Consider the following 115,343-nt stretch of genomic DNA (forward strand, 5'->3'; position numbering starts at 1 on the left):
CAGAGCCAGAGCCAGAGCCAGAGCCAGAGCCAGAGCCAGAGCCAGAGCCAGAGCCAGAGCCAGAGCCAGAGCCAGAGATGAACGTGAGTGGTTCTGAAGCACCTGCAGAGGTGATCGCGGAACCTGAAGTGTTGTCTGCAGCGGCAGCTGAAGCGCCGGTTTCTGGTGAATGGTCTGATGAACGGCCTGTGGAGGATATTGCTCCGGAGTTCAATGTTGAGCCTGCTCTGGTTGCCGCTGAAAAAGATGAAGCCGAAGACAGCCAGACCGAAATTTTATCTGACGATTTTTCTGAGTTACCTGATTTAACTGAGTCAGCGCTTGTGTCTGAGGAAGCGTCCCTGCAGGAAGAAGCCGTTGCTGATGATGAAGGTGGTTTGAGTGAGGTTTTGGCAGCAGAAACGGACATGGCCGCGGATGCTGAGGAAACTGTCAGTGCTGAGCCGGATGCAGAACAGGTACTTGCCCCCGTTGCTGACCAGGTTTCTGAACTGGTTTCAGAACCGATGCCTGAGCTGTCAGCTGAAGCACAGCACGAGTCAGCCGACGATCCTGAGACAGTTTCTGACGAACTGGATACAGATACTGTCTCTGAGTTGCTGGTCGCAGCAGAATCGCCTGAGGATGAGTCTCCGGATGTTGAAATTCAGTCAACCCTGAACGATGAGCCTGCTGACCATGATGCCGTGAGTGATGTTGCTGATGAGACAACGACGCTGGATACGATTCATGAAGCTATTCAGGAGCCGATTCAGAATGAGGCTGACGTTGCCGAATCTGCTGACATCTTGCCTGATGAAGCTCCGGAAATACCGGAAGAAGAGTCTGGTGATAATGACACTTCAGCTCATTTGCATCGCGACAGTGACGAAGCATCGCAACAGATTGAGCAGCATCGATATGCCAGAGAGCTTCAGGATGAAGAGGTAACTCAGCCTGAAGATGAACTCGAGACGGTACAGCCTGAAGCGACGCTGGACCCGGCCTGGGATGAGGAGGTCGAGGGCCGTCAGACGCCGACGATCAATCTGGATGAGTTCCCTGAGTTCGATGAAGAAGATGCACTGTTGGATCCTGAAGCTGAGCCTTGGGAGGAAGAGGAACAGGCGTGGACTGATGAAGAAGCTCAGGCAGCACTGAACCGGGTCTCTGAGCAACTTCAGCTGGCCGCACAGGCTGCTGAGCGTAAAGATGAGCTGGCGCATGATTTGTCTCAGGTTGAGGATCAAGCAACTGATCTTGATGAAGCGCAATTCTCTGAAGTGTCCTCTGAGAACAGCGACGACGTCTTGCCTGAGGTGGTTCAGGAGAATATTCCAGAGGTAGCGGTTGAACAACAGGCGGAACCTGTTTCTGAACAGGCGGTGCCAATCCACGCAAAATCTCAGTATGAGTATGCGGTCATTGATCCTGCGACATTGCCTGAGTTTGATGAAGATGATGCGCTGCATGCATCGTTTGAAGAGCAAATGGAGCTGGAGCAATACGAGCAGGAAATGAATTATGGTGCAGCCGATGAGGCAGATGCTGTCCGGCCGGCACCAGAACCAAAGCCGGAGCCAGCACCCGCGCTTCAGCCACAGCCGTCTGTTCCTCAGTTTGACTTGCTGAGCGATGAGGTCATCGATTCTGCGGGTCTGGATATGGCTGCGCTATTGGCTGAACCTGAGTCCGATGTCCCGAGCATGATGGCTGAGACAGACGATGGTGACGAATGGCCTTCATTTGCAGCGGAGGAAAGCATTCCGCCAATGGCGGATCAGGATCCTGAATTACCATTGACTCAGGATCTGACTGAAGCTGTTGAATTGGTTGATGAATCGGGTCTGAATGAAGTTGAGCCCATTGCTGAAAGTTCGCTGAATTCAGGGGAGCCTGAGCCATCGGTGCAGGCGCAAACGGAAGAGTTTGAGCACGAACAGTGGCTGTTGCACGAGAGTGTCCCGGCATCAGAACTCGAAGAGCAGGAATTGTCTCCGGAAGAAAGTGAAATCTGGGGCACGGATATTCCTGAGCCTGAACTGGAGAGTGAGGATTGGGGAGAACAGCCTTCATTGTCGGAAGAAACCGCCGAGGTGGAAGAAGACAAGCAGGCAGACAGCCAGCTGGTTCAGTCGCAGCACGAAAAAGAACCTTATATCAGTATTGATGAGCTGATGAAGGAGCTGGAAGGGGAGGCGGATCCGGATTTGGATACCGCGCCGCTGAAGCTGGATGTCGGGCTGGATGAGTTTCCGGATGTGCTGGCTGGTATTGGTGAGATTGATGTCGATGGTGCCGGTGAATACGCCAGCAAACTTGACCTGGCCAAAGCCTATCTGGAGATGAATGATATCGACGGTGCATATTTCCTGCTGGAAGATGTCGCTGAAAACGGGGATGGTGATGTCAGTCGGGAGGCGGCAAACCTGCTGTTAAAGATTGATCGATGATTTCATCGGATGACAGTGAAGTGAATAAGAAGTCCGCAAGAGCGGACTTCTTTTCTTTTGGGGCTTTTTTTATAATCCCTGTTTGATTCAGTCGGCCATCCGGCTGGCATGTACACCACAGAAGTAAGAGTTCAGAGATGCGAATTGCCTTAGGTATAGAGTACGACGGAAGCCGCTATTATGGCTGGCAGCGTCAGCGTGATGTTGACAGTGTTCAGGGGCGTCTGGAAGCGGCACTGAGCAAAATAGCCAATCAGGATATTGAGGTTCAGTGTGCCGGCCGAACCGATGCTGGCGTGCACGGTACCGGGCAAGTGGTGCATTTTGACTGTGATACGCCACGTAAGCTGGTGGCCTGGACCATGGGAACTAATGCTCACCTGCCGAAAGATATTGCGGTGCGCTGGGCGAAAGCAGTGCCGGATGATTTTCATGCGCGCTTCAGTGCTACGGCCCGGCGCTATCGTTACGTGATTTATAACCATGCCCTGCGTCCGGCAATTCTGGGTTCAGGGATCAGTCATTATCACGGTGCGCTAGATGCAGAAAAAATGCATGAGGCGGGACAGTACCTGCTTGGTGAGAATGACTTCACGTCTTTCCGGGCGGTATTTTGTCAGTCGCACAGTCCCTGGCGTAACCTGATGCATCTGAATGTCACGCGTCAGGGACACTATGTAATCATTGATATCAAAGCAAACGCTTTTGTTCACCACATGGTGCGCAATATTACCGGCAGTCTGATTAAGGTCGGCCGTGGTGAAGAGAAGCCGGAGTGGATTCAATGGCTGCTGGCGCAGAAAGATCGTACGTTGGCTGGCGCCACGGCAAAAGCCGAGGGGTTGTATCTGGTTCAAGTGGATTATCCGGATACATTTGAGCTGCCTGACGTGCCGGTGGGGCCGCTTTTTCTCTGATCTGAGTGCCGGGCATGGTTCCCTAAGCGGCTGATTCATTGTTTTTAACGAAAAAATTATGCTGCTGAGTTCGCACTGCAACCAGAAAACACTAAAATTGAACAAAACTCAGACAAAGCGAGTGAATGAGTCATCAAACTGGTCGGTCTTTTTTCTTGAGCAAAGATCTCGTTAACTGTTTATTTCCTCAAGGTACTACCAGTTTTTTATCTACACCTCGCCGAGTTTGTGTTTTAATTCCTGACTTGTAATTATCGAATTGATTATCCTTTGCCTGCAGGGCGGGGGAGTTGTAAAAGAAAGGTCATTCATGAGCTGGCTTGAAAAGATCCTCACAAAAAGCAACATCGTAACGTCTCGTAAAGCGTCCATTCCTGAAGGGGTCTGGACGAAATGTACCTCCTGTGAGCAGGTGCTGTACTACGCAGACCTTGAGCGCAATCTGGAAGTTTGCCCGAAGTGTGATCATCACATGCGAATGAAAGCACGTCGCCGTCTGGAAACTTTCCTGGATGAAGAAGGACAGGTGGAGATTGCTGCAGAGCTTGAACCGAAAGATCACCTGAAATTCCGTGATTCGAAGAAGTATAAAGACCGTATCGCAGCGGCGCAGAAAACCAGTGGTGAAAAAGATGCACTGGTCGCGATGAAAGGTACGCTGTTACAGCAGCCTGTGGTTGCCTGCGCATTTGAGTTCAGCTTTATGGGCGGCTCAATGGGTTCTGTCGTGGGTGCTAAATTTGTTCGTGCAGTTGATGAAGCCATCGCCAGTAACTGTGGTCTGGTGTGTTTCTCAGCCAGTGGCGGTGCACGGATGCAGGAAGCATTGATGTCTCTGATGCAGATGGCAAAGACCAGTGCTGCACTGGAGCGTTTGTCTGCCAAAGGGCTGCCGTTCATTTCTGTACTGACTGACCCGACCATGGGTGGTGTTTCAGCCAGTCTGGCAATGCTGGGCGACATCAATATCGGTGAGCCGAAAGCACTGATTGGTTTTGCAGGTCAGCGCGTTATCGAGCAAACGGTCCGTGAAAAACTGCCGGAAGGTTTCCAGCGCAGTGAATTCCTGCTGGAGCACGGTGCGATTGATATGATTGTTGACCGCCGTGAAATGCGTCAGCGTATCGGCGGGCTGCTGGCGAAGATGACCAACATTCCTTCACCGCTGGTGGTCCCGGTCGAACAACCGGCTGAGGCTGAAACGGACGCAGATGCTGAGTCTGCCGAAGACAAAGTCTGATCGATTCAGATGAAAACGCCTGGTTCAGACCAGGCGTTTTTGATCCTGATGTCACACACCAACAAGCCATGTTAGCCAGAGGTCAAAACTGGCTGCGGGCTGCGCAATTTTGTTATTGTTCCACAATTCCTCGTATTGATGAGGATGCAGACATTAATTTCCGTGTACTTCGTGCTACATTATGCGACATCTTCTCAATTACATTAGTTAGTACAGTTTCATGTCTGATACCTCTGTAACGCCGCTGTCTGCACCTTCGGCAACCTCACCGTTGAATGATTGGTTAACCTATCTGGAGAATCTTCATACCAGCGCCATTGATCTGGGTCTGGAGCGTGTACAGGCCGTGGGGGAGCGTGCCGGGCTGCGTAAACCGGCGCCGACAGTCATTACCGTTGCCGGCACCAATGGTAAAGGGTCAACCTGTGCCATTCTGGAAAGCATTCTGCTGCAGGCGGGTTACACTGTTGGTGTTTACAGCTCTCCGCATCTGGTGCGATATAACGAGCGTGTTCGTATCAATGGTCAGGAACTGGAAGACAGTGAACACAGCCAGGCTTTTGCGGCGATTGAAAGCTATCGTGAAACGACCAGCCTGAGCATGTTTGAGTTCGGAACGCTTGCAGCCCTTCATTTATTCAAGACCCATCAGGTGGAAGTGGTTGTTCTGGAAGTCGGATTGGGCGGCAGATTAGACGCGACGAATATTGTTGATCATGATGTGTCTGTGATCACCAGTCTGGCCATCGATCATATCGACTGGCTGGGCGATGACATCGAAGTGATCGGCTATGAAAAAGCAGGGATTTTCCGGGCAGGGAAACCGGCCATTTGCGGTCAGCCAAATCCACCGGCTTCTGTCGCAGCGCACGCCGACAGTATCGGTGCAGAGTTGTATCAGGTTGGCTATCAGTTTACCTATGAACAAACCGGTGAAACCTGGAACTGGAAGTGCGGTGCTTTTGATATGGAGCAACTGCCCCTGCCGGCTCTGCCGTTACCCAATGCCGCAACCGCATTGATGGCCCTGGGTGTGGCAGAACTGGATATCAGTGACCAGCATATTGTTGCGGGTCTGGTGAAGGTACGCCTTGCCGGCCGGATGGAAACCGTTGCCGATCGTCCGCTGATCCTGCTGGATGTTGCGCACAACCCGCATTCGGCAAATTATCTGGCACGCCAACTGAAAGCCCTGAAGAACATCCGTGAGGTTGGCAAGATTCACGGTGTGGTCGCAATGTTGCGTGATAAAGATATTCCGGCAACGCTTCATGAGATGCGTAAGGTCACGGATATTTGGTATCCGGCATCTCTGACCGGCCCTCGTGCAGCATCCGGTCAGGATATTGCTGCTCATCTGGATTACCGTGGCGAGGTGTACGATACACCGGTTGAAGCTTGTCAGGCTGCACTGTCTGCAGCTCAGCCGGAGGATGTCGTGATTATATTCGGTTCTTTTTATACAGTTGGCGAAGTGTCCAGCTACATGAAAACAATGCAGGAGTAAGTGTGGCGAGTAAATTTCAAAGCCGCCTGGTCGGAACAATTGTGCTGGTGGCTATCGGCGTAATTTTCCTGCCTGATTTTTTTGATGGTAAGAAGCAACACTTTCAGGAGCAGTTTGCCAGCATTCCGCTTCAGCCGCAGACCGGGGATGAAGAAAACTTCACGGTGATCCCGGAGCCGGTTGCCGCTGAAGCCGAGTTGCCACCGATGCCGGTAACCGAACAGATTGCCGGCAGTGACGTCCACTCAACGGTTGCTGAGTCAGTCAAAGTCAAACCACAGCCTGTCGGCGAACCACAGGCAGGGCTGAAGGACAGCGGCTGGGTGATTCAGCTCGGGGTTTTCAGAAACTTTGATAATGCCCATCAGCTGGTCGAGAAACTGAGAAGCAAAGGCTATCAGGCGCATGTGTGGCCCAAAGACCTGAAACCGGGTGATCTGGCCCGGGTCGTGGTGGGTCCTGAAATCGACAAAAATGCTTTGTCAGGGAAAGTAGACGAATTGCGTAAACTTACCGGACTAAACGGGCAATTGCTCAGATTTAACCCACTCAACCCTTAGGTAAACGTTTGCGTTCTGATTTTTTCTGTTAGAATACGCGCCAACAACAAGAAATAAGTAGAAGATGATCTGGATTGATTATGTCATTTTAGGGGTGATCGGCTTTTCCGCACTGGTCAGCTTGATCCGTGGTTTTGTGAAGGAAGCGCTGTCACTGGTAATTTGGTTTGCGGCATTTTTCATTGCCAGCAATTTTTACAAAGAGCTGGCGGTATATTTCACAAATATCCAGGATGAACTGATCCGAAATGGCAGCGCGATTGCGGTATTGTTCATTGCCACACTGATTGTGGGTGCCGTCGTGAACTATGTCATTGGGCAACTGGTCCAGAAAACGGGTTTGTCAGGCACCGACAGAGTTCTGGGGATAGTCTTCGGTGGTTTGCGTGGTGTGCTGATCATCGCTGCTGTCCTGTTTTTCCTGGATGCCTTTACCGGCTTTGCAAAAGCAGAATGGTGGCAGGCCTCTCAGTTGATTCCGCAATTTGGGGTCGTTATTGAGTGGTTTTTCTCTTACCTGAAAGAGAGTTCGAGTTTTTTACCCGGCGCGTTATAGCGCCGGATTTATATCAGTTGCATTGCGTAACAGTGATGGATAAGACACTGTTACTCAATACAATTATTGATGATCCATAACGAGGATTTAGGACATGTGTGGTATTGTCGGAATCGTGGGAAATACCCCGGTTAACCAGTCTATTTATGATGCATTGACCGTGCTGCAGCACCGCGGCCAGGATGCTGCCGGTATTGTTACCCTGGAAAGCAATCGTTTTCGTCTGCGTAAGGCCAATGGCCTGGTGCGGGATGTCTTCGAAGCAAAACACATGCAACGTCTTCAGGGCACTGTCGGGATCGGCCATGTCCGTTATCCTACGGCGGGCAGTTCCAGTGCTTCAGAGGCCCAGCCTTTCTATGTGAACTCGCCATACGGTATTTCACTGGCGCATAACGGTAACCTGACCAATGCCGCTGATATCCGGGATTCATTGTTTGAAAAGGCTCGGCGCCATGTCAACACGTCTTCCGATTCCGAGGTCCTGCTGAATGTTCTGGCGAACCAGCTGGAAGGTGCGACGAACTATCCGCTGACGTCTGAGGATATTTTTGCAGCGATCCGGGCTGTGCATAAAACGGTTCGTGGTGCTTATGCCGTGGTTGCGATGGTTATTGGGCATGGTCTGATTGCCTTCCGCGATCCGCATGGCATTCGCCCGTTGTGTCTGGGTAAACGTGAAATCGACGGCAAGATGGAATACATGGTTGCCTCTGAGTCTGTGGCACTGGATGCAGTCGGTTTTCAGTTCATGCGGGATGTTGCGCCGGGTGAAGCGGTCTATATCACTTTCGATGGACAGCTGTACACTGAGCAGTGCGCAGAAAATCCGGCTCTGAATCCTTGTGTGTTTGAGTTTGTTTACTTTGCTCGTCCTGACTCTTTCATCGATAAAATTTCTGTTTACAGCGCCCGTTTGAACATGGGTAAAAAACTGGGTGAGAAGATTAAGCGTGAATGGGATGACCTGGACATTGATGTCGTGATTCCAATTCCGGAAACTTCCTGCGACAGTGCACTGGAAATCGCCCGTACCCTGGATAAACCTTACCGTCAGGGCTTTGTGAAGAACCGTTATGTTGGCCGTACCTTTATCATGCCGGGTCAGCAATTACGTCGTAAATCTGTGCGCCGTAAGCTGAATGCGATCAGCTCAGAGTTTAAGGATAAAAGTGTTCTGCTGATTGATGACTCGATTGTTCGTGGGACGACTTCAGAACAAATCATCGAAATGGCCCGTGAAGCGGGTGCGAAGAAGGTGTACCTGGCTTCTGCAGCCCCGGAAATTCGCTTCCCGAACGTTTACGGAATTGATATGCCAAGTGCCAACGAATTGATTGCACACGGCCGTGAAGTGGATGAAATCTGCAAGATGATTGGTGCAGACGGACTGATTTTCCAGGATTTGCAGGATCTGGTGGATGCTGTCGGCGAAGGAAATCCGGATATCCAGCTGTTTGAGACCTCTGTGTTTAACGGCCACTATGTGACCGGGGATGTGAATCAGCAGTACCTGGAGTACCTGGAATCCTTGCGCAGCGAAGATGCCAAAACCCAGCGTGAGATTCAGCAGGAGCTGGCAAATCTGGAGCTGCACAACGAAGGTGTGTAAGACGGTTTGACTGCCATTCGGAGCAACCGAACTTAAAACAGAAAAAGGCAAGGGAGCTTGCCTTTTTGTTTATTCAGTTACAGGTAGAAACGAATCATCTGAATGAATATCAGTGCATAAATTGAGGGCCTAAACCGACGTTCCACAGAATGACCGAGCCTGCGATGATAGAAACAAGTAATACGAGTCCGCAGGTTACGATAGAACTGGCATAGATAAAGCCCCGCTCTTCAGGAATATGCATCAGAATCGGTACACCGGTATACAGCAGATAAACGGAATAGGTAATTCCCACCAGACCGGCAATCATCAGGAACCAAAGTTGCGGGTAGAGCGCTGCGATGCTGACCATAAACAGAGGCGTTGCAGTGTAAGCGGCAAGTTCTAAAGCCTGAGTATAAGTTGGGGTTGACCCAAAGGTGTGACTCATCCAGTAGGTGAGGTAAGCCAGTGCAAAAACACCACCAATCAGCGCAACATACATGGCAACAGACATTCCCAGTGCGCTTGTTGGCGTCAGGTGAATCGGATCAACGGCACCCACGCGCCAGCCAATAAAAACACTCGAAATGTACGCAAAGATGGGGGGTAACAAAGCGACCAGCAGAATGTGGCTCAGGCTGCTTTGCACTCCTTCGTGTTGCTCATCAATGTTATGCCACTCTTTTTTGGGGTGAGTGTACAGCCCGAATAAATGTCCCAGAATCATAACCTATCCTCGTTATCTAGGGTGCTTCCGCACAACGCATTACAGGTTGTTGTTCAGAACACTGTCAGTGCATATCCGGACACCTGTGTGTTCCTTGTCTCTATAACATTTAGACGGGCTTCCGACACTTAGCAAGCCTGATGGTTAAGTCACCGGAGGATGATCAGCTTGTGCTGAAGAAGTGACTGGCAAATTCGATAAAGAGTCGCAGCTTTTCAGGCTGGTGATCTTTATGGTTATAGAGCAGGTAAACATTTCTCGGGTTGGCTGACCAGTCACCCAGCACCCGGATCAGGTCACCGCTCAGAATATATTTCTCCAGCATGGCATCCGGCATCAGGGTGATTCCCAGACCCGCTACACAAGCTTTACGAACTACATTGAGCTGGTTGGATTCAAATCTGCCTTTGTCGTTGATTGTGATGGTTTCACCGGCTTTGTTGGTCAGGCGCCAGCGCAGCAAGGGCGAACCTTTTAGCAGGGCATGGCTGGATAAATCCTGCGCATGGGTCGGTGCCGGATGACGGCGCAGATAGTCCGGGCTGGCGACAAGAATATCTTCAACGGCGTTGATTTTACGTGCGATCAGTGCGGAGTCACGTTGTGGTCCGACACGAAAAATTACGTCCCAGTCTGTCGGGTCGAGTTGCTCTGGTTCATTACTCAGAAACAGCTCAATGCTGATCGCCGGATGTTCCAGCATGAAGGCATTCAGCATGGGTTGCAGCATGACTTTGCTCAGGTTGGTTGGCGCGGCAATTTTCAATCGTCCGCTCGCCCCTCTGGACTCATCGCGGATGTGCTCGGCGGTATCCAGCAACTGTTGCAGCAATGGTGTGCAGAGCTGGTAATACTGCTGGCCTGCCTCGGTCAGTGAGAGCTTACGGGCATGACGGTTGAGCAGCCGGAGATTCAGGCTGTCTTCAAGCGCCTGAATACGCCGGGTCAGGGTCGCAACGGGTACCTGATATTTGCGGGAAGCAGCGGTATAACTGCCTTCTTCAACCACAATGCGAAATAAATTTAAATCATCTAACTTCATAGGCGATGCGTGACTGGATATGAGAAAGTGGGAATTGTATAACAAAACACTCAGTGTGAAGAGGTTAAGATTTTGTGGAACGAAAAAACCAGAGGATATCTGTGACATCGTCAGATTTTGAGCTGGCTAACAGAACACTAAAACAAAAGTTTAAGGATAGCCCCAAGCCCTGACGTCGTGCGGTTTAGCGCCTATTCTAAATGAAAGCACCTACGGCGATGCTTCAGATTCAAACCAATTCACAGGAAGGACGTGCCTGTTCTACAGAATCTCATTCTGCGGCACTTGGCCCCTTGCAACATGGAGGGCACAATCATTGTTAGAGGGTAAAGAAGTTCTCATTGTCGAAGATGATCCGGTCTTTCGCCGGATGATCACGGGGTTTCTGCACGCCCAGGGCTGTGAAGTCAGGGAAGCAGAGGATGGACTGCAGGGGTTACGGGCACTGCGCGACAGTATACCGGATGTACTTCTGTGCGATTTGGCAATGCCTGTGCTGACTGGGATGGAGTTTGTCGAGGAGGTTTCCCTTCACTATCCGATGGTGCCGGTCATTGTGATTTCCGGAACCGGTGAAATGGCTGATGTTGCGGCTGCGCTCCGGCATGGTGTGAAAGATTTTCTGGTTAAGCCGCTGGATAATATCATGGTGCTTAAATCGGCAATGATGTCAGTGCTCAAAGCGCAGGAGAACAGTGCAGAATACTCTGAATTTTCCAGTCAGCTTTTACAGCACGATGTTGCTGTGGATGAAGAACTGCAATGGCATCTCGAAGAGCTTGAATCTAACCCGGAAGCCGCGAGAGAATTGCTGGTCGGCCTGATGCCGGATACTCAGTCCCGTCAGGGAGACTGGCAGCTGAGTTATTGCGTTCTGCAATCGGCCGATGTTCAGCCCGTGTTGCTTGATTACACCTGGTTGATGGACGGACGACTGGCTTTTTATCTGCTTGATGCTGAGTCCGGCGGCCGGCATGGCGCTGCAACCGTTCTGTTGATTCGTGCTTTATTTAATGATTATCTGCGCAAGCATATGGCCACAGAAAATGATCTGAACAGCATGTTGAATGCTATTGAAAATGGGATGAAACAGTCTGGTTATGCCGTTGCAATTAAAGGGCTGTTTGGTATTTTTGATGCCTGTGATCGCAGTCTGTCTCTAATTTCAGCTGGCTCTGAAGCTGTGTTAAAAACCAGCGAAGGGGAATTCAGTGTTTCTGCCGGGTCATTTCTGGGTGAGGGCGCCCGAAAAAACAGGGTGTATGCCCAGATCCTTCCTCCTTCGGGAGCACGCCTCTCACTGAGTAAAATTGGAGCAGCGAATTTCAGCGTAACCATTCAGCGCCTGGAAGCGATGAAAGAAGCTGAAATACACCCTGCGGTCAAAGCAAAGACTACATTTCAATAAGATCTTTCTCTGTGCGAGACGATGTTCTTTGTCAATCACTGCTTTATATTCCTACTTTCTGCTGCAAAAACAGGCATAAAAGGTTTGCTCCCCGAATCAGGGGAGGGAATCGGTTGAGGTTTAAGGCTCTCACCATATAATCATTTTGAGTGAAATTTTATCCGGACAGAGGCGATATGAAAGATTGGTTTCTACTTTATTGCAAGCGCAGCGAGCAAGAGCGTGCGGTGGTCAATCTGGATCGTCAGGGAGTTGAGTGTTACTACCCTCAAGTGACTGTTGAAAAAGTCGTTCGTGGTAAACGGGTGACAGCTGCTGAACCGTTGTTCCCAAACTATATGTTTGTGAAGTTTGATCCTGAAGCCATCAGCTATACCACGGTTCGTTCCACGCGTGGAGTCGCTGATTTTATTCGTCAGGGTGCGCATCCGCAAAAGGTACAGTCTGAGTTGATTGAACATTTAAGGTCAAATGAGGATTCTGAGGAGCAGAGGCAGAAATTGTCTAATCTGCCGATGCCAGGTGAAAGCCTGATATTAAATCATGGCCAGTTCCAAGGGCTTGAAGCGATTTATCAGGAACCCGATGGTGAAAAACGTTCTTTCATGTTGATTCATCTACTGGGTAAACAGGTTAAAGTCAGTGTGGACAATGCAGATATTGTCCGGCGTTGATCTGGGTACTGCCGGAACACTTCAGTATCCGGCGGAGAGACTGTCAGCCATCATCACAAATGCACGGTGATAGGGGCGCAGGTCACGTTTTTACTGGCTTGATGCCTCGCTGTGCACCGCCAACTTTGTTATATTGCGGCTGACAATGACAACTTACATGGATAATGCAATGCAAAAATCTTCCCCAGTTCGTAAAGCGGTCATTCCTGTAGCCGGTTTAGGAACCAGGATGTTGCCTGCTACGAAGGCAATTCCGAAAGAAATGCTGCCAATTGTTGATAAGCCTTTGATTCAGTATGTCGTGAACGAATGTGTCGCAGCAGGGATCAAAGAAATTGTGCTGGTCACACATTCTTCAAAAAATTCCATTGAAAACCACTTCGATACTTCTTTCGAGCTGGAAGCAACATTGGAAAAACGCGTAAAGCGCCAGTTACTGGATGAAGTACAGAATATCTGTCCGAGTGATGTGACGATTATGCATGTCCGTCAGGGACAGGCGAAAGGACTGGGTCACGCCGTACTGTGTGCTCGTCCACTGGTGGGGAATGAGCCTTTTGCTGTTGTTCTGCCTGATGTGATTCTGGATGATGCGGCTAGCGATCTTCACAGTGAAAATATGGCTGCGATGGTGAGACTGTTTAATGAAACAGGAACCAGCCAGGTCATGGTTGAACCTGTGCCAATGTCAGACGTGTCCAGCTATGGTGTGGCCGATGTCAATGGCGAGCAGATTGCACCGGGTGATTCGGCCCCAATGTCGAAGGTGGTAGAAAAGCCAGCCCGTGATGAGGCCCCGTCTAATCTTGCGATTGTCGGCCGTTATATTTTGCCGGCAGAAATTTGGGAACTGTTATCGAAAACACCGGTTGGTGCTGGTGATGAGATCCAACTGACGGATGCAATTGCCATGCTGATGGAGAAGCAGCCTGTTCATGCATTTCATATGACTGGGAAAAGTCATGACTGCGGCAGCAAGTTGGGTTACATGCAGGCGTTTGTTGAATATGGACTGCGTCACCCGGACTTAGGCGAGGACTTTGCAGCGTATCTGAAAACTCTGGCAAAGTAATTCACGAGATGACTCTGAAAAAGAAAAAGCGAGGCCTGGCCTCGCTTTTTTGATTCTATCAACAGGAAAAGATCTTCAACCTTCGTGGAACTGTTCGCAGGCAAGTAGGGTATTTTCAATCAGCGTCGCGACAGTCATCGGTCCGACACCGCCTGGAACCGGGGTGATGTGTTTAGCACGCTGGCGGGCAGCGTCATATTCAACATCACCGGCCAGAGTGCCGTTATCCAGACGGTTAATGCCCACATCAATGACTGTTGCGCCTTCCTTAATCCATTCCCCTGGAATAAAGTTTGGCTTACCGACAGCAACAACAAGAATATCAGCCTGACGGACATGGTTTTCCAGATCCTGAGTAAAACGGTGGCAGGTTGTAGTGGTGGCGCCCGCCAGAAGAAGCTCCAGTGTCATCGGACGGCCAACAATATTGGAAGCGCCGACGATTACTGCATGCTTTCCGCGAGCCTGGATATTGTAACGCTCCAGCAGGGTGATAATCCCTTTTGGGGTGCACGAACGCAGCTTCGGAATGCGCTGGCACAAACGGCCTACATTGTAAGGGTGAAAGCCATCGACATCCTTCTCCGGATTGATGTGCTCCAGAACCTTAGTAGAGTCAATTCCGGCCGGGAGTGGCAACTGCACCAGAATGCCATCAATTGAACTGTCTGCGTTCAATTCTTCAATCAGTGCCAGCAATGCATCTTCTGTGGTGTTGCTTGGCAGATCAAAAGAGCGGGAGACGAATCCGACTTCTTCACAGGCCTTGCGTTTGCTGCCGACATAAATTTGCGAGGCAGGATCCTGACCAACCAAAATGACAGCCAATCCGGGTGCGCGTAAACCTGCTTCAATGCGAGCTTTGACACGAGCAGCAACTTCCTGTCTGACTGTTTGTGAGATAAGTTTTCCATCAATGATTTGAGCGGCCATGGTATTCCTTCGTGCAGAACTAATGAGCGGCGAGTATTGTCGCAGAGACCAAGGGGAAAATCCATAGCGCAAACGTTTGCTTTTTGTGGCGGCAGAGATAATGCGAGATATCTTTGTTAAAGATCAATTCAGTAACAGCCGGTGATTCATACAGTGAATTTGAAGTGATATGTTCAGGAAAAATTTGGCGTATAAAAAAACAGCCATTTCTGAAAGCCGTTGCCTTAACTTTAACCGCTTGATTCATTTAGTTAAGGAAAATCACCTTTACCCGTTGACCTTGATCTCAGGCAACGTATAATTCCCCTCCGTTAACGCTGCTGCTCAGCAGCGATAAAGCGCCCTTAGCTCAGTTGGATAGAGCACGTGCCTTCTAAGCATGTGGTCGCAGGTTCGAATCCTGCAGGGCGCGCCACTTCCACTTCCTTTTCTTCATCAGAACTCCGATTGTCATTCATCTTCCAGAATTCATCCGATTTGTTTTTGAAATGTTCGATTGCTGAACTTGCTCAATTTTCCTGCACTGAATCGATGTTTGAATAAAAAAACGCGCTTTGACAGTAATTTTTTCACGTTTTCTCTTGAAAATGCGAAATCAGTCCCTATCTTGTCGAAAGGCTTGCGCTTGGTGTGGCCCGGACGCCTCGACGAATGGGGGTGGGGCCGTTATAATACCGCGCTTTAATTTTAGTCTTAGATGCGATGACCAGCTAAGACTGAAATGGAATGAACAGAATTCAGGCGTTATGGTGTTGAAGCCGTAACACGAAAGGATGCCAGCGTCAGCAGAGCTCTGACGGGCAAAATAACTCAGGCAACCTGAGTCAGTTTTGAGGTTTATGAAAATGCAAGTTACCGTTGAAACCACTGAAGGCCTAGAGCGCCAACTTACAATCACTGTACCTGCTGCAAATATTGAAGATGCAGTGACTGCGCAGCTGAAGCAAATTGCTAAAACTCGTCGTTTCGACGGTTTCCGCCCGGGTAAAGCACCACTGAAGATGGTTGCTCGTATGTTCGGCGCATCTGTTCGTCAGGATGTACTGGGTGAAGTGATGCAGCGTCACTACATCGAAGCGATTGTGAAAGAGAAAATCAATCCAGCTGGCGCACCAACTTTCACGCCAGTAGACATGGCCGAAGGTAAAGATCTGGTATTCAAGGCAACTTTTGAAGTTTTCCCTGAAATCGAACTGGCTGGTCTGGACAAGATTGCAGTTGAAAAACCAGCGGCTGAAGTGAAAGAAGAAGACGTAGCTCAAATGCTGGAAACTCTGCGTAAGCAGCAGGCGAACTGGAAAGAAGTAGACACAGCAGCTGAAGCGAGCAGCCGTGTAACGCTGGATTTCACTGGCTCTATCGACGGCGAAGAGTTTGAAGGCGGCAAAGCTGAGTCTTTCCCACTGGTGATGGGTCAGGGCCGAATGATCCCTGGTTTTGAAGAAGGCATCGTTGGTAAGAAAGCTGGTGAAGAATTCAACATTGATGTGACTTTCCCAGAAGAATACCATGCAGAAAACCTGAAAGGTAAAGCTGCAGTCTTCGCAATCAAACTGCACAAAGTTGAAGCTCAGGAACTGCCGGAGCTGACTGAAGAGTTTGTGAAGAAGTTTGGTATTGAAGACGGTTCTGTTGACGGTCTGAAAGCTGAAGTTCGTAAAAACATGGAACGTGAACTGAAGCAAGCGATTAAAGCTCGCATCAAAGATCAGGTTCTGAATGGTCTGATTGAGCAAAACAACATTGACGTTCCTGCTGCTTTGATTGATCAGGAAGTGAACGTACTGCGTCAGCAAGCAGTTCAGCGCTTCGGCGGTGATGCTGCGAATGCGCCAGAACTGCCACGCGAGCTGTTTGAAGAACAAGCGAAGCGCCGTGTCGTTGTTGGCCTGCTGCTGGGTGAAGTGATCAAGGCCGAAGAACTGAAAGCTGACGACGAGCGTGTTAAGGCGCTGATCACTGAAATGGCATCTGCTTATGAAGATCCATCAGAAGTTGTTGCATACTACGAGAAGAATGAGCAGCTGATGAACAACATGCGCAATGTTGCTCTGGAAGAACAAGCGATTGATGCTCTGCTGGCTAAAGCACAGGTTTCAGAAAAAGAAGTTGGCTTCAACGAGCTGATGAACCAGCAGCAACCAGCTGCTTAATTGACTGAAATGACTGTAAAGATTTGACTTCTTTTCAAATCTTCTGCTAACAATGGTCCGTATGAGTCAATCATTCGGGCCATTTATTTTTTTAGGGAAATCAGGTTATGAGCTACCAAGATAATAATGCCATGTCGCCAATTATGAATGCGCTGGTTCCTATGGTGGTCGAGCAGACCTCGCGTGGTGAACGTTCCTACGACATCTATTCCCGGCTATTGAAAGAGCGTGTGATTTTTCTGACCGGACAGGTCGAAGATCAGATGGCGAATCTGGTTGTGGCGCAGCTGTTGTTCCTTGAGTCGGAAAACCCTGACAAAGATATTTTCCTGTATATCAATTCTCCTGGCGGCTCCGTTACCGCAGGGATGTCAATCTATGACACCATGCAGCACATCAAGCCGGATGTCAGTACTTTCTGTATGGGGCAGGCCTGTTCTATGGGCGCATTCCTGCTGGCCGGCGGTGCAAAAGGAAAACGTTTCTGTCTGCCGAATTCCCGTGTGATGATTCACCAGCCACTGGGTGGTTTTCAGGGCCAGGCATCGGATATTCAAATCCATGCTCAGGAAATTCTGACCATCAAAAAACGACTGAATCATCTGCTGGCTGACCATACCGGACAGCCACTGGAAATTATCGAAAGAGATACAGACCGGGACAACTTCATGTCTGCTGATCAGGCAGCGGAGTATGGATTGGTCGATGCCGTTTTGAATAAGCGTGACTAACCTGTCATTATGGTGCACAGTGTTCTGAATGGGCAAGGTGACAGCAAAATGACGAGAGTTGTTATACACTCAAAACAAGGCAAAGATGGGTGAAACCCAATATGAGGTTAGCGAATGACAGATAAGCGAAAAGAGAGTGGTAGTGGAAAACTGCTGTACTGCTCTTTCTGCGGGAAAAGTCAGCATGAAGTTCGCAAGCTGATTGCTGGCCCTTCTGTGTATATTTGCGATGAGTGCGTCGATCTGTGTAACGACATCATTCGCGAAGAAATCAAAGAAGTAATGCCAAAGCGCGATGGCAATGAACTGCCAACGCCACGAGAGATCCGCACGCATTTAGATGATTATGTCATCGGCCAGGATCACGCAAAAAAAGTACTGGCTGTAGCTGTCTACAACCACTACAAGCGTTTGCGAAACGGTGACACCACCAGTGATGGTGTTGAGCTGGGTAAAAGTAACATCCTGCTAATTGGCCCGACGGGAAGTGGTAAAACGCTGCTGGCGGAAACGCTTGCACGTATGTTGGATGTGCCGTTCACAATGGCAGATGCAACGACCCTGACCGAAGCTGGTTATGTGGGTGAAGACGTAGAGAATATTATTCAGAAGTTGCTGCAAAAATGTGATTATGACGTTGCTAAAGCAGAGCGCGGTATCGTCTACATTGATGAAATCGATAAGATTTCACGCAAGTCAGATAACCCTTCGATCACGCGAGATGTCTCGGGTGAAGGTGTTCAGCAGGCTCTGCTGAAGCTGATTGAAGGAACGGTTGCTTCAGTGCCACCACAAGGCGGCCGTAAACATCCGCAGCAGGAATTCCTGCAGGTTGATACTTCGAAAATTCTCTTTATCTGTGGTGGTGCGTTTGCAGGTCTGGATAAAGTGGTTGAGCAGCGTGTTGCGACCAGCTCCGGCATTGGTTTCGGTGCAGAAGTCCGTTCAAAAGATAAACGCAACTCGCTCAGCGCATTGTTTGAGAAAGTCGAACCTGAAGATCTGGTGAAATATGGTTTGATTCCAGAGTTTATCGGTCGTTTGCCTGTGACCGCGATTCTGAGTGAACTGGATGAAGCCGCGTTGGTTCAGATTCTGCGTGAACCGAAGAATGCACTGACCAAGCAGTATGCAGCTTTGCTGGAACTGGAAAATGTTGAGCTCGAATTCCGTGAAGACGCGTTGCAGGCGATTGCCCGTAAGGCGATGGAACGTAAAACGGGTGCGCGTGGTCTGCGCTCAATTGTGGAAGCTGTTTTGCTGGATACCATGTATGAACTGCCATCTGCAGAAGGCGTGAGTAAGGTTGTTATCGACGAATCAGTAATTAAAGGTGAGTCAGAGCCTTTACTGATTTACGAGAACACTGAAAATCAAGCCGCAGGCGGCGAGTGAGTGGTTTCGAAACGTACAATTTGAGTCAATAAAGGAGGCATTGGCCTCCTTTTTAATTTTCTGGCAAATCGACCGTTGAATCTTGTCTGTCTGCCCCCATATACTCACTAAAAGAGACTGAACGGAAGAGAGAACAATATGAACCTGGAGCGTTCGGAACGCCTTGCTATTCCCGTTCTGCCACTGCGTGACGTGGTGGTCTACCCTCATATGGTTATTCCATTGTTTGTAGGCCGGGATAAATCGATTCGTTGCCTTGAAACCGCAATGGATAACGACAAACAAATTTTGTTGGTTGCTCAGAAAGAAGCAGCAACTGATGAGCCTACCGTTGACGATCTCTATGATGTCGGTACTGTTGCGACGATTCTTCAGCTTCTGAAATTGCCTGACGGCACTGTGAAGGTGCTGGTGGAAGGTCAGCAGCGTGCCAGCATTCATAAATTGACTGATGATGAATTTTTCAGCGCGGAAGCAGAGTTTCTGGTCACCCCTGAAATGGATGAGCGCGAGCAGGAAGTCCTGGTTCGAACCGCGATCAGTCAGTTTGAAGGCTTTATTAAGCTCAATAAGAAGATCCCGCCAGAGGTACTGACTTCTCTCAACGGTATTGATGACGCTGCACGTTTGGCAGATACCATTGCCGCGCATATGCCACTGAAATTGGCAGATAAGCAAAAAGTGCTGGAAATTGTGGATATTACGGAACGTCTCGAGTTCCTGATGGCCATGATGGAATCTGAAATTGATCTGCTGCAGGTAGAAAAACGTATCCGCGGCCGCGTCAAAAAACAGATGGAGAAAAGCCAGCGCGAGTATTATCTCAACGAGCAGATGAAAGCGATTCAGAAAGAGCTGGGTGAGCTGGATGATGCTCCGGATGAGTTCGAGTCGTTGAAGAAGAAAATTGACGAGTCGAAGATGCCGGCTGAGGCGCGTGAAAAAACGGAGCAGGAACTGCAAAAGCTGAAGATGATGTCTCCGATGTCAGCGGAAGCGACCGTGGTGCGTGGCTATATCGATTGGATGCTCAGTGTGCCATGGCATAAACGCACCAAAGTGAAAAAAGATCTGACGAAGGCAGAGGAAGTCCTGAATGCGGACCACTATGGCCTGGAGCGCGTCAAAGACCGTATTCTGGAGTACTTAGCGGTTCAAAGCCGGATCAATAAACTGAAAGGCCCGATTCTGTGCCTGGTTGGTCCTCCGGGTGTGGGTAAAACCTCTCTGGGACAATCTATTGCGGCTGCTACAGGCCGTAAGTATGTACGTATGGCTCTGGGCGGAGTTCGTGATGAAGCGGAAATCCGCGGTCATCGTCGTACTTATATTGGTTCAATGCCAGGTAAGCTCATTCAGAAAATGGCTAAAGTGGGCGTGAAAAACCCATTATTCCTGCTGGATGAAATCGACAAAATGTCATCAGATATGCGTGGTGATCCGGCATCAGCACTGCTGGAAGTTCTGGACCCTGAGCAGAACAATGCCTTTAATGACCATTACCTGGAAGTTGATTACGACCTGTCGGATGTCATGTTTGTTGCGACATCGAACTCAATGAACATCCCGGGTCCGCTGCTGGATCGGATGGAAGTGATCCGTCTGTCTGGGTATACCGAAGACGAGAAACTGAATATTGCCAAGCGCCATTTGCTTGAAAAACAAATTAAGCGGAATGGTCTGAAGTCAGGTGAGGTCGAAATCGACGACTCGGCCATCATTGGCATTATTCGTTACTATACCCGTGAAGCGGGTGTGCGGAGTCTGGAACGCGAAATTTCTAAGCTGTGCCGTAAGGCGGTGAAAGAAATCCTGTTGAATCCGGCAGTGAAGAAAGTCACGATTAATCAGAGTAATCTGAAGCAGTATCTGGGTGTCCAGCGTTTTGATTTCGGTAAAGCGGAAGAAAGCAACCGTGTTGGCCAGGTGACCGGTCTGGCATGGACCGAAGTTGGCGGCGATCTGCTGACGATTGAAACTGAGTCAATGCCGGGTAAAGGAAAGCTTTCCTATACGGGTTCATTGGGCGATGTCATGCAGGAGTCCATTCAGGCTGCAATGACAGTGGTTCGTACTCGTGCTGAAAAGCTGGGAATCAACAGTGATTTCTACGAGAAACGTGACATTCATGTCCACGTACCTGAAGGTGCGACACCAAAAGATGGCCCGAGTGCCGGTATTGCAATGTGTACAGCATTGGTTTCGAGTCTGACGGGGAATCCGGTTCGCAGTGATGTTGCGATGACGGGTGAAATTACCCTGCGCGGTGAAGTACTGCCAATTGGTGGCCTGAAAGAGAAGCTGCTGGCAGCTCATCGTGGCGGCATTAAAACGGTGCTGATTCCGAAAGAGAACGAGCGTGATCTGGAAGAGATTCCTGACAACGTGATTGCTGATCTGGAAGTGCGTCCGGTCCGCTGGATTGACGATGTTCTGCGGATTGCTCTGGAAAATAACCCTACTGGGATTGAGCTTGTAAACGCTCAAAACAGTGATATGCAGCAAAATTAGCACATGTAAGGGGCTGACTGTGATTGAAATCGCTTGTCAGCCTTTTTCTGTCTGGCTATAAGTGGAGTCTGATTTGCTGCAAGCTCAATAATAACAAGGCTTACAGCCCTGTTCAGCGTCATCATGACCTGATAAATTAGACCTGATACAACTTTTTGATTGTCCTTTGCCGTCACAGTGTAAAGTTTAGATTATGCTGTTGTCAGGAAGACAATGTTCATAGAGGGGAAGAAATCGTGAACAAAACTCAGTTGGTTGATAAAATCGCCGAAGGTGCTGACATTTCTAAAGCATCTGCTGGCCGTGCGCTGGACGCTTTCATTGAGGCTGTATCTGAGTCTCTGAAGGAAGGCGAGCAAGTTGCTCTGGTTGGTTTTGGTACTTTCTCTGTTCGTGAGCGTGCTGCCCGTACTGGCCGCAACCCACAGACAGGTGAAGAAATCCAAATCGCAGCAGCCCGTGTACCAGGTTTCAAACCAGGTAAAGCGCTGAAAGATTCTGTCAACTAATTTGGCATTATTGCCAGCAGTTGTAATGAACAAAACCTTACGCATAGTGTCATATCATGGCATGATTGCGTAACACGAGAGCGCATCGTAGTGATGCGCTTTTTTTAATTTGTATCAGGGTGAATGGATTGTGGTTCAGAATGAATCACGGCCAACCATTATTGCCAGCTCGAACAACTAGGAGATACGGCACGTTATGATGGAGCGAATGCGCGAAGGCGTAAGCAGTATTTGGGTAAAGATTATTCTTTCCCTAATCATATTTTCTTTTGTCTTTGCCGGTGTAGGCAGTTATCTGGCAAATTCTAATCAGCCTGTAGCGGCAAAGATTGATGGCGAGGAAATCAGTCAGCGTCAGTTTGAAGAGGCATATCAAAACGAACGTAACCGTATGCAGTCGCAGCTGGGTGATTATTTCTCAACCCTGATGGGTGATCCTGGCTATGTGCAGCAGTTTCGTCGCAGTGTGTTGGATCGTCTGGTGAACGATGCACTGATTGAACAGCGAGCTAATACGCTGGGACTGCGTATCAGCGACGATCAGGTGAAAAAGGCGATTCGTGCAATGCCTGAATTCCAGCGTGACGGCCAGTTTGATAACGATGTTTACACCTCTGTGTTGCGTCGTTCTCGCTTTACGCCTGACCAATTTGCAGAGTACATGCGCACCAATATGTTGCGTCAGCAACTGCTGACAGCCATTCAGGGAAGTGATTTTGCACTGAAGAATGAACTGGCGCAGTTACAGCAACTGGAGCAGCAGCAACGTGAAGTGCGCAGCCTGACACTGAATCTGGAAACGTTTAAAAAGAACGTTGAGATCAGCGAAGAAGACAGCCAAGCCTATTATCAACAGCATGCACTGGAGTTTACTCGTCCGGAGCAGGTGAAGGTGTCTTATATCGAGTTATCCGGCAATTCGCTGAAAAATACTATGGCGGTAAGCGAAGATGAGCTGAAGACTTATTATCAGGACAATCTGGTTAAATTCTCTAAGCCTGAGCAACGTCATGTGCGTCATATTCTGATTCAGGGTGATGATGCTGAAGCAAAGAGCAAAGCTGATGCGATTCTGGCCGAGCTGAAAGGTGGTGCTGATTTTGCTGCAGTGGCGCAAGCGAAATCTGATGATACCTTCAGTGCCAAACAAGGCGGTGAACTGGATTGGTTTGAGCGTGGTGTGATGGATCCGGCGTTTGAAGAGGCGGCATTTGGCCTGAAGAACAACGGTGATGTCTCTGATGTCGTGAAGTCTTCTTTTGGCTATCACATTATTCAGCTTGAGGGTGTGAAAGCGCCAACTGCGAAGCCTTTTGCTGATGTTCGTGAAGATCTGCTGGCCGATCTGCGTGATCAGAAAGCAGCCGAAGCATTCTACCAGCAGCAGACGAAACTGGCTGAAACTGCATTTGAAATGCCGGATTCTCTGGATGACGCCGCGAAAGCCGTGAATGCCAAGGTACAGAAAACTGATTTCTTTGCGCTGAATAATGCTCAGGGTGTACTGGCGACTCCAGCAGTCGTGCAGGCTCTGAATACACCGGAAGTCCGTGAAGATGGTCTGAACTCTGAAGTTATTGAACTGGGGCCAGAGCATGTGATCGTTGTTCGTGTCGATGAGGCGCGTCCTGAGCAACTGCTGGCGTTTGAGGAAGTGTCCGGACAGGTGCATGAACAACTGGCGCAACAACGTGGCGAAGCAGCGGCTGAGAAGCAGGCAGATGAGATTCTGGCGGCATTACGTCAGGGAGACATTAATATTCTGGAGCAGCAAGACCTGAGTTTCTCTGAGCCTCAGACGCTGAATCGTCGCGGCAGTGATCCTGTCCTGACGCAAAAGGCTTTTGCCTTGGCGAAACCAGAAGACGGAAAAACTGTCTACGGCGTGACGCATGATCAGCAGGGCAATGTTGTGATTATTGCGCTGGATAAAGTGACAGAGCCAGAGGTTGAGCCTGCGAAATCAAATGGTCCGATGGCAGAACAACTGGCACAGATGAATGCTCAGCAGGATGTGATGGCGTTACTGGATGTGCTGCGTGCAGACGCGAAAGTGACGTATCCGGTTCTGGATGCAACTGCACAGTAAATGTAATTGATTATTGTATTAACGGGCCGCCATGTGCGGCCCGTCGTTTTTTGGGACCAGAAATTAATGGTGCCGTTTTCCTGCTTGTAAATTTCATTATTCTTCTTGCCGAACAATCGATAAGGAGAACCAATGAAGAATTCAATTGCGCTACTGATGTTGGCTTCAAGCCTAGTGATATCTGGCACGGCTGATGCCACGGATACGCATGAAGGGATTGAAATCGTTGTGAATATCAATACTGCCAATGCAGAGGAACTGGATAAATTATTACTGGGTGTCGGACCTGATAAGGCTCGGAGTATTATTGAGTATCGTGATCAGCATGGTGAGTTTTCGACAGCAGATGACCTGAGCAAAGTGAAAGGGATTGGGGCATCGACTGTAGAGAAAAATCGCGACAGAATTCAGCTCTGAAGATCTGAATATATACGCTGCTATCTTGTAAGGGGGGCATTTGCTCCCCTTGCAACGTTTCAGTGCTGGCTTACAGAGCGGTGGGATTGAATTTTATCGAACGTATAGGCCAGCGCCAGCCCGCCCAATGCACCAGCCAGATGGGCTTCAACTGCGATGCTAGCCTCAATGAGAGAAGCTGTTTCAGCAGAGCCTCCTGTGACAATATCCCAGCCGACCTTGACAAAGCCTGCGGCCAGTAAGAGTTTTCCGCCCGAGCGGTGCTGACGAATATCCTGCCAGGCACCCCAGATAAACAGACCATGGAGTATCCCAGAGAGCCCGGCATAACGATCCAGTTCAGTGAAAAATAAAGACAGTCCGACAATGATACTGAGTGCAAACAAAATTGTGACTAGTCTGGCTGTGGTCAGGTGAAACCGGAACAGCTGGGTCAAAATGGCCAGGCCGGCCAGATTCATCGCGAGGTGAGGCCAATTGGTATGTGTAATATTTCCTGTTAGGATCCGCCACCATTGTCCGGATGCAATTGCCTGCCGATCCCATTCAAGGAACGGATGAACCGGTGCAAGCTGGGCAAAGATAGTGAGCAGACTGATAGCTAACAATGACAGAAACAAAGATCGTGACAACAAGGGCACCTCAATGAGCCGCTACTGTGAGCGCTGTGGCAAAGCTGCAAAAGCCTGTATTTGCCAGTGGATAGAAAATGTTGATGCTAGAACTGAACTGTGGATATTGCAACATCCGTCTGAAGTAAAACAGCCTCTTGGGACGGCGCGAATCCTGACTTTGTCATTGCCCAATGCCCGGCTCTGGGTGGGCGAGGATTTCAGCAAGCATGATGAAATCAACACATTGTTGTCGGATCCGGCGCGGCATGCGGCTGTGCTGTATCCGGGGGAGGGCGCTGCTTCCCTTTCGCAATGGGCTGCTGAGTGCAGCCCTCAGCAACGGACGACTTTAATCCTGCTGGATGGAACATGGAAGAAGGCCTACAAAATCTGGCAGCTCTCCGCCAATCTGCAAGCATTACCCTGTGTTCGCCTTGAAGCCGCTTTGGAAGGCAATTACCGGATCCGAAAATCACCTAAAGCATCTGGCCTGTCGACGGTAGAGGCAGCTTATGAAGCGCTGAGCCAGATTGAAGGTGAAAGTAACAAATTTCAGCCGCTGCTCAACACGTTTGACCGGATGATTGATTTTCAAATCAGCCAGATGCCGCCCGGTGTTTACGAACGGCATTACGGGAAAAGTTAAACGGTGGGACCAAGCTTCCAGTCGCTGGCCGGATGGAACAGGTTGCCATAAAGACGCTGAGCAAAGCCGTCGGTCATTCCGGCAATATAGTCAGCGATAATCCGGTGCTCATTCTGGCCGTGATGGATGGCATCCCGCCACCGCTCTCGGGTCCCGGCGGGCAGTAGTCGTTCCGGATCGGACGCCAGAGCCTCGAAGGTTTCCATGATAATTTGCTGACCTTTGTATTCAAGTAGCTGAATCTCTGGCTTGCGAACTACATACTCACTGACAAATTCTTTCAGCACCGTCAGAACTTTTTCCATTGGTACGGAAAGATAGGCATTCCATTTCAGCAGCGGCTCGTCAAAACCGGTTTCATTCTCAGATGTGGTCGGTCCGATTTCAATCGCTGTGATCAGGGCGTTCACCAGTGCGCCGATGGCGTCTTTGCGCTGATGATGATCGGCAAACAACTGCTGACTGAGCCAGTCAATCCGCTCTGTCAGCCAGTCGTCTTCACATAGGGCCAACTGGCTTGCTGCCGCATCCTCCCATTGTTTCTGAGTCACAATTCCCATGACGATGGCATCTTCTAAATCATGCACGCCATAGGCAATGTCATCGGCCAGCTCCATGATGGAACAGTCCAGAGATTTAAAACGGGTCTTCAGGTGCTGGGAAGGTGCCTGTCGTTCGCCTCGCATTGTCGTACTGAGTAACGTCCTGTCTGTATCGGAGAGGGCAGAAAGGATCCAGCTGAACGTGTCGTGATCATCCCGGTAGATACCTTTCGCCGGTTGCCAGTCTTTCGCTCTCAGATGACGGAACTGACGGATGGCAGAGGGCAGTTCGGTTGCCCGGGTCTCACTGATGAATGCGGGATATTTTAACAGTCCAAGCAGGGTCCGGCGCGACAGGTTCATGCCGAACTTTTCTGTGTAGGGTTCCAGCAGTGTGACGATCCGAAAGGTTTGCGCATTGCCTTCAAAGCCGCCGTGGTCCCGCATCATATAGTTCAGAGCCACTTCTCCGCCATGGCCGAAAGGGGGATGGCCGATATCATGTGCCAGACACAGGCTTTCCATCAGGCTGTTTGAAGGCAGCAGTGGCCGAAAATCAGGTTGTTTGATCTTGAGCTGAGCCACGATTCCCGTTCCGATCTGGGAAGCTTCCAGCGAATGGGTCAGCCGGGTGCGGTAAAAATCATGATGTCCTGCACCATGAACCTGGGTTTTGGCCTGGAGCCGGCGAAAAGCGGCGGAATGCAGAATTCTGGCTCGATCTCGCTGGTAGGCGGTCCGGTGGTCCTGACGTCTTTCTTTTTGTTCCTGACTTTTTCTTGCCTGCCATAAATTGGCGGTAGGTTCTCTCTTTTCGCTCATCAGTTTATTTCGTCCAGTGTCAGGTTAAAGCTGGTGGCAAAAGTTGTCAGAAAATAATCCATTTCCGGGGTTTTGCGTTCTTCCAGCGTTTCTTCCAGGCGATTTTTTGCCTGCGTGAATTCATGGTTGCCGGCACTGAGCTCTTCCAGACACTTCAGGTAGGCGCACAGAGTGTCTGCCTGTTTAACGATGTGGTAATCCTGCTGGTTAATCTGCTCACTGACCAGCAACGGGGCATAGTCAGTCTGAAATTCGTCGGGCAGCATCGAGAGCAGCCGTTGCTCGGCCGCAAGTTCAATCTTTTTATATTCTTCGGCAATCGCCGGATTGAAGTATTTGACCGGGGTCGGCATATCGCCGGTTAACACTTCACTGGCGTCGTGGAACATGGCGAGTAAAGCAATTCGTTCCGGATTCAGGGCACCGCCAAAGTGCCGGTTTTTAATCAGGGCGAGAGCATGAGCGACAAAAGCAACCTGGAGGCTGTGTTCGGAGACGTTCTCGCTGGTGACAGATCGCATCAGTGGCCAGCGCTGGATGAGCTTCATTCGGGCCAGATGAGCAAAAAAATGGCTGGTTTTCATAGGGCTTCCAATTCATAAGCTTTCTATTAAACCTATCAGATTTTGGCCTGCCTAGAAATGACAAAGCCCCGGAGACCAGGGCTTTGTTTTGTCAGTGTGAGATTACTGGCGGTAACCATGCAGGAAGCGCTCGAGACGGCCGATGGCCATTTCCAGATCATCCACCCGTGGCAGGGTGACAATACGAAAGTGATCCGGTTTCTTCCAGTTAAACCCGGTGCCATGCACGATCAGGACTTTTTCCTGTTGTAGAAAATCCAGTGCCATTTTCTGATCGTCAACGATGTTGAATTTCTTCTGATCCAGTTTCGGGAACAGATAGAGCGCGCCTTTCGGCTTCACGCAGGAAACCCCTGGGATCTGCGTAATCATGTCATAGGCTTTGTTCCGCTGCTCCAGCAAGCGGCCGCCCGGCAGGATCAGCTCATTGATACTTTGGTAGCCTCCCAGCGCCGTCTGGACGGCATGCTGCATCGGGACATTGGCACACAGGCGCATGGATGCCAGCATATCCAGACCTTCGATATAGCGTTTGGCAACCTGACGGGGACCGGACAGCAGCATCCAGCCCGCCCGGAAACCACAGACCCGGTAGGATTTGGACAAGCCATTAAATGTGACGCAGAATACATCTTCTGCCAGAGGTGCAATCGAGGTGTGCTGTGCACCGTCATACAGAATTTTGTCGTAGATTTCGTCAGCAAAGATAATCAGTTTGTGCTGACGGGCAATTTCAATTACTTCCAGCAGAAAATCCCGGCTATAAACAGCCCCGGTCGGGTTGTTCGGGTTGATCAGCACAATACCACGCGTCTTCGGTGTGATTTTGCTGCGGATGTCATCCAGATCCGGATACCAGTCAGACTCTTCATCACAAATATAATGCACCGGGTTACCGCCAGACAGCGAGATTGCTGCGGTCCAGAGCGGATAGTCTGGTGCCGGGACCAGGATTTCATCGGTGTTGTCGAGCAGGGCTTGCATCGCCATAACAATGAGTTCAGAAACACCGTTACCGATATAGACATCTTCTACGTCAATATCGAGTAATCCGCGTCGCTGATAGTGCTGCACAACGGCCTTACGGGCAGAATAAATGCCTTTTGAATCGCAGTAGCCCTGAGAGGTTGGCAGGTTACGGATCACGTCCACCAGGATCTCATCCGGTGCATCGAAACCGAATGGTGCGGGGTTGCCAATGTTGAGCTTAAGAATTTTGTGGCCTTCTTCTTCCATGCGCTTGGCATGTTTCAGAACGGGACCCCTAATGTCATAACAAACATTATTGAGCTTGGTAGACATCCCGATGTTGTGCATGTGGTCATCCTGCAAAAAGTGAGCAATTCCGACAAATTACACTAAATACCACCTTCAGATAAAGGCTTTGCAGGAAAAAATTATGTGAAGATGGGGTATTTAATTAATTAGCAGAATAAAACGCTGACAGGGTGAAAGTTGGCCCATAAGAAAAATGACAGAGTTAATTATTCTACAATTGGCATTTTTCTAGTTTTTATGTCTGTTAAGGCGAACTGGTTTGGTTGAATGAACTGGGTATGGTTTAACTCAGGAGGCGAGAGCGGAAAGCGCGATATTCCGCGCTTTCCGTATTTACAGAGGTTCAGCGTGCTTCGCCGCGTAAGGCGATGACGGTTTCCCGTAATGTTGTACTGTTTGCCTCATGCGCATCTAGAGGTTCACCTGCCACAATTGTGACCCGGGACCAGAAACGCTTTGGCCACTTCAGTAAAGCCCGTCCGCCTTCCCGGCTGAAATAGCTTCCCCACAGCCCCTTTAGTGCCATCGGCAGTACAGGCGCCGGAGAGCGTTTGAGGATGAGATCAATGCCACGCATGAATGGGCCGATTTCACCGTCATGGGTCAGTTTCCCTTCCGGGAAGATGCAGACCAGCTCACCCTGAGACAGACAGTTCTCAACTTCCTCAAATGCCCGCTGAATTGAGCGGCGGTCTTTAGCGGCAATCGGAATCACTTTACAGGCGCTGCAGAAAGTTTTGATCAGCGGCATTTTGAAGATGTCTTCATCCATTATAAAACGGATTGGACGGGGACAGGCACCGGCCAGCAGAAGTGCGTCCATATAACTGACGTGGTTGCACACGATCAGCGCACCGCCTTGTTTGGGAATATTCTCCAGTTGCTGGTGACTGACCCGGTAAATGGTATGGCTGACAATCCAGACGATAAACCGCCAGAAAAAATCAGGTGCCTGCAGATAGATATACCCCAGAATCAGAAGATTCATGCCAGCCAAAAACAGGAAAAACTGCGGGATGGTCAGCGACAGGACCGACAGGAAGATGATGGCAACAATTGCACTGGCGACCATGAAAATCGCATTCCAGATGTTATTGGCAGCGATCACCTGTGCCCGTTCGTTTGGCTTGGCCCGGTTCTGCATCATGGCATACAGCGGGACGATATAAATACCGCCGGAGACTCCCAGCATGGTCAGAGAAAAGAAGACGCGCAGCAACTCAGGCTGGGTCAGAAATGCCCACAGAGAATCTGTCATCGGGGCAATATCCGGTGTCGCAAACATCAGGTCAGCACCAAAGAAGGTGATGCCCAGCGAGCCCAGAGGCACGATACCCGGTTCAATGCGGTGTCCGGACAGACGATCACAGAGCAGCGAGCCAATCGCAATCCCAATTGAAAACAGTGTCAGCAGGACGGAGACTGAGGCCGCATTGCCTCCGAGATGCAGCCTGGCAAAATTGGGGAACTGGGTCAGGTAAGAAGCGCCCAGGAACCAGAACCAGCTGATGCCCAGCACACACTGAAGGACCACCTTGTCTTTAGCGGCAATTGACAGCGTACGGCGGGTTTGCCTGATCGGTTGCCACCGGAATGGTGGGGGTGTACCGCTGGGTTTGGCATCCGGTATGTAACGGGAACTGAGATAACCCAGGATGGCAAAACACACGACAGCAACGGCAGCAATCAGTCTGGCTTGCTCCTGACTGGCGATAATGCCTGCCAGCAGCGTGCCCATCAGAATGGCCAGAAAGGTGCCGGTTTCAACCAGCGCATTACCTGAGACCAGCTCTTCTTTTTTCAGGTGCTGAGGCAGCAGGGCATACTTCGCCGGGCCAAAGAATGCTGATTGGGCCCCCATCAGAAAGAGTAAAAGTAACAGAGCCATATAATTTTCGGTCATGAAAGCAACAGCTGCCATGGCCATGATAATGATCTCCGCCAGTTTCACCTTCCTCATGATGAAGGCTTTATCGTAGGTATCCGACAGGACCCCGGCTGTTGCTGAGAACAGAAAGAAAGGCAGAATAAAGATGCCAGCCGCGAGATTGATAATCAGATCGGTTTCAAATGGCAGTGTTCCGGGGGCAGCAAAAGCGATCAGAATCAGCAGAACATTTTTATAAATATTATCGTTGAACGCGCCCAGCGCCTGAGTTAGAAAATAAGGTAAAAAGCGGCGTTTTCTAAGCAGTGCTGCTTGTGACTGACTGGCCATTGTTCCAGATTTCCTCCTTATACTTGCCAGACGCTGAGGTAGGTGTCTAACAGATTATCAATCAGTGCTTTCCCATCGACAGGCGTCGAGGTGAAGAGTTTGTCGTCAACCGTCAACAGCGTAATGCCATGGACTCCCGCCCATATAACACGGCTGGCTTCGAGCACCGCTTTTTCTGACTGAGTCGGGATCAGCTGGCGGATCAGGTCTTCCAGCATGCTGGTCATATTATTAATACGTTCATGCTGCCATTCAGGCAGTTCTTCGCCATTCATGGTGTGCTGAAAAATCAGCTGCCAGCGGTAAGGATGGGCTGCTGCGAAATTCAGATAACAGTACGCCAGTTTTCGCAGGGCATCTTTGGTTGAGCTGGCATGCTGCATTTCTTTTTCTGCTTCAGCAAAGAGCTCGTCCAGCGTCTGTGCAATGGCATGAAGCAGCAGTAGATTATAGTTACCGAATACATTCACCAGAGTACTGGGCACATAGCCAATCATGGCTGCAACTTTACGTAAGCTCAGTTCGTGATGCGGGTGTTCACTGAGAAATTGTTTCACTTGCTCCAGCGTCATGCTGATGAGTTCTTCCCGCGTGTGGTCGTTTCGTCTTGCCATGATATTCCCTACATGGTGCTTGAAAGCACGTACAACAGGCCGGGCATAATGCCGCCTTCTTTCAAAAGAGCTTACCGGCTCCAAAATAAGTATAGAATTAGAACAATGTTCAATATTCTAGGGGGAAGATTCAGTACCGGTCAAGGCAGGTGCGAACCGGTGCTGTCAGCCTCTCCGGGAGTTTTCGACGGATACCTGATCATTCAATGTCCAGAAATCAATCAGTAAACCGATCAGGAAGAAGCCACACGTCAGCAGATAAATGATGCCGGTAAGCCATTTTCCCATGTACATTCGGTGTACACCAAAAATCCCCAAAAATGTGAGCAGTAACCAAGCGATGTTATAGTCGAGCTCGCCACCCTGAAACCTCAGATCGGCTTCTTTGTCCATTCCCGGAATCAGGAACAGGTCTATCAGCCAGCCAATCCCCAGCAGACCCAGGGTTAAAAACCAGATGGTTCCCGTGACTGGTTTTCCATAGTAAAAGCGGTGAGCACCGGTAAATCCGAAAATCCAGAGCAGATAGCCTATCAGTTTACTGTGCGTATTCTGGTGTGTGGTTTCTTGCATGGCCTCATCTCTTCTGTGCTGTGGGCAAAAAAGTTCCCTGCTAATACTAGGTGTGAAACGAACTGCGGAACAAGTTATTTCATTAACTTAGCCGTAGAAGATCGCAATGCAGCTCTGGAATTGACTATAAGTTGACAATTCACAGGGGCAAATTGGCTACTTCTGCCAAATTTGGTAACAATTTGGCCAACTGAAGCAGATTGACTTTACATTCCCCCCGGCTAGGATGCATAAGGTCTGGTAAAACCATGCATTCACAAGGCAAAGGTAAAGGATTGATGAAAAGCTTTATTACCATGTTTGCGTTAATCGTTGCGGTATCATTTACTGCACCTCACGCAGAAGCGAAAAAATTCGGCGGCAGTAAGTCGCTGGGCAAAAGTTATCAAACAGCGCCGGCTCAGAAGCAGCAACCGCAGCAAACGGATACAATCAGCAAGCAGAACCCGACGGCTTCTTCAGGTAAAAAAGGCCTGATGGGCGGTCTGTTGGGAGGTCTGCTGGCGGGCGGCTTGTTAGCTGCATTCTTCGGTGGTGCATTTGAAGGTATCCAGTTCATGGATATTCTGATTTTTGGCCTGATTGCATTTCTGATCTTTAAGTTCCTGAAAGGGATGCGTAAAGCCAAGCCAACAGCAATGGGACATCAGCAGGCCTATGCGGGTGATTCACCACAGGATCAGGGGCAGTTCCGCCAGCAAACGGGCGGCTTTGGCGGTAACGCAGCGCAGTCACAGTATCAGTCAACCGACAGTGATGTGCCATTCAACTTGCCTCCGGGCTTTGACATGAATGGGTTTCTGCACGGTGCTCGGGATCATTACCGCATTCTGCAGGGAGCATGGAACCATAATGAGCTGGAGACAATTCGAGAGTATGTCAGTCCGGCGCTGTTTGACGATCTCAAGACAGAGCGTTCCAGACTCGAAGGTGAACAGCACACTGAAGTCATGTTTGTCGATGCTGAGCTGGTCCGTGCCGATTATGATGCTTCCTCTGCACACCTGAGTATCAAGTTCTCAGGACGCTATCAGGACCGTCATGAAGGTGTAGAAGAAGAAATTACGGATATCTGGCATCTGGAACGAGACCTGACAGCTCCGAACGCACCTTGGTTGATTGTGGGCATTCAGGCTTAAACAATCACTGTCAGCGTTAACAAGTGACTTACCATGAACCGCTTATCTTTTTTAGGGATAGGCGGTTTTCTTATTGCTGAAAATCAGAGAATTGCCACGGGTTTGATCTAAACCCCAGCGTGATCCGGTTTCTATCGCTATGCTTGGGGGAAGTCATCAAGAAGTGAGGTCGATATGCCTTTAACACCAGATTTAGTGAATGAATTGAACCTGTTGGTGAAATTTCCGATGCACAGTGATATGGAGGGGGTCAAAGTTCACCATGAGGCCGGTGCTGACATGGTGTCGGCAGCACAGCGGCTGTATGACAAAGGATTGGTGACACAGCCTGATGGCGGTTACCTGACGCACTCCGGCCATCAGGCACTGGAGCATGCTAAAACGGCGCTGCGGATTTTAGCAGGTACTGTGAACGTCTGAGAGCCGCTCGAGCTCTGTCAGGTTCGAAAACGCCTGTGTATTGGTGTTTCCGCATACATCCGGGCAGGGCTTGAACTGATGGCAGACAGCCGGGCGCTCCGGTTGACCGAAAAGCTTGCACAGGTTTTTTTCATTGAGCTGAATGCAGCGGACACCAGCGGGCTTACCATTTGGCATCCCCGGTATCGGGGATGAAATGCTCGGGGCGATGCAGCAGGCACCGCAACCTAAACGACAGTCCATCACAACCTTCTATACTTTCTGTGTCAGCATGCGCTGAGTGTAGGCCGTGAAACCGGCCTTTTGCTGGTGGCGCAAACTACCATTCAACACAGCAGGGATCAAGCTTTGCCTGCCGGTTGCACTCCTGTTGCCGGGCTGAAATTCTGACTCAAGGGTTGCACTTTGTCTGGCAGACGGCTATAACACCGCCTTTCTTTCTTCTTACTCAGCGAAGAAGGTGAATGTTCAACAGCAGCAGGACAGAACGATGGCAGCATTTTGGCAAGAGAAAGATCTGACAGCAATGACAGACGCGGAGTGGGAATCTCTCTGTGATGGCTGCGGGAAATGCTGTCTGCATAAGCTCATCGATGATGATACCGATGAGATTTACTATACCAATGTCGCCTGTAGCTTGCTGGATGATCAAACCTGTTCCTGTAAAGATTATGCCAACCGGTTTGAATCTGGTGAAGAGTGCCTCAAACTGACGCGTGAGCGTATTGATGAATTCAGCTGGTTGCCGGACACTTGTGCTTATCGCCTGCTGGCTGAAGGGAAATCTTTGCCGGAATGGCACCCGCTGATTACGGGCTCCAAAGAGGCCATGCACGCTGCCGATCAGTCGGTGCGGGATAAAGTGGTGTACGAAATCGATGTGATCGACTGGGAAGACCACATTTTGAATCATCCCAACCGTTAATCACGCCTTTCTTCTTTATATCTGTTGAGCCAGTGGCTAACGGAGCGCCTGCTGGCTCAGTCTGCGCTTGATTTCTTCGGTACTCATGGCTTCCAGAGGCAGCATCAGCAGGGTATCAATATGATGCTTCAGAAGCCTGGTGGTTTCTTCACAAGCTTTTTCCTGTTCCACAGGGTCTTCACTGGAAGTCAGCGGATTCGGTAAGTCCCAGTTGATCCGAATGCCATCTGCCAGCCAGTTTGGGCAAGGTTCATCATGCAGGCTGTCACAGACAGAGATCACCAGATCCGGATGAAAACGGCTGAATTCTTCCCAGGATTTACTTCGGAAGTCGACTGGGTTCAGCCCCATCTCAGACAGATAAGTTTTGATTTGGGGGGATAACTCCCCGCTGGGATCACTGCCGGCGCTGGCTACTTCAAAACCTGAGGGCAAAAAGCGTTTGGCGACCGCTTCGGCAAGGATGCTTCGGCATGCATTATGGCGACAGAGAAACAGCACTTTCATGGTTTCACCGGTTTCTTTCACAAGGTTGGTTTAAACAGCCTAAGTCTTCCCGGTGAACTTTTTGGGTCAGTTTGATTACGCCGACAGCGCAAGCTGTGCTGAGCGCAAGACCTCAATGATTGGTGCTGCTTTGTTATGGCGGCGTACGTCGGCAAACAATTCTTTGGCCTGCGGATATTCGTGACGCAGATAGGCGAACCATTGTTTGACCCGGTTCGGGTAATACAAGCCTTTGTCGCCTTTGATTTCGTATTCTGAATACTTCAACAGCAGAGATACCACTTCGTGCCATGGCATGTGTGACTGGTTGTATTTCACCACATTGCCAAGGTTCGGCAGGTTCAGTGCTCCGCGGCAGACCATCAGTGCATCGGCTTGTGTTGTGGCCATGCAAGCGTTGCTGTCTTCGTGGTTCCAGACTTCGCCATTGGCAACCACTGAGATGGCAGCCTTTGCTTTCACCTGGCGGATATAGTCCCACTTAATCGCTTCAGCTTTGTATCCGTCAGCCTTCGTGCGGGCGTGGATCGTCACTTCATCCGCTTTGGCTTGCGCAACGGCATCAACAATGTCAAAGCAATGAGCAGGATCATCCCAGCCGAGACGCACCTTCGCGGTGACAGGCAGCCGGGGATCAACCGCATCCCGGACAGCTTTTACAATGCGGTACATGAGGTCAGGCTCTTGCAGCAGAACCGCGCCGCCGCGACTTTTATTCACAGATTTGGCCGGGCAGCCAAAATTAATATCAATGCCCGGTGAGCCCAGTGAGGCGGCAAGGTGGGCGTTTTCAGCCATCCAGTCTGGATCCTGCCCGAGTAACTGAACTCGTACGGGGGTGCCCGATTTGGTTCTCCCCCCCTGCCGTAATTCCGGGCAGAGGCGATAGAACACGCTTTTGGGTAAACGCTGGTCGATCACCCGAATAAATTCGGTGACACACAGATCGTAGTCATTGATATCGGTCAGCATTTCCCGCATCAGGTGGTCAAGGACACCTTCCATCGGGCCAAGTATCAGTCTCATCGCTTCAGGGCACAGCAGGTCAATTCAGGGAGGCGAGATTGTAGTGCGGAACAGGGCGATTGTCACCTGCGATGTCCGGGATGTCTCAGGCTTGGGGCTGTTCTCCGTGAAACGGCGGATGTCTGAGCTCGTTGCTTTTGATGATTTGTGTAGCAGCAGTTGTTGTATCCAGTGACTGCAGGCCGGCATTGAACATAGCACGTGCCACGTCCTCCGCGGGGATGGGGCGGAGATGTGAAAGCGGGCCGATGAGCACGGGCTGAAACAGTTCCAGTATTTTCTGGGTCAGAATTTCATCCTGACGGGGGTGTTCTCGTTCGCCAGTAAGTGGTCCGGGTCGGACAAAGATACAGTGTGCGAAACCCATATCACTGAGTGCTTGTTCCATCTCAGCTTTACAGCGTAGATAAAATGAAGGGGAGTACAGGCTGGCACCAAGACTGGAGATGACAACCAAGTGCTTCACGCCCAATTGATGCATGCTGCGTGCGACTGACTTGACCAGTTCCACATCGACCGCTTTCAGCCCGGCTTTTCCTCCGGCATTTTTCTTTGTTGTGCCCAGGCAGATAAAACCCAGTTCCGGAACAGGATCGGTTTCTTCCCACTCAGTAATTCTGAGCTCCGGATGAACAATCTGTACCAGATGCTTGCTGCGATAAGGCAAAGCGGACCGTGTTAAGGCGTAGACGCTTTCGAAGGTATCGCTGCCGAGCAGGATATGCAGCAGTTCGTTGCCGACCAGTCCAGTTGCCCCGGCGATGATTGCGCTGATCTGTCGTTGCATGTGGTTATCTCATGGTTGGTTATTGAGTCCATTTTGACGTTGCTTTGGCTGAAAATTCAACAATAAATCGTCATATTTGCGGCATTTTTGGGATGCGTTATACTCGCCGCGATAAATACAAGACAGGAAAAGACCATGACCACATTGATCACCCTTTCCAAAGACTGGGACGGTATGCCGCCAGCCTTTATTGAAGGCGCACTGTTAGCTGCGAATGCAAATCCTGCGGCAATGGAGCCGGATTCCTGGTTGCCGGTTCTGATTCACGGCGGTTTACCGGAAGAGGAATCCACTGAGATCAGTCAGCCGGACAGAGCCGCGATTCTGGCGCATTTTGAAAATCAATATCTGATGATCAAAGCCGGTGAGTATGTGTTGCCTGAAGCTCTTCAGTGGCAGAAAGCTGACGGTGTGTCGGAAGCCATGGGGCATTTTGCGGAAGGATTTTTGTCTGTCTGGCCATATGTTGAAGACAATTGGGCAGATAAACCTCTCTCTGACGGTACGGCAAGAATGCTGTCAGCTTTACTGACGACCTGCATGCTGATGATGGATGAGGCCGATACGCTGGCACAAATGGCAGATGCAGGAGTGGACAGTATGCCGGAGCCCCAGACGCTGTATGCAAGCTTGCCGCTGATGATCACTGAAGTGGTGATGGCTGCGGATGAATTACAGCAGGGCGGTAGCGCAGCTCAGTCTGTGAATCCATACAAAGGGGTTGGTCGAAATGATCCCTGTCCTTGTGGCAGTGGGAAAAAATTTAAGCAATGTTGCGGGAAAAACTCGTGAACTTGAACAAGGAGGCTGAATGCCTCCTTTGTTTTTCTGAAGTCAGTGAGGAGACAGGTCTGACGGGCTTATTTACTTTTCACGAATTGTGAAATCACAATCACGGCCCAGGCAACCAGATTGGCAGCAAAAATGATGACCAGCCACTGCGGCATCGACTGTCCCAAGAATTGCCAGACCACTTTGCTGCAATCGCCATAGGCCTCAAACAGCCATGGAGCCCACTGGTTGAGGGGAGCCCAGTCAGGAAGCTTGACAAAGAGATCACAGGTGGCGAAAGGTGAGGGATTGAACTGATAGCCAACATGTTCCTGCGCCAGCGATAACCCGCGCCAGGCACTGAAGCCCCACATGGCAAGTCCAGCCCAGCGAAATACCGGTTTTTCTGGCGCGATCAGTCCGATGAGCGCCGCGATACCGATGCCAAACATGGCAATGCGTTCGTAGATACACATGACGCAGGGTGCCAGATTCATAACGTGCTGGAAGAACAGTGCGCAGCCTTCAAAGAAGACGACAAAAAGCAGCAACAATAGCCACGATAGGCGATGTTGGCTGAAGGTTTTTAACATCTGCATGAAATTCTCTCGGTCAAATCAAACAAAGGGGCTGTCAATACTTCGCATTTGCGAAAGCACTACAACCCCTTACATCTCAGCGTGTTGCTTCAGCTATGACAACGTAGAGAAACAGAAATTCCCTTTAGTGTCCAGCAACAGGTGCCAATTGTTGAATCACACCACTGGCTGCGGTAAGCCAGCCTTGCTGATACATCCATTCAGTGGCCGGAACCAGTGTCAGTTCAATACCCGCCAGACCAATCAGCGACAGGACCAGTGTATACGGCAAAGCCATATAAACCATCTGGCCATAAGACAGGCGGATGAGCGGTGCCAGCGCCGAAGTCAGTGCGAACAGGAAGGCCGCCTGACCGTTTGGTGTGGCAACCGATGGCAGGTTTGTCCCGGTATTAATCGCAACCGCCAGCATATCGAAACGATCGCGGTCGATCATGCCGGACATTAAGGCGGACTTCACTTCGTTGATGTAAACCGTTCCGACGAAGACGTTATCCGATACCATCGACAGCAAGCCATTGGCAATGTAGAACATGCCCATCTGCGCGTTTCCGTCCATTTCCAGTACGGCGGTAATGATCGGGCTGAACAATTTCTGTTCGATGATCACGGCGACAACAGAGAAGAACACTGCCAGCAATGCTGTGAACGGAAGCGCTTCTTCAAATGCTTTCCCCAGTGAATGTTCTTCAATGATACCGGTGAATGCCGTTGCCAGAATAATGACGGTCAGACCAATCAGTCCCACTGCCGCCAGGTGCATTGCAAGAGCTACAATCAGCCAGACAGCAATGATGACCTGTACCCAGAGTTTTGCTACATCCAGATTGGTTCGGTTTTTCCGCTCTTCATTATCGAAATCGATCAGAATTTTACGAACGTTTTCCGGCAGTTTGGCGCCGTAACCACACAGGCCAAATTTCTCGACCAGCACACAGGTCAGCATACCGCAGATGAACACAGGGATCGTCACAGGTGCCATTCGCAGGAAGAAGTCACCGAATTGCCAGCCAGCCTGATTGGCAATAATCAGGTTTTGCGGCTCACCGACCATAGTCATCACACCACCCAGTGCAGTACCGACACCGGCATGCATCAGCAGGCTGCGCAGGAACGCACGGTAGTTTTCCAGATCATCACGGCTTAATTCGTGGATGTTGTGATCGGAAGTGTGGTCATGCGCTGCGTGTGGCTCCTGACCGGAAGCAACTTTGTGATAGATGCTGTAGAAACCAGTGGTGACACTAATCACGACTGCAATTACCGTCAGCGCATCCAGGAAGGCTGACAGAAAGGCGGCCATGATGCAGAAAGCCAGTGAGAGCAGAATTTTGGATCGGATGCCGATCAATATCTTTGTGAAGATGAACAGCAGCAGTTGCTTCATGAAGTAAATACCGGCCACCATGAAAATCAGGAGCAGTAATACTTCAATGTTGGCAACCAACTCGTGTTTGACCAGTTCTGGCGTTGTCATCCCAATTGCGACTGCCTCAATGGCCAGTAGACCACCGGGCTGCAAGGGATAGCATTTCAATGCCATTGCCAGTGTGAAGATGAACTCAACCACCAGTAACCAGCCAGCGACAAATGGGTCAATCAGGAAAAAGACGATAGGATTGATCACCAGGAAGGCAATGATAGTGAGTTTATACCAGTTGGGCGCTTTACCCAGAAAGTTTTTAATAAGCGCGTTCCCTAGCGTGATAGCCATGTTGTTAATCTCGTGTTATTTATTGATGCAACCAAACAAAAACAGTGTTCCGCCAGAGCAACATGTGTTGCTTGGCTGACCATGGCAGAGTTTGATAGCAGGCCGCTTCCATGTCGGGCATGCTTATTTGGTAGGCTGCCCTTGTGTTATTGGCCGTAATTTTAACTGATTGTATGAATCGATTGTTAAAGTGTTAATGTTTCGTAACATAAATTTATGGCAGTTTCATAGGCAATAAACTACCAAAGGCAGATTGTAGCAGAAATATTTAGAAATATATTCGTCAGAACAATAAGTTGGGGCGAGTGTCTGAAAGCAGGATTTTGCGCCTTTGTTAACCTACTTCAAAACTCCCGGTGGCAACGTTTCTACTCGGCCAAAACTAGTGGTATGATGAGTTCATAAAAGATAGCAAGAAGCAAGTTTGGAAAACTAACTGATGGTTATAAAGGCGGATAGCCCAGCAACATTTGCTGAGAAATACATCATTGAGAGCATCTGGAACAATCATTTTCCGCAGGGGTCAATTTTGCCTGCTGAGCGTGAATTATCAGAACTGATTGGTGTTACGCGAACAACTTTACGCGAAGTGCTGCAGCGCTTGGCTCGAGACGGGTGGTTAACGATACAGCATGGCAAACCAACCCGTGTGAACAATTATATGGATACGTCCGGACTGAGTATTCTGGACACTCTGATTACCCTTGATGGACAGGACGTTCAGCGTGTTCTTGAAGATCTTTTGGCCGCTCGCACCGATATCAGCACCGTTTATATGCGTTATGCTGTGAAATCGAACAGCGAAAAAGTCAGTCAGCTTCTGGATTATGTGATTCATTCCTGTGAAAAACTCATGGCAGCAGACAGCTTCGAGGCTTTTGTGGAAGACTGTGATGCAAAACCTGAGTTGCTGAGCGAAGTCAGGAAAATCGTTGATAAGTATGGTAAAGAACAGCCTGAACTGTGCGAGCAGATTTGTCGTGCACGTGCGTTCAACTATTTTGATTACCGCATGTTCCAGGGAATGGCGACCCATTCAGGAAACATTCTGTATGTGCTGACCATTAACGGCTTACGTAAAATTTATACCCGAGTGGGTGGTTACTATTTTATGAGCCGTGAAGCCTGCGAGCTGGCGCTGAGTTACTATCGTGATCTGAAGTCTATCTGTGATAACCATCAGCCTGAGCTGGTGGCTGATCGTATCCGTAAATATGGTCGCGACAGTGGTGCCATTTGGTACAGCAACCGCGTCGAAATTGCTCGTTTTCTGCACGAAGAAGAGCAGTAATGACTGTGCAGTGAAGATTTTACAGAAAACTGACAGAGCTCAGTTAAATGTGAAAAATAGAGATATGAAAAGAGAGGCAATATGCCTCTCTTTTTTTTACGAAGATGATTCCGCCGTTAAAGTTCAGTTGTATAACTGCTGCCCCGGCTTGGGCAGGTTGCCAGAATATGACTTCTACCGTCACTCAGTTCTTCTTCCAGGATGACATCAAAACCCCACAAACGGTGCATGTGTTTCAGTACTTCACTGTAGCTGTCAGCCAGTGGAATACGGTTATGAGGCACATAACGCAGCGTCAGTGAACGGTCTCCGCGCAGTGCCACATTCCACACCTGGATGTTGGGTTCGTTGTTACTCAGATTGTACTGTGAAGACAATTTCTCACGAATGGCCCGGTAGCCTTCTTCGTTATGGATTGCATTCACTTCCACATAGTTATTTCTGTCATCATCTTCTACAGCAAAGAACTTGAAGTCCCGGATGAGTTTTGGGGACAGGAACTGGCTGATGAAGCTTTCATCCTTGAAGTTTTCCATCGCGAAATGCACGGTATCCAGCCAGTTTTTACCAGCAAAATCGGGGAACCAGTATTTGTCTTCTTCCGTTGGATTTTCACAGATCCGGCGAATATCCTGGAACATAGCAAATCCTAACGCATAAGGATTGATGCCACTGTAGTAGGGGCTGTTATAAGTTGGCTGCGCGACCACGTTGGTATGGCTGTGCAAAAATTCAATGATAAATCGGTCTGTGACCAGGCCTTCATCGTAAAGATGATTCAGAATCGTGTAATGCCAGAAAGTCGCCCAGCCTTCATTCATCACCTGGGTTTGTTTCTGCGGATAGAAATACTGACTGATTTTACGCACAATCCGAACAATTTCACGTTGCCACGGCTCCAGAAGCGGCGCATGTTTCTCGATGAAATACAGGATGTTTTCCTGTGGTTCGGCCGGGAAACGAGCCTCTTCAAATCCAGTGTCTTTTTCTTCATGCGTTGGAATGGTTCGCCACAAAGCATTGACCTGGGTTTGCAGGTAATCTTCCCGGGCTTTTTGACGGGCCTTTTCTTCAACCAGTGAAATTTTCTGAGGACGTTTGTACCGATCGACACCGTAATTCATGAGCGCATGACAAGAGTCGAGTAGTTTTTCCACTTCTACATCGCCATACTTCTCTTCACAATCCGTTATGTATTTACGGGCAAAGAGCAGGTAATCGATGATTGAACTGGCGTCAGTCCAGGTTTTGAACAGGTAGTTGCCCTTAAAAAAGGAATTATGACCATAGCTGGCATGGGCCATCACCAACGCTTGCATGGTAATGGTATTTTCTTCCATCAGATAGGCGATACAGGGATCAGAGTTGATCACAATCTCGTACGCCAGACCCATCTGACCATGTTTGTAGCCGCGTTCAGTTTCAATGAAACGTTTACCGAATGACCAGTGATGGTAATTAATGGGCATCCCAATACTGGAATATGCATCCATCATCTGTTCGGCTGTAATGATCTCAATCTGGTTTGGGTAGGTATCTAACCGATAATGGCTGGCCACCCGCTTGATCTCTGTGTGGTACTCGTCAAGCAGATCAAATGTCCAGTCCGGACCATCACTGAGTGTCTTTCGCTTGGTGTCTGTTACCATAACCCACTCCCCTGATGCACTTTGGCCAATGAGCGCAGTCCTTTCCGTGCTGCATACTGCCGGGCGAGGTTTGATGTCGCCCGGTCAGTTTAATGGACTTGTTTCTTAAACAGTTCTCTGAATACCGGGAAGATATCTTCCACGCTGCGAATGTTCTGCATGGCAAAGTTTTCGTGGTTGCCCAGCAGAGATTCATATTCACGCCATAAAGTCTGATGCGCGCGACGGGTGATCTCAATGTAGGAGTAATAGCGTGTGACAGGCAGAATATGCTTGTCGAGCAACTCACGACATCCCGGAGAGTCATCCGCCCAGTTATCACCGTCAGATGCCTGTGCGGCATAGATGTTCCACTCTGAAGGCGAGTAGCGTTTCTTCACGATTTCATCCATCAGCCGCAGTGCACTGGATACAATGGTGCCCCCGGTTTCCTGTGAATAAAAGAACTCGTGTTCATCGACTTCTTTTGCCTGCGTATGGTGCCGGATAAAAACGACTTCCACATTTTTGTAGGTTCGGGTCAGGAACAGGTAAAGCAGAATATAAAACCGCTTTGCCATGTCTTTTGTGGCCTGATCCATTGAACCCGAGACATCCATCAGACAAAACATGACCGCCTGACTGCTGGGCATCGGACGACGTTCATAGTTTTTATATCGCAGGTCAAAGGTATCAATGAAAGGCACACGGCTGATACGTTCCCGCAGCGTCTGAATCTCCTCCTTCACCCGTTGTTCATCAAAAGGTTGTGCCGGTTCTGTACTTTGCAGTCGTTCCAGTTCCTGCTCCAGCTCACGAAGCTGACGACGTTTCGCCGCTGTCATTGCGGTGCGTCGCGCCAGCGAGTTTTGCAGAGACTTCACGATGGCAATATTTGCCGGAACCCCGGTCGATTTAAAGCCGGAGCGGAAGGTTTTCCACTCAACAATTTTGTTGAACTGATTCTTTTTCAGATTCGGCAGTTCCAGATCTTCAAACAACAGATCCAGATATTCATCTTTCGAAATCTGAAACACAAAATCGTCCTGGCCTTCACCGTCGGGGCTGGCCTGACCATCACCGGCACCCCCTGAACCTGCTCCTCCCTGGGGCCGCTCAATGCGGTCACCAGGGCTGAACTGATCATTACCAGGGTGAACAATTTCCCGTTGCCCGCCGCGTCCCTGATGGAACGCGGGTTCACGGATGTCGCGGGAAGGGATACTGATACTTTCTCCGCTTTCCACGTCAGTGATGGAGCGTTTATTTACCGCGTCAGCAATTGAGTCTTTGATCTGCTGTTTGTGGCGACGTAAAAAACGCTGCCGGTTTACTGTGCTCTTGTTTTTCCCGTTGAGCCTGCGGTCGATAAAATGCGCCATAAGCTCTCCCCCTTAATCATCATCCATCTTTTACGATGACTTACGTACGCGCAGGTACCATTCGGACAGCAAGCGTACTTGTTTGCGGGTATAGCCTTTTTCCATCATGCGAGCGACGAAGTCGTCGTGTTTCTTCTGCTCATCTGTGGATGTTTTGGCATTGAACGAGATAACAGGCAGCAGTTCTTCCGTATTCGAGAACATTTTCTTCTCGATGACGGTGCGCAGTTTCTCGTAACTGGTCCAGTTCGGGTTTTTACCAGCATTGCTCGCCCGGGCACGCAACACAAAGTTGACGATCTCGTTCCGGAAGTCTTTCGGGTTACTGATACCGGCAGGCTTCTCGATTTTCTCAAGTTCGTTATTCAGTGCAGCACGGTCAAACAGCTGACCGGTTTCCGGATCTCGGTATTCCTGATCCTGAATCCAGAAGTCGGCATAACTGACATAACGGTCAAAGATGTTCTGGCCGTACTCAGAATAAGACTCCAGATAAGCGGTCTGAATCTCTTTGCCGATAAACTCGACATATTTAGGGATCAGATAGCCTTTCAGGTGTTCCAGGTATTTTTCCGATAGTTCTTGCGGGAACTGCTCTCGTTCAATCTGCTGTTCAAGCACATAGAAGAGGTGAACCGGGTTCGCAGCCACTTCGGAGTGATCAAAGTTGAATACCCGTGACAGGATTTTGAAAGCAAAACGGGTCGACAGACCTGACATGCCTTCATCCACCCCCGCGTAATCACGATACTCCTGGTAAGATTTGGCTTTCGGGTCGGTGTCTTTCAGGGTCTCACCGTCATACACTCGCATTTTCGAGTACGTACTGGAGTTTTCCGGCTCTTTCAGGCGCGACAGCACAGAGAAGCGGGCCAGAATATCAAGGGTGCTTGGTGAACAGGGTGAGTTAGCCAGTTCACTGTTTGTGAGCAGTTTTTCGTAGATCTTAATTTCTTCCGACACACGCAGACAATAAGGCACTTTCACGATGAACACACGGTCCAGAAACGCCTCGTTGTTTTTGTTATTTCGGAAGGTCTGCCATTCTGATTCGTTGGAGTGAGCCAGAATAATACCGTCAAAAGGCAGGGCAGACAGGCCTTCGGTACCGTTATAGTTCCCTTCCTGAGTTGCAGTCAGCAGCGGGTGCAGCACTTTCAGCGGTGCTTTGAACATCTCAACGAATTCCATCATGCCCTGATTCGCTTTACACAGCGCACCTGAGTAGCTGTAGGCATCCGGGTCATCCTGGGCGAAATGCTCCAGCTGACGGATATCCACTTTACCGACCAGAGATGAAATGTCCTGGTTGTTTTCATCCCCTGGTTCTGTTTTGGCAATACCCACCTGATGCAGAATCGACGGACGAACTTTGACAACCTTGAATTTAGTGATATCACCACCGAACTCTTTCAGCCGTTTGGCTGCCCAGGGTGACATGATTGTGTTCAGGTACCGTTGCGGGATACCGTATTCTTTGTTCAGGATGTCTCCGTCTTCCTGCGGATCAAACAGGCAGAACGGATGATCATTGACCGGGCTGTGTTCGCCGTTGGCAGTCAGTACATAAATAGGTACTTTCTGCATCAGACTTTTCAATTTTTCAGCCAGTGAAGATTTACCACCACCGACCGGGCCCAGCAGATACAGAATCTGTTTGCGCTCTTCCAGCCCCTGAGCAGCATGTTTCAGGTAAGAGACGATTTGTTCTATTGAGTCTTCCATACCGTAGAAGTCTTCGAACGTTTTATAGCGCGAGATGACCCGGTTAGAAAAGATACGGCTCAGCCGTGGATCTTTGGCCGTATCGACCATTTCCGGTTCACCAATAGCCATCAGAAGACGCTCTGCGGCGTTCACGTAAGCACTGCGATCGTTACGACAAATCTCAAGGAATTCTTGCAATGAAAGCTCTTCATCCTTGGCTTCTTCATAGCGATGACGATAGTGGTCAAAAATACTCATGGTATGCCCCCTGAATCGTTCTTCAATCATTTAGAAAGGACGAAATCAACTATCTTTCACATCCCTCTTAACTAAGACTAGACCTAACTAATTAATTTGCTTCAGTGAGTGATTGGTTTTGCTATAAATTTCGCGGATTCGGAATTCACAGACAGGCGAAAAAACAACCAGCTGTTAAAGTTACTATCCTCCTATCCCTCGGGAACTGCAAGCTATCTTGTTCAAAAATGCATCAGCTCAGTAAGTGTGAAATCGGTTCAGAGGTGATTTAGTTATCAAAAAGAGTGTTACAGCGAGGAACGGTTCTTCGGCGGCACTATATCTGGTTTCGGTATGTCGCTGTGGCGTAAAGTGGGGAGCACTCAAGGGATCTCAGTGGAAGATGGTTTTTTAGTTCTAAAGTTTGTTTGGATGTGTGCCTGCAGGGTGGGGTGTATGACAAGAGAGAACCGATTGCTTATTTTTTGAGCTGAATCAACAACTCTGACATAAGCTAGAAATGTGTAGCTTGAGGGGAGGGTTGTTCATGCCAATTTCACGGGTTGATACGGTGTCAATTCCGGTCTCGGATCAGAGCCAGGCGCTTCAGTTTTATCGTGATGCACTGGGATTTGAATTGATCAGGGATCATCAGGGAGACAGCCATAAGCGCTGGATTCAGCTGGCACCTAAAGGCGCAGAGACGACGATTAGCCTGGTAATGCCTTTCGGGGGAATGCGGGCCGGCTCGGTTCAGGGGTTGGTGGTTCATACCGATGATATCACCTCGACCTATGATGAATTGACGAACCGCGGGGTCAGCTTGTCAGAGATTGTTACTTTGATCGGTGGACGGTTTGCAACCTTCTCTGATCCGGATGGCAATGGATGGGTGCTGATTGAAGCAAGCACGACAATGCTGGCCTGAAAAACAGGCCAGCATTAAACTGGTTCAACCCTGAAATTGAGTCTGTATTCTTAATCCGCACTGATTTCTGTCGTGATGTTGTGCGACTGGCCCGGGGCGAGAGTGATCCCCTGATCGGCCAATGCGGATTCCACACAAAGCATGGTGATGTAGCCATCCTGTGTCATGTCAGCCATGCCTGCTGAGGCCTCTTGCCACGGATTCCACACGACCGCACTGTTATGTCCGCTGTTTTTGACGGTCAGCCGACGGTAGTGGGGGGGATCTTCAACCATTATGGATGGTTCCGATTCAGGATAGAGGCGGTCCACGGCATCATCAATCATAAGTGTTCCATTTGACGGAAAACGCTGATTCCCAGCCAGGCTATCGGTGTACTCATTCCCCAAACCGGTCAGTTTAGCCTGGGTGATATCCCCGACATTCAGATAAGTATGAAGTGCACCGGACATCGTCCATGGACGGTAATCTGTATTGGTACTGGTGATCTGAACTTTGAGTCTTTCGCCCAAGTCAAAATGAAGCCGGCTGAGAAAGCGGAAGGGCCAGATAGCGTGTGTTTTCGGCGAGTCATGCAGCGTCAGGGTAACTGTCACGCCTTGTTTATGATCATTGAAGCTTTCCAGTTGCCACAGGCTGGTTCTTGCAAAACCATGGGAAGGACTGGCCACTTTACCAAACCAGGGCCAGCAGACCGGAATACCACCACGAATTGCTGAGTGACCAGAGAAATCGGCCGCTTCGCTCATCCAGATGACATCTTCATGCCCTTTGGGACGGAAGCTCAGCAGATGGCCACCGAACAGTGAAATTGCAGCCTGACATTGCGGGTGGAGGATCCGAACTACGTCGATGCCGTCCAGCCGGCACAGACTGATGTGTTCTGAAAGCACTTTTGTTGTTGGGAGTTGACGTAAGTTCATCGTGTTTCCTTCATAAAGCCAAGAAATGTGCTGAACTCAGCTATCTGTCTGCGCGTTCTGGGCGTCAGATAGCAAAAAGGCGGCCAACAGCCGCCTTTTGAATCATCGTCTAAGGATTACTTAGAGATGTGAGCTACCAGATCCAGTACTTTGTTTGAGTAACCGATCTCGTTGTCGTACCAAGAAACGATTTTCACGAAAGTATCAGTCAGTGCGATACCTGCGTCAGCATCGAATACAGAAGTACGTACTTCACCGATGAAGTCCTGAGAAACAACTGCATCTTCAGTGTAACCCAGTACGCCAGACATCTCAGCTTCAGAAGCGCGCTTCATTTCAGCTTTGATTTCTTCGTAAGTTGCAGGTTTTTCCAGGTTTACAGTCAGGTCAACAACAGATACGTCTGCAGTTGGAACGCGGAATGCCATACCAGTCAGTTTGCCGTTCAGCTCAGGAATTACTTTACCTACAGCTTTTGCAGCACCGGTTGAAGATGGGATGATGTTCTGAGAAGCACCACGGCCACCACGCCAGTCTTTCGCAGAAGGACCGTCAACAGTTTTCTGAGTTGCAGTCGTTGCGTGAACAGTCGTCATAAGACCATCTTTGATGCCCCACTTGTCGTTCAGAACTTTCGCGATAGGTGCCAGACAGTTAGTCGTACAAGACGCGTTAGAAACGATGTCCTGACCTGCGTAATTTTCGTGGTTCACACCCATAACGAACATTGGCGTTTCGTCTTTAGAAGGACCAGTCAGAACAACTTTCTTCGCACCAGCTTCGATGTGTTTACGTGCAGTCTCGTCAGTCAGGAAGATACCTGTTGCTTCTGCAACAACATCAACACCGATGGCATCCCACTGCAGGTTCGCTGGATCGCGTTCAGCGGTAACACGTACAGTCTTGCCGTTGACGATCAGGTTGCCGTCTTTTACTTCAACTGTGCCTTTGAAACGGCCGTGAGTTGAATCGTACTTCAGCATGTATGCCATGTATTCAACATCGATCAGGTCGTTGATACCAACAACTTCGATGTCATCACGCTCTACAGAAGCACGAAAAACGAAACGACCGATACGGCCAAAACCGTTAATACCTACTTTGATAGTCATTATGTTGCTCCACAACTTAATTTCTAATGAAAGATAACTGGTAGTAAAATTACATAATCTCACGCGGGTCTGCAAGCAAAAACAGACCTCAAATTGTCTTTAATCAAAAAACTTTCGGATTTTTATTACAATCCGGGACGAAGGCTGAAAATAGCCTGTGAAAGTGCTGGCAAAGTAATCAGTAATGTTGCTCAGTTTTAATTTAGTACCCGAAATATAGATGGATATGCTTAAATGCAATGTTTTGGTGTAAAAACCTTTCGAGCAAAAGTATGTGCCATGGTTGCGAAAATTGGCAAATTTAAAGTGAGACGGGTTTGGGGAATTGTGTTAGCAGGATAGTGAATGACTTTTAAATCAGAAGCTTACTGGAAGGATAGATTATCCGACGAGCAATATTATGTCTGCCGTGAAGGCGGCACAGAAGCACCATTCTCAGGCACGTTATTGCATAATAAAAAAACAGGGATATATCACTGCATTTGTTGCAGTGTTGCATTATTTCATTCTGAACAAAAATATGATTCTGGTTGCGGGTGGCCGAGTTTCGATGCGCCGGTTAATTCCAGTGTAATCCGTTATTTAAATGACACCAGTCATGGGATGAAGCGAACTGAAATTCGCTGCGTTGCATGCGATAGTCATTTGGGTCATGTATTTGATGACGGGCCGGTAACCACCGGGGAGCGTTACTGTGTTAATTCGGTCTCGCTGGAATTTTGCGAGCAGGAATAGCACTTACACTCCCCTGTGATAAATGGGTTCAGCCTGAAGTTGAGGCTGCCTGAAGGCTGGGGAGTGCGTTCAGGTTTCTCTCGACAGTGATACTGTTGAAGTGACCAGTACTCAGACTCTGAATGATATTGTCAGCCTGCAGGTCAAGATGAATTTTATCTTCCGGAGGCATCGGGTAAAGGCGTGCGAGAGTCTCCGCTTTTGCAACGGGAAGGCCCATCAGGCTGCCAACCCGTGACCACAAATAGGCTTCAGCCTTATCCCCGCGCTGATGAGCTTGTGTCGCCAGTGTGAGAATAATATCTGGTTTGATCTGGTTTTTACCGTGATAAAGCTCTAATGCCCTGAGCAGAATTTTTCGGGTTTTGTCTTTATCTATATCGGTATAAAAAGAGGCCAGTGCCAGTTGTAAATCCGGCGTCTGCAGTTTTCCGGATCCTTCCAGTTTCAAAAACTCTGCTTTGGCTTCATGAATGCCCCGGCTCCAGCGATCATAAATGATTTCGGGTTCCTGAGAGCCAGCAAGTTCTTCGGTCAGTTGTTCGACGATTTCATAGCTGTTGACCAGCGCGGTTGCCCGGTTTGATTTTCGTTCTTTGTAGCGGGTCGGTTCAATTTCAGCCGCATACTCCAGACATCCCTGATAGGTACGGGTATACTGAAGCGTATGAAATTTCTCGATATCTGTCGGTGTCTTCATTTGTTTGTAGCGTTGCCAGATCAGATCCGTTCGCTGAATACGGCACTGGCCATCATTATTATTCAGGCCTTCGCAAAGCTGGGGATAAGCAGCGCAGAGGCTATCCGTCGTTTTAAATTCATCCTGACAGGCGGATAACATCAAAATAGCTGATAATAAAAACAATAGGTTGCGAGCTTTTGGGCCTGAGGTGGTCATGTGTGGTGCGTTGCTCATCAGTTGGATCACTACATTCAAGAATACCCTAATAAAAGACGGCAGAAACGGGTCAAACAGGAAGAAAAATGTGACTTGGCTGCAGTGTGATCACGAAAACAAAAGAAAACTAAAATATCGTGGTCACTTGACTGACCGGCTCAGGTCATTATCGTAGCCCTACCATTGCGGAGTTGCCCGAAACCGGGCGAAAAGAGGAGTAAGGTAATGGATGTTCAACAGATCCTGGCGGCAATGACGCCTGAGGTATATCAGCGACTGCTGGCTGCGGTTGAAACCGGAAAATGGGCGGATGGCACCCCGTTGACGGAGGCACAGAAAGAATCAACCATGCAGGCGGTCATGTTATATCAGTCACGCCACAATGCGGATGCTGAACATATGACAGTTGCTGCCGGCGGGGAAATCCGCTTCAAGTCCAAAGCCGAACTGAAACGTGAGTTTGCGGTTGAAGATTCCGAAACACCTGTCGCCGATATTGCCCGCTTCCCGCTCAACGAAAGTTAAGCTTTTTCAGCCCCTGTTTTAACTGACAGAATCAGGATTCTGCAATAGTGAATGAGACAGGGGCACAGTAAAACCCGCTGAGTTCATGGTCTTCTTCCGTGATGAGGTTCGCGATCCAGGGTTCCTGCTCAATCCCCGCCAGATAAGCTTCCAGTTTCGGGTAATGATGGTTCAGCCTTAACCCGGCCATCCAGCCGCTTCGAAAAATACTCCAGAGTGAGATTTCTGCCATCGAGAAATGTATGGAGATGTACCCCGTGTCCGGTATTTGTTCTTCCAGATATCTGAGCACAGGCGGCAAGTGATACTGCAGACAGTCATCGATTGCTTCCTGATCGATTTCTTTTTTCAGAATCTGGCCCCGGAGTATCCGCTGATAAAACAGGACGCCGGCCAGAAGTGCACTCAGACGTGTATCCGCATACTCTTCCAGCCATCTGACTTTGGCCCGTTCCCCGGCATCTCCCGGGTAAAGTGGCGGGACGGGGTAGAGATCGTCCAGATAATGCGCAATCACCGTAGAGTCAATAATGGTCAGGCTGTCATGCTCCAGCACGGGAACTTTGCCCATCGGATGGCGTTTATGTGCCAGCTCTTTTTCAAGGTAGGGGTTGAGTGGCTGTAACTCATAGCTCAGCCCTTTATAGGATAAGGCCAGCATGATTTTTCTGACGAACGGAGAGATAGATGCGCCATGCAGAATCATAATCAGCGTTACTCATAACCGGTGGACGAAATTGTTATAAGTGTAGCTGAGATATAAAAAGAGCCGCTTCAGGCGGCTCTTTGAATTCAGATGATGTGATGCAGACAGCGGTCAGCGACTCAGCTCACCCCGGAGATCCTGCTGCATCAGTTCGCGCACTTTTTCCGTTGGCAGGTTCTGGCTCAGCAGATAATGCAATTTTGCCAGCGCGGCCTCCCGGGTCATGTCAAAACCGCTGAGCACACCAGCATCTGCCAGAGCACAGCCGGTTGCATAGCCATCCATGTTGACCTTTCCGGACAGGCATTGTGTCAGGTTCACCACAATCACGCCGCGGTCGCTGGCTTCTTTCAGCTGAGCCAGCAGTTCAGGATTCTGCGGGGCATTCCCAACGCCGAAGGTCAGCAAAATCATCGCATTGACGGGCTGACGCAGGGTGTTACGGATCACTTCAGGAGAAATCCCCGGATACATAGTGATCACACCAATTGGCTGGGGGGTGATTTTCTGTACGTGGAAATCCCCTTCCGGCTGCTTGTTCAGAATTGCAGTCTGTTTCACCTGAATGTTGATCCCGGCTTCGATCAGCGCAGGCAGGTTGGGTGAAATGAAAGCATTGAAGCCATCCGCATGCGCTTTGGTGCTGCGGTTACCGCGAAGCAGCTGGTTATTGAAGAATACCGTGACTTCGTTGATCGGATAATTGGCTGCCAGATGCAGGGCATTCAGCAGGTTGCTCTGGCCATCTGAGCGCAGCTCAGCCAGCGGGATCTGAGAGCCGGTTACAATCACAGGTTTGCCCAGATTTTCCAGCATAAAAGACAATGCAGATGCGGTGTAGGCCATGGTGTCCGTACCATGAAGAATCACAAATCCATCAAATTTGTCGTAGTTGGCCAGAATGTCATCTGCAATGCGCTGCCAGTCTTCAGGCGTCATGTCTGAAGAATCAATCAGAGGCGCATATTCATGGATCGTAAAGTCAGGCATTTCGGCGCGGTGAAACTCCGGCATGCTCTGTAGTTGCTGTTCCATAAAACCGGCGACAGGAATGTAGCCATGGGCTGATTTCTGCATGCCTATGGTGCCGCCAGTGTAGGCGATATAGATATGTTTTTTTGTCATTTGAGTACGGGTACAGCGTTGATTTGATGGTAGCAGCATTATACGGCGAAACGGGATGAAAAAAAGCCCGGTGAGACCGGGCTTTCAGGACTTTTCATCACGCTGAACAGGAAAGCTTAAATCCCTGTGCTGTTACAGTTGAGGCAGAAAGCATATTGCCCTTTCGGATCGTTAAAGCTGTTCAGACTGTTCACATCAGTTGCGATTTGACGGATTGCCGGTTGGAGGGCTGCCGGCATCTGGGTTGCAACCATCTGGCTGACTTTGACACTGGCTTCTGAAGTCATGTCCTGAAGCAATTGCTCTAACGGGCTGAGCGGCAGATCGATCCAGCGCAGTTCATAATCATCCAGTTTGGCCAGTTTTGCTGCCGAAACAATCGCATCATCGAAATCACCCAGACGATCGACCAGTCCCAGCTTCAGCGCATCCTGACCGGTCCAGACACGGCCCTGTGCAATCTTGTCAGTCTCTTCCAGCGAGATGTGGCGATTTTCACTGACCAGACTGATGAAGCGCTGATAGCCATTTTCGATACCCAGCTGGAAAATTTCCGCGACATCTTCCGGCAGTCCGCGGGTGATACCGATGCCTGAAAATGGGGTAGTTCCTACGCCATCACTGTAGACACCGATGTTTTCCAGTCCTTTTTCAAAGGTGGCCAGAATGCCGAAAATACCGATTGAGCCGGTGATGGTGGTTGGCTGAGCAATGATCTCGCTGGCACTGGAGGAAATCCAGTAACCGCCGGATGCAGCCAGGCTCGACATGGAAACCACGACAGGTTTACCAGCCAGTTTCAGGGCATCCACCTCATTGCGGATGACTTCAGAAGCAAATGCGCTGCCGCCCGGGCTGTCGACACGAAGGATGACCGCTTTGATGTCATCATCCAGTCGGGCCTGACGCAGCAGTGCTGCTGCAGTATCACCACCGATGCTGCCCTGAGCCTGCTGGCCATCGACAATCGCACCGCTGGCAACGACGACAGCAATCCCGTTTTTACTGGGCTGGAACGGGCTGCCGACTGTCGGCTGGTAATCGTAGTAGCTGACTTGATTGAAGCCGTGATCACCATCGCTGCCGAATTCTTTGATGAACTGCTGGCGCAACTGGGTACGATTGATCAGCTCATCTACCAGCCCCATTTTCTGACTCAGCCGGGCAAAGTCGCCCTGAACACTTTTCAGCTCACTGACCAGAGCTTTCACTTCAGGTGTCAGGATACCCGCATCAATCTGTCGATTGCGGGCGACATCTTGCGTGTAGGCATCCCACATCTGGTTCAGCCAGACTGTATTTGCTTCGCGGGCTGCGTCAGACATATTGTCCCGGGTATAAGGCTCCACAAAAGATTTGTAGGTCCCAACCCGGAAAACATGCGTGGTGACGTCCAGTTTTTCCAGCAGGGTCTTATAATAAAGCGAGTAGCTGCCGTATCCCGTCAGCATGACCCCGCCATCCGGAGACATGTAAATTTTATCGGCGTAGCTGGCCAGATAATACTGGCTCTGGCGGAAGTGATCGCCCATTGCGTAGACAGGTTTTCCAGCCTGCTTGAATTCTTCAATGGCTTTAGCGATATAGCGCAGTTTGGTCAGACTGGTTTCCGGCATTCCTTTTAAATTGAGGATCAGGCCGGTAATTTTATCGTCCTTCGCTGCTGCACGAACGGTGTCTACGATATCGAACAGGACGTTTTCCTGAACAGGAACCTGCCCCAGTGCACTGTCAACAACCTGATCAAACGGATTGACGTAGCTACGCTTTTCTACAATTGGGCCATCCAGATCCAGCACCAGTGCAGCTTTGTCCGGCAGGGCTGGCGCTTCCGCACCTTCCTGAAATGCAAAGATAATAATCCCAATCAAAGCGAGAAATAACAGATTGAAAAATAACTGGCGGGTGAAACTGAGCAGTTTCCAGCATCCGCGCAGCACTTTAGCAATGCCTTTTAATAGTACTTTCATGGCCTTTCCCGAAAATGAATCTAAGTGCCTATCCTAACTGAGACACTGTACGAATACCTAATACTAGCTTTATTGCGACCTAAAAAGCACGGGACGAAAACAGGAAGGTGAGTGATGTTTGTTGAGATTATGTAAACAGCTGTTTGAATGACCGTTAACCCTATGCTATATAGGTGGTCTGACCTTATAAAAAATGAATGAGAAAAGGGAAGCTATGGACAATGTTACCTACCCGCACTTGCTGGCACCTTTGGATCTTGGCTTCACACAGCTGAAGAATCGGGTGCTGATGGGGTCTATGCACACCGGTCTGGAAGAAGCTCATGATGGCTTTAAAAAGCTGTCCGCATTTTATGCCGCCCGCGCCAGAGGTGGGGTGGGATTGATTGTAACCGGAGGATTTTCACCGAACTTCCGGGGCCGGCTGACGCCGCTCAGTGCTGAATTCAGCAGTGGCAGGGCCGCCAGAGCGCATCGGGCGATTACCGATGCTGTGCATCAGGAAGGCGGTAAAATTGCCCTTCAGCTGCTGCATGCTGGTCGTTATGCGATGCATCCCTTTGCCGTCAGTGCATCAGGTATTAAAGCACCTATCTCAAAGTTTACCCCGAAGGAAATGAGCCGCCGCCAGATCCTCAAAACCATAGATGCATTTGCACGCAGCTCTGAACTGGCCCGGGAAGCCGGATATGATGGCGTGGAGCTGATGGGATCGGAAGGCTATCTGATTAATCAGTTCATCTGTCAGCGTTCCAATCACCGGACCGACGAATGGGGCGGCAGTTATGAAAACCGGGTCCGTTTCCCGATCGAACTAGTGAAAGCAGTGCGTGCCCGTGTTGGGAAAAACTTTATCATTATTTTCCGTCTGTCGATGCTGGATCTGGTCGAACAGGGCAGTACTTATGATGAAGTTGTTCAGTTGGCGCAGGCTTTAGAGGCCGCCGGAGTTACGATTTTAAATACCGGGATCGGCTGGCATGAAGCGCGTGTACCAACGATCGCGACCCAGGTACCGCGGGCAGCGTTTAGCTGGGTGACGGAAAAGCTCAAAGGTAAGGTCTCGATTCCACTGGTGACCTGTAACCGGATTAATACCCCTGAAGTGGCCGAGTCGATTCTGTCATCGAATCAGGCTGATATGGTATCCATGGCCCGGCCGTTCCTGGCTGATCCGGACTTTGTGGTGAAAGCAGAACAAAACCGATCTGATGACATCAATACCTGTATCGGCTGTAATCAGGCTTGTCTGGACCATGTTTTTGCTGGCAAGCGCGCGAGCTGCCTGGTGAACCCGCAGGCCTGTTACGAGACCGAGCTGGTTCTGGCACCTGCGGTTCAAAAGCGCAGAGTTGCAGTGGTCGGGGCCGGTCCCGCGGGTCTGGCATTTGCGACCGCTGCGGCTGAACGTGGTTTTGATGTCGACTTGTTTGAAAAGAATGATTATATCGGTGGCCAGTTTAATCTGGCGATGCAAATACCGGGTAAGGAAGAATTCCGCGAAACGATCCGCTATTTCAGCCGTCGTCTTGAGCAGACGGGTGTTCATGTCAAGCTGGGTCAGGCAGTCAGCGCTGAAACGCTTCAAGGTTATGATGATGTGATCGTCTCGACCGGCGTGAAACCCCGTATTCCGGCGATCCCCGGGCTGGAAGACAGTGATAAGGTCATTGATTATCAGACCCTGATCCGGGATAAAGTGCAGCTGGGACAGCGGGTGGCTGTCATCGGGGCGGGTGGTATCGGTGTTGATGTCTCCAGTATGCTGACCGAACCTCAGGATACCTCACTGGAAAGCTGGCTGAAGGACTGGGGAATTGATCAAACCATCTCTCATGCCGGCGGTCTCTGTCCGCCACAAAGCGAGCATAGTGAACGTCAGGTCTGGCTGTTGCAGCGTCGTCCGGGCAAAATGGGGAAAGGACCGGGTAAAACAACGGGCTGGATCCACCAGAAAGTGCTGCAGAAGCGTGGTGTGGAAATGTTGTCCGGAGTCAGTTACGACAAGATTGATGCACTGGGCTTACATATTACAGTTGAAGGCCAGCAGCGGGTTCTGGAAGTCGATCATATTGTGCTGTGTGCCGGTCAGACCTCGGTTGAGGTGCTGTCGGAGCCGCTGAAAGCGCTGGGCGTTCAGGTACATGTGATTGGCGGTGCTGAATTTGCCGGTGAGGTCGATGCCAAGCGGGTGATCCGCCAGGGAACTGAGCTGGCAGCACGCCTGTAAACAGACCATGTTCCAGATGAAAAGAGGTTCCCCCGGGAGCCTCTTTTTTGTTGTCGTTACTCAGTTAGCCGGGTATGGTATGTCAATTAACAAGAATCGTTATCATCAAGGAATTATCTTTTTATGGATGCGTTATCGCTGCTGCTGAATCGTCGCTCGCTGCCAAAAATGGCAGCCCCGGCTCCACAGGGAGAAGTGCTGGAAAATATACTGCGTGCTGGTCTGCGGGCGCCGGATCACGGTGCCCTGACACCTTGGCGTTTTATTGTGTCTGAAGGCGAAGGTTTACAAAAGCTGGCTGATATTCTGGTTGCTGCTGCAAAGGCAGATCAGGCGGAAGAGGCCGTCATCGAGAAAGCGTCGAAGGCACCTTTCCGGGCTCCGATGGTGATTACTGTCGTTGCAAAAGTACAGCCAAGTGAAAAAATTCCGACAGTAGAGCAGCATATTTCAGCAGGCTGTGCGGCCCACGCGATGCAGATGGCAGCGGTTGCTCAGGGTTTCGCGGGTTTCTGGCGCACAGGCAGCTGGGCTTATCACCCAGTCGTCAGAGAAGCGCTCGGCGTGCAGGGTGATGACATGATTGTTGGCTTTCTGTATCTGGGCACAGCAGATTGCCGTGAAGTGAAAGCACCGGAACGTGAGTTGTCACAGTTTGTCGAATACCTCTGATTCAAAGCGGGATGACCAAAAAGGCAGCGTTTGACGCTGCTTTTTTGTTTGCCTGATCTTCGGTGACAGAGTCCGCCATGTGGTGGCACCTGATTTCCGCTTATTTGAGTGAGACTCAGAAAGTTCGGCGTATGCCGGACTTCATCAGGGGATTCGTATTGCCTCAAAAGGGTTACAGCATGCCACGGTGAGCCGAAAACAGATGAATCCGGATGCTGGCTTTGTGAACTGGTACTGGGTTTATATCCAGTAAAGATTGTCTCCGCGTGGTGAATTCTTTATAGTGCTGGGAGTTTTTTCCAGTCAAATCAGGTTTCATGGCCCGTATCTACATTGCCGAAAAGCCCAGCCTTGGCCGCGCAATCGCCGCGGTTCTGCCTCGCCCGCATAAAAACCATCAGGGATACATCGAAGTTGCCAATGGCGATATTGTGACCTGGTGTATTGGTCATTTGCTCGAGCAGGTTGAACCCGATGTTTACGATCCCCGTTATAAGAAGTGGGATATGGGTGATTTACCTATTATTCCGGCTCAGTGGCAGCTGGCACCGCGTAAATCGGCCAGGCAGCAGCTCAGTGTGGTCCGTAAGCTGGCGAAACAGGCGGATGAAGTGATTCATGCCGGAGACCCCGACAGAGAAGGGCAACTGCTGGTGGATGAAGTCATTGACTACATTAAGCTGGCTGCGAGTAAAAAAGCGTCCATGAAGCGTTTGCTGATTTCAGACCTGAACCCGGCAGCGGTTAAACGTGCGCTGGCACAACTCAGAGACAACAAAGATTTTATCCCGCTTTCCGTTTCTGCACTGGCCCGCTCCCGGGCCGACTGGCTCTATGGCATGAATATGTCCAGAGCTTATACCTTGCTGGGACAACGTGGTGGTTATAAAGGGGTGCTGTCGGTCGGCCGGGTTCAGACGCCGGTGCTCGGCCTGGTGACACGCAGGGACGATGAGATTACAAATTTTGTTCCGGTGCCATTTTATGATGTGTATGCGCTGATCCCCTATCAGGACCTCGTCATTCGTGCCCGCTGGCAACCGAGTAAAGCCTGTGAACCCTGGCAGGATGAAGAGGGGCGTATCCTCAATCGAAAACTGTGTGAAAATGTGGTGGCCCGCATCCAGGGTCAGCCTGCGCTGGTATCGGATGCTGAACGGAAAGAAACCCGACAGGCACCGCCGCTGCCATATTCGCTTTCAGCGCTGCAAATTGATGCAGCCCGTCGCTTCGGAATGAGTGCGGCGGATGTTCTGGCTTGCTGCCAGACTCTGTACGAAAAACATAAGGTGATTACGTATCCGCGTTCAGATTGTCGTTATTTGCCGAATGATCATTACCGTCAGGCTGCAGATGTGGTGAAGGCGGTGGCCTCGACAGTACCCGGAATGGCGGGTGAAGTGCAGGGCGCGGATTTGTCTTTGCGTTCGAAAGCATGGAATGACAGTAAAGTGGATGCGCACCATGCCATTATCCCGACGCCGAAGGCTGTAAATCCTAATTCACTCAGCGATTGGGAAGCGAAGGTTTATCAGCTGGTCGCCCGGCAATACCTGATGCAATTTTACCCGCCGGCTGTGTACGCAGAAGCAAAGCTGACCTTTACGATTGCTGGCGGGATCTTTATTGCCAGAGGCCGGCAGTTGATGCAGTCGGGCTGGAAAGCCCTGCAAGGCAAAGAAGATGCAGACAATGATCAGAATCTGGCCGAAAAAGTGCCGCCGCTGGAGAAAGGCACAGAACTGATCTGCACCGATGGTGAAATTAAAGACCGGGTGACGGAACCACCGAAACATTTCACTGAAGCAACACTGCTGCAGGCAATGACAGGGATTGCCCGTTTTGTCGCAGATCAGTCGCTGAAGAAAATTTTGAGAGAGACAGATGGCTTGGGCACTGAAGCGACACGAGCCGGAATTATTGAAATTTTATTCAAAAGGCAACTGCTTTTCCGTCAGGGGAAAAGTATTCACGCTTCGGAGGCGGGAAAAGCGCTGGTGTACGCTTTACCCGATGAAGCAACTTATCCGGATATGACGGCGAACTGGGAACATCAGTTACAGGATATGGCGGACCGAAAGTGCGCCTATCAGCCCTTTATGGCAGCTCTTCAGCAGCAGATCCAGCAGATGATGGACAGCGTGAAGCAGGGGGAGGTACCACCCAGTCTGCGTGGTCTTCAGGCCGTTTCACCTCAGGGAAGACAAAGTCAGGGACGGAAATATAAAAGCTCGGGTCGGAGTAAAAAAGGAAAGGGCCGCCGTCAACCTAGCCGAACATAAAGTAGCTGTCACGTCCGGATGATTTGGCCTGATAGAGTGCGCGGTCGGCCTGACTGAAAAGTAAATCAGCTGAATTCTGGCTATCCGGAACAATACTGCTGACGCCAATACTCACAGTGACATGACTGAACTGGTGCTCGTCAACCGGAATCTGAAGTGTTCTGACTGCATGTAGTGTTTTCTCGGCGGCCACAACTGCTGCCTGTGCATTCTGGCCTGGCAGTAACAGGACGAACTCTTCGCCACCGTAACGCGCAAAAAGTACGCCTGCCCGGCGTTCCTGTGAAGCCAGCTTCGTCGCGATCAGCTTCAGACAGCGATCGCCGGCGGCATGACCATAGCTGTCATTGAATTTTTTAAAGTGATCGACATCAATCATCAGCAGCGAAACGGGCAGACGGTGACGTTTTGCCCGCCGCCATTCCAGGGGAAGCGTCTGATCAAAAACACGACGGTTTGGGACCTGAGTCAGCGGATCCTGACGACACGTGTGTTCGAGCTTCCAGTTGAGCTGCTGTAATTGTTGCGTTCGGTCAGAGACTCTTTGCTCCAGCTCGGTATTGAGCTGACTGAGACTTTCTTCTGCCTGCCTGCGAACCAGATGCTGGGACACAATAAAGCTGAATTGCTTCAGGATATGTGAGTGATAATCAGCCAGCGGTTTCCCGGTGACCAGATTATCGTATGCAATCCAGCCGACCCGCCGGTCACCGTCCCACAATGAGGTATAGGCACTCCATCCTTTGCCGACAGGTTTTAAATCATGGTAAAGCGGGGTGTTGTTTTTGATAGCCAGATATCCATGCAGTGCTTGCGGATGATCGCTATACCAAAGCGAAGGAATTGAGGTCTCGAAATAGTCTTCTTTGACCGTATTACCCTGGATATCGGTGCCATAGGTGCCTTTCATTTTGTTTTCACCGGTGAGCAGGAAAATCGCAATCCGGTCAATTTGCAAGACTTGCTTACCCTGATCGACGGCTTTGAACAGCAGGTCATCAAGGCTGTTGGCCCGCCACAGCATGAAGGAAATGTCGTGTAATCCTTGCAGCATATTGAGCAGCGGCTGATGTGAAGAGAGGAGACATTCCCGGGAAATATGATGGTCAATTTCCGCACTCAGATGGACGGCGAGGGGGACAAAGTATTCAGGGTCGAGCAGCTGTGGTTGAGATGGCAATTGAACCGTCAGTAGGCCAATGGCCTGCTGATGTCGATGCAATGGCAGCCAGAGCCCGGTGTTGTTCTGATAAAAAGGTTTTGCTGACGGCAGCCATTCAGATAGATCCTGCTCATTCTCTATCGGGAGCGGGTTGAGATGCGGTGCGGAACCAGCAATGTATTGCCAGCCTGATGCTGTATTTACATACAGCTGGCAGGATTCAGCCTGAAAATTTTGGCGTAGCAGTGTCAAGAGATTTTCAATGGCCTCCGGGACGTCCGAACTGGTCTGCCATAGTGAAAAATAAGTTTGGTAAAAGGAATCCATTCCGTCTTCGCCGCAATTTAAGGATATTTTGAATGTGTTATGAAGCTGATATGCAAGTATGGGTCAAAGACCTGCGACAGAAGGGCAGATAGAAAAAAATAGTTGCATAGAAAATCATTGTTTTAAGCAGCATCTCGGAAAAAATGTTTTTTATGAAACATTTATTGCAGGAATAATGTGAACATGACAAATAAATTTTGGTCTTTGAAGTACAAAAAATGACACTCGAACGGAAGTCATTGATTTTAGTATTATCAATAGGATAGGGATAAACTCGCAGAATTGAAACTTGCATAGATCTCAAAATGTCAATATTGAGACAAGTGCCATTAAGCCGTTTCACTAATTTTATCAGAGGGGATTTTTTGATTCGTGAATCCACTCAGGTGAGAACATGAAAAGACGATATGTGTTTTTATTATGGTTGATGATACCGCTATTTTTATCTGCCTGTAGCCAGACCCGCCATGATCAGCTGGCGGAGCTTGGATTCGCACGGAACTATCTTGATGGCTATCAGGACGGGTGCGACAGTCGAAAGATAGAAGCAACGACGTATATCAACGGCTTTCGTCAGGATCCGGAAAGAATGAAAAAAGAGAACAAATATGCAAACGGATGGAACGATGGCTACGAACAATGCTATGCCAGTAACCAGGATTATCATTAACGCCGCACAAAAGAGAGAAAGGCTGCCGTGGGCAGCCTTTCTTGCAGTTCATTTGCAGGTTACTTGGAGACAGGCTGATAGAACCGCTTCAGTTCATGCATGACTTGCATTAGCGTTGAGAGTTTTGGCTTGCCGTCATCCTTGAGTTTGTAATCCGGACTGTACACGGTGTAGTTGCCATATTTATCAACGATTGTTGTACTTTCCGGCTGAACGACAACGATATCAGTCCCGTCACCTGCCAGGACCCAGCGTCGTTTGCCGCTGTTATCAAACAGGCTGATACCACTGCTGTAGAACTCTGGCGCTGTCGTCGTGTTCAGCAAAGTCTCCATCAGGGTCGGTACAATATCCAGATGGCTGGTGGCTCGCGTGATTTCAGCAGCCCGGCTGCCCGGCCAGTGAATGATCAGTGGTACTTTTAACTGGTACTGGCTGTAGTTCGTACCCGAGCCCCAAGAGTTGGTACCCGTTTCATTAAATTCCATTCCGTGATTGGCAGTAATCACGACAACGGTGTTATCCAGTAAATCACGCTCAATCAAGCTGTCGAAAACCTTAATGATCTGCTCATCTGCATGATAGGCGGCATTACGGTATGAATTTTTCAGCAACTGATCTGGTGTCGTGCCGGAGTGTTTTCCGGGTTTGGTTTCTGTCAGGGAAGGGGTGAACCTTGCCTGATAATCCGCACTGGCGTCTTCATAGTTTTGTACAGAAGTCAGTTCTAAATAGCCAAACCAGGGTTTGTCTGCAACCTGCTTGCTCAGCCAGGATTTCATATTGGCAATCGCAGTTTGATCGTTCTGAGTGTCACTGTTCAGTGCCATCGCTTGGCTCAGCTGTGCCTGAGTGAATATTGCCTGCTGATAGATAGCATCTTCAAAACCGGAACCGCTGAACAGCCCGAACCGGTAACCCCGCTTATTCAATGTATCCAGCAGCACCGGTTGATTGTGCTCTGCCCGAATACTGTTGCTGTAGACACCGGGAAGCCCGTAGAAAAGGCCAAATGTGCCCAGAGCACTGTCGTTTCCGGTGCTGTAGTGATCCGAAAAGTTCAGGTTCTGATGAGCAAACGCCGACAGATAAGGCATGGTGTCAGGTGTCAGCATATCGCTGCGCAATCCGTCGACCATGATGATCAACACATTTTGTCCTGTCCCTTTATCGCTGAACGAAAGCGGTTTCAGCGGATAACGAATTCTTTCACTGTTTTCAACGCCTTGCTCTTCAAGCAGACGGGTATATTCCTGTCTGTCCAGCAGCCCGTGGCGTTCCATAAAGGATTTGGCCGTCATTGGGTATGAGAGCGGAAAGTTGGATCGTTGTGCAGTGACCGGGCGGTACAGGTTGGCATCGGCCCAGATGTAGAGCAGGTGGCTGGTCAGAAAACATAAGCCAAAGACAGTTGCAATCGGCACACCCACATGTTTGCGGGTGAGTTTGCGAAGTTTGCGCCACAGCCATTCAGACAGGAACAGCTGTAACAGAAAAATGGCTGGCACCACAATAAACAGGTATTGCCAGCGGGCATTGAGGTCGGTTCGCTCGCCACTGAGCAGCAGATCCCAGACCAGCGGACTGAGATGAAGCTCCAGACTTTGATAGGCATGGGTATCCAGCAGCAGCGCTGTCTGGCCGACGGTTCCAACCAGCACCGCAAACAATCGCATCAAACGCTGAGAGGGGATCAGAAAACTGGCTGGAAAAAGAATCAGGATATAGAAGCCAAAAACCAGAAAACCGAAGTGGCCAACCCAACTCAGCCCCAGGTAGAGTTGCCCTAACAGCGTTTCCGGCCATTCAGAATGAACGATATACCGGGTGCCCAAGAGCATGGCGGCGATGATGTTGAAAAAACTGAACCAGTGTCCCCAGCTGATCAGTTGGGACACGGTTTCTTTGTAGTTGTTTCCGCTGGCGACCATATACCTGTGTTCTTCTTCTCTCTTTGGTGCCGGAATCAATCTTTCTTGATTGAAGTCAGCAGAGCTTGGGCGAATTTTTCAGCAATTGCTTCACGCTGGGAGGCCGGAACATCAGCATTGATAATATTGGTTGCGACGTTACCAACAATCATCAGTGCGAGTTCTGCAGATGCGCCGTGCTTTTCAAACACTTCGAACACATCATCAAGGATTTGTTCCACTTTTTCATTGCTGTATTTTGATGTAATTGGCATATCAGGTCTTGTTTTATGGTGAAGAAAGCGACTTATAATACCCTACACTTTAGATTTACTGAAAAACTTTTCCATTATGAGTCTCACGCTTTCAAACGTCATCCTGCATCAGTTCCTGAAGAATGGTCAGGATGAGCTCTCCGTTCAGCTCAGAGAACAGGAGCTAGAACATTCCGACACCACGACAGAACTGGTTGCCGAGTTGCACCGTGTTTACAGCAGCAAAGGAGCCAAAGGTTTTGGGCGCTTTGCTGAGGACAGCGAATTTGGTTTCTGGCTGAAACAATACCGCCAGGGTGACCTGGATTTTCTGTCATTTTCGAACCAGTCGGCGCAGCGTCTTCAGTCTGAACTAGTGAAATACCCTTTTGCTGATGCAGGTACTTTAGTGCTGGCACAGTACCAGTCGCTGGCGACTGATTATTTGTTTATCGGCTTGCTGCCGACCTGCCATAGCATGAAAGTGACTGATCAACTGGATATTAGCGCGACAGATTATCTGGATGTCAGCAAAATGGAAATTGTGGCCCGAATTGATTTGTCATCCTGGGAGACAGATCCAGAATGTAACCGCTACCTGACGTTTATCAAGGGGCGTGTCGGCCGGAAAGTCGCAGACTTTTTTCTGGATTTCCTGCAGGCGGAAGTTGGTCTGGATGTGAAAGTGCAGAATCAGGTACTGATGCAGGCGGTTGAAGATTTTTGTGCTGATTCCCGGATGGACAAAGAAGAGAAGCAGCAGTACCGCAAGCAAGTTTATGATTACTGTAATGGCCAGTTGCAATCGGGTGAAGAGGTTGCGATCAAAGAGCTTGCGGGCGAACTTCCTGCTTCAGATGAAGGTGTGGATTTTTATCAGTTCACTTCAAATCAGGGATATGAACTTGAGGAGACCTTCCCGGCAGACCGATCGGCGATGCGTAAACTGACGAAGTTTGTTGGCTCCGGTGGCGGATTGACTATCAATTTTGACAGCATGTTGCTGGGTGAGCGTATTTTTTACGATGCAGAAACAGATACCCTGACGATCAAAGGCACTCCGCCAAACCTGAAAGATCAGCTTCAGCGTCGGCTGAACAGCGACAACTGAAAACGGCGGCTGTGCTGTAATCAGTGCAGCCGTCATTCTGAAGACGATGTTTCAGGAATTTCACCATGCCACTTCACTGTGTTGGATACTGACTCAGTTTTCGAGTCTGCCTGCCGGAATCCCTGCTTTTTTGTTTAAGAATTGTGTAACTCTGTATGTCAGTCAGTCTGGTGACAGAGATACAGTAAATTTGTGTTTATTTCAGGTTTGATTCGGATTCAATGCCAAGTCTTTAAAAGACTATAAAAAAAATCAGATTTATTGGTGATGGATGTCAGAAGTCTGATAAAAATGTAAGAAGTCTTATTTCAGTGAATTTGGTGTGGATTCCCGGGGAGAACTGGTATGAAAAGCCAGCTGGTTTGTCATCATTGAGCGAAATGCTCTGTAAATACTGAATCTCTCATCATGCTCTGACTTCTGGTTGCTTTGATACAGGTTATTTGGGGCATTTTGTTGCGTTGGTAGGGGCTTTGCTTTATGGTATTTAGCTATCTTCGTTTCATGGTATCAGCTGTTTATCCTGCTGGTTTTTTCAAAATCTGCCATGAAGTTGTTTTTTAAAGCGTGATTGAAATGTATGCGGCTGTCAGTGTGTGACTGAGGGCCTTTATTTGACCAGATGCATGCGTGTGGCTTTTCTCCGTCATTGTTTTTGGAGGTGCCCAATCATGTCAACAAGGAGTGTAGCAAACTATGATGAAAGTTGGTTTGATCGGTTGGCGCGGTATGGTCGGTTCCGTACTGATGCAACGTATGGTGGAAGAAAAAGATTTCGACCATATTGAACCTGTTTTCTTTTCAACCTCTCAGGTGGGTATCCCTGCGCCAAACTTCGGTAAAGATGCGGGAATGCTTCAGGATGCGTTCGATATTGAAGCGCTGAAGAAGCTGGATGCCATTATTACTTGTCAGGGTGGTAGCTATACCGAGAAAGTTTATCCGGCACTGCGCCAGGCAGGCTGGAAAGGTTACTGGATTGATGCAGCCTCGACGCTGCGTATGGATGATCAAACGATCATCACTCTGGATCCGGTCAACTTTGATCAGATTCAGCAAGGTATTCACACCGGTGTTCGTTCGTTTGCCGGTGGTAACTGTACGGTCAGCCTGATGCTGATGGCTGTGGGTGGTCTGTTCCAGGCGGGTCTGGTTGAGTGGATGACTTCACAAACGTATCAGGCTGCGTCCGGTGCGGGTGCGAAGAACATGCGTGAGCTGATCAGCCAGATGGGTGTGATCAACGATTGCGTGACCAGTGAGCTTGCTAATCCGGCGACCTCGATTCTGGATATCGATCGTAAAGTTGCGCAAACCATGCGTTCAGCTGATTTCCCTGCTTCTGAGTTTGGTGTACCGCTGGCGGGCTCGCTGATTCCTTGGATCGATGTGAAGCGTGACAATGGTCAAAGCAAGGAAGAGTGGAAAGGCGGTGTTGAAACGAACAAGATTCTCGGTACTGGTAACAGCCCGATTGCGATTGACGGGACTTGTGTTCGTATCGGTGCAATGCGCTGTCACAGCCAGGCGCTGACCCTGAAGCTGAAGAAGAATGTTCCGCTGGATGAAATCGAAGGCATCATTGCGTCTCATAACGATTGGGTCAAAGTGATTCCGAATGAGCGTGATATCACGATGCAGGAGCTGTCTCCAACGAAAGTGACGGGGACGCTGTCTGTACCGGTTGGCCGTTTACGTAAACTGGCGATGGGTGATGATTTCCTGAATGCCTTTACGGTCGGTGACCAGCTGCTGTGGGGTGCTGCTGAACCGCTGCGTCGCACACTGCGTATTATCCTGGCCGAAAAAGCCTGAATCAAAGACTGATTCGTCAGATAAAGAAAAGGCCCGCACTGTCGTGCGGGCCTTTTTATACTCATCGATGGGTGAGCAGCATTAAGCAGCCAGGTTTTTCGCAACGAATTCCCAGTTTACCAGTGCCCAGAATGCGTTCATGTAGTCTGGACGCAGGTTACGGTAGTCGATGTAGTAAGCGTGTTCCCACAGGTCAACGGTCAGCAGTGGTGTCACACCAGCTTCAGTCAGCGGAGTGCCTGCGTTAGAAGTATTGACGATATCCAGAGAACCGTCAGCTTTCTTCACCAGCCAGGTCCATGAAGAACCGAAGTTGTTGATAGCCGCATCAGTGAACTTCGCTTTGAAGTCTTCGAAAGAACCGAACGCTTTTACAATTGCGTCAGCAACTTCGCCAGTTGGCTCACCGCCACCATTTGGGCTCAGGCAGTGCCAGTAGAACGTGTGGTTCCAGATTTGAGCTGCGTTGTTGAAAACGCCGCCAGTAGAAGTTTTGATGATCTCTTCCAGAGATTTATCTGCGTACTCCGTGCCTTCGATCAGGCCGTTCAGTTTCACAACGTAGGTGTTGTGGTGCTTACCGTGGTGATATTCCAGAGTTTCTTGAGAGATGTGTGGCTCAAGTGCATTTTTCTCGTACGGTAGAGCTGGTAGTTCGAATGCCATTACTCGATTCTCCATATTGATGGTGTGGTTTTCCCACGACATTGCTTCCGTTGGTAGGTTACGCCTACCTCACTTTAGATGTCTGTTATTGTATACAAGCGATTGGCTTGTGTGTTTGCAAAACATTTTAGCAAGTTTTTTCTTTATTAAAAGTACTCAGGAAGAAAAAGCGTATCATGGGCAATAGTCGTCAAGCAGACGTTCAGAAAGTATAAGCTTTAACCACAATTGTATTAGGCGTTTTTTTCCTTGCCGTGACAAAGTAGAATGTGGGTATCACACTTACTTTAGAGCTGATGTCGTTAGAGGAAGCTATGGAAACCATCGACAAAATCAAGCAACAGATCTCAGAAAACCCAATCCTGTTGTACATGAAAGGATCACCAAAACTGCCAAGCTGCGGTTTTTCTTCACAGGCTTCTCAGGCACTGATGGCTTGCGGTGAAAAGTTTGCTTATGTTGATATCCTGCAAAACCCGGATATTCGTGCTGAGCTGCCAATTTATGCGCAATGGCCAACTTTCCCGCAGCTGTGGGTTGAAGGGGAGCTGATTGGCGGTTGTGACATCATTCTGGAAATGTTCCAGAAAGGTGAACTGCAGCCATTGATCAAAGAAGCGGCTGAACGTCGTGACAGCGCAGAAGCGTCTGAATAAGATTGCGTTGCGTAAAAAAAAGACCCCGCCAGTGCGGGGTCTTTTTGTATCCGGTTACAGGATCATCGATGCGATCCAGCCGAAGGCAATCAGCGGCAGGTTGTAGTGGATAAAAGTTGGCACCACGGTATCCCAGACGTGCTCATGCTGACCGTCTGCGTTAAGGCCAGCTGTCGGACCCAGAGTGGAGTCTGAGGCTGGTGAACCTGCGTCACCCAGTGCAGCCGCTGTGCCGACCAGTGCCACGGTTGCGAGTGGTGAGAAACCAAAGCTCAGGCACAGCGGAACATAAATGGTCGCCAGAATCGGGATGGTGGAGAATGAAGAACCGATGCCCATAGTGACCAGCAGACCGACAACCAGCATCAGCAGGGCGGCCAGGCTCTTATTGTCGCCAATCGCATGTGCCAGTGAGCTGACCAGCGTTTCCACACCACCGGTAGCTTTCATGACTGAAGCAAATCCCGCTGCGGCAATCATGATGAAACCGATCATGGCCATCATGTGAACACCTTTGGTGAACACATCGTGGGTTTCCTTCCATTTGATCACGCCTGCAACAGTAAACACCATGAAACCAGCCAGTCCCCCGATGATCATCGAGCCACTGTAAAGTTGCACACCCAGTGCTGCAGCGATGGCTATCATGGCAACATAGACATGTTGCATGTTGATTTCGGCATGCTCTGGTTCACTGGCAAGGATTTGCTCTTCTGAATATTCACGCGGCTTGCGGTAGCTGACGAAAGTTGCCAGCAACAGGCCAAACAGCATGCCCGCAGCAGGAAGAATCATCGCGTAGGGCACCTGGCTGGCAGCGACATCCAGACCATTGTCGTGCAGGTTTTTCAGCAGGATATTGTTGAGGAAAATTCCGCCAAAGCCAACAGGGAGAACCATGTAAGGGGTGACCAGACCAAAAGTCAGTACACAGGCGATCAGACGGCGATCAAGTTTCAGTTTGGCAAACACATGCAGCAGAGGGGGAATTACAATCGGGATAAAAGCAATGTGTACCGGAATGGCGTTTTGCGACGAAATAGACAGCAGCAGCAAAATTGTCAGTACTGAGTATTTCACACCTGTCGCCGCAGCGGCATTGTGATGACCACTGATCCGTTTGATGACTTTTTGTGCCAGGACATCGGTAATGCCTGAACGGGAGATGGCGACAGCAAAAGTGCCCAGCATGGCATAGCTGAGAGCCGTAGTAGCACCACCGCCCAGGCCGCCTTCAAAGGCTGCAATGGTATCTGTGAGGGAGAGCCCTCCGACAAGTCCGCCGAGGATGGCACTGAAGGTCAGTGCGACCACGACGTTGACTCGCATCAGCGCCAGCACCAGCATGACACAGACGGAAATAACGACAGGATTCATAAAACTACTTCCATTTTGAATTCGTGTGATTGCATAAGTGAATAATCATTCTATTCAAACTGCAACGAGCAGGCCGTCTAGTTTGCTGAAATTTTCATACATGTCGAGAAAAAATTGTGCTCAAGGTAGGGTTTTTAGCCTCAGATAATCATGCAGCAGTCATGAGCAGGACAGGAAACCGCTTGGTTGTCAGATTTCAGGCAGAATATCCGGCGGACATGTCTTGCCGGACTATTCATTTTTCATTCACGGATAAAGAAAAGGCCAGCGAGCGCTGGCCTTTGGCAAAGAAACACATATCAACAATTATGGTGTCGGATTGATATGTGAGTTGTCTGTAACAGTCATTACAGTGCCATCACCGTTCAGGAATGAACTGATCTGGCTTTGCATTTCATTCGTTAAGCCATCACCGTTCAAGAGTGAACTGTGTGAACCGGTATTATCAAACAGCACTGCATTTCGCACGGTCTGACCGTTAATAGACGCGGTTGTCGGAACAAGGCTCATTGTTTGCAACAGCGGCAGCGTTCCGCCAAATGGCGAGTATGGCAGCAGGATGCTGGTGCCTGTGACGACAGAACCGGCAGTACCTGGTTGTGCCAGCATATTTGGAATTGTGGAATCATCTTCAACCTGAGTCAGGTAGACCGGTAAATCGGCGGACACTTGCAGAGAAGTGTTGATTGGATCCACTGTATCCAGTACGCCCTGAGCAACGTAAGCAAATTGGCTGAATTGAGCATAGGCTTTTGCAAGAGCGCCTGCTGGATCCCCTTTGTTGACCAAATCGGTTTCAAATGCTTTGAAACAAGCTGCAGCACCGGCAATTGAATTATCTGCGCAGAACTTCTGGAAGTCTGCACTTGCTTTGTACAACAAAGAACCCTTGATAAAGTCTCCAAACTGACCCGACTGCAGCAACAGGTAAGGAATCCCGGCGCCCGGATTAGCCAGTGCAACTTTATCGATCGCATAGGCAGCATCTCCGGTTGCGTCGTTCAGGGTTCTGTTGGCTGCATCGGCGACATTAATGCCGGTGATTGCCCCTAATGAATGGCCGACAAAACCAACTTTACTGAGTGGGTTCAGTCTTGCCAGTGGTCCCATGGCGGCAATAGTCGCAGTGTCACCACTTTGAATCGCTGTTCCCAGTTTCTGGAAGACCAGCGCAACACCTGCACGGAGGTTTAGCACATCAATGGTGCTTTGGCGCATGTTGTCCCTGGCGACAGTGAGTGAAGCAAGGTTCAGATACATCTCCGGGTTACCTGAAGAAGCACTCTTACCACCAATGCCTCGGGTACCATGTAATGGATGATCAATGGCAAAAATCGCTTGGCAACCTGCCCCAATGACACTATCGGCCAACGCTGTGACTGTCGCTTTCGTCGAGGTAATACCATGTTGATAGATGGACACTGTACTTGTGCCGGTTGCGCAGGTTGCCGTATTTGATGGCAAGACTAATGTGTACTCGACAGTATCTACAGCCTTTAGCTTAGGCACAGGGCTGTAGCGGGTAATCAGTCGTTCTGTATCCAGCAGAGAACCATCTGCTTTGGTTAAGGTGGCACCAGCCAAAGCTTTCAGTACGCGCACTTGTGTTGCCGGATCGGTTTTCACCGCTTTCAGATCATCGGTTGAGATCTCTAAAGCAGCTAATTGTTGAGCAATCGTTGCTTTATCGGCATCAGAACCTTCGCTCAGAATGTTAGAGATTTTTGCCAGGCTCGGCATCGCGCTTTGCCATGGCGTATTGCTGAACTTGGTTGGATCTTTTTCCAGGAAGTAAGGTAGCTTGATCGTTCCGGTGTACACCAGATTACCACCACTAGTCGTACCGGAGCTGGTAGGTACTGTCATCTGGAACATTTCGTTCAAATCTGTCTGACTGATTCCATCAGCGATGGCACTGTCATGCCAGATATTGCCTGCACCAAACTTGAGCGCCAATGCTGAAGCAGATTTTGCAGCGTATAGCACTTCACCGACCGAAGCCGTGGTGAACCAGTTTGAGAAAATAATTTTATTTTTCTGCACACCGGCAACTGTCGCCATTGTTGTTTCAACAGCATGCGTGATGGCCTGAGGCTTTTTCAACAGCGGGTCAGGAACTTGCCCAATATTTTTGATCACAGCGTATGAGTTGGTCATACCCACGGGCTGGCCTTTGGCATCTTTTAAATCTTCAGTGACCGCATACATATAGTTGCTGGCCGGCTCTAAAGGCTTGGTGAGAATGACGGTCAGTGTTTTTCCGGAAGCGGTAACGACAAAGTCTCCGTTGGCTGCCGACAGAATTTCTGGTGTCGTGGTGTCAGACGAGTTTGTTGGATCACCGGATTTAATCAAGTAGAAACTGTCTGCCGCCGTTTCTGCTGCCAGATCATTCCCGGTAAAGTTGATGATGATTGGCTGAGTGGTACTCCAGCCATCTGTTTTACCCCAGGCCACTGCAGGATCACCGAGGTCGTTCACGTCGGAAGCTGCTTTACTTTCTGTTTTGAGAGTACCGTCAGGCAGATCCATCGCCATATAGCTCGGTGTAATGACGATTTTTTTTTCTGAGAGCAAATTAAAATCAATTTTTGTTTCAGCACTCAGGCTGTTTTTAATATCCGGATCGATCGTCGGAGAACCGCTCAGGCCTTGTTCATCACCACAACCGTAAAGTGCAAAGCTGGAAGCAACCAGCAGGGCGAGTAATTTTTTGTTCATTTTTAATCCCTAATTTTTAACTGAGAGCAACTGGCTTAGAAACGGTAGTTAACTTGACCGGAACCAATAATTGCACCGCCCCTGGATTCAAACTTGATGTCATCTTCGGTGAAAGTCAGTTCATCAGCGATCAGATAGGCGATACCAACGTCAACAGACAATTTTGAATTGACGTTGTAGGTGGCACCAGCCGTGAACCAGTTACGGTCAGTATCAGGAATGCTCAGTGTTGGCTGACCTGCTTGCTCGTCGTATGCGTATCCGCCACGAACTGTCCACTCCGGATTGATGGTGTAAGTGGTACCAATCGCGTAGCGGAAAGCGTCGTCATAATCTTCTTCTTTCAGCAGACACAGGCCAGCGTTGTTGTTATAACCCGGAGTACATTGGCTGCCGGTTGCGCGCAGCTCTTCAAATTTGCTGTACTGGGTCCATTGAACACTGTAATGGACAGCCCATTGCGAATTGAGCTGATGAAAACCAGAAAATTCAGCAATCGCCGGAAGGACAACGGTCAGATCGCCCGGGACTTTGTTATTTGGCGTGCCGGTAATACGGCCGGAGTAATCGGTGAAATCGCCGTCAAAGTCCAGGTCTGTTCGTGAGCGATAGCTCAGGCCGAAGCGGTTGTCTTCATCCAGCTCAAAGAGAGCGCCGACATTCCAGCCAAATCCCCAGCTGTCCCCTTCCATGCGAATAGTTTTGTCAGTTGGGTCTGCACCTGGGACAGCAAGTGCGAGATCACCATAATGGCGGTTCAGTTCAGCTTTGCCATAAATTGCGCTGATACCCACACCGAGACTCAGTTGCTCATTCACACGGTAACCAAGGCTCGGATTGAAGTTTACGGTAATCAGAGATGTTTTCCCTGCAAGTGAACCTGCATGGAAAGCTGGGCTGTAGTCTGTCGTAACGCCATAGTTTGAGAACATTCCCAGACCAAATGCCAGCTTGTCATTGATGGGCTGAATATAGTATCCCGCAGGTACAAAGCCCGGAGGTGCGATGTCATTGGCGATCTGATCGCGGTCGACACTTTCCACATCAATCGCCGGGTCAACAATGCTAAAGGCACCAGAAATTGCGCGCTCTTTGAACATGGTCGATGCAGCCGGGTTACGGGCTAAAACTGCGGCGTTGTCTGCAATTGCGGCCTCACCTGCGAAAGCTCGGCCTAGTCCGCTGGCTGAGTGCTCGCCTACCTGGAAACCGGCACTTTGAGCCTGGAGGGACGTCAGCGCGGCGGCCACGGCGAGTGCGGTAACATGAAACTTTTTGGACATTATGCTGCCTCTCTTGTTGTTAATTATTTATCTGCTTCGCGTTCTTCAATCCATGAAGGAAAGGTGAATCTGCTCATACCGGTGAAGTATAAGGATTCGATACACTAATGTTAACCATATGTAACAGGTCGTTTTATGCCTGAACAGAGGTTTTGGACGGTGTATTATTAAATTATGTTTAAAACATATGTTTGACTTTTGTGCAGTGAATTAATTTGTCTCAGAAAAGTGCCCAGCATTGCTGGGCTTTGGTAAGAGGTCTGATGAGTGTTGGCTCAGGAACGTCAGGCTTGTGCGGCATCATCTGTTTGAAGCGGTGCGACAGGCCATCCGCCTAATTTTTTCCATTTGTTAACGATCTCACAAAATAATTCTGCGGTTCGTTCCGTATCATAGAGAGCTGAGTGGGCTTCTTTGTTATCAAATGGGATCCCGGCCGCCTCGCAAGCTTTCGCCAGCACCGTTTGTCCGAATGCAAGGCCACTGAGTGCCGCTGTGTCAAACGTCGCAAACGGATGGAAAGGGATACGTTTCAGACTGGCGCGTTCTGAGGCTGTCATAACGAAGCTGTGATCAAAATTTGCGTTATGGGCAACCATAATGGCACGGGAACAGCCGGCCGCTTTCTGCTCTTTGCGGATTTCTTTGTAGATTTCTTTCAGGGCTTCTTCTTCAGAAACAGCACCACGTAAAGGGCTGAAAGGATCTTTAATCCCATTGAAGTCCAGCGCTTCCTGATGAATCACGGCACCTTCAAAAGGGGTGATATGAAAATGCATTGTGCTGGCAGGTTTGAGCCATCCATCTTCGTCCATGGTTAAAGTGACGGCACAAATCTCAAGCAGGGCATCTGTACTGGCATTGAAACCGGCAGTTTCCACATCGACGACGACAGGGAAGAAACCACGAAAGCGACTTTTCAGGGTATTTGTTGTGTTTTCTTGGCTCATGATAATGCTGTTGAAAAAAAAGAGGCCCGCATTATGTCAGATCTGGCCGTGAAGCTAAACCCTAACCCCAAAGAGTAAAAATTATTGATACAGAGCCATAAAGCGAAAACAGGGTTAAAGATTTTGCACCAGAATCCGATACAATACTCAGTTCTTGCAAGTAGGTTGACCGGGATGAAAAAAATGACGTTGCCATTAAAGCTGGGGGCTTTGTCTTTAGCACTGATAGGAGCCTGTTCACCGGCCTGGGCAGGAAAATATTATGTCGCGACACCCGGAGACTCGACTTGGGAGATGGCGGTCGATACCCCTTTAGAATGCCGGCTTCAGCATCAGATTCCGAATTTTGGCCAGGCTGAGTTTACTGCCCGCGCCAGTAAAAAAATGAATCTTGATTTTGAGCTTCAGATGCGTCGTCCGCTGGGGCAGACGAGTAATGTAACTCTGGTGTCGATGCCACCGCGATGGCGTCCCGGAGAAGCCGCCGAGCCTTTGGCGAAGCTGAAATTTTTCAAACAGTTTGATGGTTACGTCGGCGGACAGACAGCCTGGACCATGTTGTCGGAACTGGAAGAAGGGAAAATCCCTACATTCAGTTATCCCGACTGGCAGCACAGAAACGAACGAGTTGAAGTTGGGCTGTCAGCCGTTGCATTTAACATCGGATACAAAACTTTCAGCAGTTGTTTGGCGAATTTGTTGCCATACAACTTTGAAGATATTTCTTTCACCGTCCTTCACTATGACAAAAACAGCGATGAGCTGAACAAGGCATCGCAGAAACGGCTTGCGCAAATTGCTGACTTCATCAAGTACAGCACGGATATTGATTTGGTGCTTGTTGCGACTTACAGCGATGCTTCCGGCGGTAAGAATACCAATCAGACCCTGTCTGAACGCCGGGCTGAGAAGCTGGAGCAGTACTTTGTGTCTTTAGGATTGCCGAAAGATCGGATTCAGGTGCAGGGGTTTGGCGAACGTCGTCCGATTGCGGACAACGGAACACCAATTGGACGGAATAAAAACCGCCGCGTGGTGATTTCCATGGGCAGAACCTCAAGTCTGATGTAAGGCGGCATGATCCGGCCATCCGGAAGGAATCGACTCCGGATGGGCTGGTTTTGGTTTCAACTCACTGTAAACGGAACCGGGCAATCAGTTCGCACTGATTTGAGGTTGTGATCTGTGCAACCTGCTGAGCGATTCTCGGATCCGGATGGCGTTTGAGAAAGTCGATCAGTGCCGATTTGCAGCAACCAATCGAGCTGATAAAGGCTTCACAGTCACGGTGAGGGCATTGCGGAATCAGTGTCATTATTTGCTCTGATGCCAGCTGAAGGTATTTGAGTTCATACTCATTGTCCCCCTGTTTCTGCCAAAAGTTTGCCATGTTATGGCAGGCCGTGACCTGAATTGTCAGTAGTTCTTCGAGCTCATCCAGATTTCCTGCAGTCGGTCTTAATTGCTGAGATTCAGCCAGAGCCAGCTGATAGTGGATGACCGACATCATGGGCTTATTGGCCTTTTCTGCCTCTAAAGCCATTAACGTATGCATTTCCCACCGTGACACGTTCATAGGACGCTCCTGTTATCGTTGCAGTGTATCCAGGTAGTTTTGTTCGATCTGATTCCAGTCCACCACATGCCACCAGGCATCAATGTAATCTGGACGTTTGTTCTGGTAGCTCAGATAGTACGCATGTTCCCATACATCCAGTGCCAGAATCGGTATGCCGGGCTTTTCTGCGACATCCATCAGCGGATTGTCCTGGTTGCTGGTGGATGAGATCTCCAGCCGGCCTTCTGCGACAGACAGCCAGATAAAACCAGACCCGAAATGGGTCGCTGCGGTATCTGAGAAAGCCGTTTTAAAATCTTCGAAACTCCCGAAATGACAGCGAATCGCTTCAGCCAGTAAGCCGCCGGGCTGGCCGCCGCCTTGAGGCGACATACATTGCCAGTAAAGGTTATGGTTAAAAAAACCTCCGCCATGGTTTCTGACGGCCGGGCTGTGCTCAGATACCCGGGCAAAAATCGTTTCCAGGCTTTGATGCTCCAGCTCTGTCCCTTGAATTGCAGCCATGAATTTATCAAAGTATGTCTTGTGGTGGCGGCTGTAGTGCACTTCCATTGTTTTCGCATCAATGTAAGGTTCGAGTGCATCAAAGGGATAAGGCAGGGCAGGGAAGTGGAATGACATGGTGGTTCTCCTGTAAGAAATACCAATAGATGATAATGAGATCGATTATCAATATCAACTGAATGATGATCACTGTTCTCACAATTGAAGCTGAGAGAAAGGCAAAACACGCTAGATTGATAGAAGTAAGGATCAAAGATTCAATACAGATAAATGGAAAAAGCGTGGTGAAAATATGAAATGGCAACTCTTGGCTATCTCGGTGCTTTTGACTGCCACTTCCGGGCTTGCAGAAGAAAAATATCTCAATGACAGCGACATAGAGGTATTAAAAGAGAAAGTGGCTGAGGCAACTCAGGCTCAGTTGATTACCAAAGAGCAGGCCGAAGAAATGGCGCTGAATAAAGCGGCAACTTATGAAGTGTTCAGCTCCGTCAGTGCAGAAAACCTGACAGAAAATGTACTGGAGAAGCTGAAAAGGTCAGATATGCCATATTATTCAGTGGAAGTCATAGAGCCTGGCAATCAGGATGAAACTTACCGGGTGGAGGTAACGGAGTACTTTGGCAAGGTGGAATAAAGACAGACAGGGCAGGTTGATCCTGCCCTGATTTGTTGGGTCAGCTGCGCTGGATCAGCTCAATCTGGTAACCATCCGGGTCACGGACAAAAGCAATATGTGTTGTCCCGCCTTTGACTGGTCCCGGTTCACGCGTCACATTCCCGCCTGATGCTTTGATTGCATCACAGGTCGCATAGATATCTTCAACCCCAATGGCGATATGACCGTACGCGGTTCCCATGTCATATTCGCTGGTGCCCCAGTTATAGGTCAGTTCAATGACAGCGCCTTCTGACTCGTCGGAATAGCCGACGAAAGCAAGTGTGTACTGATAGGCTTCGTTCTCTGATTTTCTCAGCAGCTTCATGCCCATGACATCGGTATAGAACGCGATAGAACGGTCAAGATCACCCACACGCAGCATGGTGTGCAAAATACGTCCGTTAGCCATGAATCTCTCCTCTGTTTTTTGGGCTTATTCAGCCGGATAGACTTTTTCTTTAAATTCGCAGAGATCCTCGATGATACAACTGCCGCAGCGAGGTTTTCTGGCAATACAGGTATAACGGCCATGCAGGATCAGCCAGTGATGGACGTCAACTTTGAACTCTTTGGGAACGACTTTCAGCAGTTTTTGCTCTACTTCGTCGACATTCTTGCCCATTGCAAATTTGGTCCGGTTAGAAACCCTGAAAATATGGGTATCGACGGCAATGGTTGGCCAGCCAAAAGCCGTGTTCAGAACAACATTCGCGGTTTTACGACCGACGCCCGGCAGTGCTTCCAGTGCTTCCCGGCTTTCCGGTACTTCCCCGCCGTGTTGCTCGACCAGAATGCGGCAGGTTTTGATGACATTCTCGGCTTTTGAGTTAAACAGGCCAATGGTTTTGATGTATTCCTTCACGCCATCGACACCCAGTGCCAGCATGGCTTTCGGAGTGTTGGCAATCGGATACAGTTTGTCTGTCGCTTTGTTTACGCTGACATCGGTTGCCTGCGCAGACAGCAAGACAGCGATCAGCAATTCGAAGGGAGTGCTCCAGTTCAGCTCGGTCTCAGGGTGCGGGTTATTCTCCCGCAGTCGCTCAAGGATTTGAACGCGTTTCTGGTTGTTCATGTTCGCTCCCAGGTTCAGCAGGGCAGCTTCCGGCACAGTTGAGTGTGTAGGGATGCCGGAAGCATTGATTAGTTGACTGAAGTGATCCGTACCCGTTCAATTTCAGGTTTCGTCTCAGCAGCTTTCACTTTTTCTGCCCGTTTCCTGTCGATGATATTTTTCAGGGCAATGAGGAAACCGACGCCAATAAAGGCGCCTGGCGGCAGCATGGCCAGCAGGAAGTTATTCTCGGTACTGAAGACTTCAATCCGCAGGACGGAGGCCCAGTCACCGAGAAGCCGGTCAGCACCATCGAACAGGGTGCCATTGCCCAGAATTTCCCGGCCGGCACCCAGCACAACCAGCACCGCGGTCATCCCAAGGCCCATCCACAGGCCGTCTATCACGGCAGGCATGGGGGCATTCTTGGAAGCAAAAGACTCGGCACGGCCAATGATGATGCAATTGGTGACGATTAACGGGATAAAAATACCCAGTGATAAAAACAAACCATAGGTATAAGCGTTCATCAGCAGCTGAACACAAGTCACCAAAGCGGCAATGATCATCACGAAGATCGGAATACGAACTTCATTGGGAACCCATTCCCGGATCAGCGAGACGATCAGGTTCGAGCCCACCAGGACCAGGGTGGTGGCAATGCCAAGGCCCAGCGCATTTGTAACCGTTGCAGAGACAGCCAGCAGCGGGCACAGCCCGAGCAACTGAACAATCGCCGGGTTGTTATGCCACAGGCCGTTGGCCATCAGTTCTTTATTTGGCGTGGAACTCATCGGTATCAGGCTCCTTCGCAGTGAGTCGGTTGAGTGAACAGCATGTCACTGTGTTTCTCAAAATAGAGTGACACCCGTTTTACAGCGTTGACGACAGCGCGTGGTGTAATGGTTGCCCCGGTGAACTGGTCAAAGTCGCCACCATCTTTACGAACGGCCCATCGGGGGTCTTTTTCCCCTTCAAGTTTGCGCCCGGTGAAACTGTAAATCCAGTGTGTGATCCGGGTGTCGATTTTATCGCCCAGCCCCGGGGTTTCCTGATGAGCCAGCACCCGGACACCCGTGACCGTGCCGGTCATGTCCAGGCCGACAATCAGCTTGATCGCGCCGTTGTAACCGTCCGGTGCAATGGCTTCAATGGCAGCACCGCTCGGCTGACCGTCTTTAGTCGCCAGATAGGCCGGCATCGGATCACTGGTGCCCAGATAATCTTGCTGCTGAATGAGTGTGCAGCTTTTATAGATTTCATTGTCGTGGCTATCTTCAGGAATGACCTGATTGAGGACCTGGAGCAGTTGTTTCTGTTCCTGCTCCTGAATACGTGATGCGGTGACCTGGTGGGTGAGGGCAACCAGGGCGGTTGCCAGTAAAGCTGAAACCGCCAGGATTCCCCCGTTTTTCTGCATGTTCTTCAGTATCATGAGGACTCCTATGAATGGCCGTAGGTTCGCGGACGGGTGTAATAATCGATCAACGGCACACACATGTTTGCCAGAAGGACGCTGAAGGCAACGCCATCCGGGAAACCGCCAAAGGTACGGATCAGATAGGTCAGAATGCCGATCATGGCACCAAAAATCAGTCGTCCGCGGGTGGTGGTGGACGCAGATACCGGATCGGTGGCAATAAAAAATGCACCCAGCATGGTCGCACCGGAAAACAGGTGGACAAGCGGGGAGGCTGTGCCGTCAGGACTGATGATATAGCCTAACGTGCTGATGACAAACAGGGCAGCCAGCATAGCGACCGGGATCTGCCATTGAATAATGCGCAGCTTCAGCAGCACCAGTCCACCCAGCAGAAAGCCGATGTTGACCCATGTCCAGCCGATACCTGCCAGCGTGCCGAATACCGGGCTGTTCATGCCTTCGGTTGCTGTAAATCCTGCTTTCATGGCCGTTTTGATGGTGTCCAGCGGGGTGGCCATGGTGACACCATCAATGCCGTTTCGGAGCTGATGAACACTGAATCCGTCTGCGGTGAATCCGGTGAACATGACCTGCAGGCTTTCCATCAGGGTGACCGGATGATCGCTGATAGCGGCTGGCGGCAGCCAGGAAGTCATCGGAACCGGGAATGAAATCAGCAGAACGACATAGGCAACCATGGCCGGGTTGAACAGGTTCTGACCCAGTCCGCCGTAGAGGTGTTTGGCGATCACCACAGCAAAGAAAATACCGATTACCGTGATCCACCAGGGCGCCAGAGGCGGGATGGACAGGCCGAGCAGCACGCCGGTTAACAGAGCACTGTTATCTCTGACCTGACGGAGCGGACGTTGACGCAGTGCCAGAATGATGGTTTCAGCCAGGACGGCAAGGCAACCGGCAAACAGGACCTGAAAGACAACTCCCCAACCGAAAAAATACCATTGCGCGGCAAAACCGAGACCGCAGCAAAGAATGACGTTACGCATGATGTCATGCGTGCTGCGACGGCTGTGGGCATGGGGAGAACTGGCAATATTAAAAGCCACGGTTAGTTATCCTCGTTTGATTCTTGTTGATTATCTGTTTGCTTTCGTGCCGCTTCCTGAGCGGCTTTCCGTGCTTTGGCACGGGCGATGGCGGCAGCAACTGCTGCTTTTTTCGGATCTTCTGACGGGACATCAGGCACAGCCGTTTTTTCTGATTCAGCTTCTGATGAATTGCTGTCAGATGGCTCGGGCTGTTTCTTTGCCTGTTGTGCTGCTTTGCGTGCTTTGGCGCGTGCAATGGCAGCAGCAACTGCGGCCTTTTTGGGATCGACCGTCTCGCCTGGTTCTGCCGAAGGCTCTGTTGGAGCAACTTTGGGTTCTGTAGCAGCCTCAATGTCTGAAGACGCCGATTCCGAGTTGCTTTGTTGAGTTGCTTTGCGAGCTTTGGCACGTGCAATGGCTGCAACAACTGCGGCCTTTTTGGGATCGACCGCCTCGCCGGGTTCTGCCGAAGGCTCTGTTGGAGCAACTTTGGGTTCTGTAGCAGCCTGATTGTCTGAAGACGCCGTTTCTGAATTGTCTTGTTGAGCTGCTTTACGAGCCTTGGCACGTGCTATCGCAGCGGCAACAGCAGCTTTTTTCGGATCGGTTGCCTGTTCCGGGGATTCAGTTGCTTCCGCTTGAGCAGCAGGTGGCTGCTCAGCCGATTGTGCAGCCTTACGGGCTTTGGCACTTGCAATGGCAGCAGCGACGGCAGCTTTTTTCGCGTCTCCTGCATTGTCAGACGCGTCAGGTGCTGCGGTTTGTGACTCAGTCTCAGCCTTGGACTCAGGCGGTTGTGAAGCTTTCTGAGCAGCTTTCCGTGCTTTGGCACGGGCAACGGCTGCGGCGACGGCATCTTTCTTCTCTTCAGCGTCTGCGCTTCCGGTTCCTTGCGCCGCTTTTCGGGCTTTGGCGCGGGCAACAGCCGCCGCAACGGCGGCTTTTTTGTCCTCAGGTGCAGGTGAGGCCGCTGTGGTTTTTTCTTCCGAAGCGGCCCTGGCGGCTTTTCGTTCCCGGGCTTCTTGTTTACGCTGCTCCCGTAACTTCGCCATTTCACTGTTGTCTGGCAGCACTGTGTCGCCGGGTGCAGCGGGCTGGGTATTTGCCAGAGCCTCTGCTTGTTTGGCTTTTGCTTTGGCAATTGCTGCCGCAACGGCAGGTTTGACTTCCGGACCTGCGGCATCGGCTTCTTTTTTCGCTTTCACACGAGCAATGGCAGCGGCAACGGCATCATCTCCGCCTTTGGCAGCCATGTCTTTCCGGCGCTGATCTGCAGCTTTCTTGAAGCGTTGTTCGCGCTCTTCTTTTTCGCGTTCCAGACGTTCTTTCTTGGCTTCAAATCGCTGTTTGGCGCGGTCCGCGCTGAGTTCATCCTGTTTGCGGTGGCGAATTTCTGCTTTAGCCTGACGGTAATAATGCACCAGCGGTATTTCACTTGGGCAGACATACGCACAGGCACCGCATTCAATACAGTCGAACAGGTTGTATTCTTCACACTTGTCATAGTCGCCGTCTTTGGCGTACCACTGTAACTGTTGGGGTAGCAGGGAGACAGGGCAGGCTTCTGCACAGGCCGTACAACGGATACAGGACATTTCGTCGCTGGAAGCACTCAGCTCTTTGCGGCTGGGGGCCAGAATACAGTTCGCTGTTTTTGTGATTGGCACGCCGGTGTGGGGGAGGGTGAATCCCATCATCGGTCCGCCCATGATCACGCGCGGCAGTTTTTTATCCAGCTTGTATCCAAAGCGATGCAAAAGAAACTGAACCGGGGTACCCAGCAGTGCCCAGGTGTTGCCGGGTTCTTTGATTGTCTGCCCGGTGACGGTCACAACTCGCTGAATCAGGGGCTCACCGTTTATGACGGCGCGTTTGATGGCATGTGCCGTGCCGATGTTTTGCATCATGATGCCAATATCCGCAGGGATGCCCTGCGTTGGCACTTCACGGCCGGTGAGAATCTTAATCAGCTGCTTTTCACCGCCGGACGGGTATTTGGTCGGAATCACCCGGATCAGGATGTTGTCTTCTGCCGTGACCACCTGCGTCAGTGCCTGAATGGCTTCGGGCTTGTTATCTTCAATCCCGATGACCGTCATTTTGGGATTCAGGATGTGGCTGATGATACGGATCCCTTCAACAATCTCGTCAGCATGGTCCTGCATCAGGCGATCGTCGGCAGTGATGTAAGGCTCACATTCCGCGGCATTGATAATCAGCAGATCCGTTTTACCCAGCGCGCTCTGGAGTTTACGCGCGGTCGGGAAACCGGCTCCGCCCATTCCGGAGATACCGCAAGTGCGGATATGTTCAATCAGATCTGCCGGCTCAGTCTGGCGGTAATCTGAAAGGGGATGTTTGTCACCCCAGCGGTCTTCGCCGTCTGGCTTAAGCACGATACAGCGATCTGATAATCCGGAAGGATGTGCAATCGTGCGTGATTCAATGGCTCTGATCACCCCTGAAGTCGGGGCATGTACAGGCACACTCAGTGCCACATCTGTACGGGTTAATACCTGTCCTTTCAGCACTTTGTCGCCGACATTCACACAAAGGCTGCCTACGGCACCCAGATGCTGTTTGAGCGGAATGATGAGTTCTTCTGGCAGTGCAGCTTGCGCAATCGGCTGCTGATTGGATTGTGTTTTTTGCTCAGGCGGATGGATGCCACCCGGGAAATCCCAGAGTTTTCCCAGTTTTAATTGTTCAATAATAGACAGCATGACGGTTATTCTACCTTATGGCCGTGGTGCTCAGTGGCAGGAAGGTTGACCACAGGGATTTGGTCCAGATTCCAGCGCCAGCTTTCAGGCGTCGACTCGACAGGGATCATCTCAATACAATCTGTCGGGCAAGGGGCCACACAGAGATCGCAGCCAGTACATTCTTCTTTAATCACGGTATGCAGTGCTTTCGTTGCACCGGCAATCGCATCGACCGGACAGGCCTGAATACACTTGGTACAGCCAATACACATATCTTCGTGAATGAACGCGACTTTTTTGATGCTTTTTTCCGCATCATGGGCTGAGTCTTTAACTTCAACACCCATCAGGTCGGCCAGTTTTTCAATAGTTGCCTGGCCACCCGGCGGGCATTTATTGATCTCATCACCGTTGGCTATGGCTTCGGCATAAGGTCGGCAACCGGGGTATCCGCACTGACCGCATTGTGTCTGCGGTAAAATCGCATCAATTTGTTCCACAATCGGATCCGCTTCGACTTTGAAACGAATCGCTGCAAAACCCAGAATCAGTCCGAAGATCGCTGCCAGAATTGCGATAGCGATAATGGCAATTAAAATTCCACTCATAACTACAGTTTCACTAATCCGGTAAAGCCCATAAAGGCAAGCGACATCAAACCAGCCGTGATCATCGCAATGGATGCGCCTTTGAATGGTGAGGGAACATCCGCTGCAGCAATCCGTTCACGCATCGCCGCAAAGAGCACCAGAACCAGAGAGAAACCGACCGCGGCACCGAAACCGTATACGACAGACTCAATGAAGTTATGGCGTTCGTTGATGTTGAGCAACGCGACGCCAAGCACCGCACAGTTTGTTGTGATGAGCGGGAGAAAAATCCCCAACAGGCGATACAGCGTCGGACTGGTTTTGTGCACAACCATCTCTGTGAACTGGACGACAACCGCGATGACCAGAATGAAGCTTAAGGTTCGCAGGTACTGAATCCCCAGCGGCTGAAGGATATAGGCTTCAACCAGATACGCGCAGACAGAGGCCAGGGTCAGCACAAAGGTCGTTGCCAGTCCCATGCCAATTGCAGTTTCCAGTTTTTTTGAGACGCCCATGAAAGGGCACAGTCCAAGAAATTTGACCAGAACAAAGTTGTTGACTAAAACAGTGCCGATCAGAAGGAGCAGGTATTCCGTCATACCATCTTTTTTAATGCTTGCCAGTAATCCGACCATTATCTGCCTTTGTGATGGCTATAACAACTCCTCAGCGCAGGGGTTTTTCAAGGTTGCTGTATTTTTCAGCAAAATTTGAGTCAGATTTGGGTGAAAAATCGATTTAGTTCTTGTGAGAAAAAAGCACTTGATCTTTGTTAAAGCAGAGGACACAAGGGGTTGGCTCACTTATCCACGGAAACTGTGGATAAGTATGTTGATTGAGTTCGGGAAAATCCATTTTTGATTAAATTTCATTCTGAGTTGTTACTTTGTAATCGATATCATGCTTTGGTGCTAATGCACTGTTTCATAGGCGTAAGGCGATCGTCAAAAATATGGCGAGGGTTGGTTTGAGTAGATGCTCTAGACGCAGAGATCAGCAAGTTGGGCTTGTGCATTAAAAAATACAGACTGAGGATATGCTGTGGATGAAGTTGTATTCCCAGAGGGAATGCCGATGCAGGGGATCAGATGTGTTAATCACATTTTTTTGACGCCAGAGACATCAAAGAGAAGCGTATTGAGGTGCGTGATACTACGCCGATAATAAGGTCGGGTCAACTACTGATTTTTTCTTTCTTGGTTGACAACCATGACGGCGGCAGCACAATGGGAACAGAATCTTTTCTGTACCTTTTCTGGAATTTGTCATGAGTAAAGCGTTCAATCTGGCTGCCGCTTTTGCCCCTGCGGGAGATCAGCCCACGGCTATACATCAGTTACTGGAAGGCCTGGATTCGGGTCTCGCTCACCAGACCCTGCTTGGTGTGACCGGGTCTGGTAAAACCTTTACCATGGCGAATGTGATCGCTTCCGCGAATCGTCCTACACTGATTCTTGCACCCAATAAAACGCTGGCAGCACAGCTCTACGGTGAGATGAAGGAGTTCTTCCCGAATAATGCCGTGGAATACTTTGTGTCTTACTACGATTACTACCAGCCTGAAGCCTACGTGCCCTCAACCGATACTTTTATCGAGAAAGATGCTTCCGTGAATGCGCATATTGAACAGATGCGTCTTTCTGCAACCAAAGCGCTGATGGAACGCAGGGATGTGGTGATTATTGCTTCTGTTTCTGCCATTTATGGTCTGGGTGATCCGGATTCATATCTTAAGATGATGCTGCATGTGCGTCGCGGTGATGTACTGGACCAAAGGGATATTCTGCGTCGTCTGGCAGAACTGCAATACACCCGGAATGATTTGGCATTTGAGCGCGGTACCTTCAGGGTACGAGGCGAGGTCATCGATATTTTTCCTGCGGAGTCTGAAAACGATGCGATACGGATTGAGCTCTTTGATGATGAAGTGGACTGTATCAGCAGTTTTGACCCGCTGACAGGTGCGGTGATCCAGAAAGACTTACCGCGCGCAACCATCTATCCGAAAACGCACTACGTTACACCGCGTGAACGGATCCTGGAAGCGGTCGAGCATATCAAAACCGATCTGGAAATTCGCCGGAAACAGTTGATTGAGAATAATAAGCTGATTGAAGAGCAGCGGATCACGCAGCGTACTCAGTTTGACCTGGAGATGATGCACGAGCTGGGGTATTGCTCGGGGATCGAAAACTATTCCCGTTACCTGAGTGGCCGGGCCGAAGGAGAGCCGCCTCCGACGCTGTTTGATTACCTGCCGCCGGATGGCCTGCTGATTATTGATGAATCTCACGTGACGGTTTCGCAGATTGGTGCGATGTTCCGCGGTGACCGCTCCCGGAAGGAAAATCTGGTGGAATACGGGTTCCGCCTGCCTTCGGCTCTGGATAACCGGCCGCTGAAATTTGAAGAGTTTGAGTCTCTGGCCCCACAAACCATTTATGTTTCGGCAACGCCAGGCAATTATGAACTGGAAAAATCCGAAGGGGATATTGCAGAGCAGGTGGTGCGTCCGACGGGCTTGCTGGATCCGGAAATTGAGGTTCGTCCTGTTGCAACCCAGGTCGATGATCTGTTGTCTGAAATCCGGATCCGGGAAGCGAAGAATGAGCGGGTCCTGGTCACAACGCTGACCAAGCGCATGGCGGAAGACTTAACCGAATATCTGGATGAGCATGGGGTGCGGGTGCGTTATCTGCACTCTGACATTGATACAGTCGAACGTGTTGAGATCATTCGCGATTTGCGACTGGGTGAATTTGATGTGCTGGTGGGGATCAACCTGCTCCGGGAAGGTCTGGATATGCCGGAAGTGTCTCTGGTTGCGATTCTGGATGCAGATAAAGAAGGCTTCCTGCGTTCAGAGCGCTCATTGATCCAGACGATTGGTCGTGCAGCGCGAAACTTATCCGGGAAAGCGATTCTTTATGCTGACCGCATGACGGGCTCCATGCAGCGGGCCATTGGCGAGACTGAACGCCGTCGTGAAAAACAACATGCATACAATCTGGAGCGTGGGATTACACCGCAGGCACTGAACAAGCAGGTTGCTGATATTATGGAGTTGGGCCAGGGACGTACCCGACGCGCCAGTAAAGCGGAGCAATTACATAAAGTTGCTGAACGTAAGGGCAGCTACAGTGTGATGTCTCCACAGGAGCTGGAAGTTGAAATCCAGAAACTGGAAGCCCAGATGTACGATATGGCGCAGAATCTGGAATTTGAAAAAGCAGCTCAGCTGCGGGATCAGATTCATGCACTGCGGGAACAGTTTATCGCGAACAGCTAAACTGATGGTTGTGATCCGGAGGCAGCAACATTGTGCCTCCGCTGTCTCTTGCCAAATTTCAGGTAAAAAAAAGCCAACCGCAAATATGTTCGGTTGGCATCATTGTTTAAGTGAAAATATTCCACAAACAACGTCAGTTGGCTAGGTTGACTCTATCAGAGTCGTATTTATAGATGCACTAAGTGTGCCAACTTTTTTGCCTGAGCAAAAAGACGTGATTTGGCATTTTTCCCCACATTCCTCGCACAAAAAAGTTATACTGAATATGTTGTTTTGCATTTTGCAAACCGATTTGCAATGCGAAATAGTAAACTGCAAGGGACAGGGAAAATTTGCAGGTCACTATTTTTCTATTGATTACAATTACATCAATATTGTCTGCATCGGAGGATGAATGGATAGCAAGCAGAAAGTGCGGCAGGTATTAATGGTCGAAGACACAGCGTCTGTCGCGGCCTTATATAAATCCTACCTCAATCCTCTCGGGCTGAATGTAAATATCGTCGGGACAGGGGCGGATGCGCTGAAGGCGATGAAAGCTTCGGTACCTGATTTAATTCTGCTGGATTTGCGTTTACCGGATATGACCGGCATGGAAGTGCTTGAAGATGTCCGCGGTAATCATCCTGAACTGCCTGTCGTGATCATGACGGCACATGGCTCCATTGATGTTGCGGTGGAAGCGATGCGTTTTGGCGCAAAAGATTTCCTGATCAAACCCTGTGAAGCTGACCGGTTACGTATTACGGTGAACAATGCGCTGAAGCGTGACAAAGACGACAGCAAAACACGCACAAACCTTACGCAAGGTGCGCAATATCAAGGGTTTATCGGAACCAGCTTACCGATGCAGGCGGTTTATCGTGTGATTGAGTCGGCCGCTTCCAGCCGGGCGACCGTGTTTATCACCGGTGAAAGTGGTACAGGGAAAGAAGTGTGTGCTGAGGCGGTTCATGCAGCAAGTCCGCGTTCGAACATGCCTTTTGTCGCTCTGAACTGTGCGGCAATTCCAAAAGAACTGATTGAGAGTGAACTCTTTGGTCATGTAAAGGGGGCTTTCACCGGCGCATTGACTGAAAGGCAGGGAGCTGTCGAACTAGCGAACAAGGGAACACTTTTTCTTGATGAGCTTTGCGAAATGGATCTTGATTTGCAAAGCAAATTGCTACGGTTCATTCAAACGGGTACGTATCAAAAGGTCGGATCCTCGGTGACCAATTCGGTGGATGTCCGTTTTGTCTGTGCAACGAACCGGAATCCCTGGGAAGAAGTGAAGCAGGGGCGTTTTCGGGAGGACCTGTATTATCGTCTGCATGTGATTCCGATCAGTTTACCGCCTCTACGTGAACGTGGTGACGATGTCATTGAAATTGCTCATGCTTTGCTGGGACATATTTCAGTGGAGGAAAGTAAACGGTTCTGCCGGTTCTCTCCCGAGGTACTTGAACGCTTCCGTCAGCACGCCTGGCCGGGTAATGTTCGAGAGCTGCAGAACGTGATCCGTAATATCGTTGTACTCAATGATGGTGAAGAAGTACTCACACAAATGCTCCCGCCATCGGTATCCTCTGATTCTGGCGCCGAAATTGCATCATTGAAAAGAGAGCCCACCTCTTCTGTATCAGAAGCCGGGGCGGTGCATCAACATATGGGTACACCGTCAGCGGTGACTCCTGGCCAGATAGAGCCTTTGTGGCAAGTAGAGAAGCGGACGATTCAGCATGCAATTGCTGCCTGTGACGGGAATATTCCGAGGGCAGCAGGATTACTGGAAGTCAGTCCCTCTACGATTTATCGAAAGTTACAGGCTTGGCAAGAGGCCGAGAGTAGTCAAAGGGAGAGCGATTAAATGACTGCCATGATTAATCAAGCAACACTGAAGAAACTGGCTGAAGAAGTTGGTCAGGAAACTGTTGCACTCTTGCTTGAAGTATTCAGCGGTGAGTTAGAGCAGTACTTACAGCAACTGGCTGAACAGCCCAGCGTGATGCAAATCAGAGAGATCAGCCATGCGATTAAAAGCAGCGCTGCCAGTTTCGGAGCTGATGACCTGGCGCAAATGGCCCAGGAGTGTGAATCACGTGTCAAACAGGGGCAAGAAAACTGGGTGAGTGAACACTTACCTGAGCTGCAGAAGTTAGTGGGCGATATGGCTGAGCAATATCGTCATCTAGCTTCGGATCAGGAGGCTTTCAACCGCATTTTTTAGCATCTGTCTGTCATGACGCCATTCGTGGTTGCGGGAGGCAAACTCCCCAACCACCTGGTCATATTCAGCGGAAAGTTCTGGTCTGTGCTTATCGGACAATAATCCATCGATCTTCCTTCCACCCATTGCCCTTTCACACCAGTGAATCATGGTTTCCATCGACATGTTTCCCGCCGGGCCATTTTCTTTGTCTAAATTGGTGATGAAATAAACCGGCGCTTTGCAGACTTTCAGTTCGTGGGCGAGATCGCTCAGTAAGAGCGGCGGCATCACACTGGTCAGAAAACTGCCTGGACCCAGCAGGATCAGGTCGGCTTGTTTGATCGCCGACAGGGCTTCTTTTGTTGCTGGCACAGAAGGCTCAATCAGCAGACGTTTCGGCACTTGCTGTAATTCATCAATACTGGTTTCCCCACTGATAATACTGCCATCCGGTAACCAGGCTGCCAGATCCGTCGGGTGCTCAGACATCGGCAGAATGTGAGTTTCGACGTGCAGCATTTCCCGGATCAGGTTGATTGCCTCCAGCGGGCGAATACATAAATTATCGAGTGCTGTCAGGATCAGATTTCCCAGATTATGGCCGTTGAGCTCGCCATCACCTCGGAACCTGTATTCAAAGAGCATTGAACCAATTGAAGGCTCAGTGATCAGCTGATTGATACAATTTCTAGTATCGCCCCAGGCTATTCCCCCCATTGAGGCACGAATACGACCGGTCGATCCGCCATTATCTGTTGTGGTCACAATACCGGTGACGTTCGAACCGAAAGCGGAGAGGGAAGACAGGATGCGACCCAGTCCGTGACCGCCACCGATCGCGACAACTTTATGACTGGAATAGATGGATTGGCTGGCCATTATGAATCATGCTCTTAGGTAATCAAGGGGTCCGGAACAGTGTACTCAAGGCTGGACAGTGAGGAAAGGGCTTTGGATGAATTGGGTGACAAGCAGGGAAGTTTGGCGGCGAGTCATGCGCTCTGTCATGACTGAGCCGCCGGAATTACTTAATGGTTTTGTTGCATAATGCTTTGCAGATAATCATAAGTGTCCAGGCAATCAGGCGATGTGAGTAATGCCTGTTTCTGGAAAGCCGGCATTGGCAGCAACTCCAGCCAGCGCTGGCATAACCAGCTTAAATTGTTGAGATACTTCGTTTGATGCAATTTATCCAGCTCAGGATGATTCTTGAACATGGTTTTCAGTTTGTCTGCCAGTTGCTGCTGATCTTTATTGAGCGTCATATCCGGCCACTGAGGAATGTCTTCAGGCTCTGCGTAAAAAACGCCGTTATCAGCTTGGTTCAGCGATTTGATTCTGAAATTGTTATGTCCGTATAAAGTCGCGATCAGGGCACCATCTTCACTGGAGATGTCAAAATCTTCAACAGTGACATGCGTGCCGATATAACAAAAGTGCTGGCCATGTTCATCTTCGTCAAACATGCAGATACCAAACCCATTTTCTGATGCCAGGGCAACTTTAAATGTTTCCATCTGGCTGCCAGGTGGGATTCGTACCGGGATCCGACCGCCAGGCAGGATATGGCGTTGTTGAAATATCAGTGGGATCATGTCACTCATAGTCGGCTCCAATTTGTCATTTTCATTGGACTTTTTGTCTTATCGACGTTGCTTCATATAAACACTGCAATTTAGATGCCGGATTTTCGACCCCACAGCAGGACAGTCACAGAAATGTCATTGTTCTGACATGCAAATCGCTTTGCATTCTGCAAAATCAATCTGCAAATTGCGTCCTCAGCAAGATGTTCGCGTGCAATCTCAGAACTATTTCTGATTGGCGATGATTTTCATCGCCGCATCACTGGGCAGCAGCTCAAGGTGATTCTGCTCGTCAAAGTACCAGCCTTTGATGAGCCCTTTAGAACGCATATCAATGAAACTATCGATGACCTGTCTGGCTTGCGTACGGGCAAGCTTTGCATCTATGCCTTCTTCCCTTTGTAAGTACAATGCAATGTCTTCAACAGTCGCGGATTCAACGATGTCTGACATAACTTCCCCCTTGACTCGTACCGGTCAACAAGATTACTCCTTAGTAGTATTGTCGCATCCTTGAGCTAGGGGTAGACTTAAAAAGGTAATTCTCAATTATTTGTCAATCAGAGCTAATTTCTGGTAGTGTGAATTTACAACGCTGTTGTGTGTTTTCTGTAAAGAGTGTGACAGTTCTTTGTAAAATATTCTGACATATACGCATAACTGCCATCATAACTCCGAGCGGCCCCCTCTAAGTCATCCGTGATATGAGGTTGTCGCCAGTGAGCAGCTGTACGCTGCTTCACTCAGGGCAAGTTCAGAAATGGGCTCGCCTCCCGTATTTGGAAAGGTGTTCCGTGGCTCAACAATTTGAAGATAGCTTCCAGCGCAAGTTCTACTATTTGCGCTTATCCATTACTGACGTCTGTAATTTCAGATGCACCTATTGTCTGCCGGACGGGTACCATCCTGAGCAAGGAAAGAAACCTTCATTCCTGACTTTGGATGAAATCCGTCGAGTGACCAAGGCATTTGCTGACTGCGGGACAACCAAGGTCAGGCTCACTGGGGGAGAACCCAGCCTGAGACGTGATTTCACAGACATCATCCATACAGTTGCTTCTCAGCCCGGTATCGAGAAGGTGGCAACCACCACCAATGGATACCGGATGGCAAAGCATGTTCATGAATGGCGACAAGCCGGCCTGACGCAAATCAATGTCAGTGTTGACAGTCTGGATCCGCGTCAGTTCCATCTGATTACCGGTGAGAATCTGTTCCATACCGTTATGGCCGGCATTGATGCCGCCTTTGATGCCGGTTTTGCACAGATAAAAGTGAACACTGTGCTGCTGAAAGGCATGAATGCGGAGCAGCTACCGCAGTTTCTTGCCTGGATTAAAGATCGCCCAATCCAGCTCAGATTTATCGAACTGATGCAGACCGGAGAAATGGATGATCTGTTTCAGCGCTGCCATGTATCCGGCGTCAGTATCCGAAATACGCTGATAGCCAATGGCTGGCTCCTCCGGCCGAGAGGTCTGAACGATGGACCTGCTCAGGTTTTTTACCATCCCGATTACTTAGGCGAAATTGGTCTGATCATGCCTTATGAAAAAGGTTTCTGTACGACCTGTAATCGCTTGCGTGTCTCCGCACGTGGAAAATTACATTTATGTCTGTTTGGTGAGCATGGCGTTGAACTCCGCGATCTGCTCGCAGAAGATAATCAGCATGAGGCGTTAATAACACGCATTCGTGGTGGCCTGACAGACAAATCGGTCAGCCACTATCTGCTGGAAGGTAATACCGGGATGACGCCGCATTTAGCCTCAATTGGTGGATGAAGAAATTTCCTGAAAATTTGAATAGAAGAGAAGTAAATGACTGAACTGACTCATATTAATGCGTCGGGCGAAGCCAATATGGTGGATGTATCCGGCAAAGTGGAAACGGTTCGTGAAGCAAAAGCGGAAGCGTTTGTCTCAATGTCTGAAACAACGCTGGCGCTCATTTTGTCTGGCCAGCATCACAAAGGGGATGTCTTTGCGACGGCGAGAATTGCGGGGATCCAGGCTGCCAAGAAAACCTGGGATTTAATTCCGCTTTGTCACCCGCTGCTGTTGTCGAAAGTTGAAGTGCAACTGGAAGCTTTACCAGACAGTAATCAGGTCCGGATTTTGTCTACCTGTAAGCTGGCAGGTAAAACCGGTGTTGAAATGGAAGCGTTAACAGCGGCGTCTGTAGCTGCACTGACAATTTATGACATGTGTAAAGCAGTCCAGAAAGATATGGTGATCGGACCGGTAAGATTGCTTGAAAAAAGCGGCGGTAAGTCGGGATACTTCCGTATCGGGCAACAGACTCAGGGAGCAGAACAATGATCACTGTTTTATTTTTTGCTCAGGTGCGTGAGTTGGTGGGGGAAGATAAGCTTGAGCTGCCGAATGAGTTCTCTGATGCCGAAGCAGTTCGCCAGCACTTGTCATTACGCGGAGATAAATGGGCAATCGCGCTTGATAGCACAAAGCTGTTAACGGCGGTCAATCAAACGATCTGTTCTACAGACACCCTGTTAAAAGACGGTGATGAAGTTGCATTCTTTCCGCCGGTAACCGGAGGTTAACCCATGTCAGATCATACAGTATTGACAGATGTTGTCCGCGTACAGCCTGAAGATTTTGATGTCGGAATCGAATGTCAATTATTGGCACAAAACTCTCAGGCCGGTGCGATCGTCACTTTCACCGGCCAGGTCCGAGACATGAATTTAGGTGAGTCAGTCACTAGCCTGACGCTGGAGCATTATCCCGGGATGACGGAAAAGTCACTGGCATCCATTATCGAGCAGGCGAAATCTCGCTGGCCGTTGTTCAAGGTGACTGTCATCCACAGAATCGGCCATTTAACTTCAGGCGATCAGATTGTCTTTGTCGGCGTATCCAGTGCTCATCGCGGGGCAGCTTTCCAGGCTTGCGAATTTATCATGGATTATCTGAAAACAGAGGCGCCTTTCTGGAAGAAAGAAGTGCGGGAAGGTAAGTCAAGCTGGGTCGATGCAAGGGAGAGTGACCAGCAGGCTCGGGAGCGTTGGTAGCTGTTCGTTGTTGCGGGAATGTTACGGTCGTGTTTTCCTCTCTGATTTTTAAATGATGGGGGAAAACACCTTATTTTGACATTGATCCAGATATTAAAACTACACTCTATTTAATCTGCATAACTTCACCTCTGTTTTAGTTCTCTTGTTGGGTTTTTATTTCAATCATTTTTGCATATGATTTCCCCATCTGTGCATAAACAGCAGATTTAACCATCCCGCCATTTTACCTGCGAATTTATGCTCACCAAACAAAAGCAAACATAGTTTTAACATCAGGAAGTGTGAAAACCGACACTTTTTTATTGTGTGAGTTAGTCCGGTGACCCAGAAAGTTCCAAAAAAAGTTTATATCTTTTTAAGTGGTATTTTTCATTTATTATAACCATATCGCATTATTGTGTTGTTTCTTTTTGTGAATAAAAAGTGAGAATGAATTTAATGAAATCCATAACAAGTAAATAATAATTCACCAAAAATAACTAAATATTCCACATGGTTCATGATCACACTTTCGGTTTTGATGGATTTTTATACTATTTTGTAACCTTATTGTTGAAATGTTCTATTGCGTGCTCATTCAGTGCCTGTTAAGTTTTTGTCGTCCTTGGATGGGGCCGAATAACATAAAATCGTTACAGGAATGTAAAATGAAAAAGACACTTTTAGCAGTAGCAATTCCTACCTTACTGATTGCCAACGCAGCGAATGCTTATGAACTTGTCAACGAAGAAGGAAAATTTGTTGATTTTTACGGCCAACTGCGTACTCAAGTTGAAAAATACGAAAATAAAGATGTCACTTTGAATGCTGGTTCTTCACGTGCTGGTGTTGACGCTAAATATGCGATTAACGACTCTGTTGATGTTGTTGGTAAAGTTGAATTTGGCGTGGGCTACAAAGAAGGTTCTTACGATCTGGCGAACCGTTTGCATTTTGCTGGTTTAGCGACTCAGGCCGGTACCTTCACTTTTGGTCGTCAGTGGATTTCTGCTGATGATGTTTGGGGTGCTGATTACTCTTACTTCTTTGGTGGTACTGGTATTGGTCAGACTTCTGAGAAACTGTCAGGCGGTCGCCACGATTCTTCTATCAAGTATAAGTTTGACGGTAAAAGCTTCTGGGTAAACTCTACTTTTGGCCTGTCTGAAGATGATACAAACCAAGAGCTCGCTGAGTTGTTTGTTGGTACAAGCATCGGCAACTTCAACTTGCACTTAGGCGGTGGTTACAACCGCGATAAATCTTTCTCCGTAGGTGAAAATGAAACAACATCAAATGTGCCTGTCGATAGCAATAAAGACGGCGTTAATGATGGTTTCACAACAGTTACAAGCAAGACTGACATTACTGCAGACATCGAAAACACTTATTTCGAAGGTACTGTTGAAGGTACGTTTGGTCCTGCTACAGTTGGTTTCACCTATAACTATGGTTCATTTGAGCAAAAGAATACCAGCACCAAGCGTACCGTTGACGTAGACGCATTTATGCTGGCAGCCACATATAGTGTTGCAAGTAATGCAAGTGTCTACGGTGGCTATGAATTTACTAACTTTGATGCGAAAAATGATACTCAAAGCCTGTCTGACGATTACACTGTTATCTACCTGGGCGGTGTTTATCACCTGAACAGCTGGTCTCGTGTGTATGCTGAATACGGTTATGCAGACGGCGCAACAATCGGTTATAAGAATAACAGCTCTGACGTTACGGTTGTTCGTGGTCTAGTGGACAGCGAAAGCTCCTTCGCAGTCGGTTACCGTGTTTACTGGTAATCACAATCGCTAAAAGCAGTTTGTAACTTGCAAAGACTACTGCCTTTGAACCCGGTGCCCTGGCGCCGGGTTTGTGTTTTCAGGACATAAAATTGCAAGAACAAAAAATAGCCCCGTAATGGGGCTATTTCTTACCATAAGAGTCACTGACGTCAACTGACCTTATTTTGTGCTTTCTTCTTTCACTTTCCGGGCTGGTGGCATGTAGCCATGACGGACTCGTGAAGGGCTGGGACGCGAAGCGCCACCCGCTGGTCTCATAGTTTCGCTCTCAATCACTAACGGAAATTTCAGGAACAGGTTGTATTGGCATCGTGTACAAATGCTGCTGGTTGAATAACCTTGCCAATAGCGCAGATATTAGCGCTAAACATCCGGCTGAGATACATGAAAATTGCGTTGAAATGCTAATGTGAAAACAAAATCTAACAGCGTTTTTTTTATATATTTTTGTTCTTAGAAACAGCGTTCAGCAGAGCAGGAAATGTTGTGCCATAGTTAATTATCTGTGGCGACCTGTCACAGTGATGATTGCACGGACAATGCAGACAGAAATGTCCTCAATGGTCATGTGCTGTAAACGGGTGTCATGATGCAGTCATTGATTCATAGATCTTCTGTTTTTCTGGGAGGAGTTATGAAGCACAGACGCGTTTCGAATAAAAGAGTGAAGCAATTACTTGAAGAGATTGGAATCCGTGATTCGTCGGGCGATGCAATGAGTGAACCACACGGCACGTTGCGTGAAGGAAGACGATCGCAGCCGCGAGATGACGACAGACATTTTTCCATTGAAACTGATCGAAAATAATTGTCATTTCATATCAAAAAGCGTCAGTTTTGGCGCTTTTTTTGTGGGCATTGATCAACCTTTCCTATCTTTCTCGTTGAATGCATTCAAACAATAATGTTCCCACGGATAAAAATAGCGCAAAAATGAATTAATATGTGATTTGAGTGTATTTTTATTAATGTTATCAGGATGTTTAGCTGCATCAACTGTTTGGACCAGATATTGTGGGTAAATGCTCTGTTTGTCTATTTTTGCTCAGATTTTTTATCTGTGCTAATCGTTTTTATGAGGTGTGATCTCTGTTTTTGTGATGATTTTATGGCAAATATTGTTAGTTACTGTTAAAGTTGCCAATCAATTCTTCGGTTAAATCATCATTGATAATTGGAATAACAATGCATGATAACGGTTATCATTAACCTGACCTTAGAAAGCCATGGACGCAATGAAATAATGTATTGGAGATAATGCATGTTTAAGAACAAAATTACTCAGGCACTATTACTGAGTGCAGGCGTTAGTGTTGCAGCCGCTTCTTTTTCTGCAGTGGCTGCACATGTTCCTGCTGGTGTGAAACTGGCCGATAAGCAAGAACTGGTACGTGGTAATGGTACCGAAGTTGCTTCGATTGACCCTCACAAAACAGAAGGTGTGCCTGAATCCCATGTCATTCGTGATTTGCTGGAAGGTCTGGTCAACCAGGATGCTGACGGAAAAACCGTTCCAGGTGTTGCAAAGAGCTGGGAAACCAAAGATAACCGCACATTTATTTTCCACCTTCGTAAAAACGCAAAATGGTCGAACGGCGATCCTGTGACTGCACACGATTTCGTGTATAGCTTCAAGCGTGTTGTAGACCCTGCCACCGCTTCTCCATATTCATGGTATCTGGAAATGACGACCATGAAGAATGCCGCTGACATCATCGCCGGGAAGAAAGATAAAGACACACTGGGCGTCTTTGCGGACGATGATTACACGCTGCGAATCGAATTGCAGGAAGCAGTTCCTTACTTCGTGAAAATGATGGGCCACACGACCGTGAAACCAGTCAACCAGAAAGTGGTTGAAAAATATGGTGATGACTGGACCAAGCCAGGCAACTTTGTCGGTAACGGCGCTTTTGTTCTGGACAAGTGGGTCGTGAATGAGCGTATCGAACTGGTTCGCAATAAGAACTACTGGGATAACGAGCACACAGTTATCAACAAAGTGACCTTCCTGCCGATTGAAAACCAGGTTGCTGAGATGAACCGTTTCCTGGCTGGTGAAATCGACTTCACGTACGAAGTACCGAACGAGCATTTCCGTCGTCTGGAGAAAGAGTACCCGAAAGAAATGACCATTACGGGTAACCTGTGTTCTTACTACTACGGCTTTAATAACGAAAAAGCACCATTCAATGATGTTCGTGTTCGTAAAGCACTGACTTATGCAATTGACCGTGACATCATCACCAAAGCACTGTTAGGCCAAGGCCAGAAACCTGCTTATTTCCTGACTCCGGAAATCACTGCTGGATTCGATCCTGTTCAGCCTGACTACGCGAAGATGACTCAGAAAGAGCGTGTTGCAAAAGCGAAAGAACTGCTGAAAGAAGCAGGTTTCGACAGCAGCCATCCTCTGAAATTCACTCTGCTGTACAACACCAATGAAAACCATAAGAAGACTGCTGTAGCGATCGCTTCGATGTGGAAAAAGAGTCTGGGTGTAACGGTTGTGCTGGAGAACCAAGAGTGGAAAACTTACCTGGATAACCGACGCCAGGGTAACTTTGAAGTCACTCGTGCCGGCTGGTGTGGCGACTACAATGAAGCGTCCAGCTTCCTGTCGCTGATGCAGAGCAACAACTCTTCAAACGATCCGCGTTATAAGAGCGAAGCATATGACAAGATCATGGCTCAGGCTCTGAAGTCTACTTCTGATGAAGAGCGTGAAGCGCTGTACGTAGAAGCAGAAAAGCAGCTGGCGAAAGATATGCCAATTGCACCTATCTATCAATACGTTAAGCCTCGCTTGTTAAGCCAGAAAGTTGGCGGCTTCCCATATAAGAATGCGGAAGAGAAGATCTTCTCGAAAGATCTGTACATTAAAGCGAATTAAGCGCTCGTACTAACCAAAAAAATAAGACCAACTGCATCTCCTTCTGAGAAGGGGGAGATGCAGCATTTCTGTCACAGCTATTAGTCGGTAACAATTATGATTAAGTTTGTTGCAAAACGGATTTTTGAGGCGATCCCAACGTTGTTGGTATTGATCACAATCTCATTTTTCCTGATGCGCTTCGCGCCGGGTAATCCGTTCTCAAGTGAACGCCCGCTTCCACCAGAAGTGATGGCAAACATTGAAGCGAAATATGGCCTGGATAAGCCTGTTTTTGAGCAGTACACCACCTACCTTGGAAATATTCTTCATGGCGATTTTGGTCCGTCTTTCAAATATAAAGACTTTACGGTGAATGAACTGATTCAGGACGCTTTACCTGTTTCGGCTAAAATCGGTTTCTTTGCCTTTATTTTTGCGATGGTGATGGGTGTATCCGTCGGGACCATCGCGGCACTGAAGCAAAATACCTGGGTAGATTATCTGATCATGTCGACCGCAATGGCCGGTGTGGTGATGCCATCGTTTATTCTGGCTCCGGTTCTTATCTATATCTTCGCAATTAACATGCAATGGCTGCCTGCAGGTGGCTGGCAGGGGGGCTCGATTGAGTTCATGCTGCTGCCGATGTTTGGTATGGCGCTGCTGTATGTTGCTACTTTTGCCCGTATTACACGGGGAAGCATGATTGAAACGCTGAATAGTAACTTTATCCGTACAGCCCGTGCAAAAGGACTGAGTTACCCATACATCATTGTCAAACATGCCCTGAAGCCAGCCTTGCTGCCAGTGGTCTCTTATATGGGCCCTGCCTTTGTCGGTATCATCACAGGTTCCGTTGTCATTGAAACCATCTTCGGTCTGCCAGGTATTGGAAAGCTGTTCGTGAATGCCGCCTTTAACCGTGATTATTCACTGGTGCTTGGGGTGACTATTCTGATCGGTACCCTGACCATTCTGTTTAACGCCATTGTGGATATTGTTCTGGCGTATATCGATCCGAAAATCCGCTACTAAGGAAACTGACCGATGATGTTAACTAAAAAAGAAAACGTGCAAGCGGTTGAGAAGTTTTCAGAACAGCTGGAAATTGAAGGCCGTAGTTTGTGGCAGGACGCCCGTACCCGTTTTACACGAAATAAAGCGGCAATGGTCAGCCTGTTTATCCTGTCCCTGATCACACTGGCGGTGATTCTGGGTCCAATGTTCAGCCAGTATGCATTTGATGATACAGACTGGTACGCGCTGCATGCAGCCCCAAGTTTTGGTGAAGAAGGCCATTTATTCGGTACTGATAGTCTGGGACGTGACCTTTATACCCGAACGTTGATTGGTGGCCGTATCTCGTTGCTGGTTGGTGTACTGGGTGCGCTGGTTGCCGTGGTTATCGGAACGTTGTATGGCGCGACCTCTGGCTTTATTGGTGGCCGTACAGACCGTATCATGATGCGTATTCTGGAAATTCTGTATTCGATTCCGTTTATGTTCTTCGTGATTGTACTGGTGACCTTCTTTGGCCGGAATATCATGCTGATTTTCGTGGCGATTGGTGCGATTTCCTGGCTGGATATGGCGCGTATCGTCCGCGGTCAGACGCTTTCTCTGCGAAGCAAAGAGTTTATCGAAGCGGCTCATGTCTGTGGTGTCAGCCGCTGGAACATTATTACCCGTCATATCGTTCCGAACGTTTTGGGTATTGTTGCGGTGTACTCAACATTACTTGTTCCACAAATGATATTGACAGAATCTTTCCTGAGCTTCCTTGGTTTGGGTGTTCAGGAGCCAATGACCAGCTGGGGTGCACTGCTGCAAGAAGGTGCGCAGACAATGGAAATTGCCATCTGGCAATTGATGTTCCCGGCCGCGTTTATGGTCCTGACCCTGTTCTGCTTTAACTATGTTGGTGACGGTCTGCGTGACGCACTGGATCCAAAAGACAGATAAAAACGAAGCAATATTGATTGCCGCTGTTCAGTCTCCCTGCAAATACAGGACTGAATGGCGGCAGGAAAAGGAAGCAAGATATGAGCCTATTAGAAGTCAAAGATCTGCGCGTCGAATTTACCACGCAAGATGGGATTGTCACCGCAGTAAACGATCTGAATTTTTCTCTGAAACAGGGTGAAACTTTGGGTATCGTGGGTGAATCTGGTTCTGGTAAAAGCCAGACAGTATTTGCCATTATGGGCCTGTTGGCCAAAAACGGTAAGATCAGCGGCAGTGCCAAGTTTGAAGGTCGCGAAATTCTGAATTTGTCTGAGCGTGAGCTGAACAGAATTCGTGCCGAACAAATTGCGATGATCTTCCAGGATCCGATGACCTCACTGAACCCGTATATGAAAGTCAGCGATCAGCTGATGGAAGTCCTGATGCTTCATAAAGGGATGGGGAAAGCGGAAGCTTTTGAAGAAAGTGTGCGTATGCTGGATGCGGTGAAAATTCCGGAAGCCCGCAAGCGTATTACTATGTACCCGCATGAGTTTTCAGGCGGTATGCGTCAGCGTGTGATGATTGCAATGGCGCTGCTGTGCCGTCCGAAGTTGCTGATTGCGGATGAGCCGACCACAGCTCTGGACGTGACTGTTCAGGCACAGATTATGGATCTGCTGAACGAACTGAAATCAGACTTTAACACTGCAATTATCATGATTACCCACGATCTGGGTGTCGTTGCCGGCAGCTGTGACAAAGTTCTGGTCATGTATGCTGGCCGTACGATGGAGTACGGCAAAATCAATGAGATTTTCTACCAGCCAGCTCACCCGTATACAGAAGGGTTGCTGAAAGCGATCCCTCGTCTGGATACCGAAGGTGAAGAATTACCAACGATTCCGGGTAACCCGCCAAACTTGCTGCGTCTGCCGGTCGGCTGCCCATATCAGGAGCGTTGCCATCGGGCAACCAGCCTGTGTTCACAGGAAGCACCTTCTTTGCAGCCGTTTGCTGAAGGTCGTTTACGTGCATGTTTTTCTGATGTGGGGACTTGGTAATGCAAGCAGAGAAGAAAGTTTTACTCGATATTCAAGATCTGAAGGTTCACTTTAACATTACGCCGAAGTCTGCATGGCCCTGGACAAAGCCGATGAAACTGAAAGCTGTCGACGGTGTCGGGATTCGCCTGTATGAAGGTGAGACACTGGGTGTCGTCGGTGAGTCTGGCTGTGGTAAGTCTACTTTTGCCCGTGCTGTGATTGGCCTGGTTGAAGCGACAGAAGGCAACGTGGTTTGGCTTGGTCAGGATCTGACGAAGCTGGAACATAATACGTTGCGTGAAAAGCGTAAAGAGATTCAGATGATTTTCCAGGATCCGCTGGCATCATTGAATCCACGGATGACGGTGGGTGACATCATTGCTGAGCCGCTGAAAACCTTTTACCCGGAGCTGACGGTTGATGAAGTCAAAGCCCGTGTCAAAGAAATGATGAAAAAGGTTGGTTTGCTGCCGAATGTGATCAACCGCTATCCACATGAATTTTCTGGCGGCCAGTGTCAGCGCATCGGGATTGCCCGTGCACTGATCCTGAAACCGAAACTGATCATTTGTGATGAACCGGTTTCGGCCCTGGATGTGTCCATCCAGGCACAGGTCGTTAACCTGCTGAAATCACTGCAGAAAGAGATGGGCCTTAGCCTGATTTTCATTGCACACGACCTGTCTGTTGTGAAGCACATTTCAGACCGTGTGATGGTGATGTATCTGGGGAATGCAGTGGAAATTGGTGAAGGAGAAGCCTTGTTTGCTGAACCGAAGCACCCGTATACCAAAGCACTGATGTCAGCGGTACCAATTCCAGATCCTGAACTGGAGCGGAGTAAGACGATCCAGCTACTGGAAGGTGATTTGCCTTCACCAATGAATCCGCCGTCAGGCTGTGTGTTCAGAACCCGTTGCCCTCAGGCAACCGATACATGTGCTCAGAAAAAACCTCAATTAGAAGGGAATGACGTACATGCGGTGTCTTGTCTGAATGTGCACTGATTTAAGCCTGTGACAGGCTTTAAGCGCGGCGTAAAACCCGCGCTTTTTTTGTTCGCACCATGCGAAACACTGAATAAACCTCAAACTTTCAAGTGTTCTGTTAACAATTTATTGATGTAGTTATCACCAGTAGATACATTTTTGACTGATATTACTTACAAGGATGGTTTTATGCGGTCGCTCTCTGTTCAGTGGAAAATTACCCTCATGGCAGGGTTTGCCTTACTGGCAACAGCAGCAGTACTTACAAGTTTATCTTTTTATTTTTCGGGACAAAGCCAGCAGTTAGTCAGCCAGCAGTCTTTCAGTTCACTCAGAAGCCAGTCGCAGGCACTGGTGAAAGCTCAGGCGGAAAGACAGGCTATTTCTATTCAGCAGTTTTTTGACGAAGCGTCTTACCGGGCGGAGATGCTGGCTCAGAGTGTTCTGTTTCTGAAATATAACGCAGAAGAAAATTACACTAACAGCTCAGAGTTACGAGGCTCTGTGACCGAATTATTAAGACGTTCCGTGAATGGCTTTTCGAACATTCACGGGGCCTTTGTTGTTTTTGAACCGGATGCGCTGGACGGCGAAGACGGCAATTATGTCGACGCTGCCTATGTCGGGGCAAATTCAACCGGCCGTTTTGCGCCGTATTGGTACCGCGGTGAGAGCGGTGAGGCGGAACAGCGAATTATCAGTGAAGAAGAAATTACGAATAACGGCACGAATCACTGGTACACCTGCAGTCTGAAAGGGGCTCAATCCTGCATACAGGATCCGAAGTTTTCAACGGATAACGGCGAGCAGGTATTGCTGAGCTCTATCACGATTCCGCTGATCGTCAACGGTAAAGCCCTTGGTGTAATGGGGATTGATATCAAGCTGGATTCGCTCCAGCAAGTCATTAATGTTGTCGACGGGAATCTGTTTCATGGCAGCGGGCAGGTTTCCCTGATCAGCCAGAACGGAACAGTGGTTGCTTGGGATCAGGCTGAGAGCCGCGTGGGCAGTCTGCTTCAGAGCAGTGATGGCTTGCCGGATGCGATTCCGGCGTGGTTGAAGGCTGGTCAGCAGCGTGTCGGCTGGAGTCAGGACCAAACGTCTCTGACGGCTTACAATCCGGTGGAACTTGGTCAGACGACCTGGGGCGTTGTGATTCAATTGCCGGCGGAAAATGTTCTGGCAGAAGCCACAGCTCTGGATCACGCTATTCAGAAGCAACGAGATGAATCTTCTGTGGTTCAGTTGCTGGTGAGTTTCGTGATTGCCGCGGCAGGTTTACTGATGCTGTGGTTTGCGGCCGCGAAACTGGTTGCTCCGATTCGTCAGGTTGCAGAGCGTCTGAAAGACATTGCGTCGGGTGAAGGGGATTTAACTCAGCGTTTGCAGGTTGATCAGCAGGATGAACTGGGTGAGTTGGCAACCTGGTTCAACCGTTTTCTGGATAAACTTCAGCACACGATTTCGCAGGTGATTATCGCAGTTGATCAGGTTGGCACAACTGCCAATGAAGCGGCACAGGTAGCGAGCCATACCCGGGACGGCAGTCAGGCCCAGTTTAAAGAAGTGGATATGGTTGCGACAGCTTCAGAAGAAATGGCGCAGACTGCACAACAGGTGGTCAGTCATACAGAAACTGCGGTTGTTGCTGCGCGTGATGCCGATGCGGCAGCGGTTGAAGGGCAGGGGGTGATTTATGCCTCTGCCGATTCAATGAATCACCTTGTTGCACGGATGGAAACGGCTGTGCCAGTTGCGCGTGAGCTTGAAAGTAGCAGCGAAGATATTGATGAAATCCTTCAGGTGATCGCCGGGATTTCGGAGCAGACAAACTTGCTGGCACTGAATGCTGCCATTGAAGCTGCCCGTGCCGGTGAGCAAGGCCGTGGTTTTGCTGTGGTGGCCGATGAAGTGCGCCAGCTTGCCAGCCGGACACAGGATTCTGTCGGGCAGATCCGCAACGTGATCGAAGTATTGCAGCAAGGAACCCGTGAAGTGGTGAAAGCCATTGAAGAGGGCAATCAGCTGGCGGGTGACACGGCGCAGCAGGTCAGAGAAGCGGTCAGCAGTCTGGAGCGGATCACGGAATCGGTCCGTGCAATTCAGTCGATGAATGAGCAAATCATGCATGCTGCCGACGAGCAGCGGGCGGTCGCGGGTGAAGTGAACAGGAATGTGTCGAACATCCGTGAACTCAGCGAGACGATTCTCGGCCAGGCCGAGCATTCGGCAACCATTGGTCAGCGCCTGACAACCTTGTCCCATAAACAGCAAGAGCTGGCCGGGCAGTTCAGAGTGTAACATTCTGTGCTGATGAACTGAAAAGCCCGCATTGCGGGCTTTTTTAATTTTTAGCGGGCTTATTCGGCCGGATGCCAGTAGCCCATATTGACGAACTTAGTCAGCAGGGGAAGCAGCGTCTGATGTTCAATCAGCGGACCCATGTCTGCGACGGAAAAACTATCCTGATTGCAGAGCCAGTCCGCGGCTGCTTCACAGCCCGATGGCAGGTGATAGCTCTCGCCGTCAACGTACACTGTGCCGGGCTTGCCCTGATGGTAGAAAGCACGTAATCCGCCAATCTTGAACAGAGTCTCTCCCTGCAGCAGCAGATCCGCCAATTCGCTTGGTGTCCACAAAGGGTCTGCAGAGATGATATCCATCTCATGGCGGCTCAGGCTCAGGTATTCGCCCAGCCATTGTTGCATGGCTTCAGGATCATCCATCAAGCTTCGCATCATGCTGATCAGATCTTCCGCTTCGGCAACTGGGACTTCACCATCGTTTTCGCGAGCAGGCAGATCCGGGTTGTGGTAGTGCTCATCGCCCATCTCATTTTCAATCACAAAGTCTGCAAAGCTGCTCAGAAGTTCCTGTTTTTTCGGTGAGCGGAACCCCATGGAATAACTCATCGCATTTTCCAGCGCATAGCCATCATGCGGGAAACCTGCCGGGATATACAGGATGTCACCGGCTTCCAGAACTTCATCAATGATAGGATCAAAGCCAGTAATCTGGCGAAGACTCGGATGACGGAAGCACTCTTCATAATTGTCTTTTTTCGGACCGACGCGCCAGCGCCGCTTGCCGCTGCCCTGAATGATGAAGACATCGTACTGATCAAAGTGCGGTCCGACACCGCCGCCGGGAGTGGAATAGCTGATCATCAGATCATCAAACAGCCAGCCCGGCATCTGACGGAATGGTTTCACCAGACGGGCAGCCCCGGTATGCCAGTGATTGGCGGCCTGCACCATGAAAGACCAGTGATCTTCCGGAAGATTTTCGAATGTCAGCGGGCCTTGTTCAACTTGCCACTGTTCACCCTGACGAGCGACATAGCGCGAGTCGACCTCAGCTTCCATGGCCAGTCCTGCCAGCTCATCCGGGCTGATAGGGTCAACGAAATCGGTCAAACCACCCTTGATGACAGTTGGCTGTTTTTGCCAGTAAGTTGACAAGAACTCACTGAATGAAAAGCTAAATTGATACATAGTCTTCAATGTCTAAAAAATTTTGCGGGATTATAGCAGCAAATGAGAGTCTTTCGTCTGAAAGCAAAAAAGGCCAGCGGTGCGCTGGCCTTGAGTGTCAGTATCAAAACGGTTTGATTACAGCTCGTCTGTCAGTTTGACTGCGTCACCAATATAATTGGCAGGTGTCATTGCTTTCAGGCGCTCTTTCTCGTACTCCGGCAGTTCCAGACCATCGATAAACTGACGCATACCTTCGCCGTCAACACGTTTACCGCGGGTCAGCTCTTTCAGCTTCTCGTATGGCTTTTCAATGCCATAGCGGCGCATGACAGTCTGTACCGGCTCAGCCAGAACTTCCCAGTTCTGATCCAGCTCAGCTTCCAGCGCCGCCTGATTGACCTGAAGTTTGCTGATGCCTTTCATGGTAGAACCGTATGCAATCAGTGCGTAGCCACAGCCAACGCCCAGGTTGCGCAGAACAGTTGAATCCGTCAGGTCACGCTGCCAGCGAGAAATTGGCAGTTTCTGGGCCAGATGACCAAAGATGGCATTGGCCAGACCCAGATTACCTTCCGAGTTCTCGAAATCAATCGGGTTCACTTTGTGCGGCATGGTTGAAGAACCGATCTCACCGGCAATGGTCTTCTGCTTGAAGTGGCCCAGTGCGATATAACCCCATACATCACGGTCGAAGTCGATCAGAATCGTGTTAAAACGGGCAAAGGCGTCAAACAGTTCCGCAATGTAATCATGCGGCTCGATCTGTGTGGTGTACGGGTTCCAGGTCAGACCCAGAGAAGTGACGAATTCTTCGCTGTACTGATGCCAGTCGATGTTCGGATAAGCAGACAGGTGTGCGTTGTAGTTACCGACGGCGCCGTTGATTTTACCCAGCAGTTCGACCTGTTCAATCTGGCGGAACTGGCGCTCCATACGGTACGCCACGTTTGCCATTTCTTTACCCATGGTACTCGGGGAAGCTGGCTGGCCATGTGTGCGGGACAGCAGCGGCACTTCACGGTATTCAACTGCCAGTGCTTTGATGGCATCAATCAGGCCGCGTACTTCAGGCAGCATCACTTGTTCACGCGCTTCTTTCAGCATCAGGGCGTGAGACAGGTTATTGATGTCTTCTGATGTGCAGGCAAAGTGAATGAATTCGTTAACTGCATGCAGCTCTGGCAGTTCAGCCACTTTTTCCTTCAGGAAATATTCCACGGCTTTCACGTCGTGGTTGGTGGTGCGCTCAATGGTTTTGATACGCTGCGCATCTTCTTCACTGAACTCAGCGGCAATGCGATCCAGGAAGGCATTGGCTTCAGCGCTGAACGCTGGAACTTCCGCGATAGCGTCAGTTGCTGCCAGTTTTTGCAGCCAGCGAATTTCTACGATGGTGCGATATTTCAGCAGACCGAATTCACTGAAGATACTGCGCAGGGCGCTGGTCTTGCTACCATAGCGGCCGTCTACCGGGGAAACAGCAGTCAATGCTGACAGTTCCATGTTGTCTTTCTCCTGATTAAGGGGTTATAGCTGATTTACAGAGCATCCGTCTCAGATGCTCAATGAAATAGGTTTAGCTTCTGGCTTGAATAATCCGGGCCTGTTCCAGCATTTGTTTACGGCCAAACAGCAGGTGACGGCGTTTGCCACCAACCTGACGCCAGAGCACGGCACTGCGGACCGCTGCCAGCAGCAGCGCCCGGACTTTGTGCTGAACGTGTTGTTGCTGAAGCTGGGCCGGAGTGCCTGTGACCTGAATTCTTGGACCGAGCGGACTGATAATGTCGAGATAAACACTGGCTAAATTACTGATCATCTGGTCATCCAGCAGGTCAAAATGTGTCAGCTGGCGTTTGACCATATCAATGCGATCGCCCAGCTGAGCCATGCTGTCCCGGCGGCTGGCCAGTTTCCGCTCCAGTGCCATGACACTGACCAGATAGCGGGTAATTTCGCTGCCGGCCGGTGTGTTATCGATTTCGTGGATCATGGTGCTGAGCCCGAGTTGCAGATCGGATTCATCCCCGTAAATGTCAATGACATTTTTCGGGTCGGTCGCCGTCAGGCTGCGAAGGCAGGTCGCGAGTGCATCATTGTCACAGGTACCGGTCCGGGCAATGGTCTGAACCAGTTTGACAGCCTGGCAGATTCCAGCGAAAGCGACCGTCCTGTCATAAATTGAATATGCCATGTCCGTCCTCAGATCCTTTCTTCAATGATACCGCCGCCCAGGCACACTTCACCCTGATAGAAGACGGCAGACTGGCCTGGTGTGACCGCGATTTGCGGCTCATCAAAAATGACCTTAATACTGTTATCGTCAACCGGAATGATGGTGCACGGGATATCCTGCTGGCGGTAGCGGGTTTTCACGGTACACTGCAGTGGTTCACGGACAGGTTCGCGGTCGACCCAATGAAGCTGAGCGGCGATCAGTCCGTTCGACTGCAGGCGAGGGTGGTCTTTGCCCTGGCCGACAATCAGCTGATTTTTTTCAATATCTTTATCAACGACATACCAAGGGTCATCCGAGCTGTCTTTCATACCACCGATCAGCAGGCCTTTGCGCTGCCCCAGTGTGTGGTACATCAGCCCCTGGTGCTGACCAATGACTTTGCCTTCATCTGCAGTAACGATATCGCCCGGTTGTGCAGGCAGATACTTACTCAGAAACTCGGTGAACTTGCGTTCACCGATAAAGCAGATACCGGTTGAATCTTTTTTCTTGGCGGTGATCAGATCTTGCTCTTCAGCGATACGGCGCACTTCAGGTTTTTCCAGTTCGCCGACCGGGAATAGGCTGCGGGCAATCTGGTCATGGCTCAGAGTATACAGGAAGTAGCTCTGGTCTTTGTTGTTATCCAGACCACGCAGCATCTGTGGTTTTTCACCCGGCTGAGTCGGGAAGCTGCGCCGGGTATAATGACCCATGGCGATATAATCAGCATCCAGCACTTCGTCGGCAAACTCCAGAAACGCCTTGAACTTGATTTCTTTATTACACAGGATGTCCGGGTTCGGAGTACGTCCTGCTTTGTATTCGGCCAGGAAATACTCGAAAACGTTATCCCAGTACTCAGCCGCAAAGTTGATCGTATGAAGATGAATGCCCAGCTTGTCGCATACGGCCTGCGCGTCCGCAAGATCTTCTGCGGCAGAGCAGTACTCGTCGTTATCGTCCTCTTCCCAGTTTTTCATGAACAGGCCTTCTACCTGATAACCCTGTTGAAGGAGCAGGTAAGCAGAAACCGAGGAATCGACGCCGCCGGACATGCCGACAATAACTTTTTTCTGGCTGTTATCTGACATTTTTCTCTTCAATCTTGAATAAGTGATAAGAGCGTGATTCTAACAGAAAGTGGTCTGCTGAAACAGATCGGGAGCGCCTTCACACTTTATTCATACTTCTGCTGCAAACGAGCTGCTGAACATACAGCAGAACGTGCATGTTTTACTGTTGCGCAATCGTTTGCTATTTGCCGGCAATGATAGTTGAAGTGGTGATGAAAGTGTAGTGCTTTCGTTCAATTAACCGAGTCGGCGTTGCATGCCTGCCGGGGAAATCAGAGCGTGACTTCCCGCCATTCTCCCGGAGCGAGGCCGTCGACTGTCCAGTCGGCCATCTGATAACGGATCAGCCTGAGTGTCGGATGGCCAATATGGGCGGTCATCCGGCGGACCTGCCGGTTTCTGCCTTCAATCAGCGTGATACTCAGCCAGCTTGTCGGTATGTTCTTTCGTTCCCGGATTGGTGGTGTCCTTTCCCAGACTTCAGGCGCAGGCATCACTTCGACCGTTGCCGGCAATGTCATCCCGTCTTTCAGTTCAACACCATGGCGTAATTGCTCCAGTGTGTCATCGGCTGGTATTCCCTCAACCTGGACCCAGTATGTTTTGGGTTTCTTGGAGCCGGGTTGGGTCAGGCGGGCCTGCAAAATGCCGTCATTTGTCAGGACCAGCAGTCCTTCACTGTCTTTATCCAGTCGTCCCGCCGGATACACGTCTTTAACAGAAATGTAATCTGCGAGTGTGATATCACCGGGTTCGCCACTGAACTGGGTCAGAACGTTAAATGGCTTATTGAAAAGGATAATCTTCCGAGGGCCCTGAGGTCGGCGAGGCTTGTTCGCCATGCGCGATGGACGCCGGTTTGTGCTTCTATGTCCATGGTTCGGCGAACTTTTTTGAGAGGGTTTGCCGGATAGCTGACGAGGTTTCATTGTTTTCATGCCGATAAGATTTCAGGGGGATAAGCGTTTTGTGAGCGGATGATTATATCCTAAAAATCCGCCCATGGCGTGTTGGCAAATTTTCAAGTATGATGCCCCGGCATCTTACAAAAAGATAACAAACGGACGCTAGGAGAATTTAATGGATAGTAAAGTAGTTGTACCAGCTGAAGGTCAGAAGATTACCCTTGATGCTCATGGTAAGCTGGTCGTTCCTAACAACCCAATCATCCCTTTCATCGAAGGCGACGGTATTGGTGTTGATGTAAGCCCTGCAATGCTGAAAGTTGTTGATGCAGCGGTTGAGAAAGCTTACGGCGGCGACCGTAAAATTTCTTGGATGGAAATCTACACCGGTGAGAAATCAACTCAGGTTTACGGTGAAGACGCCTGGCTGCCTCAAGAAACCCTCGATTTTATTCGTGACTACAAAGTTGCGATTAAAGGCCCGCTGACCACGCCTGTAGGTGGCGGTATCCGCTCTCTGAACGTTGCTCTGCGTCAGGAACTGGATCTGTATATCTGTGCTCGTCCGGTTCGTTACTTTGACGGCGTGCCAAGCCCGCTGAAACAGCCTGAACTGACTGATATGGTTATCTACCGTGAAAACTCGGAAGATATCTACGCGGGTATTGAGTACAAAGCCGGTACTGAAGAAGCGGACAAAGTCATCAAGTTCCTGCGTGAAGAAATGGGCGCAACCAAAATCCGTTTCCCACAACAATGTGGTATCGGTATCAAGCCTGTTTCTGAAGAAGGTACCAAGCGTCTGGTTCGTGCTGCGCTGCAATACACCATCGACAACGATCGTGATTCACTGACTCTGGTGCACAAAGGTAACATCATGAAGTTCACCGAAGGTGCCTTCAAAGACTGGGGTTACGAAGTTGCGAAAGAGTTTGGTGCTGAGCTGCTGGACGGTGGCCCATGGATGACGCTGAAGAATCCAAACACCGGTAAAGAAATCACCATCAAAGACAGCATCGCAGATGCCTTCCTGCAGCAAATCCTGCTGCGTCCGGCTGAGTACGATGTGATTGCAACACTGAACCTGAACGGTGACTACATCTCTGATGCACTGGCTGCACAGGTGGGTGGTATCGGTATTGCACCGGGTGCCAACATCGGTGATGGCGTTGCACTGTTCGAAGCGACTCACGGTACAGCACCGAAGTATGCAGGTCAGGACAAAGTAAACCCAGGTTCTCTGATCCTGTCTGCTGAGATGATGCTGCGTCATATGGGCTGGACTGAAGCTGCTGACCTGATCATCAAGTCAATGGAAGCGGCTATTCGCAACAAAACTGTGACTTACGATTTCGAGCGTCTGATGGACGGTGCGACACTGCGTAAGTGTTCAGAGTTTGCGAACGATATGATCGAGCAAATGTAATTAAACTGAAAGTTCGATTTCAGAAGGGCTCAGCTTAAGGCTGGGCCTTTTTATTTTGTTGGGAAAACGTGCTCACAAATGGCATCAAAGTCTGGTGAAGGGATTGTGTTGTTTTATACAGATCAGCCATAATTACTTCAGCCGTCATCCGGATAACTGCTGTAAAAGAATATGAAGCAGTGAAGTTGTTTTTTATTTGTTAATTTTCTGTGATTTTATGGCTGTATTCATCTTTTATTCACTTATCGGTCAGTAAGAATATTACTGAGCCTGGAAAAAGGAATAAAAAATAAAAATGAATTTGTCAGTAATAAGGTTGGCGGGGAGTGGGAACTAAAAGGTGAGCATGTGCCCACCTAATCAAGTGATGTAAACGTGTCAGCAAATGTTATTTACTGGCGCTTTCAGCATCGATGGGGACAATTTCACTGGCGTGGTAGCCTTTCGGGCCAGTCTGAACGGTGTAGTTAACTTGTTGACCTGCCTTGAGTGTGCGATATCCTTCCATCTGGATAGTTGAATAGTGTGCAAAGATATCGCCTTCGCCGTTTTCAGGGCAAATGAAACCGAAACCTTTTGCGTTGTTGAACCACTTAACTGTACCTGTTGCCATGCTTTACATCCCTCTTTGCATTCAATTTCCATTTAGCATTTATATAACAATACAGTTTTATCATGAGTTGAATATAAATGCTATTTTGATGCAGATAGTATCTACTACAAGGTACACTTTAGTAAAAAGACCTAGACAGTCAAGCACGACTTGTAACATTTGGATGAAATCTTTTTTGTCCGTCGCAATCTAGCAACCGATTGAACATATGACTAAGATGAGATTATGAGTAAGTTAAGTGAATGGATTAACCCTGAGTCAGACGTACTGAACGAGGAGGACACTCAGGTTAAGCCGCCATCGATGTACAAAGTGATTTTGAATAATGATGATTACACACCGATGGATTTTGTGATAGAAGTGTTACAGAAGTTCTTCTCCATGGACTTGGAGAGAGCAACACAGTTGATGCTGACTGTGCATTATGAGGGGAAGGCAGTATGCGGCATTTTTACTGCCGAAGTCGCTGAAACCAAAGTGGCTCAAGTCATGATGTATGCAAGAGAGCATGAACATCCGCTACTGTGTACGATGGAAAAAGCCTGACTTTTTCCGGCACGCCAATTCGAGTGGTATTTAGGGGAGGTGCCTTATGCTAAACAAAGAACTTGAAACCAGTCTCAATGGGGCTTTTGCACGAGCAAGGGAAAAGCGCCATGAGTTCATGACAGTTGAGCATCTGCTGCTGGCGCTTTTGGAGAATCCTGCTGCTCAGGAAGCCTTATTAGCCTGCCGGGCTAATCTGGACACCCTTCGTAAAGAACTGGATGCATTCATCGAGCAAACAACACCATTGATCCCAGCGGATGATGAGAGCCGGGAAACCCAACCGACGCTGAGCTTCCAGCGTGTCTTACAACGGGCCGTTTTTCATGTTCAATCTTCTGGTCGCAGCGAAGTGACCGGCGCAAACGTACTGGTTGCTATTTTCAGTGAGCAGGAATCTCATGCGGCTTATCTGCTGAAGAAAAGCGATATCAGCCGACTGGATGTGGTGAATTTCATTTCTCACGGTACGGTCAAAGACAGCGACAATGACGATTTAAACCAATCGGATGTCAGTTCAGACGACTCTCGTGCAGAAAACGGGGAAGACCGTCTGGAAAACTTCGCAACGAACCTGAACCAGCTGGCTCGTGCGGGAGCGATTGACCCGCTGATTGGCCGCGAACATGAACTGGAACGTACTGTTCAGGTGCTGTGCCGCCGCCGTAAAAACAACCCGCTGCTGGTGGGTGAGGCTGGTGTTGGTAAAACGGCAATCGCGGAAGGTCTGGCATGGCGGATTGTGGAAGGCCAGGTTCCCGACATTATTAAAGAGTGTGTGATTTATTCTCTGGATATTGGTTCTCTGCTGGCGGGCACCAAGTATCGTGGCGACTTCGAAAAACGCTTCAAAGCGATTCTGAAACAGCTGGAAAAAGAAGAGAAAGCGGTTCTCTTCATTGACGAAATCCACACCATTATTGGTGCAGGTGCCGCTTCCGGTGGTCAGGTCGATGCCGCCAATCTGATTAAGCCATTGCTGAGCAGCGGTAAAATCCGCTGTATGGGTTCAACCACTTATCAGGAATACAGCAATATCTTCGAGAAAGAGCGGGCACTGGCTCGTCGCTTCCAGAAAATTGATATTGTTGAGCCGTCTCTGGATGACACGACGAAGATCCTGATGGGACTGAAACCCAAATATGAAGCACACCATGAAGTGCGCTATACCAACAAAGCCATTCGTGCAGCGGTAGAGCTGTCGGCAAAATATATCAATGAGCGTCATTTACCGGATAAGGCAATTGATGTGATTGATGAGGCGGGCGCACGTTGCCG

The 115,343-nt window shown here is 49.4% G+C and carries 105 protein-coding genes, 1 tRNA gene and 1 riboswitch (1 of these 107 running past the window's edge); of the genes, 54 read left to right on the forward strand and 52 right to left on the reverse strand.

The window, feature by feature from the left end; genetic code table 11:
- Nucleotides 1-83: 83 nt before the first annotated feature.
- The 7 genes from ACYP03_RS16390 to purF all read left to right on the forward strand — a co-directional run bounded on the left by ACYP03_RS16390 (nucleotide 84) and on the right by purF (nucleotide 8,824).
- Nucleotides 84-2,432, forward strand: a complete 2,349-nt coding sequence (locus ACYP03_RS16390) for a FimV/HubP family polar landmark protein (protein ID WP_459781084.1) — start codon at nucleotides 84-86, stop codon at nucleotides 2,430-2,432.
- Between the two features lie 137 nt (nucleotides 2,433-2,569).
- Nucleotides 2,570-3,349: a tRNA pseudouridine(38-40) synthase TruA gene (gene truA / locus ACYP03_RS16395; RefSeq protein WP_459781086.1), complete on the forward strand. Its 780-nt coding sequence runs from the start codon at nucleotides 2,570-2,572 to the stop codon at nucleotides 3,347-3,349.
- A 310-nt stretch (nucleotides 3,350-3,659) separates the two neighbouring features.
- On the forward strand, nucleotides 3,660-4,589 hold the full coding sequence (gene accD, locus ACYP03_RS16400; RefSeq protein WP_459781088.1) for an acetyl-CoA carboxylase, carboxyltransferase subunit beta: 930 nt from the start codon (nucleotides 3,660-3,662) through the stop codon (nucleotides 4,587-4,589).
- 220 nt (nucleotides 4,590-4,809) lie between these two features.
- A complete protein-coding gene (gene folC, locus ACYP03_RS16405) occupies nucleotides 4,810-6,096 on the forward strand; it encodes a bifunctional tetrahydrofolate synthase/dihydrofolate synthase (protein ID WP_459781090.1) in 1,287 nt (428 codons plus the stop codon).
- 2 nt (nucleotides 6,097-6,098) lie between these two features.
- Nucleotides 6,099-6,656: an SPOR domain-containing protein gene (locus ACYP03_RS16410; RefSeq protein ID WP_459781091.1), complete on the forward strand. Its 558-nt coding sequence runs from the start codon at nucleotides 6,099-6,101 to the stop codon at nucleotides 6,654-6,656.
- 64 nt (nucleotides 6,657-6,720) lie between these two features.
- The gene (cvpA, locus tag ACYP03_RS16415) at nucleotides 6,721-7,212 is read left to right on the forward strand and encodes a colicin V production protein (protein WP_330959017.1); all 492 of its coding nucleotides are present in this window, start codon (nucleotides 6,721-6,723) and stop codon (nucleotides 7,210-7,212) included.
- A gap of 94 nt (nucleotides 7,213-7,306) precedes the next feature.
- Nucleotides 7,307-8,824, forward strand: coding sequence for an amidophosphoribosyltransferase (purF, locus tag ACYP03_RS16420; protein WP_248141106.1), 1,518 nt, complete (start codon nucleotides 7,307-7,309; stop codon nucleotides 8,822-8,824).
- 109 nt (nucleotides 8,825-8,933) lie between these two features.
- Here purF and ACYP03_RS16425 read toward each other — a convergent pair whose 3' ends face one another.
- Entirely contained in the window at nucleotides 8,934-9,533 is a 600-nt protein-coding gene (locus ACYP03_RS16425) for a Yip1 family protein (RefSeq protein ID WP_248141105.1), read from the reverse strand.
- Between the two features lie 163 nt (nucleotides 9,534-9,696).
- Nucleotides 9,697-10,575, reverse strand: coding sequence for a LysR family transcriptional regulator (locus ACYP03_RS16430; protein ID WP_330959019.1), 879 nt, complete (start codon nucleotides 10,573-10,575; stop codon nucleotides 9,697-9,699).
- A 316-nt stretch (nucleotides 10,576-10,891) separates the two neighbouring features.
- Here ACYP03_RS16430 and ACYP03_RS16435 point away from each other — a divergent pair, with 316 nt between their 5' ends.
- The 3 genes from ACYP03_RS16435 (at nucleotide 10,892) to galU (ending at nucleotide 13,729) form a co-directional block, all read left to right on the forward strand.
- Entirely contained in the window at nucleotides 10,892-11,983 is a 1,092-nt protein-coding gene (locus ACYP03_RS16435) for a response regulator (RefSeq protein WP_248141103.1), read from the forward strand.
- Nucleotides 11,984-12,159: 176 nt separating this feature from the next.
- Nucleotides 12,160-12,657, forward strand: coding sequence for a transcription/translation regulatory transformer protein RfaH (gene rfaH / locus ACYP03_RS16440; protein ID WP_459781096.1), 498 nt, complete (start codon nucleotides 12,160-12,162; stop codon nucleotides 12,655-12,657).
- 169 nt (nucleotides 12,658-12,826) lie between these two features.
- Nucleotides 12,827-13,729, forward strand: coding sequence for a UTP--glucose-1-phosphate uridylyltransferase GalU (gene galU / locus ACYP03_RS16445; protein WP_459781098.1), 903 nt, complete (start codon nucleotides 12,827-12,829; stop codon nucleotides 13,727-13,729).
- Between the two features lie 75 nt (nucleotides 13,730-13,804).
- On the opposite strand, the gene folD is transcribed toward galU, so the two are convergent.
- Nucleotides 13,805-14,662 carry a bifunctional methylenetetrahydrofolate dehydrogenase/methenyltetrahydrofolate cyclohydrolase FolD gene (gene folD, locus ACYP03_RS16450; protein WP_459781099.1) on the reverse strand — a complete coding sequence of 286 codons (858 nt, stop codon included), beginning with the start codon at nucleotides 14,660-14,662 and terminating at the stop codon, nucleotides 13,805-13,807.
- Nucleotides 14,663-15,000: 338 nt separating this feature from the next.
- Here folD and ACYP03_RS16455 point away from each other — a divergent pair.
- The 8 genes from ACYP03_RS16455 to ACYP03_RS16490 all read left to right on the forward strand — a co-directional run bounded on the left by ACYP03_RS16455 (nucleotide 15,001) and on the right by ACYP03_RS16490 (nucleotide 24,467).
- Nucleotides 15,001-15,077 (forward strand) — tRNA-Arg (locus ACYP03_RS16455).
- A gap of 430 nt (nucleotides 15,078-15,507) precedes the next feature.
- Nucleotides 15,508-16,815 (forward strand): trigger factor, encoded by a 1,308-nt coding sequence (gene tig, locus ACYP03_RS16460; RefSeq protein WP_248141099.1) that lies wholly within the window; start codon nucleotides 15,508-15,510, stop codon nucleotides 16,813-16,815.
- A 107-nt stretch (nucleotides 16,816-16,922) separates the two neighbouring features.
- A complete protein-coding gene (gene clpP, locus ACYP03_RS16465; protein ID WP_248141098.1) occupies nucleotides 16,923-17,546 on the forward strand; it encodes an ATP-dependent Clp endopeptidase proteolytic subunit ClpP in 624 nt (207 codons plus the stop codon).
- Between the two features lie 114 nt (nucleotides 17,547-17,660).
- On the forward strand, nucleotides 17,661-18,941 hold the full coding sequence (gene clpX / locus ACYP03_RS16470; protein ID WP_248141096.1) for an ATP-dependent protease ATP-binding subunit ClpX: 1,281 nt from the start codon (nucleotides 17,661-17,663) through the stop codon (nucleotides 18,939-18,941).
- A gap of 138 nt (nucleotides 18,942-19,079) precedes the next feature.
- Nucleotides 19,080-21,452: an endopeptidase La gene (gene lon, locus ACYP03_RS16475; RefSeq protein WP_248141095.1), complete on the forward strand. Its 2,373-nt coding sequence runs from the start codon at nucleotides 19,080-19,082 to the stop codon at nucleotides 21,450-21,452.
- A 236-nt stretch (nucleotides 21,453-21,688) separates the two neighbouring features.
- Nucleotides 21,689-21,961 carry a nucleoid-associated protein HU-beta gene (gene hupB / locus ACYP03_RS16480; protein ID WP_248141093.1) on the forward strand — a complete coding sequence of 91 codons (273 nt, stop codon included), beginning with the start codon at nucleotides 21,689-21,691 and terminating at the stop codon, nucleotides 21,959-21,961.
- A 196-nt stretch (nucleotides 21,962-22,157) separates the two neighbouring features.
- Entirely contained in the window at nucleotides 22,158-24,050 is a 1,893-nt protein-coding gene (gene ppiD / locus ACYP03_RS16485; protein ID WP_459781103.1) for a peptidylprolyl isomerase, read from the forward strand.
- A gap of 132 nt (nucleotides 24,051-24,182) precedes the next feature.
- A complete protein-coding gene (locus ACYP03_RS16490) occupies nucleotides 24,183-24,467 on the forward strand; it encodes a ComEA family DNA-binding protein (RefSeq protein WP_371929344.1) in 285 nt (94 codons plus the stop codon).
- A 59-nt stretch (nucleotides 24,468-24,526) separates the two neighbouring features.
- On the opposite strand, the gene rrtA is transcribed toward ACYP03_RS16490, so the two are convergent.
- Nucleotides 24,527-25,099, reverse strand: a complete 573-nt coding sequence (gene rrtA, locus ACYP03_RS16495) for a rhombosortase (RefSeq protein ID WP_459781106.1) — start codon at nucleotides 25,097-25,099, stop codon at nucleotides 24,527-24,529.
- Nucleotides 25,100-25,112: 13 nt separating this feature from the next.
- Between rrtA and ACYP03_RS16500 the strand changes: the two genes are divergently transcribed.
- Nucleotides 25,113-25,727, forward strand: coding sequence for a tRNA-uridine aminocarboxypropyltransferase (locus ACYP03_RS16500; RefSeq protein WP_459781108.1), 615 nt, complete (start codon nucleotides 25,113-25,115; stop codon nucleotides 25,725-25,727).
- On the opposite strand, the gene ACYP03_RS16505 is transcribed toward ACYP03_RS16500, so the two are convergent.
- The 6 genes from ACYP03_RS16505 to ACYP03_RS16530 form a co-directional block, all read right to left on the reverse strand.
- A complete protein-coding gene (locus ACYP03_RS16505) occupies nucleotides 25,724-27,091 on the reverse strand; it encodes an anti-phage deoxyguanosine triphosphatase (RefSeq protein ID WP_248141088.1) in 1,368 nt (455 codons plus the stop codon). The genes ACYP03_RS16500 and ACYP03_RS16505 overlap by 4 nt on opposite strands.
- A complete protein-coding gene (yfbR, locus tag ACYP03_RS16510; protein ID WP_459781110.1) occupies nucleotides 27,091-27,675 on the reverse strand; it encodes a 5'-deoxynucleotidase in 585 nt (194 codons plus the stop codon). The genes ACYP03_RS16505 and yfbR overlap by 1 nt, the downstream gene beginning before the upstream one ends.
- 102 nt (nucleotides 27,676-27,777) lie before the next feature.
- Nucleotides 27,778-28,992, reverse strand: coding sequence for a pyridoxal phosphate-dependent aminotransferase (locus tag ACYP03_RS16515; protein ID WP_248141086.1), 1,215 nt, complete (start codon nucleotides 28,990-28,992; stop codon nucleotides 27,778-27,780).
- Nucleotides 28,993-29,296: 304 nt separating this feature from the next.
- Entirely contained in the window at nucleotides 29,297-31,171 is a 1,875-nt protein-coding gene (locus ACYP03_RS16520; RefSeq protein ID WP_248141085.1) for an MFS transporter, read from the reverse strand.
- 17 nt (nucleotides 31,172-31,188) lie between these two features.
- Nucleotides 31,189-31,785 carry a TetR/AcrR family transcriptional regulator gene (locus tag ACYP03_RS16525; protein WP_248141084.1) on the reverse strand — a complete coding sequence of 199 codons (597 nt, stop codon included), beginning with the start codon at nucleotides 31,783-31,785 and terminating at the stop codon, nucleotides 31,189-31,191.
- A 165-nt stretch (nucleotides 31,786-31,950) separates the two neighbouring features.
- On the reverse strand, nucleotides 31,951-32,358 hold the full coding sequence (locus ACYP03_RS16530) for an NINE protein (protein ID WP_248141083.1): 408 nt from the start codon (nucleotides 32,356-32,358) through the stop codon (nucleotides 31,951-31,953).
- A 278-nt stretch (nucleotides 32,359-32,636) separates the two neighbouring features.
- Between ACYP03_RS16530 and ACYP03_RS16535 the strand changes: the two genes are divergently transcribed.
- Together ACYP03_RS16535 and ACYP03_RS16540 are read left to right on the forward strand one after the other, a co-directional pair.
- A complete protein-coding gene (locus ACYP03_RS16535; protein ID WP_248141082.1) occupies nucleotides 32,637-33,497 on the forward strand; it encodes a Tim44 domain-containing protein in 861 nt (286 codons plus the stop codon).
- Nucleotides 33,498-33,671: 174 nt separating this feature from the next.
- Nucleotides 33,672-33,917: a TIGR02647 family protein gene (locus tag ACYP03_RS16540; protein ID WP_248141080.1), complete on the forward strand. Its 246-nt coding sequence runs from the start codon at nucleotides 33,672-33,674 to the stop codon at nucleotides 33,915-33,917.
- Here ACYP03_RS16540 and ACYP03_RS16545 read toward each other — a convergent pair.
- A complete protein-coding gene (locus tag ACYP03_RS16545; protein ID WP_330959826.1) occupies nucleotides 33,894-34,115 on the reverse strand; it encodes a YkgJ family cysteine cluster protein in 222 nt (73 codons plus the stop codon). The genes ACYP03_RS16540 and ACYP03_RS16545 overlap by 24 nt on opposite strands.
- Here ACYP03_RS16545 and ACYP03_RS16550 point away from each other — a divergent pair.
- Together ACYP03_RS16550 and ACYP03_RS16555 are read left to right on the forward strand one after the other, a co-directional pair.
- Entirely contained in the window at nucleotides 34,060-34,197 is a 138-nt protein-coding gene (locus ACYP03_RS16550; protein ID WP_248141728.1) for a hypothetical protein, read from the forward strand. The genes ACYP03_RS16545 and ACYP03_RS16550 overlap by 56 nt on opposite strands.
- A gap of 210 nt (nucleotides 34,198-34,407) precedes the next feature.
- Nucleotides 34,408-34,842, forward strand: a complete 435-nt coding sequence (locus tag ACYP03_RS16555; protein WP_248141079.1) for a YcgN family cysteine cluster protein — start codon at nucleotides 34,408-34,410, stop codon at nucleotides 34,840-34,842.
- A gap of 36 nt (nucleotides 34,843-34,878) precedes the next feature.
- Here the strand turns inward: ACYP03_RS16555 and ACYP03_RS16560 are convergent, their stop codons facing one another.
- From ACYP03_RS16560 to ACYP03_RS16570, 3 genes are all read right to left on the reverse strand, one after another.
- Complete coding sequence (locus tag ACYP03_RS16560) at nucleotides 34,879-35,349, reverse strand: arsenate reductase/protein-tyrosine-phosphatase family protein (RefSeq protein WP_459781115.1); 471 nt, start codon at nucleotides 35,347-35,349, stop codon at nucleotides 34,879-34,881.
- A 75-nt stretch (nucleotides 35,350-35,424) separates the two neighbouring features.
- Nucleotides 35,425-36,375: a tRNA dihydrouridine(16) synthase DusC gene (gene dusC, locus ACYP03_RS16565; protein ID WP_459781117.1), complete on the reverse strand. Its 951-nt coding sequence runs from the start codon at nucleotides 36,373-36,375 to the stop codon at nucleotides 35,425-35,427.
- Between the two features lie 85 nt (nucleotides 36,376-36,460).
- Entirely contained in the window at nucleotides 36,461-37,162 is a 702-nt protein-coding gene (locus tag ACYP03_RS16570) for an NAD(P)H-binding protein (protein WP_330959078.1), read from the reverse strand.
- A 135-nt stretch (nucleotides 37,163-37,297) separates the two neighbouring features.
- Between ACYP03_RS16570 and ACYP03_RS16575 the strand changes: the two genes are divergently transcribed.
- A complete protein-coding gene (locus ACYP03_RS16575) occupies nucleotides 37,298-37,954 on the forward strand; it encodes a YecA family protein (RefSeq protein ID WP_459781119.1) in 657 nt (218 codons plus the stop codon).
- Between the two features lie 68 nt (nucleotides 37,955-38,022).
- On the opposite strand, the gene dsbB is transcribed toward ACYP03_RS16575, so the two are convergent.
- On the reverse strand, nucleotides 38,023-38,526 hold the full coding sequence (gene dsbB / locus ACYP03_RS16580; RefSeq protein WP_248141700.1) for a disulfide bond formation protein DsbB: 504 nt from the start codon (nucleotides 38,524-38,526) through the stop codon (nucleotides 38,023-38,025).
- 130 nt (nucleotides 38,527-38,656) lie between these two features.
- Entirely contained in the window at nucleotides 38,657-40,246 is a 1,590-nt protein-coding gene (gene nhaB, locus ACYP03_RS16585) for a Na(+)/H(+) antiporter NhaB (protein WP_459781121.1), read from the reverse strand.
- 439 nt (nucleotides 40,247-40,685) lie between these two features.
- On the opposite strand from nhaB, the gene fadR reads away from it, so the two are divergent.
- Nucleotides 40,686-41,537, forward strand: a complete 852-nt coding sequence (gene fadR, locus ACYP03_RS16590; RefSeq protein WP_248141072.1) for a fatty acid metabolism transcriptional regulator FadR — start codon at nucleotides 40,686-40,688, stop codon at nucleotides 41,535-41,537.
- A gap of 116 nt (nucleotides 41,538-41,653) precedes the next feature.
- Here the strand turns inward: fadR and ACYP03_RS16595 are convergent, their stop codons facing one another.
- The 3 genes from ACYP03_RS16595 to ACYP03_RS16605 form a co-directional block, all read right to left on the reverse strand.
- Nucleotides 41,654-43,186 carry a SpoVR family protein gene (locus ACYP03_RS16595; RefSeq protein ID WP_459781123.1) on the reverse strand — a complete coding sequence of 511 codons (1,533 nt, stop codon included), beginning with the start codon at nucleotides 43,184-43,186 and terminating at the stop codon, nucleotides 41,654-41,656.
- An 89-nt stretch (nucleotides 43,187-43,275) separates the two neighbouring features.
- Nucleotides 43,276-44,547: a YeaH/YhbH family protein gene (locus ACYP03_RS16600; RefSeq protein ID WP_248141068.1), complete on the reverse strand. Its 1,272-nt coding sequence runs from the start codon at nucleotides 44,545-44,547 to the stop codon at nucleotides 43,276-43,278.
- A 30-nt stretch (nucleotides 44,548-44,577) separates the two neighbouring features.
- A complete protein-coding gene (locus tag ACYP03_RS16605; RefSeq protein WP_459781126.1) occupies nucleotides 44,578-46,512 on the reverse strand; it encodes a PrkA family serine protein kinase in 1,935 nt (644 codons plus the stop codon).
- A 526-nt stretch (nucleotides 46,513-47,038) separates the two neighbouring features.
- Between ACYP03_RS16605 and ACYP03_RS16610 the strand changes: the two genes are divergently transcribed.
- Nucleotides 47,039-47,419, forward strand: a complete 381-nt coding sequence (locus tag ACYP03_RS16610; protein ID WP_248141064.1) for a VOC family protein — start codon at nucleotides 47,039-47,041, stop codon at nucleotides 47,417-47,419.
- Nucleotides 47,420-47,469: 50 nt separating this feature from the next.
- Here ACYP03_RS16610 and ACYP03_RS16615 read toward each other — a convergent pair whose 3' ends face one another.
- Both ACYP03_RS16615 and gap read right to left on the reverse strand, forming a co-directional pair.
- Nucleotides 47,470-48,342 carry a D-hexose-6-phosphate mutarotase gene (locus ACYP03_RS16615; protein ID WP_459781129.1) on the reverse strand — a complete coding sequence of 291 codons (873 nt, stop codon included), beginning with the start codon at nucleotides 48,340-48,342 and terminating at the stop codon, nucleotides 47,470-47,472.
- A gap of 116 nt (nucleotides 48,343-48,458) precedes the next feature.
- Nucleotides 48,459-49,454, reverse strand: a complete 996-nt coding sequence (gap, locus tag ACYP03_RS16620) for a type I glyceraldehyde-3-phosphate dehydrogenase (protein ID WP_248141060.1) — start codon at nucleotides 49,452-49,454, stop codon at nucleotides 48,459-48,461.
- 345 nt (nucleotides 49,455-49,799) lie between these two features.
- Between gap and msrB the strand changes: the two genes are divergently transcribed.
- Nucleotides 49,800-50,189 carry a peptide-methionine (R)-S-oxide reductase MsrB gene (gene msrB / locus ACYP03_RS16625; RefSeq protein ID WP_248141059.1) on the forward strand — a complete coding sequence of 130 codons (390 nt, stop codon included), beginning with the start codon at nucleotides 49,800-49,802 and terminating at the stop codon, nucleotides 50,187-50,189.
- Nucleotides 50,190-50,217: 28 nt separating this feature from the next.
- Here the strand turns inward: msrB and ACYP03_RS16630 are convergent, their stop codons facing one another.
- On the reverse strand, nucleotides 50,218-51,030 hold the full coding sequence (locus ACYP03_RS16630) for a DUF2989 domain-containing protein (protein ID WP_248141058.1): 813 nt from the start codon (nucleotides 51,028-51,030) through the stop codon (nucleotides 50,218-50,220).
- 282 nt (nucleotides 51,031-51,312) lie between these two features.
- On the opposite strand from ACYP03_RS16630, the gene ACYP03_RS16635 reads away from it, so the two are divergent.
- A complete protein-coding gene (locus tag ACYP03_RS16635; RefSeq protein ID WP_330959084.1) occupies nucleotides 51,313-51,612 on the forward strand; it encodes a YeaC family protein in 300 nt (99 codons plus the stop codon).
- 31 nt (nucleotides 51,613-51,643) lie between these two features.
- Here the strand turns inward: ACYP03_RS16635 and ACYP03_RS16640 are convergent, their stop codons facing one another.
- From ACYP03_RS16640 to sppA, 3 genes are all read right to left on the reverse strand, one after another.
- On the reverse strand, nucleotides 51,644-52,318 hold the full coding sequence (locus tag ACYP03_RS16640) for a glutathione S-transferase family protein (protein ID WP_256549295.1): 675 nt from the start codon (nucleotides 52,316-52,318) through the stop codon (nucleotides 51,644-51,646).
- 111 nt (nucleotides 52,319-52,429) lie between these two features.
- A complete protein-coding gene (ansA, locus tag ACYP03_RS16645; protein WP_248141054.1) occupies nucleotides 52,430-53,443 on the reverse strand; it encodes an asparaginase in 1,014 nt (337 codons plus the stop codon).
- A 116-nt stretch (nucleotides 53,444-53,559) separates the two neighbouring features.
- Entirely contained in the window at nucleotides 53,560-55,413 is a 1,854-nt protein-coding gene (gene sppA / locus ACYP03_RS16650) for a signal peptide peptidase SppA (protein ID WP_459781133.1), read from the reverse strand.
- A gap of 214 nt (nucleotides 55,414-55,627) precedes the next feature.
- Between sppA and ACYP03_RS16655 the strand changes: the two genes are divergently transcribed.
- The 3 genes from ACYP03_RS16655 (at nucleotide 55,628) to ACYP03_RS16665 (ending at nucleotide 60,597) form a co-directional block, all read left to right on the forward strand.
- Nucleotides 55,628-57,643: an oxidoreductase gene (locus ACYP03_RS16655; protein ID WP_459781135.1), complete on the forward strand. Its 2,016-nt coding sequence runs from the start codon at nucleotides 55,628-55,630 to the stop codon at nucleotides 57,641-57,643.
- Between the two features lie 123 nt (nucleotides 57,644-57,766).
- Nucleotides 57,767-58,315 (forward strand): NAD(P)H nitroreductase, encoded by a 549-nt coding sequence (locus ACYP03_RS16660; protein ID WP_330959087.1) that lies wholly within the window; start codon nucleotides 57,767-57,769, stop codon nucleotides 58,313-58,315.
- A gap of 317 nt (nucleotides 58,316-58,632) precedes the next feature.
- The gene (locus ACYP03_RS16665) at nucleotides 58,633-60,597 is read left to right on the forward strand and encodes a DNA topoisomerase III (RefSeq protein WP_459781138.1); all 1,965 of its coding nucleotides are present in this window, start codon (nucleotides 58,633-58,635) and stop codon (nucleotides 60,595-60,597) included.
- Here ACYP03_RS16665 and ACYP03_RS16670 read toward each other — a convergent pair.
- Nucleotides 60,584-62,011: a GGDEF domain-containing protein gene (locus ACYP03_RS16670; RefSeq protein WP_459781140.1), complete on the reverse strand. Its 1,428-nt coding sequence runs from the start codon at nucleotides 62,009-62,011 to the stop codon at nucleotides 60,584-60,586. The two genes, ACYP03_RS16665 and ACYP03_RS16670, sit on opposite strands and share 14 nt — an antisense overlap.
- Before the next feature lie 469 nt (nucleotides 62,012-62,480).
- On the opposite strand from ACYP03_RS16670, the gene ACYP03_RS16675 reads away from it, so the two are divergent.
- The gene (locus ACYP03_RS16675) at nucleotides 62,481-62,756 is read left to right on the forward strand and encodes a hypothetical protein (protein WP_248141046.1); all 276 of its coding nucleotides are present in this window, start codon (nucleotides 62,481-62,483) and stop codon (nucleotides 62,754-62,756) included.
- Between the two features lie 59 nt (nucleotides 62,757-62,815).
- Here the strand turns inward: ACYP03_RS16675 and ACYP03_RS16680 are convergent, their stop codons facing one another.
- On the reverse strand, nucleotides 62,816-64,687 hold the full coding sequence (locus tag ACYP03_RS16680; protein ID WP_330959091.1) for a DUF3413 domain-containing protein: 1,872 nt from the start codon (nucleotides 64,685-64,687) through the stop codon (nucleotides 62,816-62,818).
- 35 nt (nucleotides 64,688-64,722) lie between these two features.
- The gene (locus ACYP03_RS16685) at nucleotides 64,723-64,941 is read right to left on the reverse strand and encodes a YejL family protein (protein WP_248141042.1); all 219 of its coding nucleotides are present in this window, start codon (nucleotides 64,939-64,941) and stop codon (nucleotides 64,723-64,725) included.
- 76 nt (nucleotides 64,942-65,017) lie between these two features.
- On the opposite strand from ACYP03_RS16685, the gene yejK reads away from it, so the two are divergent.
- Nucleotides 65,018-66,031, forward strand: a complete 1,014-nt coding sequence (gene yejK / locus ACYP03_RS16690; protein WP_248141041.1) for a nucleoid-associated protein YejK — start codon at nucleotides 65,018-65,020, stop codon at nucleotides 66,029-66,031.
- 699 nt (nucleotides 66,032-66,730) lie between these two features.
- Nucleotides 66,731-67,846 (forward strand): aspartate-semialdehyde dehydrogenase, encoded by a 1,116-nt coding sequence (gene asd, locus ACYP03_RS16695; protein ID WP_248141699.1) that lies wholly within the window; start codon nucleotides 66,731-66,733, stop codon nucleotides 67,844-67,846.
- Nucleotides 67,847-67,927: 81 nt separating this feature from the next.
- Here the strand turns inward: asd and sodB are convergent, their stop codons facing one another.
- Complete coding sequence (gene sodB / locus ACYP03_RS16700; protein WP_459781144.1) at nucleotides 67,928-68,512, reverse strand: superoxide dismutase [Fe]; 585 nt, start codon at nucleotides 68,510-68,512, stop codon at nucleotides 67,928-67,930.
- Between the two features lie 314 nt (nucleotides 68,513-68,826).
- On the opposite strand from sodB, the gene ACYP03_RS16705 reads away from it, so the two are divergent.
- Nucleotides 68,827-69,168: a Grx4 family monothiol glutaredoxin gene (locus ACYP03_RS16705; RefSeq protein WP_248141698.1), complete on the forward strand. Its 342-nt coding sequence runs from the start codon at nucleotides 68,827-68,829 to the stop codon at nucleotides 69,166-69,168.
- Nucleotides 69,169-69,222: 54 nt separating this feature from the next.
- On the opposite strand, the gene ACYP03_RS16710 is transcribed toward ACYP03_RS16705, so the two are convergent.
- The 4 genes from ACYP03_RS16710 to rnt all read right to left on the reverse strand — a co-directional run bounded on the left by ACYP03_RS16710 (nucleotide 69,223) and on the right by rnt (nucleotide 75,499).
- Nucleotides 69,223-70,545 carry a Na+/H+ antiporter family protein gene (locus ACYP03_RS16710; protein ID WP_248141039.1) on the reverse strand — a complete coding sequence of 441 codons (1,323 nt, stop codon included), beginning with the start codon at nucleotides 70,543-70,545 and terminating at the stop codon, nucleotides 69,223-69,225.
- A gap of 306 nt (nucleotides 70,546-70,851) precedes the next feature.
- Nucleotides 70,852-73,266, reverse strand: coding sequence for a VolA/Pla-1 family phospholipase (locus tag ACYP03_RS16715; protein WP_459781146.1), 2,415 nt, complete (start codon nucleotides 73,264-73,266; stop codon nucleotides 70,852-70,854).
- Between the two features lie 35 nt (nucleotides 73,267-73,301).
- Nucleotides 73,302-74,549 carry a porin gene (locus tag ACYP03_RS16720; protein WP_459781148.1) on the reverse strand — a complete coding sequence of 416 codons (1,248 nt, stop codon included), beginning with the start codon at nucleotides 74,547-74,549 and terminating at the stop codon, nucleotides 73,302-73,304.
- A gap of 284 nt (nucleotides 74,550-74,833) precedes the next feature.
- On the reverse strand, nucleotides 74,834-75,499 hold the full coding sequence (gene rnt / locus ACYP03_RS16725) for a ribonuclease T (RefSeq protein WP_248141036.1): 666 nt from the start codon (nucleotides 75,497-75,499) through the stop codon (nucleotides 74,834-74,836).
- 183 nt (nucleotides 75,500-75,682) lie between these two features.
- Between rnt and motY the strand changes: the two genes are divergently transcribed.
- The gene (motY, locus tag ACYP03_RS16730) at nucleotides 75,683-76,570 is read left to right on the forward strand and encodes a flagellar protein MotY (protein ID WP_459781151.1); all 888 of its coding nucleotides are present in this window, start codon (nucleotides 75,683-75,685) and stop codon (nucleotides 76,568-76,570) included.
- A 61-nt stretch (nucleotides 76,571-76,631) separates the two neighbouring features.
- Here motY and ACYP03_RS16735 read toward each other — a convergent pair whose 3' ends face one another.
- Together ACYP03_RS16735 and ACYP03_RS16740 are read right to left on the reverse strand one after the other, a co-directional pair.
- Nucleotides 76,632-77,075 (reverse strand): DUF2753 family protein, encoded by a 444-nt coding sequence (locus ACYP03_RS16735; RefSeq protein WP_459781153.1) that lies wholly within the window; start codon nucleotides 77,073-77,075, stop codon nucleotides 76,632-76,634.
- 12 nt (nucleotides 77,076-77,087) lie between these two features.
- Nucleotides 77,088-77,699: a superoxide dismutase gene (locus ACYP03_RS16740; protein ID WP_459781155.1), complete on the reverse strand. Its 612-nt coding sequence runs from the start codon at nucleotides 77,697-77,699 to the stop codon at nucleotides 77,088-77,090.
- 175 nt (nucleotides 77,700-77,874) lie between these two features.
- On the opposite strand from ACYP03_RS16740, the gene ACYP03_RS16745 reads away from it, so the two are divergent.
- Nucleotides 77,875-78,219: a hypothetical protein gene (locus ACYP03_RS16745; protein WP_459781157.1), complete on the forward strand. Its 345-nt coding sequence runs from the start codon at nucleotides 77,875-77,877 to the stop codon at nucleotides 78,217-78,219.
- A gap of 40 nt (nucleotides 78,220-78,259) precedes the next feature.
- Here ACYP03_RS16745 and gloA read toward each other — a convergent pair whose 3' ends face one another.
- The 8 genes from gloA to rsxA form a co-directional block, all read right to left on the reverse strand.
- Nucleotides 78,260-78,652 (reverse strand): lactoylglutathione lyase, encoded by a 393-nt coding sequence (gene gloA / locus ACYP03_RS16750; RefSeq protein ID WP_248141028.1) that lies wholly within the window; start codon nucleotides 78,650-78,652, stop codon nucleotides 78,260-78,262.
- 24 nt (nucleotides 78,653-78,676) lie between these two features.
- On the reverse strand, nucleotides 78,677-79,318 hold the full coding sequence (gene nth / locus ACYP03_RS16755; RefSeq protein ID WP_330959098.1) for an endonuclease III: 642 nt from the start codon (nucleotides 79,316-79,318) through the stop codon (nucleotides 78,677-78,679).
- Between the two features lie 68 nt (nucleotides 79,319-79,386).
- Complete coding sequence (locus ACYP03_RS16760; protein WP_248141026.1) at nucleotides 79,387-80,091, reverse strand: electron transport complex subunit E; 705 nt, start codon at nucleotides 80,089-80,091, stop codon at nucleotides 79,387-79,389.
- Nucleotides 80,092-80,096: 5 nt separating this feature from the next.
- Nucleotides 80,097-80,729, reverse strand: coding sequence for an electron transport complex subunit RsxG (gene rsxG, locus ACYP03_RS16765; protein WP_459781270.1), 633 nt, complete (start codon nucleotides 80,727-80,729; stop codon nucleotides 80,097-80,099).
- Nucleotides 80,730-80,740: 11 nt separating this feature from the next.
- Nucleotides 80,741-81,787, reverse strand: coding sequence for an electron transport complex subunit RsxD (gene rsxD, locus ACYP03_RS16770; protein WP_459781160.1), 1,047 nt, complete (start codon nucleotides 81,785-81,787; stop codon nucleotides 80,741-80,743).
- A 2-nt stretch (nucleotides 81,788-81,789) separates the two neighbouring features.
- Nucleotides 81,790-84,492 carry an electron transport complex subunit RsxC gene (gene rsxC, locus ACYP03_RS16775; RefSeq protein ID WP_459781162.1) on the reverse strand — a complete coding sequence of 901 codons (2,703 nt, stop codon included), beginning with the start codon at nucleotides 84,490-84,492 and terminating at the stop codon, nucleotides 81,790-81,792.
- 5 nt (nucleotides 84,493-84,497) lie between these two features.
- Nucleotides 84,498-85,082, reverse strand: coding sequence for an electron transport complex subunit RsxB (gene rsxB, locus ACYP03_RS16780; RefSeq protein WP_248141023.1), 585 nt, complete (start codon nucleotides 85,080-85,082; stop codon nucleotides 84,498-84,500).
- Between the two features lie 2 nt (nucleotides 85,083-85,084).
- On the reverse strand, nucleotides 85,085-85,666 hold the full coding sequence (gene rsxA / locus ACYP03_RS16785) for an electron transport complex subunit RsxA (protein WP_027252796.1): 582 nt from the start codon (nucleotides 85,664-85,666) through the stop codon (nucleotides 85,085-85,087).
- Between the two features lie 668 nt (nucleotides 85,667-86,334).
- On the opposite strand from rsxA, the gene uvrB reads away from it, so the two are divergent.
- The 3 genes from uvrB to ACYP03_RS16800 all read left to right on the forward strand — a co-directional run bounded on the left by uvrB (nucleotide 86,335) and on the right by ACYP03_RS16800 (nucleotide 90,565).
- Nucleotides 86,335-88,356: an excinuclease ABC subunit UvrB gene (gene uvrB, locus ACYP03_RS16790; protein ID WP_248141022.1), complete on the forward strand. Its 2,022-nt coding sequence runs from the start codon at nucleotides 86,335-86,337 to the stop codon at nucleotides 88,354-88,356.
- Between the two features lie 394 nt (nucleotides 88,357-88,750).
- On the forward strand, nucleotides 88,751-90,205 hold the full coding sequence (luxO, locus tag ACYP03_RS16795) for a quorum-sensing sigma-54 dependent transcriptional regulator LuxO (protein WP_459781165.1): 1,455 nt from the start codon (nucleotides 88,751-88,753) through the stop codon (nucleotides 90,203-90,205).
- Nucleotides 90,206-90,565 carry an Hpt domain-containing protein gene (locus ACYP03_RS16800; protein ID WP_248141020.1) on the forward strand — a complete coding sequence of 120 codons (360 nt, stop codon included), beginning with the start codon at nucleotides 90,206-90,208 and terminating at the stop codon, nucleotides 90,563-90,565.
- Here ACYP03_RS16800 and yvcK read toward each other — a convergent pair.
- From yvcK to ACYP03_RS16815, 3 genes are all read right to left on the reverse strand, one after another.
- Nucleotides 90,527-91,426, reverse strand: coding sequence for a uridine diphosphate-N-acetylglucosamine-binding protein YvcK (gene yvcK, locus ACYP03_RS16805; protein ID WP_459781167.1), 900 nt, complete (start codon nucleotides 91,424-91,426; stop codon nucleotides 90,527-90,529). The two genes, ACYP03_RS16800 and yvcK, sit on opposite strands and share 39 nt — an antisense overlap.
- 149 nt (nucleotides 91,427-91,575) lie before the next feature.
- Complete coding sequence (locus ACYP03_RS16810) at nucleotides 91,576-92,151, reverse strand: LON peptidase substrate-binding domain-containing protein (protein ID WP_248141018.1); 576 nt, start codon at nucleotides 92,149-92,151, stop codon at nucleotides 91,576-91,578.
- A 207-nt stretch (nucleotides 92,152-92,358) separates the two neighbouring features.
- A complete protein-coding gene (locus tag ACYP03_RS16815; protein ID WP_248141017.1) occupies nucleotides 92,359-92,586 on the reverse strand; it encodes a hypothetical protein in 228 nt (75 codons plus the stop codon).
- Nucleotides 92,587-92,793: 207 nt separating this feature from the next.
- Nucleotides 92,794-92,939, forward strand: a riboswitch (molybdenum cofactor riboswitch).
- Between ACYP03_RS16815 and moaA the strand changes: the two genes are divergently transcribed.
- The 11 genes from moaA to ACYP03_RS16870 all read left to right on the forward strand — a co-directional run bounded on the left by moaA (nucleotide 92,928) and on the right by ACYP03_RS16870 (nucleotide 106,106).
- A complete protein-coding gene (gene moaA, locus ACYP03_RS16820) occupies nucleotides 92,928-93,917 on the forward strand; it encodes a GTP 3',8-cyclase MoaA (RefSeq protein ID WP_459781170.1) in 990 nt (329 codons plus the stop codon). It overlaps the preceding riboswitch by 12 nt.
- 36 nt (nucleotides 93,918-93,953) lie before the next feature.
- Complete coding sequence (gene moaC / locus ACYP03_RS16825) at nucleotides 93,954-94,454, forward strand: cyclic pyranopterin monophosphate synthase MoaC (RefSeq protein WP_330959105.1); 501 nt, start codon at nucleotides 93,954-93,956, stop codon at nucleotides 94,452-94,454.
- The gene (gene moaD / locus ACYP03_RS16830; protein WP_248141012.1) at nucleotides 94,451-94,696 is read left to right on the forward strand and encodes a molybdopterin synthase sulfur carrier subunit; all 246 of its coding nucleotides are present in this window, start codon (nucleotides 94,451-94,453) and stop codon (nucleotides 94,694-94,696) included. Before moaC ends, moaD begins: the two co-directional genes overlap by 4 nt.
- Nucleotides 94,697-94,699: 3 nt before the next feature.
- Nucleotides 94,700-95,167, forward strand: a complete 468-nt coding sequence (gene moaE / locus ACYP03_RS16835) for a molybdopterin synthase catalytic subunit MoaE (protein WP_459781172.1) — start codon at nucleotides 94,700-94,702, stop codon at nucleotides 95,165-95,167.
- 650 nt (nucleotides 95,168-95,817) lie between these two features.
- Nucleotides 95,818-96,945 carry a porin gene (locus ACYP03_RS16840; protein ID WP_330959106.1) on the forward strand — a complete coding sequence of 376 codons (1,128 nt, stop codon included), beginning with the start codon at nucleotides 95,818-95,820 and terminating at the stop codon, nucleotides 96,943-96,945.
- A gap of 1,264 nt (nucleotides 96,946-98,209) precedes the next feature.
- Nucleotides 98,210-99,841, forward strand: a complete 1,632-nt coding sequence (locus ACYP03_RS16845) for an ABC transporter substrate-binding protein (protein WP_459781175.1) — start codon at nucleotides 98,210-98,212, stop codon at nucleotides 99,839-99,841.
- Between the two features lie 96 nt (nucleotides 99,842-99,937).
- A complete protein-coding gene (oppB, locus tag ACYP03_RS16850; RefSeq protein WP_248141009.1) occupies nucleotides 99,938-100,858 on the forward strand; it encodes an oligopeptide ABC transporter permease OppB in 921 nt (306 codons plus the stop codon).
- A 15-nt stretch (nucleotides 100,859-100,873) separates the two neighbouring features.
- A complete protein-coding gene (oppC, locus tag ACYP03_RS16855; protein ID WP_248141695.1) occupies nucleotides 100,874-101,785 on the forward strand; it encodes an oligopeptide ABC transporter permease OppC in 912 nt (303 codons plus the stop codon).
- An 80-nt stretch (nucleotides 101,786-101,865) separates the two neighbouring features.
- Nucleotides 101,866-102,831, forward strand: a complete 966-nt coding sequence (gene oppD / locus ACYP03_RS16860) for an ABC transporter ATP-binding protein (RefSeq protein WP_248141008.1) — start codon at nucleotides 101,866-101,868, stop codon at nucleotides 102,829-102,831.
- Entirely contained in the window at nucleotides 102,831-103,820 is a 990-nt protein-coding gene (oppF, locus tag ACYP03_RS16865; RefSeq protein WP_459781178.1) for a murein tripeptide/oligopeptide ABC transporter ATP binding protein OppF, read from the forward strand. Before oppD ends, oppF begins: the two co-directional genes overlap by 1 nt.
- A gap of 171 nt (nucleotides 103,821-103,991) precedes the next feature.
- Nucleotides 103,992-106,106: a methyl-accepting chemotaxis protein gene (locus ACYP03_RS16870; RefSeq protein ID WP_459781181.1), complete on the forward strand. Its 2,115-nt coding sequence runs from the start codon at nucleotides 103,992-103,994 to the stop codon at nucleotides 106,104-106,106.
- Between the two features lie 59 nt (nucleotides 106,107-106,165).
- Here ACYP03_RS16870 and ACYP03_RS16875 read toward each other — a convergent pair whose 3' ends face one another.
- The 5 genes from ACYP03_RS16875 to ACYP03_RS16895 form a co-directional block, all read right to left on the reverse strand.
- Nucleotides 106,166-107,299 carry a ribosomal protein uL16 3-hydroxylase gene (locus ACYP03_RS16875; protein WP_459781183.1) on the reverse strand — a complete coding sequence of 378 codons (1,134 nt, stop codon included), beginning with the start codon at nucleotides 107,297-107,299 and terminating at the stop codon, nucleotides 106,166-106,168.
- Between the two features lie 117 nt (nucleotides 107,300-107,416).
- On the reverse strand, nucleotides 107,417-108,784 hold the full coding sequence (purB, locus tag ACYP03_RS16880) for an adenylosuccinate lyase (RefSeq protein WP_459781185.1): 1,368 nt from the start codon (nucleotides 108,782-108,784) through the stop codon (nucleotides 107,417-107,419).
- Nucleotides 108,785-108,857: 73 nt separating this feature from the next.
- Nucleotides 108,858-109,475 (reverse strand): high frequency lysogenization protein HflD, encoded by a 618-nt coding sequence (gene hflD / locus ACYP03_RS16885; RefSeq protein WP_459781187.1) that lies wholly within the window; start codon nucleotides 109,473-109,475, stop codon nucleotides 108,858-108,860.
- Nucleotides 109,476-109,483: 8 nt separating this feature from the next.
- Nucleotides 109,484-110,593, reverse strand: coding sequence for a tRNA 2-thiouridine(34) synthase MnmA (mnmA, locus tag ACYP03_RS16890; RefSeq protein WP_248141001.1), 1,110 nt, complete (start codon nucleotides 110,591-110,593; stop codon nucleotides 109,484-109,486).
- A gap of 254 nt (nucleotides 110,594-110,847) precedes the next feature.
- Nucleotides 110,848-111,417: a pseudouridine synthase gene (locus ACYP03_RS16895; protein WP_459781189.1), complete on the reverse strand. Its 570-nt coding sequence runs from the start codon at nucleotides 111,415-111,417 to the stop codon at nucleotides 110,848-110,850.
- Between the two features lie 238 nt (nucleotides 111,418-111,655).
- Here ACYP03_RS16895 and icd point away from each other — a divergent pair, with 238 nt between their 5' ends.
- Nucleotides 111,656-112,906: an NADP-dependent isocitrate dehydrogenase gene (gene icd, locus ACYP03_RS16900; RefSeq protein ID WP_248140999.1), complete on the forward strand. Its 1,251-nt coding sequence runs from the start codon at nucleotides 111,656-111,658 to the stop codon at nucleotides 112,904-112,906.
- A 388-nt stretch (nucleotides 112,907-113,294) separates the two neighbouring features.
- On the opposite strand, the gene cspD is transcribed toward icd, so the two are convergent.
- Nucleotides 113,295-113,519: a cold shock domain-containing protein CspD gene (gene cspD / locus ACYP03_RS16905; RefSeq protein WP_248140998.1), complete on the reverse strand. Its 225-nt coding sequence runs from the start codon at nucleotides 113,517-113,519 to the stop codon at nucleotides 113,295-113,297.
- A 225-nt stretch (nucleotides 113,520-113,744) separates the two neighbouring features.
- Here cspD and clpS point away from each other — a divergent pair, with 225 nt between their 5' ends.
- Nucleotides 113,745-114,065: an ATP-dependent Clp protease adapter ClpS gene (gene clpS, locus ACYP03_RS16910; protein WP_248140997.1), complete on the forward strand. Its 321-nt coding sequence runs from the start codon at nucleotides 113,745-113,747 to the stop codon at nucleotides 114,063-114,065.
- A gap of 46 nt (nucleotides 114,066-114,111) precedes the next feature.
- Nucleotides 114,112-115,343 carry the 5' portion of an ATP-dependent Clp protease ATP-binding subunit ClpA gene (clpA, locus tag ACYP03_RS16915; RefSeq protein WP_459781193.1) on the forward strand. It continues 1,033 nt past the right edge of the window, so the window shows 1,232 of its 2,265 coding nt (coding positions 1-1,232); its start codon is at nucleotides 114,112-114,114; its stop codon lies beyond the right edge, outside the window.

The sequence above is a fragment of the Photobacterium sp. R1 genome (genome assembly GCF_054600795.1).

Coding starts and splice junctions, on each gene's coding strand:
- truA (WP_459781086.1), top strand. CDS start 2,570: ATGCGAATTGCCTTAGGTATAGAGTACGACGGAAGCCGCTATTATGGC.
- accD (WP_459781088.1), top strand. CDS start 3,660: ATGAGCTGGCTTGAAAAGATCCTCACAAAAAGCAACATCGTAACGTCT.
- folC (WP_459781090.1), top strand. CDS start 4,810: ATGTCTGATACCTCTGTAACGCCGCTGTCTGCACCTTCGGCAACCTCA.
- cvpA (WP_330959017.1), top strand. CDS start 6,721: ATGATCTGGATTGATTATGTCATTTTAGGGGTGATCGGCTTTTCCGCA.
- purF (WP_248141106.1), top strand. CDS start 7,307: ATGTGTGGTATTGTCGGAATCGTGGGAAATACCCCGGTTAACCAGTCT.
- ACYP03_RS16425 (WP_248141105.1), bottom strand. CDS start 9,533: ATGATTCTGGGACATTTATTCGGGCTGTACACTCACCCCAAAAAAGAG.
- ACYP03_RS16430 (WP_330959019.1), bottom strand. CDS start 10,575: ATGAAGTTAGATGATTTAAATTTATTTCGCATTGTGGTTGAAGAAGGC.
- rfaH (WP_459781096.1), top strand. CDS start 12,160: ATGAAAGATTGGTTTCTACTTTATTGCAAGCGCAGCGAGCAAGAGCGT.
- galU (WP_459781098.1), top strand. CDS start 12,827: ATGCAAAAATCTTCCCCAGTTCGTAAAGCGGTCATTCCTGTAGCCGGT.
- folD (WP_459781099.1), bottom strand. CDS start 14,662: ATGGCCGCTCAAATCATTGATGGAAAACTTATCTCACAAACAGTCAGA.
- tig (WP_248141099.1), top strand. CDS start 15,508: ATGCAAGTTACCGTTGAAACCACTGAAGGCCTAGAGCGCCAACTTACA.
- clpP (WP_248141098.1), top strand. CDS start 16,923: ATGAGCTACCAAGATAATAATGCCATGTCGCCAATTATGAATGCGCTG.
- clpX (WP_248141096.1), top strand. CDS start 17,661: ATGACAGATAAGCGAAAAGAGAGTGGTAGTGGAAAACTGCTGTACTGC.
- lon (WP_248141095.1), top strand. CDS start 19,080: ATGAACCTGGAGCGTTCGGAACGCCTTGCTATTCCCGTTCTGCCACTG.
- ppiD (WP_459781103.1), top strand. CDS start 22,158: ATGATGGAGCGAATGCGCGAAGGCGTAAGCAGTATTTGGGTAAAGATT.
- ACYP03_RS16490 (WP_371929344.1), top strand. CDS start 24,183: ATGAAGAATTCAATTGCGCTACTGATGTTGGCTTCAAGCCTAGTGATA.
- ACYP03_RS16500 (WP_459781108.1), top strand. CDS start 25,113: ATGAGCCGCTACTGTGAGCGCTGTGGCAAAGCTGCAAAAGCCTGTATT.
- ACYP03_RS16505 (WP_248141088.1), bottom strand. CDS start 27,091: ATGAGCGAAAAGAGAGAACCTACCGCCAATTTATGGCAGGCAAGAAAA.
- yfbR (WP_459781110.1), bottom strand. CDS start 27,675: ATGAAAACCAGCCATTTTTTTGCTCATCTGGCCCGAATGAAGCTCATC.
- ACYP03_RS16515 (WP_248141086.1), bottom strand. CDS start 28,992: ATGCACAACATCGGGATGTCTACCAAGCTCAATAATGTTTGTTATGAC.
- ACYP03_RS16520 (WP_248141085.1), bottom strand. CDS start 31,171: ATGGCCAGTCAGTCACAAGCAGCACTGCTTAGAAAACGCCGCTTTTTA.
- ACYP03_RS16525 (WP_248141084.1), bottom strand. CDS start 31,785: ATGGCAAGACGAAACGACCACACGCGGGAAGAACTCATCAGCATGACG.
- ACYP03_RS16530 (WP_248141083.1), bottom strand. CDS start 32,358: ATGCAAGAAACCACACACCAGAATACGCACAGTAAACTGATAGGCTAT.
- ACYP03_RS16535 (WP_248141082.1), top strand. CDS start 32,637: ATGAAAAGCTTTATTACCATGTTTGCGTTAATCGTTGCGGTATCATTT.
- ACYP03_RS16540 (WP_248141080.1), top strand. CDS start 33,672: ATGCCTTTAACACCAGATTTAGTGAATGAATTGAACCTGTTGGTGAAA.
- ACYP03_RS16550 (WP_248141728.1), top strand. CDS start 34,060: ATGCAGCGGACACCAGCGGGCTTACCATTTGGCATCCCCGGTATCGGG.
- ACYP03_RS16555 (WP_248141079.1), top strand. CDS start 34,408: ATGGCAGCATTTTGGCAAGAGAAAGATCTGACAGCAATGACAGACGCG.
- ACYP03_RS16560 (WP_459781115.1), bottom strand. CDS start 35,349: ATGAAAGTGCTGTTTCTCTGTCGCCATAATGCATGCCGAAGCATCCTT.
- dusC (WP_459781117.1), bottom strand. CDS start 36,375: ATGAGACTGATACTTGGCCCGATGGAAGGTGTCCTTGACCACCTGATG.
- ACYP03_RS16570 (WP_330959078.1), bottom strand. CDS start 37,162: ATGCAACGACAGATCAGCGCAATCATCGCCGGGGCAACTGGACTGGTC.
- ACYP03_RS16575 (WP_459781119.1), top strand. CDS start 37,298: ATGACCACATTGATCACCCTTTCCAAAGACTGGGACGGTATGCCGCCA.
- dsbB (WP_248141700.1), bottom strand. CDS start 38,526: ATGTTAAAAACCTTCAGCCAACATCGCCTATCGTGGCTATTGTTGCTG.
- nhaB (WP_459781121.1), bottom strand. CDS start 40,246: ATGGCTATCACGCTAGGGAACGCGCTTATTAAAAACTTTCTGGGTAAA.
- fadR (WP_248141072.1), top strand. CDS start 40,686: ATGGTTATAAAGGCGGATAGCCCAGCAACATTTGCTGAGAAATACATC.
- ACYP03_RS16595 (WP_459781123.1), bottom strand. CDS start 43,186: ATGGTAACAGACACCAAGCGAAAGACACTCAGTGATGGTCCGGACTGG.
- ACYP03_RS16600 (WP_248141068.1), bottom strand. CDS start 44,547: ATGGCGCATTTTATCGACCGCAGGCTCAACGGGAAAAACAAGAGCACA.
- ACYP03_RS16605 (WP_459781126.1), bottom strand. CDS start 46,512: ATGAGTATTTTTGACCACTATCGTCATCGCTATGAAGAAGCCAAGGAT.
- ACYP03_RS16610 (WP_248141064.1), top strand. CDS start 47,039: ATGCCAATTTCACGGGTTGATACGGTGTCAATTCCGGTCTCGGATCAG.
- ACYP03_RS16615 (WP_459781129.1), bottom strand. CDS start 48,342: ATGAACTTACGTCAACTCCCAACAACAAAAGTGCTTTCAGAACACATC.
- gap (WP_248141060.1), bottom strand. CDS start 49,454: ATGACTATCAAAGTAGGTATTAACGGTTTTGGCCGTATCGGTCGTTTC.
- msrB (WP_248141059.1), top strand. CDS start 49,800: ATGACTTTTAAATCAGAAGCTTACTGGAAGGATAGATTATCCGACGAG.
- ACYP03_RS16630 (WP_248141058.1), bottom strand. CDS start 51,030: ATGTTATCCGCCTGTCAGGATGAATTTAAAACGACGGATAGCCTCTGC.
- ACYP03_RS16635 (WP_330959084.1), top strand. CDS start 51,313: ATGGATGTTCAACAGATCCTGGCGGCAATGACGCCTGAGGTATATCAG.
- ACYP03_RS16640 (WP_256549295.1), bottom strand. CDS start 52,318: ATGATTCTGCATGGCGCATCTATCTCTCCGTTCGTCAGAAAAATCATG.
- ansA (WP_248141054.1), bottom strand. CDS start 53,443: ATGACAAAAAAACATATCTATATCGCCTACACTGGCGGCACCATAGGC.
- sppA (WP_459781133.1), bottom strand. CDS start 55,413: ATGAAAGTACTATTAAAAGGCATTGCTAAAGTGCTGCGCGGATGCTGG.
- ACYP03_RS16655 (WP_459781135.1), top strand. CDS start 55,628: ATGGACAATGTTACCTACCCGCACTTGCTGGCACCTTTGGATCTTGGC.
- ACYP03_RS16660 (WP_330959087.1), top strand. CDS start 57,767: ATGGATGCGTTATCGCTGCTGCTGAATCGTCGCTCGCTGCCAAAAATG.
- ACYP03_RS16665 (WP_459781138.1), top strand. CDS start 58,633: ATGGCCCGTATCTACATTGCCGAAAAGCCCAGCCTTGGCCGCGCAATC.
- ACYP03_RS16675 (WP_248141046.1), top strand. CDS start 62,481: ATGAAAAGACGATATGTGTTTTTATTATGGTTGATGATACCGCTATTT.
- ACYP03_RS16680 (WP_330959091.1), bottom strand. CDS start 64,687: ATGGTCGCCAGCGGAAACAACTACAAAGAAACCGTGTCCCAACTGATC.
- ACYP03_RS16685 (WP_248141042.1), bottom strand. CDS start 64,941: ATGCCAATTACATCAAAATACAGCAATGAAAAAGTGGAACAAATCCTT.
- yejK (WP_248141041.1), top strand. CDS start 65,018: ATGAGTCTCACGCTTTCAAACGTCATCCTGCATCAGTTCCTGAAGAAT.
- asd (WP_248141699.1), top strand. CDS start 66,731: ATGAAAGTTGGTTTGATCGGTTGGCGCGGTATGGTCGGTTCCGTACTG.
- sodB (WP_459781144.1), bottom strand. CDS start 68,512: ATGGCATTCGAACTACCAGCTCTACCGTACGAGAAAAATGCACTTGAG.
- ACYP03_RS16705 (WP_248141698.1), top strand. CDS start 68,827: ATGGAAACCATCGACAAAATCAAGCAACAGATCTCAGAAAACCCAATC.
- ACYP03_RS16710 (WP_248141039.1), bottom strand. CDS start 70,545: ATGAATCCTGTCGTTATTTCCGTCTGTGTCATGCTGGTGCTGGCGCTG.
- ACYP03_RS16715 (WP_459781146.1), bottom strand. CDS start 73,266: ATGAACAAAAAATTACTCGCCCTGCTGGTTGCTTCCAGCTTTGCACTT.
- ACYP03_RS16720 (WP_459781148.1), bottom strand. CDS start 74,549: ATGTCCAAAAAGTTTCATGTTACCGCACTCGCCGTGGCCGCCGCGCTG.
- rnt (WP_248141036.1), bottom strand. CDS start 75,499: ATGAGCCAAGAAAACACAACAAATACCCTGAAAAGTCGCTTTCGTGGT.
- motY (WP_459781151.1), top strand. CDS start 75,683: ATGACGTTGCCATTAAAGCTGGGGGCTTTGTCTTTAGCACTGATAGGA.
- ACYP03_RS16735 (WP_459781153.1), bottom strand. CDS start 77,075: ATGAACGTGTCACGGTGGGAAATGCATACGTTAATGGCTTTAGAGGCA.
- ACYP03_RS16740 (WP_459781155.1), bottom strand. CDS start 77,699: ATGTCATTCCACTTCCCTGCCCTGCCTTATCCCTTTGATGCACTCGAA.
- ACYP03_RS16745 (WP_459781157.1), top strand. CDS start 77,875: ATGAAATGGCAACTCTTGGCTATCTCGGTGCTTTTGACTGCCACTTCC.
- gloA (WP_248141028.1), bottom strand. CDS start 78,652: ATGGCTAACGGACGTATTTTGCACACCATGCTGCGTGTGGGTGATCTT.
- nth (WP_330959098.1), bottom strand. CDS start 79,318: ATGAACAACCAGAAACGCGTTCAAATCCTTGAGCGACTGCGGGAGAAT.
- ACYP03_RS16760 (WP_248141026.1), bottom strand. CDS start 80,091: ATGAGTTCCACGCCAAATAAAGAACTGATGGCCAACGGCCTGTGGCAT.
- rsxC (WP_459781162.1), bottom strand. CDS start 84,492: ATGCTGTCTATTATTGAACAATTAAAACTGGGAAAACTCTGGGATTTC.
- rsxB (WP_248141023.1), bottom strand. CDS start 85,082: ATGAGTGGAATTTTAATTGCCATTATCGCTATCGCAATTCTGGCAGCG.
- rsxA (WP_027252796.1), bottom strand. CDS start 85,666: ATGACGGAATACCTGCTCCTTCTGATCGGCACTGTTTTAGTCAACAAC.
- uvrB (WP_248141022.1), top strand. CDS start 86,335: ATGAGTAAAGCGTTCAATCTGGCTGCCGCTTTTGCCCCTGCGGGAGAT.
- luxO (WP_459781165.1), top strand. CDS start 88,751: ATGGATAGCAAGCAGAAAGTGCGGCAGGTATTAATGGTCGAAGACACA.
- ACYP03_RS16800 (WP_248141020.1), top strand. CDS start 90,206: ATGACTGCCATGATTAATCAAGCAACACTGAAGAAACTGGCTGAAGAA.
- yvcK (WP_459781167.1), bottom strand. CDS start 91,426: ATGGCCAGCCAATCCATCTATTCCAGTCATAAAGTTGTCGCGATCGGT.
- ACYP03_RS16810 (WP_248141018.1), bottom strand. CDS start 92,151: ATGAGTGACATGATCCCACTGATATTTCAACAACGCCATATCCTGCCT.
- ACYP03_RS16815 (WP_248141017.1), bottom strand. CDS start 92,586: ATGTCAGACATCGTTGAATCCGCGACTGTTGAAGACATTGCATTGTAC.
- moaC (WP_330959105.1), top strand. CDS start 93,954: ATGACTGAACTGACTCATATTAATGCGTCGGGCGAAGCCAATATGGTG.
- moaD (WP_248141012.1), top strand. CDS start 94,451: ATGATCACTGTTTTATTTTTTGCTCAGGTGCGTGAGTTGGTGGGGGAA.
- moaE (WP_459781172.1), top strand. CDS start 94,700: ATGTCAGATCATACAGTATTGACAGATGTTGTCCGCGTACAGCCTGAA.
- ACYP03_RS16840 (WP_330959106.1), top strand. CDS start 95,818: ATGAAAAAGACACTTTTAGCAGTAGCAATTCCTACCTTACTGATTGCC.
- ACYP03_RS16845 (WP_459781175.1), top strand. CDS start 98,210: ATGTTTAAGAACAAAATTACTCAGGCACTATTACTGAGTGCAGGCGTT.
- oppB (WP_248141009.1), top strand. CDS start 99,938: ATGATTAAGTTTGTTGCAAAACGGATTTTTGAGGCGATCCCAACGTTG.
- oppC (WP_248141695.1), top strand. CDS start 100,874: ATGTTAACTAAAAAAGAAAACGTGCAAGCGGTTGAGAAGTTTTCAGAA.
- oppD (WP_248141008.1), top strand. CDS start 101,866: ATGAGCCTATTAGAAGTCAAAGATCTGCGCGTCGAATTTACCACGCAA.
- oppF (WP_459781178.1), top strand. CDS start 102,831: ATGCAAGCAGAGAAGAAAGTTTTACTCGATATTCAAGATCTGAAGGTT.
- ACYP03_RS16870 (WP_459781181.1), top strand. CDS start 103,992: ATGCGGTCGCTCTCTGTTCAGTGGAAAATTACCCTCATGGCAGGGTTT.
- ACYP03_RS16875 (WP_459781183.1), bottom strand. CDS start 107,299: ATGTATCAATTTAGCTTTTCATTCAGTGAGTTCTTGTCAACTTACTGG.
- purB (WP_459781185.1), bottom strand. CDS start 108,784: ATGGAACTGTCAGCATTGACTGCTGTTTCCCCGGTAGACGGCCGCTAT.
- hflD (WP_459781187.1), bottom strand. CDS start 109,475: ATGGCATATTCAATTTATGACAGGACGGTCGCTTTCGCTGGAATCTGC.
- mnmA (WP_248141001.1), bottom strand. CDS start 110,593: ATGTCAGATAACAGCCAGAAAAAAGTTATTGTCGGCATGTCCGGCGGC.
- ACYP03_RS16895 (WP_459781189.1), bottom strand. CDS start 111,417: ATGGCGAACAAGCCTCGCCGACCTCAGGGCCCTCGGAAGATTATCCTT.
- icd (WP_248140999.1), top strand. CDS start 111,656: ATGGATAGTAAAGTAGTTGTACCAGCTGAAGGTCAGAAGATTACCCTT.
- cspD (WP_248140998.1), bottom strand. CDS start 113,519: ATGGCAACAGGTACAGTTAAGTGGTTCAACAACGCAAAAGGTTTCGGT.
- clpS (WP_248140997.1), top strand. CDS start 113,745: ATGAGTAAGTTAAGTGAATGGATTAACCCTGAGTCAGACGTACTGAAC.